Origin of the sequence: Streptomyces sp. NPDC003247 (genome assembly GCF_042888135.1) — a bacterium.
Classification (GTDB): Bacteria; Actinomycetota; Actinomycetes; order Streptomycetales; family Streptomycetaceae; genus Streptomyces.
In genome coordinates this window covers 464461-576663 of record NZ_JBIAPF010000003.1, presented here as the reverse complement: position 1 = coordinate 576663, position 112203 = coordinate 464461, and the positions used below count along the sequence as shown (strand labels likewise).

Sequence of the window (112203 nt, the reverse complement as noted above, 5' to 3'; positions counted from 1 at the left end):
GCAGAGCATGATGACGACCACGCTCACCGGCAGGTCCAGCCGGGCCGCGAGCTCCGCCACGGCGACCGGCCGGGCGCACAGCCGCAGGATCCGGGTGTGCTCCGGCTGCGGCCGCGTGGCCCGCTCGGGCGGCGGGTCGACCGCGGTCACCGTCGTGATGAGGGTGAAGTCGGCGCGGCTGGGCCGGGTCCGCCCCCCGGTGAGCGTGAAGGGCCGGACGAGCCGGCCCGTTGCGTCGTCTCCGCTCACCTCACCCGCCGTTGGTGCGCACGGCGGGACCGATCCCGGTCCGCGGCGCCGCGCTGAGGTGCTCACCGATCTTCTTCACCAGCATGTTCATCTGGTACGCCACCACGCCGACGTCCGCCTTCGAACCGGTGAGCACGACGAGATGGGCGCCCGGCCCGGCCGACGTGAGGATGAGGTAGGTGTGGGCCATCTCGATGAGCGCCTGGCGCACCGGACCACCACGGAAGTCAATGCTGACGCCCTTGCTGAGGCTCATCAGGCCCGACGCGGTCGCCGCCAGCCGTTCGGCGTCCTCGCGGGGGAACCCGGTGGACTTGCTGACCACCAGCCCGTCCTCGGAGAGCACGACGGCCTGGTGCACGTCGGCGACCCGGTCCACCAGACCGGTGAGCAACTGGTCGAGCTGGGTGTTCGTGGCGGGAGCGGGGTGTGTCATCGCGGTGTCCTTCATCGGCGGTCGGCGGTCGGCGGTCGGCGGTCGGCGGTCAGCGGTCGGCGGGCGGTGTCGGGGTCGGTGTCGGGGAGGGGTCTGCGGCGGTGACCGGCGGTCCCGGGTCAGGTGCGGCGGCCGTCTCGCCGGGGTGCGTCTCCCCGGGGCCGGACGGCGGTGTGCCGCGGTCGTCGCGCGCCCGCAGCGTGCCGCGCTGGAACCCGGCGAGGGAGGAGGCGGCGCGCTCCGCGGTGAAGTCGTCGTCGGGGCCGCCGTCCGCCTCGGGGGGCCCGGGCGCCTCGCGCAACTCGTCGGCGAGGCTGGTCTGCGGCACCCGGCGGGGCAGCGGGGCGAGGCCGCCGGGGTGGTCGGGGCGGGCGAGGCGGTCGGGCCCCGCCCCGGCCGGGGCCGCGGCCGTCACCCTGGCCGTCACCCTGTCCGCCTCCCTGTCTGCCTCCCTGTCCGGCACCTTGTCCGCCGCCGTGCCGCGCGCGCCGTTCCGCGCGGCCGGCGAGTCGTGGGCGGTGGCCGGGCCGTCCGGGTCCGGTCCGGGGAGACGCCGGGCCGTGGCGGTCGCCGGGGGCGTCGCCGCGCGGGAGACCCCGGTCGCCGGGGGCTCGGGGTCGGGGCACCCGGGGACCACGATGTCGTGCGGGACCAGCACGATCGCGGTGGTGCCGCCGTACGGGGAAGGGCGCAGGGTCACCGCGATGCCGTGCCGGGTGGCCAGCCGGGCGATGACGAACATGCCCAGCCGCAGGTCGTCGGCGAGCGCCACCACGTCGAACTGCGGGGACACCGCCAACTGCGCGTTGAACGAGGCGTAGTCCTCCTCGGACAGGCCCAGACCGCGGTCCTCCACCTCGATCGCCAGACCCCGGGCCACCAGCACGGCACGCACCACGACCGGGCTCGGCGCGGCCGAGTAGGTGGTCGCGTTGTCGATGAGCTCCGCCAGCAGGTGGATCAGGTCCGCCACGGCGGGCGGGGCGACGGACACCTCCTCCTCGGTCTGCACCTCCACCCGCCGGTACTCGGCGACCTCGCCGACGGCGCTGCGCAGGATGTCGATGAGCGCCACCGGCTCCGACCAGCTGCGTCCGGGCCGGCCGCCGCTGATGATGACGAGGTTCTCCTCGTAGCGGCGCAACTGGCTCGCCGTGGAGTCGAGTTCGTAGAGACCCTGGAGGACCTCCGGGTCCTGGTGCCGGCGTTCGAGCGCGTCGAGCTTGCTGAGCTGGAGGTTGACCAGGTTCTGGCTCTGCCGGGCGATGCCCAGGATGACCTTCTGGAAACCGCGCCGGGTGTCGGCGAGTTCGACCGTCGTGTGCACGGCGGTGCGCTGCGCCGTGTTGAACGCCGCCGCCACCTGCCCGAGTTCGTCGCCGCCGTAGTCCAGCGGAGGGGTCGCCGAGTCCACGTCGACAGTCTCTCCCCGGTCCAGCCGGGCCACCACGTCCGGGAGGCGTTCGTGCGCCAGGCTCAGGGTGGCCCTGTGCAGGCCGCGCAGCCGCCGCAGCAGCGAGCGGGTGATCCGCCAGGACATGCCGACGCACAGCAGCAGCGCGACGAGCCCGCCGGCGCTCAGGGACGCGGCCGTGACCAGCAGCGCGCTCGCCTCGTCGGCGCTGTCCCGCAGCAGCGCCGTGGTCTGCCGACGGATCAGCTCCGCGTACTGGTCGGACACCTCGATGAGCGCGGCCCGCCACTCCTTCCGCACGTCCGGCAGGGCGATGTCGCCGTTCCCGCGCCGTTCCGCGCGCGCCGCGAGCACCTTGTCCTCGACGGCCTCGAGGGTCTGCCACTCCTCGCTCCCCAGAATCCTTTCGGTCTGGGTCTTGGCGTCCCCGGTGAGCAGGGGGACGATCTGGTCCCGCACGATCCAGCGGCGCGCGTGCACCGTCTCGGCGAACGCGGCCCACTGCTCCTCGTCCATCCGCCGCTCCGGCCCGGCCAGGGTGAGGTACAGGTCCTCCTCGGAGACCAGTTCGGCCGCGTGCTCCAGGGCGACCAGCGGTCCGGCCTGCGAGGTGAGGTCGCCGTCGTCGACCTGCGAGAGCTCCTGGAAGGCGTGGATCTGGTCGTCGATGATCGACGTGTACTGGTCCAGTGCCTGCGCGGCGGTGATGTCGGTGGGATCGTCCACCTGGCCCCGGTAGTACTCCAGACTGCCCACGGAGGCGACGACCGAGTACATCCGGTCCCGCACCCGGGCGGGCGCCTGCTGGATGTCGTCGGCCCGGGTCACCAACTGGGCGACCGCCGCGTCCGTCCGCCTGCGCTGGGCCTCCAGCGGGGCCCGGGAACCGTCGGGATCGGCCAGCCACACGGCCGACAGGCTGCGCTCCTGCTGGAGCGCGAGCGTCGCCTCGGTGCCCATGGCGCCGGTCGACCGGCTCAGTTCGGTCTGCGCGCGCAGCCGGAGCCCTTCCGAGAACATCTGGATCGTCGTCACGCCCCACATGGCGGTGAGGGTGACGCCGGGCACCAGCGCCAGGAGGATCAGGGAGAGACGTATGGAGCCGAGACGGCGGCGGCGCCGGGCACCTGTCCGTGGAGGCATGGTCGTCCTTGGGCGGGGAGCGGGGAGCGGGGAGCGACGGGGGGAGAGGGCCGGATCCGGGCGGGCCGGATCCCGGTGGTACGGGCGGTGCGGGCGCCCGGTGTCAGCGGGTTCAGCGGGTTCAGCGGGTTCCGGCGGCGGCGAAGCGCGCGACCTCGGCGACGTTGGTCTTCGTGACGAAGGCCGGGCCGGTCAGCACGGGTGCCACCCCGCCGCCGCTGACGTTGCCGTTGGTCCGGTACAGCCAGAGCGCGTCCACGGCGAGGTACCCCTGGAGGTACGGCTGCTGGTCCACCGCGAACTGCACGCTGCCGTCGCGTACGGCGTCGACCAGGTCCTCGTCGAGGTCGAAGGTGGCGACCTCGGCCCCGCTGTCCGCCGTGCCGGCCGCCCGCACCGCGGCGAGCGCGAACTGGGCGCCGTTGGTGACGACCTCGTCGATGCCGGGCTCCTGGCGGAGGCGGGCCGTCACGGCGGTGGTCATCGCGGTCATGTCGGTTCCGTCGACGTAGAGCATCTCGGTCGTGCCGGCGAAGGACTTCTTCACGCCGGCGCAGCGCGCCTCCAGGGCGACGTTGCCCCGCTCGTGGATGACGCACAGGGCGTGCCGTGCGCCGAGGGCGTCGAGCTTGTCGCCGACGGCGCGGCCGGCGACGCTCTCGTCCTGGCCGAAGTACTCCAGCAGGCCCGTCGAACGCCAGGCGTCGATCCCGGAGTTCAGGCCGACCACGGGTATGCCCGCCGCCTCGGCCCCGGCCACGGCGCCCTTCATCGCCTGCGGCTTGGCGAGGGTCACCGCGATGCCGTCTACCTCGTCCCGGACGGCGTCCCGCACCAGCTCGGCCTGTCCGGCGGCGTCGGCGTCGCTCGCGTAGGTCAGCTCGACCCCGTCCTTGGCGGCCGCCGCCTCGGCGCCCTTGCGCACCAGTTCCCAGAAGGCGTCCCCGTTCCCGCCGTGGGTGACCAGGGCGATCCTGATCCGGTCGCCGGTCCGGTCCGCCGACCGCGCCCCGGACGACGTGTCGGAGCAGCCGGCCAGGAGCAGACAGCAGGCCGCGGCCAGGGCGGCGAGCCGCGCGGGTGTGCGGGAACCCGGCGAGCGGCGGGCGGGGAGGGGAGTGTTCATGGGGGGCTGCACCTCGGTGTGCACGGCGGAGCGGGGGACGGGCGCGAGCGCCGCCGGAGCCAGGACCCAGGGGGTGCACCGGTGAAAGGCTTCGCTGGCTCGGAGCCAACCGCGTGTGACCGCCGGTAGTCAAGTGAACAACCACTAGGGGTGAGGTGCCGCTGCCGCATTGTGATGCGAGAGGACGTCCGTGGGCGAGGAGGCCTGCGCCGCAGGTGAGGTGAGCGAGCGTCAGGGCCGGCCGGGCGCCGGACCACCGGACCGTCGGCTCCCCGGGCCCCGATGCGCGCGGGCGCCGGCGCCGGCTCCGGGCGGTGTGACCGCCGGGTGGCGGCGGCGGGCGGCCGGGCCGGATGGTGTGCCCCCCGGCGGCGGGGGACGGGGCTGGATGGTGTGCCCCCCCGGTGGCGGGGGACGGGGCCGGCTGGTGTGACCGCCGGGTGGCGGGTGGCGGGCAGGGGGTGCCGTATCCGGGCGGTGTGACCGCCGGGCGCCGCCGGGAGCCGGGTGCGGGCGGGACGATCGCCGGTCGGCGGATCGTACGGCCCCGGCACCCGGCCCCGGCGGCAGCGCGCTCAGGCGGGTTCGCCCGCGCTCGGCAGCGGAAGCGTCTCCGTGCCGGTCCTTGGCTGGGCGGCGGCCCGCGCCTCCTTGCGGCGCCGTCGACGGCTCCGGCGCGGCTCCTGGTCGGGGAGCCAGCCGAAGGCCAGACAACTGCCCACGGCCCCGAGGAGCAGGCCGATGAGGAAGCCCCCGAGGTTGGAGGTGAGCCAGGTGCCCAGCGAGAGCAGGACGCCGATGATCGAGTAGAAGAGGCGCTGCGACGGATTGAACAGGATCAGCAGCCCGACCAGCAGCATCAGGGTCGGCAGGAGGTATCCCGCCAGGCCCTGCATCCCGATGTGCAGGATGACCGGCAGCGGAGCCTTCATGGTCACCAGGATCTCCGCGCCGCCCAGGACCAGCAGCAGCCCGCCGGCGAAGGGCCGCCGCCCTCTCCACCGCCGGAAGCGGGTCACTGCGGGCAACCCTTGCTCCCGAACCTCATGTGCAGGTCGGGCAGTTTGAAGACGGCCGCGGTGGCGGCGTAGTTGTGCTGGTACAGGTCGGTGATGACGACCTTCTCGGCCTGCTGGCCGTAGACGCCCGGGTTGCCGCGGGTGTCGACCTTGTCGAAGGTGCTGGCGTCGCGGCCGATCTCGATGTTGTCGAACGAGGCGTTGCCGGTGATGTCGTCGGAGTCGATGGCCAGGTTCTCCACGCTGACCTTGGTGTCCTTGTCGCCGGCGGTGAGGACGAGCTGGATGCCGCCGAGGTCGACGCTCTGGCAGAGGTTGGTCAGCTTGCCGTTCTTCACCACCGAGGTGACGACGAGCACCTGACCGCCGGTGTCGCCCTGGTTGGGGCTGTTCTCGATCATGTGGTCCAGCGAGCCGAACTGTGCGAAGCCGTCGCCTTCGAGCTTGTCGGCGGTGACCACGAACGGCATGCCGGAGATCGCGAACTGCACGCCCAGCGCTCCCTGGGCGGTGAGGACGGCGAGCGTCGCGGCGACGACGGTCGCCGGCACCGCCATCACGGCGGCCCGGCGCAGCCGGACCCTGCCGTGTCTGTCTGCGGAACCGCTGTCCGGGTTCTCGGGGGTGTTGTCGGCGGACGTCGTGACGTCCGGGGACGAGGCCATAACTGCTCCCAGTGGCAAAAGTCTTGCGTGTCGGGCATCAGTGGCGCGTTGTCCTGGCGCGGACAGCGGCTGCCGCGCACGTCTCCTCGCAACTCCCGGAAGCCACGCGGGCTTTCACGTTACGCGGCAGTAGCCAGTTCGGAAGTTACCGATGGTTACACCAAGGGGTCAAGGGAGATGTGGAAAAACGGTGTCCCTTCTGTGTCACCTGCGCGGCGACTCGTCCCCGCCCCGGTCGCACCTATCCGTCGTTCCATCAACTTCCGTTCAACTGCTTGACTCTGACGAAACATCAGGTTTACAACTCTCGTGGCTCAAGCCCGGATCCGTGGCGCCGGATCCGCCGCGCGGCGACACCGTCCGCGCTCCCGGACCCAAGGCCCGGCCGCCGTTCGCCGGCGGCCGGGCCGCCCGCCAGTACGGGTACATCAGCCCGGGCATCCAGCACGGGCCGCACGCGCCCCGAGTCCGATCTCTCCAAGGCGCCGCCACGGCCGCTTCCCCCCTGCCGGCCGCGTCCGACGCCGTTTCCGCTGTCGGCCCGTCACGTACGGAGAAGGCGTCACGGGCCGGCACCGGCGGACGCGGGACGCGCCCCGGGACCACCACCCTCACCAGTGCGCCGAACCCCCCACCCGTGCGCCCCCAGCGCCATCGCATCTCTCGCACGCAACCCCACACAAGAAGAGAGGCACCCGCATGCGCATCCGCTCACTCCTCGCCGCCGCCGGTATCGTCACCGCCCTTTCCCTGACGGCGGTCACCCCCGCCTCCGCGGCCGGCGCGGTGCTCACCACCACGGGCGGCGACGTCGCCGTCGGCAGCGTCCTCAGCGCGTCCCTGGCCAGCGGCACCAACGCCACCTTCTACTCCAGCGCCACCGGCACCAGCGGTGTCTCGTGCACCTCGTCCAGCTTCTCCGCCACCGTCACCGCCAACCCCACCGCACCCGGCACCGCCACCGAGTCGCTCACCGCGCAGACCTTCACCGGCTGCACCTCGAACGTCGTCGGTGTGCTCGGCGTCACCAGCATCACGGTCAACAACCTGCCGTACACCGCGGCCGTGTCCTCCGGCGGAGCCCTCTCCGTGACCCCGCCCTCCGGCTCCAACATCCGCACGACCGTCGTCCTGAGCACCCTGCTGGGCAGCGTCAGCTGCGTCTACGAGGGACCCAGCCTGACGGGCACGGCGAGCGGCAACAGCATCGCCTTCAGCGCCCAGCCGTTCACCAAGCTGTCCGGTTCGACGCTCTGCTTCTCCAACGCCTACTTCACGGCCAACTACTCCCCGGTGACCACCGGCGGCCTGGCCGTCACCGTCAACTGAGCACCGTCCGGCCGGATCCGGCGCCCGGCGAACGGGCCGGGCGCCGTCCGGCCGGACTCAGCGCCGCCGCAGGCGCAGCACCAGGGCGGCACCGCCGGTGAGCAGCAGCACCGCACCGGCGCCGCCCGCCAGCAGCGGCGCGGACGGCCCCGCACCCGCCCCGGTGGCCTCCGCCGCCGGGGCACCGGCGGGTACGGCCGAGGAGGCGGCCTCCGCGTCCGCCGTCCGGCCGGCAGACGCGGAGGCCGCCTCCGGCGCGCCGGAGGCGGCCGGGGCCGACGGGCTGCCGGTCGGACGCCCCGGCGTCGCGGCCACCGCGGAGGCCGACGGTGCGGTGGCCGACGGTGTGGCGGCCGACGGCGCGGAGGTCTTCGCCGGCGCCTCCGGGAAGACCACGTCGGAGCACGAGTAGTACGTGTCCGGGGTGCTGCTGTTCTGCCAGACCGTGTACAGCACCTGACGTCCCGTCCGGTCGGCGGGCAGCGTCGCCGTGATGCGGTAGGCGCCGTCCGTCATCGCCGGGTCCCTGACCTCGGCGAACGGGCGCGCCGGTAGATCGTCCCAGGTCAGCGGCTGCGTGGGATCGTAGCCCTGGGTCGTCAGGTACAGCTTGAAGGTGCCGGTGTGCGGGATCGTCGAGACGTACGTCATCCGCAGCGTCCCGCCCGGCGTCAGCCGGGTCGACGGCCAGTCGGCGCGGGCGAGGTCGAGGCCCTGGTAGGCGGACAGGCCGCCGCTGCACAACTGCCCGTCGGGCACGACCCGCCGGTCACGGCCGTCGACGTCCGCGATCCGCAGGTTGTCCCAGGCCGTGAAGGGGGCGCCGTTGGCCGCGACGGCGGCCCGGCAGGCCGCGGACCGGGACGGCGCGCCGCCGTCGGGGGAGCAGGCGTACACCCGGCTGACCGGATCGGTGGGCGCGCCGTGCGCCTGCGCGGGGCCCGCGCCCCACAGCACCGCCGGCAGCGGGGTCAGGGCGGCGACCGCCAGGGCGGCGGTCCGGCGTGCGGTCGTGCGGGGCATCGGGGACGTCTCCTCGGCCGGCGCGGGAACGGTCTGCCGTGCAGTACGGCCCACCGGCCCGGCGCGTTCACCGCCTCGCGAGCCCCGTGAGGAGCCCTGTGAGCGCCACGAGCCCTCGAGGGAGCCGGGAGCACGTCCTCAGGAAGCCGCCCGCTCCAGCGAGGCCAGCACGCGTTCCCCCCGGTCGGCCCGGGCGTCGAGGCCGGGGAGCAGACCGGGCACCGCGATGCTCGGCAGGATGTGCGCCCACAGGACCGACAGCCGTCCGGCGAGGTCGGCGCGGTCGGTCAGGGCCCGGGACATCAACTGGATCCCGGTGAAGGCGCCCACCAGCAACTCCACCGTCTCCCGCGGCCGCACCGTCGGCAGCAGCTCGCCGCGTTCCCGGGCCAGCTCCAGCAGCTCGGTCAGCGCCTCGGCCCACTGCCGGAACGGCTCGCCGTGGTCGATGCCGGACGGGGTCTCCTGGTCCACCGCCAGCCGTACGCTGCCCCGCAACAGCGCGTTGCTCAGCAGCCGTTGGCCCACCACGAACGTCATGTCGACGATCTCCTGCAACTTGCAGGGCTGCGGCGGGACCGCACCGAAGGGGACCTGCTCGTCGAGCACCGCCTGGGCGAGGGACTCCTTCGACGCGAAGTGGAAGTACAGGGCGCCCTTGGTGACTTCGGCGCGCTCCAGGACCATCGCGATCGTGGTGGACGTGTAGCCGTGCTCGTCGAAGACCGCGCCGGCCGCTTCCAGGATCGCCCTGCGCGTCCTGATCGCGCGCTCCTGTTTCGCCATAAGAGCCCCTTCACGGCGCCGAGACGACACCTTCCCGCGATCACGCGCGGTTTCAGCCCGATCATAGGATGCCGTCGACTGATCTCATTGAAAACAAACCGGTCGCCTCGTACTCTAACGCTCACCGGAGCGGGCGGTTCGCCGTCTGCCGTGGCCTTCGGGGGACCGTAGGGAGAGACATGACTCGACCGCGGCAGCTTGCCGACGCCCCCGCCCTGACGGCAACCGTGCCACGCCAACTCGTCCACCGCGCCGCCGTCGCCGAGACGCTCCTCACCGGCTGGCGGCGCACCGGGGCCGACCGCTTCTCGGTCACCGCCCAGTGGCCCCGGGCGCACGGACTGCACGTGTCGTCCGACTGGTCCGCGTACGACCCGCTCCTCGTCGTCGAGACGATCCGGCAGAGCGGCACGCTGATCACCCATGCCGAGTACGGCGTGCCCCTGGACCACCAGTTCGTGCTCCAGGAGTTCCAAATCCGCACGGTTCCCGCGCAGTTGGCGGTGGGCGCGCTGCCCGCGGAGCCGCGGGTCGACGTCGTCTTCACCGACGTCCGGTACCGCGGCCGCCGCCCCGCCTCCGCCCGCTACACCGCGCACGTCCTGCGCGAGGGCGAGCGTGTCGCCACCGCCGACGTCGCCTTCATGTGCGTCGGCGGGCCGGTCTACCGCAGGCTCCGCGGCGGCCGCACCCCGGACGCCGTGACCGCCGTACCCGTGCCGGCGGGCCTGCCCGCCGGCGTCGTCGGGCGCGCCCTGCCCTCGGACGTGGTCCTGGCCGCCACCGGCCGGCCCGACCGCCGGCAGCTGAGGGTAGATACCGCACACCCCGTTTTCTTCGACCACCCCCTCGATCACGTCCCCGGAATGCTGCTGCTGGAGAGCGCCCGCCAGGCGGCCTGGCTGAGAATGGACCCCGCGCGGGCGCCGATCGCCTACCACGCGCGCTTCCACCGGTACGCGGAACTGGACGAACCGGTATGGATCGAAGCGAAGGGAGGACAGGGAACGGATGTGCAAGTCCTCGGAACGCAGGGCGAGTCGGCCGTCTTCGAATGCCTCGTCGCCACCGCATGAGGGTGAGCTATTGTGTCCCAGGGGCAAGAAACAAACGGCGTGACCCGTTCTTTACCGGCCCGGGAGAATCCAGTCGATGGCGAGGCAGCTACGTGCCGAACAGACCCGCGCGACGATCATCACGGCGGCGGCCGACCTGTTCGACCGGCACGGCTACGAGTCGACCAGCCTGAGTGACATCGTCGAGCACGCCCAAGTCACCAAGGGGGCCCTCTACTTCCACTTCGCGGCCAAGGAGGACCTCGCCCACGCCATCATGGAGTTGCAGTCCCAGGCCTCCCTGAGGGTGGCCGGCGAGATCGACGGCCGGGGCTACCCCTCCCTCGAAGCCCTGATGCGCCTCACCTTCGCCATCGCCCGGCTGTCGGTGGAGGGTCCCGTGGCCCGCGCCGGCCTGCGGCTCGCCACCGGAGGCCTGCTGGTCCGGCCGCCCGTGCCGCACCCCTTCGCCGAGTGGCTGGACCTGGTGTCCCGGCGGCTGGTGGGCGCGGTCAGGGAGGCGGACATCCACCCGGACGTCGACGTGGACGCGGTCGCGCACTCCCTGGTCTGTTTCTTCGTCGGCACCCGCGTGGTGGGCCGCTCCCGCGAACCCAACGCACGCCTCCCGCGCCGTATGGCCGAGATGTGGCACGTCCTGATCCGCGGGCTCGTCCCGGTACCGCGCCGCCCCCGCTACCTGACCCTCGCGGTCCGGCTGGAGCGGGAGGTCATGGCGGCGGTGTGAGCCGGGGGCCAGGGCGGTGGCGCCCGGGCGGCGGGGGAGCGGAAGCTGACGGCGGGTCAGCCGCCCCGGTGGCGTGGGAGCGGTACCGGGCGGGATCCGGTGGGGCGGGCGTGATCCCGGGGGACCCGGCAGGGTGAGCGTGGGCCCGGCAGGGCGAGCGCGGGCCAGCGGGGCGAGCGCGGGCCGGCAGGGTGAGCGCGGGCCGGCAGGGCGAGCGCGGGCCGGCAGGGCGAGCGCGGGCCGGCAGGGCGAGCGCGGGCCAGCGGGGCGAGCTTGGGCCCGGCAGGACGAGCGTGACCCGGAGGGGCGAGCGGGGGCTGGCGGCTGAGTCGGAGGTGGTGGGGCCCTCATGGCGCGCGGCCTCCCTGGCGGCGCCGACCGGGGGTCACGCGCCGCGGACGCCGTACGCCCCCGCTGGGGCGGCCCGCCGAGCCGCTACGGTGAGCCGCATGCCCGACACCCCCGCCCCGCCCGTGCTCACCGGCGACGAGCCCGGCTCCTTCCCCCACGGTGTCCTGGCCGAACGGCACCCCGCGATCATCCGGCAGGTACGCGACGCCCTCCCGTACGGACCCGACGTCCACCGCGCCCTGGACGCCCTGCTGGCGAACTGCACCGAGGGCGTGATCGAACCACTCCCCGCCGACGCCCACGACCGGGACCGGTGGCGGGCCTGGGGGCTCGACACGTACGCGGGACGCTCCTGGTTCGAGGTGCCGTGGCTGTGGTCGGAGAGCTACTTCTACCGGCGGCTCCTGCACGCCGTCGGATACTTCGGCCCCGGACCGTGGCAGGGCGTCGACCCGTTCCGCCCGGCCAAGCTCGCCGAGCTCGACGCCCCCGAGACGGACGAGGAACTCGCCGCCCTCGACGCACTCGCCGCCCGCCCCGTCGAGGAACGGGGCCGGGCGCTGCTGCACGGCTCGCTGTGGGGCAACCGCGCCGACCTCGGCTTCCGGCTGTCCGACGCCGGGGCGGAGGAACGCGCCGCCGCGCCCGCACTGGTCGCCGACGACAGCGAGGCCCTCCACCCGCTGCTGGCCCCGGCCCGGCCCGCCACCGGGACCCTGTGCCTGGTCGCCGACAACGCGGGCCGCGAACTGATCCCCGACCTGCTCCTCGCCGCCCACCTCCTCGCCCACGGCCGCGTCGCGCGCGTGGTCCTGCACGTCAAGCCCTGCCCGTACTACGTCTCCGACGCCACGACGGCCGACGTCGTCGACGCACTGCGCCGGCTGACGGCCGCGCCGGGCGAGGCCGCCTCCTACGGCCGGCGCCTGTGGGCGGCGATGACGGACGGCACCCTCACCGTCCGCGCCCACCCCTTCGCCGCCGCCCCGCTGCCGTACGACCGGATGCCGGACGACCTGCGCGCGGAGTTCGCCGCGGCCACCCCGACGATCACGAAGGGCGACCTCAACTACCGCCGGCTCGTGGGCGACCGCCCCTGGCCCGCGACGACGCCCTTCGCGGACGTCACCGCGTACTTCCCCGGCCCGGTCGCCGCCCTGCGCACCCTGAAGTCCGACGTGATCACCGGCCTGTCCGAGGACACCGAGGCCGCCCTGGACGCCGCGGAGGACGGACGGTGGCGCACGGGCGGCACCCACGCCCTGATCCAGGTCAGCACCTGACCACCTGACAGCGCCCCCCGCCCCGGCCGCCCCACCACCTGACAGCGCCCCCCGCCCCGGCCGCCCCCGCCTCGGGGCGTGCCCCGGATACCCACCGGGTGCGTGCCCGGGACGCCCACCAGGGGCGCGCGTCTCGCACGCATTCCCGGCACGTTCACGCGATGGTGTGATCATGTGTGGTGCCGGGGATGCCCGTGGGGGGCCGCGGGTAGGGCCCGGCCATGACTCAGCCGTTCGAACTCCCGCACTTCTACATGCCGTATCCCGCGCGGCTGAACCCGCACGTCGAGGAGGCCCGCGCCCATTCGACGGCGTGGGCGCGCGAGATGGGCATGCTGGAGGGATCGGGGATCTGGGACCAGGCCGACCTGGAGGCGCACGACTACGGCCTGCTGTGCGCCTACACCCACCCCGACTGCGACGGCCCCGCCCTGTCGCTGATCACCGACTGGTACGTGTGGGTGTTCTTCTTCGACGACCACTTCCTCGACATGTTCAAGCGCACCCCGGACCGCGCCGCCGGCAAGGCACACCTGGACCGGCTGCCGCTGTTCATGCCGCAGGACCTGTCGACCGCGATGCCCGAGCCGCGGAACCCGGTCGAGGCGGGCCTCGCCGACCTGTGGGCGCGCACGGTGCCGGCGATGTCCGCCGACTGGCGCCGCCGGTTCGCCGTCGCCACCGAACACCTGCTCAACGAGTCGATGTGGGAGCTCGCCAACATCAACGAGGGGCGCATCGCCAACCCCGTCGAGTACATCGAGATGCGCCGCAAGGTGGGCGGCGCCCCCTGGTCGGCCGGCCTCGTCGAGTACGCGACCGCCGAGGTCCCCGGCGCCGTCGCGGAGTCCAGGCCGCTGCGGGTGCTGATGGAGACCTTCTCCGACGCCGTCCACCTGCGCAACGACCTCTTCTCCTACCAGCGCGAGGTCGAGGACGAGGGCGAGAACAGCAACGGCGTGCTCGTCCTGGAGACGTTCTTCGGCTGCACCACCCAGGAGGCCGCCGACACCGTCAACGACATCCTCACCTCCCGCCTCCACCAGTTCGAGCACACGGCCCTCACCGAAGTGCCCGCCCTGGCCCTGGAGAACGGGCTGCGGCCCGACGAGACCGCCGCGATCGCCGCCTACACCAAGGGACTCCAGGACTGGCAGTCCGGCGGCCACGAGTGGCACCTGCGCTCCAGCCGCTACATGAACCAGAACGCGGCCCCGACACCCCTCTGGCAGGCGGCGAGCGGCCCCGGCACCTCCGCCTCCGACGTCGGCGCGCTGCTCGCCTCGGCCGCCGCCGACCGCCTGCGCGCCCACACCCACGTGCCGTACCAGAAGGTCGGCCCGTCCCGGCTGCCCGACTTCCACATGCCCTTCCCGGTGCAGTTGAGCCCCCATCTCGACGGGGCCCGGCAGCGCCTCGTCGAGTGGAGCCACCGCATGGGCATCCTGGCGGAGGGCGTCTGGGACGAGGACAGACTCGCCTCCTGCGACCTCGCCCTGTGCTCGGCCGGACTCGACCCCGACGCCTCCCCCGAGGCCCTCGACCTCAGCGCCGCGTGGCTGGCGTTCGGGACGTACGGCGACGACTACTACCCGCTCGTCCACGGCCACCGCCGCGACCTGGCCGCCGCCCGCCTGACCACGGCCCGGCTCTCCGCGTGCATGACCCTCGACGGCGAGGAGCCGCCCGGGGTCCCCGCCAACGCCATGGAGCGTTCCCTGATCGACCTCTGGGCCCGCACCACGGCCGACATGACGCCGGACCAGCGGCGCACCCTGAAGGAATCCGTCGACAAGATGACCGAGAGCTGGGTGTGGGAGCTGGCCAACCAGCTCCACCACCGTGTCCCCGACCCGGTCGACTACCTGGAGATGCGGCGCGCCACCTTCGGCTCCGACCTCACCCTCAGCCTGTGCCGCATGGGCCACGGCCCCGCCGTCCCGCCGGAGATCTACCGCACCGGCCCCGTCCGCTCCCTGGAGAACTCCGCCATCGACTACGGCTGCCTGATCAACGACGTCTTCTCGTACCAGAAGGAGATCGAGTACGAGGGCGAGGTCCACAACGCGATCCTCGTCGTGCAGAACTTCTTCGGCTGCGACTACCCGGCCGCGCTCGGCGTCGTCCACGACCTGATGACCCAGCGCATGCAGCAGTTCGAGCACGTCGCCGCGCAGGAACTGCCCGTCCTCTACGACGACTTCGACCTGTCGGCCGAGGGCCGTGCGGCGATGGACGGATACGTGGCCGACCTGCGCAACTGGCTGTCCGGCATCCTGAACTGGCATCGCGAGGTGGACCGCTACAAGTCCGCCTACCTGGCCCGCCGATCCCACGGCTTCCTGCCGGACCGCCCCCCGGCCCTCCCCGTGCCGCCCGCCCCCGCCTCCGCCCCCGCCCCCGGCGTCCGGGCGCTGTCCGGCGCCGGCTCGGTGTTCGTCGCCCCCGTGGCGCCGGCCGCGCCGTTCCTGCCGGTGGGCTGACGCCTCACCCGGGCGGAACCGCCGATCACACGGGCCGGCCCGCCGACCGGCGTGCGGCGTGCTCGGCCGCGGCTCGGGCCAGCCCCCGGACCATCGGGTGCGGGCGCGAGCCGTCGCCGTACAGCTCCGGCTGGAAGAGGGAGGTCAGGAAGAAGGGGTGGCCGGGGAGTTCCGCCATCCGTACGGCGCCCGTCGCGTCCCGCCCGGAGAACCGCAGACCGTGGGCGCTCAGCGTGTCGAGGTGGCGGGACGGCCCGTAGTGGCAGGAGTACCGCTCGACCGTGCGGTCCGCCCCGAACAGGGAGTGGGCGAGCGAGTCCGGCTCCAGCACGACGGTGTCCTCGTGCCCCGCGAGGGAGCAGGCCAGGGGCTCGATGAGGAAGTCCCCGGCGCCGGGGTCGTTCTCGGCGTGCGCCACGTGCGGCAGCCCGCAGGCGTTCCGGGCGAACTCCAGCAGGGCGTGCTGGAAGCCGCCGCAGGTGCCGAGGAAGGGCGCCTGGGCGACCTCGCCGACGCCCGCTGGATCGACGCCCCCGACACGGGTCTGCCCCTGCCCGCCCTGCGGGCCGCCCACGGCGGCCCCGGCTTCCGCCCCGCCCTGCGCTACGACGGCACCGACGTCCGCGCCCTGACCGCCCTGGCCGCGGCCGGTCACGGCCTGACCCTCCTGCCCCGCTCGGCGGCGGCCGGCGTGCCGGGAGCGGCCGCCGTTCCCCTCACCGCGCCCCACCTCGTCCACCGGGTGGAACTCGTGCACTCGGGGACGCCGACGGGCGCGGCGGCGGCCCTGGCGCGGGTGCTGTCGGCGCGGGGGTGAGTGTGCGAGGAGGTGAGTGTGCGGGGCCGGCGGCCCGGCCGTCAGTCTCACTCGTTCGTGGCTCGTGGTGCGCCGGTGCGCCGGGTAGGGCACCAGCCGGAGGCGATCGATGGAACAGATGGCGTTGCGTCCCAAGCCCATGCCCGGACAGGAGCCCGGCGACGACCGCTCCGGCGGCCCGGCCCACCGCCCGCACGCCGCGCCCCGGCGCGGCCGGCGACTGACGACCCTGCTGCTCGGGCTGTTCGCCGGCGCGGTCCTGGTCCTGTCCGGCGTCGGGCTCGGAACCGTCGGGGCGAGCGTGATCGCCATGAGCAGACTGGCCGAGCTGCAACGGCAGGCCGCGCAGCACGGACCGGGAGGCCCGGGCGCCGCGTCGGCCCCGGACCGCCCGGCCCCGTCCGCTTCGACCGGGTCCGCCCCGGCGCGGGACTCCACCGGCGCCACCTTGGGGGTGGAGGCCGTGGACGCGGAGAAGGCGGGCGCCGAGATCGTCGCCGTCCACGTCCCCGGCCCCGGCTACGCGGCCGGACTGGTGCGCGGCGACGTCCTGCTGGTGTTCGGCCGCACCCGTGTCGACTCGGCGACGGACCTGGCGCGGGCGGTCGACGAGGCCCGGCCGGGCCGTGAGGTGAAACTGACGGTCCGGCACGAGAGCGGCGGCTACCAGCAGCTGACCGTGATCCCGGGAGTCGTCACCTGACGGGAGCGCCCGCGGGCCGCCCGCCGCCCGCAGGCCGTCCGGCGCCACCGGGCGTCCGGCGTCAGACGGCCATCGACGTCACGCGGCCGTCCGGTGTCACCGGACCGTCCGGCGTCACCCACCCGTCCGGCGGGGCCGGCCCCGCACACCGCCGGACGCGCACGGTCACACGACCACCCGGAAGTGGCTCGTGAGCCGCCGCTCGTCGTCCAGGACGTGGAAGGCCAGCCCGACCGGCGCTTCCCGGTCGGCGACCTGATCGCCCTCCCACGGCAGCCGCAGCGTCCACGTCACCCCGGGCCCGACGACCAGCGGCCGGCCGGCGAAGACGGTGGAGGCCGGTGTGTGGGCGTGGCCGGCGATGATCCCGGCGATCTCCGGCCGCCGCTCCAGCAGCGCGGCCAGCCGGCCGGGATCGCCCAGCCGGTACGCGTCGGGCAGGGGGTGGTGCAGGGCCACCGGCGGGTGGTGCAGGGCGAGCAGGGCCGGCACGTCCTCGCCCACCTCGTCGAGGGTCTGCTCGATCCAGTCGTACGTGTCGTCCGTCAGGGCCCCGTCGTCCTCGCCGGGGATGCTGGAGTCGCACATCAGCACCGCACCGCCGTCGAACACCTGGACGCTGTTGACCGGCCCGTCGGAGGGCGGTTCGCCGAGCAGGGCCTTGCGGTAGGGCGCGCGGCGGTCGTGGTTGCCCGGGCAGGTGAGCACCGGGAAGGGGCCGTCCGGGTCGCGCAGGCCGAGGATCCGCGCGGCCTCCTCGTACTCCGCCTCCGCCCCGTGGTCCGCGATGTCCCCGGTGACCAGCAGCGCGTCCACCCTCCCCGGCAGGCTCCGGAGCCGGTCGCGCACCCGCTCGGCCCGCTCGGTCGCCCGGGGGCTCCCGTCCAGGTGCAGATCGCTGATATGGGCGAGTACGAGCACGGTGGTGGGCCTTCCTGACGTGATGGACCAACAGGGCACGGCGATCCAACCATCAGATCTAATGGGAAAGCAATCTCCGACCGTTAATCCCGTCGTCGTCCGTGTCGACCGGGTCGCGTCGCACCCGCTGTCCGGGCAGGATGCTGCCCGTAGCACCACGCCTCAAGGAAGCCCGCCAGGGAGGCCCGGATGACCGGCAGCACGCCCGCGCCCTTCACCGCCGACGACTACCGGGCCCGCATGGAGCGGGCCGCCCGCGCGGCCGACGACGCGGGACTGGCCGGCCTGCTGGTGGCGCCCGGCCCCGACCTCGTCTGGCTCACCGGCTACGCTCCCCCCGCCGCCACCGAACGGCTCACCCTGCTCGTCCTCGCCCCCGGCCGGGACCCCGTCCTCGTCGTCCCCACCCTGGAGGCCCCCGACGCCGCGAAGGCGACCGGCGCTCCCGCCCTGACCCTGCGGGACTGGACCGACGGCACGGACCCCTACACCACCACCGCGGCCCTTCTCGGCACCGGCGGACGGTACGGCGTCAGCGACAACGCCTGGGCGATGCACCTGCTCGGCCTCCAGAAGGTCCTCCCCGGCAGCTCCTACGCCTCCCTCACCGAGGCCCTGCCGATGCTGCGGGCCGTCAAGGACGCGGCCGAGCTGGAGCTGATGGCCGCGGCGGGAGCGGCCGCCGACCGGACCTTCGAGGAGATCCGCAACGTCCCCTTCGCCGGCCGCACGGAGTCCGACGTCGGCGCCGACCTCGCCGACCTGCTGCGGCGCTTCGGCCACTCCCAGGTCGACTTCACCATCGTCGCCTCCGGTCCCAACGGCGCCGACCCGCACCACGAGGTCGGCGACCGCGTCATCGAACACGGCGACATGGTCGTCCTCGACTTCGGCGGCCTGAAGGACGGCTACGGCTCCGACACCTCCCGCACCGTCCACGTCGGCGAACCCACCGACGAGGAGCGCCGCATCCACGACCTCGTGCGCGAGGCCCAGGAGGCCGGCTTCCGGGCGGTCCGGCCCGGCGTCGCCTGCCAGGAGGTCGACCGGGCCGCCCGCGCGGTCATCGCCGACGCCGGCCACGGCGCCCACTTCATCCACCGCACCGGCCACGGCATCGGTGTCACCACGCACGAGCCGCCGTACATGATCGAGGGCGAGGAACAGCCTCTCGTGCCCGGCATGTGCTTCTCCGTCGAACCCGGCGTCTACCTGCCCGGCCGTTTCGGGGTCCGTATCGAGGACATCGTCACGGTGACGGAGGACGGCGGCCGCCGCCTCAACGACACCACCCGCGAACTGGTCATAGTGGACTGAACCCCCGCAGGAGCCCTGGCACCCACCCGAACGGCGACGGCGCGACCATGACCCAGGCACCCACCCCCACCGCGGACACCGTCCGCCGGCTCGTCCACGCCCTCCTCGAGGAGGGCGTGGGGGGCACCAGGGGCAGGAACGGCGCGGGCGGCGCCGCCGGCCCCGACGTACGGCCCGTCCACGAGGAGGCCGGCGAGCGGTGCGCGTGGTGGGTCGGCACCCGCCATGTGCTGCGGCTGGCCCCGGACCGGGACGCGGCCGTCCGCCAGCGCCGCGAACTGCGGCTGCGCGACCTCGTCCGCCCGCACGTCCCCGTCACGGTGCCCACCAGCGTCGCCCACGGTGAGTGGTCGCCGGGCCTGACCTACACCCTGGACACCAGGGTGCCCGGCGGAACCGGCGAGGAGCACGAGGTGTCGGCCCTCGGCGAGGCCGACCTCGCCGGACTGCTCACCGGACTGCGCGAGGTGCCGTCCCGCCAGGCCGAGACCCTCGGCGTGCCGCGTGCCGCGCCCCGCTCGCTGGAGGCCCTGCGCCGCATGGCCGTGGCCGCCGCGGAACACCTCGCCCGCGCCGACGAGTTCGATCCCGCCCGCCTGCACCAGCTCACCCCGCCGGGAGCGGCCCAGCTGGCCGCCCAGCCCGCCACCGCCGTCCTCGTCCACCACGCCCTGCGCGGCGAACACCTCGTCGTCAGCGCCGACGGGCGGGTACGCGGCGTCCTCGACTGGACCGGCGCGGTCCTCGGCGACCCGGCCGAGGACATCGCCGGCCTCGCGCTCGCCGTGGGCTCCGGCGCCGCCGTCCGCGCCGCCACCCTCGCCGGCTACGGCGCCCGCCCCTGCCTGCGCGGCCTCTGGCTCGCCCGCTGCGACACCGTCGTCCACCTCGCCGAACGCCTCACCGGCCACGCCACCACCCCCCTGCCCCCACTCCGCACCCGACTGCGCCGTGCCTGGGAGACGATCCTGCTGGAGCGGGTGACGGAGTTCCGGGAGGACGACGAGGTCTAGCCAGGGACGCACGAGCGGTCGAACAGCGCCAGCGCTGATGAACACCGCCCGGAGATGGCCACGCGTCAGAGAAGCCTGAACGCCAGACCGACCAGCCCGGAGCCCGTGAGTCCCACGCCGATGGACACGAAGAAGGCTCCGAGCCGCCAGTTCGTGGACCTCTCCTCGGCCAGGCAGCTGTTGCGGGGCCTGGCCGGGTCGTAGACGATCTCCACAGCGTCGCCTGGGCGCAGGCCGACACCGCTGTGCGCATAGCCCCGTTCGATCCGTCTGCCGTCCGGGGTGGTGAACGAACAGTTGATGTACGTGGCGCCGTTTCGCGATCGGTCCATGTAGTACGCGGTCGCCGTCGCACCCCTGGTCCGGAGTCGGAGGGAGTCCCGCAAGGCGATGACACCCATGGCGATCACGGGTAGCCCGAAGAGGGTCAGGGCAACCAGTCCACCCATGCCGTCTCCATTGCTCGTGGACGTTCGTGCTTCGTCCGACTGATCGATGAGGATTCGCACACCGTATGTCACGGCCCCGGAGTGCGGGAATCGTCACGCATCCTCAAGCCTGTGCTGCACCGGAGCGGGCCTACGCGCCGGTCAGGCCCTCGGCTTCGTGACGTCGGTGCCGTGGGCCGACGACTGTGGCGCCGGGCGTTACCCGGCGCCACATGTCTGTCGGGTCATGACCGTGGGGTCAGAGCCCGTCGGTGGTCACGTCACCCGCCCAGACCCAGTAGTCGGTGAGTGCGCCCGCCGTGATCCATCGACATCGACGGCGACAAGGGCACCGACACCACCTCCGTCACCGCGACCGACGGCCACCCCTGCGCGACGGGGATCAGGTGACCAGCGACGGTCGGGCGATCGTCCGTGCGCGGTCGTACAGGTCGCGGGCCGCCGCGTTCTTCAGGTGAGGGCGCAGGAGACCGAACATCGCCTTCACACGCTCGTCGGCTCGGCCGGACTGCACCTTGGGGTAGTCGCCGAGGGCCTGGTGCCAGGTGGCGCAGGCCGCTTCCAGGTGGCCGAGTTCCAACTGCCGCTCTGCCAACAGGCCACGACGGTGTACGCGTGTGCGCTGGTACACGCTGGGGCGGAGCCGGTCCGCTTGCTGCATGGCTTCGACGGCTCCGGCCTTGTCTCCGAGTTCGTAACGGACCTGGCTGACGTGGTAGTTGAGTGATGAAGGGTCGTATGAGCCGAACGCCTTTCCGCGTGACTCGGCACGGTCCATGGCCGCCTCGGCCTCCCGGATGTAGCGAAGGGCGCCCGTGCGGTCGCCGGTCTGCGCGGCGGCGTGTGCCTGCTGGCCGACGAGGAAGGCCAGCATCCGGGGTCCGGCTTTCGGGGAGGCGGCGGCAGCGGCGTCGGCCAGCTCCATGGCCTTCGCCCCGTGGCGGAGGTCGACTGCCTGGACGCTCATGCCCCGCAGGGTGGTGCAGTACGTCAGGTGGTCCTCGGCCGCGCCCGCCAACTCCAGGGCCTTGACGTAGTAGCGCTGCGCGAGACCGTGCAGCCCTTCGTCCACGGCCATGTAGCCGGTCAGGTAGAGCAGGTCCGAGGCGGCGGACAGCATGGCCTTACGTACGTTCTCGGGTGCGTCGGCGCGCAGGTAGGAGGCCACGGTGTTGACCATGAACGAGGCAGCCATGGGGCGTGCGTGACGGCCGCCGAACTCGTCGTCCAGCTCCGAGACACGCTCGGTCATGGCGACGACCATGTCCACTTCGTTCATGCCGATGCGTGTCGTGCGGCCGGACTGGACGGCATCGGCCCGCCCGACCACATCAGGCCAGCCGGGAATGGTGACGGCCACGGAGAACAGGCCGGCCCCCAGGACACTGCGGCGGGACGGGTCCATATCCAGCCTCCCCAGGTCGATCACCCCTTCCACGGTATCCGCAGCCGCGAAGGAGTGATCGCGTGGAACGGGCAGCCCGGCCTCGGCATGGGTGACGGGGCGGCCGAGGCGGCGGGAGAGAGCTTCGAGGATGCATGCGCGCACCGCGCCGCGAGGGACGGTTCCACCGAGCCAGTGGCTCACGGCCGACTCGTCGTAACGCAGAGGGATTCCGGTCTCCGTACCGACGCGGTTCACCGCCCGTGCGAACTGGCGGTGAGTCCAGCGGCTCTCGGCGAGCAGGCGCCCGAGCGCCACGTTGGGTTCACGTTTGGTCATGCCCTCAACTCCCCGTGGCCTCGCGAACTTTCAAGGCTTTCAAGTCCTGGTGATGCGGCAACGCTACCGCTGAGCGTGGTCGTGCGGTTGCGTAGAGCCAACAGGCAACGGCGAGTCCTCGCCGCAGCCGTCGTCTGAAGGGCTGAGGGATGAGAAGCGAAGCACGGGCCCGTCTGGCCCGGATGACCGAGGAGCGGGGCCTGGACGGGGTGTTGAGGATCGACACCTACGAGAGCGCGGACCTGCCGCCGGGTTCGAACCGGTTCTCGCCATGTCTCTGTTTGCAGCGCGGCGGTGCCACGCCCGAGTGCGGCGCGGAGAAGCTGAGCGTCGCAGTACGCGAGGCCAACCAGCGCAGCCGCGGAGAGCGGTTGTGAACCGGTTGGCCGCAGCCGTCGGCCGCTATGCCGGACCACTCCTGATCATCACCATCTCGGGATCGGTCGGCTTCGTCCTATGTGTGGCCGCCGCATCCCCACCCACCTGACTCCTCCCCGTCACGCATCCAGGCTCCCCACCTGTGACGAGGGAGGGCCCGCCGCCGGCAGCGGTGGGCACCCCGTCCGGCTGCCTTCTTCGCAAGGGTCCGGCAGCCGGACGGGTCCAACTCCGCAGCATCCGCTGCGGAGTCCACTGAAAACCGTAAGGGAGAAAACGATGAACGTGGACGAGCTGTTCACCGGCGACCTGATCACCGGCGTCCCGGCCGTGGAGGCCGCGCTGCTCGACAAGATGCCGGGCGGTGGCGACAACAACGGCGACCACTGCAGCAAGTGATCAAGGGCTGACGCCATGTGGGGCGGGGCCGTTCGCGGCCCCGCCCCGCCGCACGACATAGGAAGGGGACTACATGTTGTCGATGCGTCTGCGCTTGGCCGACCTCCAGGAGCCCAAGTGGAGGTCACAGGGCGGACTTTGGATCAACGGCGAGAGCTGGATCGAGCCCGCGAACGTGTCCACTCTGGTCATGGAGGTCAACGACGACCAAGCGCCGCGCGTACGGGTCAGTGTGAAGGAGTGCAAACGGGACGAGGCCGACTTCGTTGCCCTCACCATGGAGCCCGGACAAGCCCGCCTGACGGCGAGCGTCTTCGGCACAGCCCCGCTCTACCTGGCAGAGAAGGCCGGCGAGCTCCACGCCTCTTGGGACCTGACACTACTGCGACCGTATGTACAGGCCGACCGCCTGGTGCCGCGCGTTGTCGCCCGCACGCTGTCGAGGCAGCACCGCTACACGTCCGAGACGCTCTTCGAAGGCGTCTACCGCCTCACCGAACGGGCAGCGGCCACGTTCACCCCTTCGGGACTCGGCATCCGCTACCCCGACCCCGCCGAACACGTACTTGAGCCACGTACGCTGCGGCCCGGCGTCGATCCACTCATGGCTCTGGACGAGTTGCTGACCGACGTGATCCGCCAGGCACCGACGGCAACCGGGTGCGTAGGTGTTGAGCTGTCCGGCGGTGCGGACTCCGGCAACGTCGCCCTGGCCGTGAAAGCAGCTCGCTTCCCCGAGGTGTACAGCTTCGGCCTGCTGGTGGGAGGAAGCACCGGCAGGCAACAGAGCGAGCGGCGTCGGGCCCTTGTGGAGCACTGCGGCTTCCGGGACACGGCCACCCCCGCCATGCAGCACCCACCCTTCTGCGCCGGAGGCGTGCGCGATCTGCGCAAGCCGCACGATCCGGCGGGAGCCTTCTACCAGGAGGCGTTCGATGTCGTGCGGGAGCAGGCAGCCGCCCGGCGGTGCGAGGTCATGTTCACGGGCAGCGGCGGGGACGAGATCAACGCCCACCACTCCAGGACGCGGGCCGAACTGCCGACGCCGCACCCCGTGCCGTGGCTCGGCAGCAAAGCAGTCCGAGCACTCGCCGAAGCCAACGAGCACCTGGCCCCTATCCCCGTGCTGCCCGTACCGACCCTGATGGCGTTCGGGATGCACAACCCCGGATTCCTCCGGGCCGGAATCTGGCCGGTGAGCCCGCTCGCCCACCCGCGGATCGTGCGGTTCATGGAGCAACTACCGCACCAGCACAAGCGCGGGAAGGCGCTGTTCCGCGAGAGGATCCGGCGGGCCGGGCTGCCCGAGTGGGTGGCCGCGCCGACCGAACCGGAGAACTTCCTGGCCGTCCTGGAGAAGGGACTGCGGTCCTGCGGACTGCCCGTTCTGGACGACATGCTGAAGGAGTCCATCCTGGTGGACCTCGGCTACGTTGACGGCAAGGCTCTCGCCCAGGCACGGAGGAACGCCGACTCCGCGCCGGTCGTCCCCGATCTGCTGTGCGATGTGCTCGCCCTGGAGATCGGGCTGCGAAGCCTCATGTGACCAGCCTCGAGACGGAAGCCGAGCACGTGGAAGCCACCAACCTCCTGTACCGCGATCCGGCACTCTACGACGTGGTCCAGTCCGACAGCACGAGCGCCGAGATGTGCCGGACCTTGATCGAGCTGCACAGCCCGGACGCCCGGACCCTGGTCGACTTCGGATGCGGTACCGGGCGGGACCTGGAGATCCTGGCCCAGCGCTTCGAGTGCATCGGCGTGGATCTCCAACCCGGCATGGTCGACTACGCTCACCAGGCCCGGCCGGGGCTGGACATCCGCACCGGCGACATGCGCACCGTGCGACTCGGCAAGCGCATGGACGTGGTGACCTGTATGGGCAACAGCCTCGCCTACGTGCACGACAACAACGACATCGGCCAGGTCTTCGCCACTTTCGCGGCCCACGCCCGGCCGGGCGCGCTGCTTGTGCTGTGTTCCCCTGTTGCCCCGATCACTCGGACCGAGCCGACCACCGCCACGGTCGACACCCGGACGGGACCTGCGACCGTCACCATCCGCCACACGTGGGACCTGCGGACCCAGATCAACACCATGCACCGGCACTGGGCCCTCCCCTCGGGCGACGAGGCCCGTGACGAGATCCGCAGACGCGTCCTGTTCCCCCGCGAACTGGAACGCTACGCGGAGGGCGCCGGCTTCGAGGTCTTGGACATGCTCGATGGCACAGGGGCAGGTTTCACCGGCCCAACGGCGTACACGGTGGCTCGACAAACGCCGCGGTGACCGGCGGGCCGAGGAATGGCACCAGTGCCAGCCGTCCGACTCCTGACGGCAACACCCACGGATTCCCCGAGGCTGCTATGTCGTGTCAAGCCGCTTGAGCGAGTTCTTCGACGTTGCCGAGTCGGTTCCGGTCGTCGCGCTCAAGAATCTTGAAGATCTGGCGGCAGATCACCCGCTTGAGGCATCGCTGGGCGTCACGGGAGGTCTTCCCTTCGGCGATCTTGCGTGCGACGTACGTCTTCGTTGAGGGGTCGAGTCGCATCCGGATCAGGGTGATCGTGTGCATGGCCCGGTTGAGCTGCCGGTCGCCGCTGCGGTTGAGACGGTGTCGGTTGGTCAGCCCGGACGAGGCAGGGATCGGCGAGACACCGGCGAAGGCGGCGAAGGCGGCTTCCGAGCGGAACCGTCCCTGGTGAGACCAGCTGACCAAGATCTGGGCGGCGGTGATCGGTCCGATTCCGAGCAGGCCGAGAAGCTCGGGGGCCTGCTGCCGCACCAGGGTGAGGATCGCGGTTTCGAGCTCCTTGGCCTCGGCCTGCAGGGCCTGGACGCGCTGGGCCGTGGACCGCATGGCCCTCACCGTCATCCGGTGCTCGAGATCCTGGGCCGGGCGGTCGCGGAACTGAGCACAGTAAGCGATCTGGGCAGGGCGCTTGAGCTTGCGCAGCTCCGCCCGGAGCTCGTCCGGAGCGGAGACGATCAGGGCCTTGAGCTGGTTGATCGCGGCGGTGGAAGCGAGGACCGAGCCGTGACGGGTGGCAAGCAGCACCCGCAGTGCCTCGCGTTCGCCGCGGAGGCGGGGCTGGATCAGATGCTCGGTGGCCAGGGCCTCCTTGGCGGCCCGGATGGCGTCGAGCATGTCGGTCTTGCGGCCTCCGCGGTTGGCTGCTCGTTTCGGGCGGCAGACCTCGACGACCTGCTCTCCGGCCTGGTCCAGGAAGACCGCGAGGCCGGCACCGTAGCTGCCGATGCCTTCCAGGGCCCAGCAGCGGCGGCCGGGGACCTGCCGGCGGGCGAAGTCCAGCAGCCGTCGGTAGCCGCGGGCGTTGGCCGGGGAATCGGTGCTGGCCAGGACGGCGCCTATAGGGCTGACGGCAGCTGCGGCGAGGGTGTCGCGGTGGGTGTCGACGCCGATGACTCCATCGACGTGTTCTGCGAGCATGGTCATGCGGCTGTTCTCCTCCGGGCGGACGACCGTGACGGCGTCGGCCTGGGTGGAGTCACCACGTGGCGGAACTGTGATGAGTCACGCCGGAAGGCGGACAAGCTGCTGATCAAGCCAACGGGTGGGCCAGGCCGACGCCCGTGTCCGGCAGACATCTCGGGGGAACGGCAGCCCCTCACGGGACGCCAGTTATGTTTCGAGTCATGCCAGATCACGAGCGCCGAGCCTGGCAGCAACCCATCCCGGGCCGCAGAAGAACTCTCACAGTTATGTTTTCCGCGGTTCCGCAACGGGGCCGCTGGCCTTCGGGCCCGGGAGGTGCTGTCGGAGACGCAGATGGGAGGTCCGGCCGCCGCCCGGTCCGGCGCAATGCCGGGCAGCTCGCGGGCGGCAGGTCTGCATGACGTGGATGCGCGCGTACGACACCGCTGCCGAGGCCGGCACCGTCAACACCCTGGGAAGGGCGCGATGTTCGACACCGAAGACGTGGGCGTGTACCTCGGCCTGGACGTCGGCAAGGGCAGCCATCACGGCCACGGGCTGACTCCGGCAGGGAAGAAGGTCTTCGACAAGCAGCTGCCGAACAGCGAGCCGAAGCTGCGGGCCGTCTTCGACGAGTTCACGCGAAGTTCGGCACCGTCCTGGTGATCGTGGACCAGCTCGCCTCGACCGGCACCCTCGACATCGTCGTGCCCTCCCTGGCCGCCTCGCTCGCCGCTGTCCACACCCAGCGCCGGGCTCTGGAAGCCCAGATCAACGCCCTGCTGGAGGCCCACCCTAATGGGCAGTGATGCGGGGCACCGCCAGGCCGACCCCGGTCCGTCGAGGCCCGGCGTCGGCGTCAGGACCGCCGCCGTCCTGCTGGTCACCGTCGGCGACGGCACCGGCTTCCCCACCGCCGCCCACCTCGCCTCCTACGCCGGTCTCGCCCCGGCCACAAGTCGTCGGGTACCTCGATCCACGGCGAACACGCCCCCACGGAGCGGAAACCGGCAACTCGAACGCGCCATGTTTCTCTCCGCGTTCGTCTGCATGAACGCCGACCCCGCCTCCCGCACCTACTACGACAAACAACGAGCCCCCGGCAAAACCCGCACCCAGGCCCTCCTCCGACTGGCCCATCAACGCATCAGCGTCCCGTTCGCCATGCTCCGCGACGGCACCTTCTACGAACCCCGCCTCCCCGAGGACATAGAGGCCCCCCGTACAGCCACGGACACCAGCGGAACGTAAATGACACGCTGACCTGCAAAGAACGGCCGGTGCGGAGGGTGCCGCAGCCACTCGGTGACCAGCCGCGGCGCGGTGCCGATCGGGGTGGGCCCGCAGCCGGCGTCCAGGTGTGCGGGCCGGCGCATCCCCTGTGTTCCGAGCCGCCGGCCCACCGGGCACCTGGCCTACGGGCTCCGCGGCCATCGTGAGGGAGGGCGCCGCATCCAGGGCCGTCCCGGCCGACGCGTTCGTCATCTCCCTGTCACGCCGGCGCAATTGAATAGACGCGACGACTAGTCTAATCTCCAGATTAGACGCAACGGTAAGTCTCGGTTCTGCCGCGCCCACCGTTCCTTCCGCACACCCAACCGCTCACGAGAGGCCACTTCAGTGGGGAACTCCACCGTCCGCGCCGTCGATGGGACCGGCGCTCCGGAGAGGGCACGCGGCGGCGGTTTAGCCGTGTTCAGCGTGGCCTTCGCCTTCTGGATCACCATGGCGGGCACCACGGCGCCCACCCCGCTCTACCCGCTCTACGGAGAGGAGTTCGGCTTCACGCCGTTCACCGTGACGGTGGTCTTCGCCGTCTACGCGCTCGGTGTCGTCCTCGGGCTGCTGGTCTTCGGCCGGCTCTCGGACCAGGTGGGACGCCGTCCCGTCCTGGTCGCGGCCACCCTGCTGTCCGTGGGCGCCGCGGTGGTCTTCCTGCTGGCCGAGAACGTCGCCGCGATGCTCGCCGCCCGGGTCGTCTCCGGTTTCTCGGCGGCCCTGGTGACCGGCGCCGCCACCGCCTCACTCACCGAGCGGCTCGGGCAGCACCGCCGTATCAAGCCCGCCACACTCGCGCTGTTCGCGAACATGGGCGGGCTCGCGTGCGGCACGCTGATCGCGGGCATCCTGGCGGACCTCGCGCCCTCCCCGCTGCGCACCCCGTGGGTCGTCATGCTCGCCCTCGCCGCCGTCGGTGCGCTCGGTGTCATCGTGAACGGGGAGAGCTCCGCCCACCGTTCCGGCTTCTCCCTTCAGTTCCAGCCGCTGCACATCCCGGCCGAGATCCGGTCGGACTTCCTGCGCTCCGCGATGGCGGCGGGCGCGGGCTTCGCCGTGCTCGGCGTCCTGACCGCGGTGACGGGTCTGTTCCTGGGGACGGTGCTGCACGAGTCCAGCCACTCGCTGACCGGGCTCGTGGTCTTCATCGCCTTCGCGTGCACCGCTCTCGGCCAGCTCCTCGTCCGCACTCTCAAGCCCGCCACCGCCCTGCCCGCGGCGTGCCTCGGCCTGATCGTCGCGGCCGGCCTGATCGCCGCCGCGATGGCCACCAGCTCCCTGGCCCCCCTGCTCGTCGGGGCCGCGGTCAACGGACTGGCGACGGGCGTCGCCGTCGGCCACGGCCTCGGCAGCATCACCACGCGCAGCGCTCCCCAGCACCGGGGCGCCTCGGTCTCCACCTTCTTCGCCATCCTGTACTCGATGCTGGCGGTGCCGGCGATCGGAGTGGGCGTCCTGATCCGCGAGACCAGCCTGCGCCCGGCCGGTGAGACGTTCAGCGCCGTGGTCGCCGCGCTCTCCCTGGGCGTCCTGCTCAGCCTGGTGCGGAGCGGCCGGAAGGCCGCCTGAGCGGGGTGCGCCGCGAACCGGTTCGCGGCGCACCCCGCTGTGCCAGAATCACAGCGACGGACACGATGCGAAGGGTCGGCGGAACCATCAGCGCCACGCGGAAACCACAACCTGCCTGTGAGAAGAGCACGGTCATCAGCCGAACCGGCCCACGCCGCAGTGAGAGCGTCCGGCTCGCGGTGCTGAACGCCGCGGACGACCTGCTGGTCGAGCGGGGCTTCGCGGCCCTGACCATCGAGGGCATCGCCCAGCGCGCCGGCGTGGCCAAGCAGACGATCTACCGCTGGTGGAAGTCGAAGGTCGACATCCTCCTCGACACCCTCACCGACGACGCCCGCGAGGCCCTGGAGTGGCGCGTGGACGAGGACGGCAGCGTCGAGGAGATCCTCACCTCCCACCTGCGGCGCGTGGCCGACTTCTTCGACGAGCCGGCCGGCCAGGTGCTGCTGGCCCTCCTCGGTCACGCCCAACTGGACAGCGAGACGGCCGCGTCGCTGCGGTCCGGGTTCCTGCGGGAGCAGCGGGAGCGTGATGTGGCCGGCCTGCGCCACCTGCTCACCCGCGACCAGGACCTCGTCGTCGACGACCGCACGCTCGACCACCTCGTGGATCTGCTGCTCGGTCCGTTGTACTACCGCGTGCTCGTGTTCGGTTCCCCGATCGACAGGGAACTGGTGGACACCACGGCCCGCCTCGTCCTCGGGCTCGCCCGCGAGTCGTCGAACCAGGATTCCTGACCTCGCCCCGACCTGAACGAGTGGCCCCTGGCGTTTTCCGTCGGGGGCCACTCGTGTAAGAGGGTCAGTGCAGGCTGATACATCCGCTCCTTATTCCCTCGATAACCGCTTCGGTACGTGATGCCGCGCCCAGCTTGATGAAAATCGAGTGCAGATGGACCTTGACCGTGCGCTCGGAAATGCCGAGCAATCGGGCGACCATCCTGTTGGAGTTCCCCTCCTTGATCCCGTTCAGGACCTGACGCTCCCGCGGAGTGAGCGCCGAGACCGTTCTGGTCGCCACGCCGCCTGACACCTGCTCGGAGCCGAGAGTGGTCACTAATCCTTCGGGCGTCGGACGGGATGCGTGAGACATGTATTTCCCCCTGTCATGCATGACCATCACTCATCAAGACGTGCACGCAAGCGCCATTGCCCACGCCGCCGCATATTCAACGATTGCTCGTCGCGCAAGCAGTATATGGGCGGGACCGAAAACCCTGGGGCAAACGTGCGTTACTTCACAGGTAAAGATTGCGTTCTGAACTTCTCTCGCCGTGCGGCCGGACGCCGCGATTCAACTCCAAGTGAATGCATGTTGTGTACATCGCACTGGATTGAATGTCGAACGATCAATAAAGTGGAACTCGAAGGTGGAATGCCGCCTCACCTCGCACCGATCTTTTCCCCTGCGCGGAGGTGAGCCGATGCTCGTCTCGCGGTGCTGCTGTGCGCATACGGGTCGGCGCTCATCATCATGAGCACCATGACCGGCAGGTGGCGCGCTGGTCCTTCTGGGCGACGAAAGGACTCGTCGAGGCCTCCCTGATGATCTCCGGATTCCTTATGGGCGGGCCCTCGGAATCGGCGTGGTGTGTTTTCTCGTAGGTTTCGACCTGCTCATCCAGCCACTCTTCGAAGTCAATGTGAAGGTTTTCCGAATTCCCCACCCAGGGATTTCCGTGCGGTCGGTCCCCCGGGTTCGAGCGGTACTCGACCATATCGCCGCCGAACAGTAGGGAGTGGACTCCGTAGAACAGTCGAAGCTGCTCGACATCATCAGGAAGCGCACCGTTCCCCGGACTTCGGAGGAATTGGTGGAGGCGTGTGCCGGCGGTCACTGCGCGGTACCCGTGGATTTCGGGAAAATTAAATCCGTGGGCGTGGACGAGTACGCTGAGGTCGTCGCGGGTGAGGCGGTGGACGTGATGTCCTCGTTCCTCGAGCGGATCGACTTCCCGGCGCCCCGTGCGAACCGGCTCATGAGCGCCTCTCCCTCCCTGGGTCCGGCGCGCTGTACCCGACGCCGACCGAGGCGCTGTGGATCGTCGACAGCTATCTCCTCGTCTTCGGCGGTCTGCTGATTCCGAGCGGAGCCGTGGGAGACCACTTCGGACGAAAAAGGAGATCTGCTCACCGGCCTGGCCCTGATGGCCGGAAAACGCGGTCACGCCGTCGCGCTGTGGACCGCGTTGAGCGGCGGCGGCGGGGTGACGGGCAATATCGTGGGCGGATCCGTTCTCCGGTTCTTCCGGCGGCTGGACGTCCCCCGGCGTACTGCTCAGTTCTGCCGCCGGCGCGGTTTTTCTCGCGCTTTTCCGCCGGTACGAAATCCCGCCAGGAGCAGCCTTTGCTGGACCCCCGGGTATTCCGCCGTCCCGGAATGCGTGCCGGGACCGGGCACGGCACCGCCGGCCGTCGTGCCCGCGGCACTGCTCTCCGCGCAGGCACGGGAGGTGTTCACCACGGGGATGGCCGAGTCGTTGCGGTGGATCGCCCTGCTGTTGCTCCTGGCGGCGCTCCTGGTCATAGCGTGGCCGCGTCCCCATGCCGCGGAGCGGACCACTTCCCAGGAGCAGCCTTGAGCGGAACCGGCGTCGACGACCCCGGCCAGGACGGTGACTGGGCCCACGAGCTGCCCGGCGGCCTGGCACCCCACGTGGACCTGCGGCTGCTGCCCGCCCTGGACGCGCTGCTCCAGGAGGGCAGCGTCACCGGGGCGGCGGAGCGGCTGGCGCTGTCCCCGCCCGCCATGAGCCGGGCCCTGTCCAGGATCCGCCGCGCTCTCGGCGACCCCGTGCTGGTGCGCGCCGGGCGGGGACTGGTTCCCACGCCGCGGGCGCTGGAGCTCCAGCCGAAGGTGCGGGCCCTGATGCGGGAGGCCGAGGCCCTCCTCGCCCCGAGCCGGCAGGAGGACCTCACCCAGGTCAGCAGGACCCTGACCATCGTCGCGGACGAGGCCTACGCGGCGGTGCTGGCTCCGGCGCTGCTGAACCGGGCGAGCGCGGAGGTACCGCTCGCCCGGTTCACGTTCACGGTGGAGAGCACCCACGGCAGCGCGCCCCTGCGGGAGGGCGCCGTGGACATCGAGGTGGGCGTCATCGACGAGTGCAGCCCGGAACTGCGCATCGAACCGCTCTTCGAGGACCGGTTCGTGGGAGTGGCGCGATCAGGACATCCTCTGCTGGCCACGCCCGTGAGCGCGGCGGCGTTCGCCTCCGCACGGCACGTCAGCGTCTCCCGCAAGGGCCTGATGACGGGCCCGATCGACGGGGCGCTGCACGCGCGCGGTCTGCGCCGGGACGTCATCGCCACCGTGCCGAACCACGGCGAGGCGTTGCTGATGATCGCGTCGAGCGACCTGGTGACCGCGATGCCCCACTCGCTCGCCGCCGGCGCGCGGGAGTGCGTGGGCATCGAGCTGTTCGACCTTCCGGTGGAGACCGAGCCCGTCCACGTATGGCTCCGCCACGCCGTCCGCCGCGCACTGACCCGGTCAGCGCCCCCGGCCCGCCTCGCCGAGCAGGACGTCCGCGACCGCCGGTGACGCGGGCGTGCCCGGCCGGGCTACCGGCGACCGCTCCGGCGAGCAGCCGGGCAGCCGGGCAGCGCTCAGCTCTCCCCGCCGGTCAGAAGCCGCACCGGCCCGTCGAGCAGGATGTCCACGGCCGACGGCGACACCGGTGTGCCCGGCCCGGCGACGGCGCCGACGAGCAGTCGCGCGGCCAGGTGGGGAGCGATGTCGCCGCGTATGTCGCCACGCTCGACGGCCCGCTCCAGCAGTTCCGTCAGCCGCCGGACCACCGCTGCACGGCACACGGCGTCGGGGGCGCGCGGGCCCGGCTCGCCGTCCGGTCCCCAGAAGAGGGCGTACCGGCCCGGGTGGACCGCCGCGGCGCCGGCCAACCCGTGCAGCAGCGCGACGAGCCCGTCGACGGGCCGGCCCGCCACGGCGGCGCTCGCGGCCAGCAACGCCCGCACGTCCGCGCGGACCGGCCGCGTGATCGCCCGCCGCAGTTCGGCCTTGCCCTTCACGTGCCGGTACAGCGCCGCCTTGGTGAAGCCGAGGCGCGCGGCGATGTCGCTCATGCTCGTCGCGTCGTAGCCCCGCTCGTGGAACAAGGCCGTCGCGGCCGCGAGGACGTCCTCACGGCCGCGACGGAGGCGGGGCGACGACGACGTCGTCGGTGGCGGGTTCACCGCGGTGACCGCCCCCGGCACAGCTCCAGCAGCGCCTCGGCGACGCCCGCTCCGCCTTCCCCCAGCTCTTCGGCGTACCTGCCCCTTACGGAGAGCTCGCGCCCGGAGTCGACCTGGGAGCCGCCGCTTCCGGTACGGATCCGCTGGATCTCCCGGGACGTCTCCAGCCGTTCCTTGAGCGTGCCGATGAGGAAGCGGTCCAGGGCGTCGATCTGTTCGCGCAGCCGGGCGATGTCCCCGGACGCGGTGTCCGCGGAGCCGCCGGCTTCGCCGGTGATCTCGGTGTGCATCGTCTCGCTCCGTTCGTACGACGGGACATGGGTCGCCGAGGGATACGACCCCAGGGATCTCAGCCCGGGCACCCGCAGGCGCAGCAGGCCGGCGGCGCGCGCGGTCGCGGCCTGTTCGGCGCCGCCCGGGCAGTCGGCGAACAGGACCGAGCCGCCGCGCCCGTCGGACACGGTCCGCAGGGACACGGACCGCAGGAAGGGGTGGCGCCGCAGGCCGTCGAGCAGCCCGCCGAGCTCCTCGGGCCTGCCCGGGAGACGCCCGACCAGCGAGGTGCGGTCGGCGGCGGGCCGCGGGCCGCTCCGCCCGCCGGGCCGCGCGCACAGCAGGAACCGGGTGGCCGCGCCGGCGGTGTCCTGTATCCCGGTGACCAGGACCTGAAGGCCGTAGTGCGCGGCGGTGAAGTCCCCGGCCACCGCGGCGTCGCACTCCCGGTCCCGGACCCGGCGCGCGGCCTCGGCGTTGGACGGTGCCGGCGTCCAACGCGCCCGCGGCACCCGCCGGTCGAGCCATCCGCCGACCTGCGCCCCGGCGTGCGGGTGGCCGCTCACCGTGCGGATCTGCGCGAGCCGCGTGCCGGGGCGGACCAGGAGGGCGAACTCGACGGGGAGCACGACCTCTCTGAGCACGGTCGGCGTGGGTGACTCGGCGAGGGCGCGCACCGTGTCCGCCACCAACCCGGCCACCGTGTTGTCCACGGGCAGCATGGCCGCGTCCACGGCACCCCGGCACACCAGCGTCAAAGCCTCGGCGGCTGTGGCGGCCGGTGACAGCCGGGAGCCCGCGGCCTGAGGGAGGGACCGCAGGGCCAGCTCGGTGAAGGTGCCTTCCGGGCCCAGATAGGCGAACCGCCGCTCCGGGTACGGGAGTCGTCCCGGTGCGGGAAACGCCTGGATGTCCGGTGTCGGCGTCCTCATGTCACGCGCTGGCCAGCGCGGCGTCCATCGTGCTCGCCACCGCGCTCTTGGCCCGCCGCAGCTCCTTCTCCTCCAGCAGCCCGGGGGCGAACGCGGCCGCGTCGATGGTGACGGCGGCGGCGGTCCGCCCGGCCTGCTCCACCTCCACCGTCGTACGGAACATCAGCCGGCTGGGCTCCGACACCTCCGACTCGTCCACCGTCAGCCGCACGGTGGCGCCCACGGGGAAGAGGAAGTTGGAGAACGTGGTGTTCATGGAGTTGAGGACGATGTAGTAGCGCTGCTGCGGCCAGCGTGCCGTGTAGTAGCGCTCCACCACCGCGACGAACATCTGGCGGGCCGCCTCGACGGCCACCATGCCCTGCACGTGCACCCGGTCCTGGACGTCGACGAGCAGTTCGTTGTGGTCGTGCAGCCTCAAGGAGGCCTCGTAGGTGAGGTCGTCGACCTGTGTGAGCCCGGCGACCAGCACGTTGTCCTCGCGGGCCTTGTGCAGCTCCTGGCGGCGGGCGGGCTGCCCCGCGGAGTGCACCAGCACGATCCGGTCGTCCAGCCGCCGCCGGCTGATGGCGTCCTGGAGGTAGGAGATCTCGAACTCCCCGACACCCTGGCCGGTGACCACGCGCACCGGCCCCTCGACGGTGTCCAGGTCGCCCGCGTCGAGCGAGCGGGCGAGCCGCGAGAACGTCTCGGCGCCGACGGCCTCGGCGAAGTCGCGGAACCGGTCGCCGACGACGAGCCGGGAGGTGGCTGAGCTGCTCATGAACATGCCTCCTGGTGGGGAAGGCCGCGGTCACGCGGAGCCGCGGGAGTGCCTTCAGCGTGAAGTCCGTGAAAAGGGCCCGGTAGTCGCCTGTTGGGAGTAGGGACGAGGTACTAGCCGTATCGGCCGACTGCCGTCGCCACCGCCCGGCGCGAATGCTGGTGCGGGGTCGCCGGCTCCCGGCCACGGGTGTGCGCCCGGGAGTCCCGGCCCCTTCCACGCGGCCGGAAGGAGTCTCATCCCCATGACAGTTCTCGATCCGCCGGGCGTCGCCGAGGACGGCGTGACGGCCCTGCTGCCCGCCTCGGAACCCCTGAGCCTCATCGACGGCCCGTCCGGCACCCGGGCGCTGGACGACTCGGTCCTGCTGGAGCTGTACCGGCAGCTGGTACGGGGGCGTCGCTACAACACGCAGGCGACGGCGCTGACCAAGCAGGGCAGACTGGCGGTCTACCCGTCGACCACGGGGCAGGAGGCCTGCGAGGTGGGTGCCGTCCTGGCCCTCGACCGCCAGGACTGGATCTTCCCCACCTACCGGGACACCCTGGCCCTGCTGGTGCGGGGCGTCGACCCCGTGGAGGTGCTGACCCTGCTGCGCGGGGACTGGCACAACGGGTACGACCCCACGGCCCGGCGCGTCGCGCCCCTGTGCACCCCGCTGGCCACCCAGACCCTGCACGCGGTGGGCCTGGGCCGCGCCGCCGCACTCCGCGGGGACGACCTGGTCGTCCTGGCGATGACCGGTGACGGAGGCACCAGCGAGGGCGACTTCCACGAGGCGCTGAACTTCGCGGCCGTCAGCCGCGCCCCCGTGGTGTTCCTGGTGCAGAACAACGGCTACGCGATCTCCGTCCCGATCGCCAGGCAGTCCGCCGCCCCCAGCCTCGCCCACAAGGCGATCGGCTACGGCATGCCGGGCGTGCTGGTCGACGGGAACGATGCCGCGGCCGTCTACCGGACCGTGCGGCAGGCCGCGGGGCGCGCCCGCGAGGGCGGCGGGCCGACGCTCGTCGAGGCGGTGACGTACCGCCTCGACGCGCACACCAACGCCGACGACGCGACCCGTTACCGCGCAGCGGCCGAGGTGGAGTTCTGGCGTCGCAGGGACCCCGTCGACCGCATGGAACGGCATCTGCGGGACCGTGGGCTGCTGGACGACGCCGGGGTCGACCGCGTCCGGCGGGACGCGGAGGAGATGGCCGCGGACCTGCGTGCCCGCCTCTCCGCGGACCCGTCCCCCGACGCCCTCGACCTGTTCGAGCACGTCTACGCCCGGCGCACCCCGCAACTCGACGAGCAACGCGCGCTGCTCGCCGCCGAGTTGGCCGCGGCGGCGGCGGGCGGCGCCGGGGAGGCCGGACGATGACCGCCACCGCGGACACCGTCACCGCCGCGGGCACCGGGCCGGCCGTGGAACAGGTGACCCTGTCAGGGGCGCTCAACCGGGCCCTGCGCGACGCTCTGGCCGACGACGACCGGGTCCACCTGATGGGCGAGGACATCGGCACGCTGGGCGGCGTCTTCCGCGTCACCGACGGTCTGGCCGCCGAGTTCGGGGACGACCGGGTCGCCGACACCCCGCTCGCCGAGGCGGGCATCCTGGGCACCGCCGTCGGCATGGCCATGTACGGGCTGCGTCCCGTCGTGGAGATGCAGTTCGACGCCTTCGCGTACCCCGCGTTCGAGCAACTCGTCAGCCACGTCGCCAAGATGCGCAACCGGACGCGCGGCGCGCTGACCATGCCGATCACCATCCGCATCCCCTACGGCGGCGGGATCGGCGGCGTCGAGCACCACAGCGACGCCTCGGAGGCGTACTACACGCACACTCCCGGTCTCCACGTGGTCGCGCCGGCCACCGTCGCCGACGCGTACGGCCTGCTGCGCGCGGCCATCGTCTCGGACGATCCGGTCGTCTTCCTGGAGCCCAAGCGGCTGTACTGGTCCAAGGGCGACCTCGACCGCTCGGCCGTCCTGCCCGACCTGGGCCGGGCCGCGGTGCGCCGGAGCGGCTCCTCGGCCACGCTGATCACGTACGGCCCCTCCCTGCCCGTCTGTCTGGACGCGGCCGAGGCGGCGGCGGCCGAGGGCCGGCAGCTGGAGGTCGTGGACCTGCGCAGCCTGGTGCCCTTCGACGACGAGGCGGTGTGCGCCAGTGTCCGGCGCACCGGCCGGGCCGTCGTGGTCCACGAGGCCCAGGGCTTCGCCGGTTTCGGCGCCGAGATCGCCGCGCGGGTCACCGAGCGCTGCTTCCACCATCTGGAGGCCCCCGTGCTGCGGGTCACCGGGTTCGACATCCCGTACCCGCCGCCCATGCTGGAGCACCATCATCTTCCGGACGTCGACCGGATCCTCGACGCCGTCGAGCGACTCCAATGGCAGGACGGCGTCCCCGGGGAGGGCGTATGACGACGACCACGGCCACGCGGGAGTTCATCCTGCCCGACCTGGGCGAGGGCCTCACCGAGGCGGAGATCGTACGGTGGCTCGTCGCCGAGGGTGACTCCGTCTCCGTCGACCAGCCGGTCGTGGAGGTGGAGACGGCCAAGGCGGTGGTGGAGGTGCCGTGCCCGTACGAGGGTGTGGTCACCCGCCTGTGGGGGCGGGAGGGCGAGAGCCTGGACGTGGGACAGCCGCTGCTGTCCATCGGCGCCGGGCGGGCACCGGTGGCCGAGGCGGCGCCGACGCCGGCGGACCACTCCGGGAACGTGCTGGTCGGCTACGGGACGTCCGCGCCCACGGCCCGCCGGCGACGGATCGCGGTCCCGTCGCCCGCGCCCGGTGCCGGCGCGGGGCCCGTCCCGGTGATCTCCCCGCTGGTGCGCAGGCTGGCCAGGGAACGCGGCCTCGATCTGCGTACGGTCCGGGGCAGCGGGCCCGGCGGTCTCGTCCTGCGCCGGGACGTCGAGGCGCCCCGGGAACCGTCGCCCGTGCACGCGGTCCGGGCGGAGGCCGCGCCCGCGCCGACGCCGGAGCCGGAAGCGCGCCCGGTGCCGGAAGCGCTCCCGGTGCCGCAAGCCGTGCGCATCCCCTTGCGCGGCGCGCGCCGCACGATCGCGGACAAACTGGCGCGCAGCCGCCGGGAGATCCCCGACGCCACCACCTGGGTGGACGTCGACGCCACCCGGCTCCTGGACGTCCGGCGGCACCTCGCGGCCCCGGACGAGGAGAAGATCTCCCTCCTCGCCCTCCTGGCCCGGGTCTGCGTCGCGGCGCTCGCCCGGTATCCGGAGCTCAACGCGACCGTGGACACCGAACGTCAGGAGATCGTCCGGCTCCCGTCGGTCCATCTCGGATTCGCCGCGCAGACCGGACGCGGCCTGGTCGTACCGGTGGTCAGGGACGCGGACCGGAGGAGACTCCCCGAGCTGTCGGCCGAGATCGCTCGCCTCACCGCCCGCGCCCGAGAGGGCAAGCTGACCCCCGCGGAGCTGTCCGGAGGGACCTTCACCCTGAACAACTACGGGGTCTTCGGCGTCGACGGCTCCACGCCGATCATCAACCATCCGGAGGCGGCGATGCTCGGGGTGGGCCGCATCCTGCCCCGCCCCTGGGTCGTCGACGGCGAGCCGGCCGTACGCAGCCTGTGCCAGCTGTCCCTCACCTTCGACCACCGTGTCTGCGACGGCGGGGCGGCGGGCGGCTTCCTGCGTCACGTCGCCGACCTGGTCGAAGAGCCCGTGGGGCTCCTGCGAGTGCTGTGAGGAGGGGGAGCGGCCCCTGCGTCAGGCGGTCATCGCCCTGCCGCGCGGGGCCGCTCCCGAGACGGCCCCAGGGCGTCCAGGGCGGCTCGGGTGACCTCGTCGGGAGTGCGGCCGTCCGTCGCCACGACGGCCGTGGCGACCTCTTCGTACAGGTGCCGCCGCGCCTCCATCAGCTCGCGCCACTGCCGGCGCGGGTTGACCGCGAGCAGCGGCCGGGCCGCGTTGAGGCCGGTGCGCCGCACGGCTTCCTCGACGTCCATCGACAGGTAGACCACCCGCAGCCCGGACAGCAGGGCGCGGGTGTCCGCGTCCAGGACCGAGCCGCCGCCGAGCGCCAGAACACCGTCGTGCTCGGCGAGCGCGCGGTGCACGGCGGCCTTCTCGACGGCGCGGAAGGCGGGCTCGCCCTCCTCGACGAAGATGTCGGCGATGGTGCGGCCCTGCTCGGCGACGATGTCGTCGTCGGTGTCCCGGTAGGTGACCTTCAGCTGTTCGGCGAGCTGCTGCCCGACGGTGGACTTGCCGACGCCCATCGGCCCGACCAGGACGACCAGCGGCCCGCTCATCGGACGGGGAGGTGGTCGAGGTAGGAGCGCACGTTGCGGCGGGTCTCGGCGACACTGTCGCCACCGAACTTCTCCGCGACCGCGTCCGCGAGGACCAGCGCCACCATCGCCTCCGCCACGATCCCCGCCGCCGGCACCGCACACACGTCCGAACGCTGGTGATGGGCCTGCGTCGCCTCACCGGTCGCCACGTCCACGGTCCGCAGAGCACGCGGCACGGTCGCGATCGGCTTCATCGCCGCACGCACCCGCAGCAGCTCACCCGTGGACAGACCGCCCTCGGTGCCACCCGACCGGCCGGTCGCCCGGCGGATCCCCCCAGGCGTGCTCACGATCTCGTCGTGCGCCTTCGAGCCCGGCACCCGGGCCAGCTCGAAACCGTCACCGACCTCCACGCCCTTGATCGCCTGGATGCCCATCAGGGCGCCCGCCAGCCGCGCGTCCAGCTTGCGGTCCCAGTGCACGTGCGAGCCCAGACCCACCGGCACCCCGTACGCCAGCACCTCCACCACACCCCCGAGGGTGTCACCGTCCCTGTGCGCCTGGTCGATCTCCGCGACCATCGCCTTCGACGCGTCCGCGTCCAGACACCGCACCGGATCCGCGTCCAGCCGCTCCACGTCCGCGGGCGTCGGGTAGACACCGTACGGCGCCTTCGCCGCCGCCAGCTCCACCACGTGGGAGACGATCTCGATACCCGCCGTCTCCTTCAGGTACGACCGGGCCACCGCGCCCAGCGCCACCCGGGCCGCCGTCTCGCGCGCGGAGGCGCGCTCCAGGATCGGGCGGGCCTCGTCGAAGCCGTACTTCTGCATGCCCGCCAGGTCGGCGTGGCCCGGACGCGGGCGGGTCAGCGGCGCGTTGCGCGCGGACCCCGCCAGCACCTCCGGGTCGACCGGGTCGGCCGCCATCACCTGCTCCCACTTCGGCCACTCGGTGTTGCCCACCATCACCGCGACCGGGGAACCGAGGGTCAGGCCGTGACGGACACCGCCGAGGAAGGTGACCTCGTCCCGCTCGAACTTCATCCGGGCACCGCGCCCATAGCCGAGCCGGCGCCTCGCCAGATGGTCCGCGACCATCTCCGTGGTGATCGGCACGCCGGCCGGGAGGCCCTCCAGCGTCGCCACGAGTGCCAGGCCGTGGGACTCCCCCGCGGTCAGCCAGCGCAACCTGCTCAACGGTGCTCCTTCAGCGGGACCGGTACGCGTGCAGGGTGACGTGCTCGGGCTCGCCGGGCTCGGCGGGGGCCACCGGGGTGGCGCGCTCGGTGGCGGCCTCCGCCGGGCGCAGACCGGTGAGGCAGCGCCGGGCCAGCTTCTGGTACTGGACCGTTCCGTTGCCCTTCCAGGCGATCTCGTCGGTGGTGAGCTCGCGCATCACCTTGGCCGGGCTGCCCGCCACCAGGTGCCGCTCCGGCACCTGGAAGCGGGACTTGACGAAGCTGCCGGCGCCGACGAACGCCTGTGCTCCCACCACGACACCGTCCATCAGCACGGACTTCATGCCGATGAGGCTGTCCCGGCCCACCCGGCAGCCGTGCAGCACGCTGCCGTGCCCGACGTGCCCGTCCTCCTCGACGACCGTGTCGGCGCCCGGGAAGCAGTGCAGGACGCAGCCGTCCTGGACGTTGCAGCCCGCCCGGAGTTCGATGTGCCCGAAGTCGCCCCGCAGGCTCGCGAGGGGGCCGACATAGCACCCCGGTCCGACGTCGACCGACCCGATCAGCACGGCGTCGGGGTGCACGAACGCCGTGGGATGCACGACGGGGACGTTGCCTTCGAAGGAGTAGGTCCTTGCCATGGTGTTCCTCACCGTTCGTCGATGGTCGTCGCGGCCGGGGCCCTCCGCCCGTGGTTCAGGCCGGTGCCGTGGCCGGGCGGAGGGAGCCGAGGGTGTCGTGCCCGTGGATCCAGGCGAGGTCGTCGGGCAGGCCGGCCAGCCGGGCGTTGCGGGCTTCGGCCTCCGGCCCGTCGGGCAGCTGGAAGCAGCCGGCGTTCTTGCGGGAGCCCGCCTGGATCAGCCGGGTGCGCGGCCGGCGCAGGCGCTCGTAGGCGCGCAGGGCCGAGGGCACACCGCCGGTGTCCGTCCGCGCCAGGAGGTGGGCGAGGACCACCGCGTCCTCCAGGGCCTGGTTGGCTCCCTGTCCGTGGTGCGGCAGCATCGCGTGGGCGGCGTCACCGAGCAGTGTCACCGGGCCGGAGCTCCAGGTGCGCTGCGGCTCGCGGTCGTACAGCGCCCAGCGGCCCGGGCGGTCGCAGGCGCCGAGGACCTCCGTGACGAACGGGTGCCAGCCGTCGAAGGCGGCCAGCAGCTCGGCGGCGTCGCCCTCCGTCGACCAGGACTCGACGGTCCACGTGCGGTCGGGCACGACGGCCAGGAAGTTCAGAGCGCTGCCGTCGGCCACCGGGTAGGCGATGAAGTGCCGGCCCGGTCCGAGCCACAGCCACAGGACCGGTTCGGCGAGTTCGGGAACGTGCCGCAGCCGGTCCATGGGGACCAGCGCGCGGTATCCGCTGGTGCCCGAGAACACGGCCTCGTCGGGGCCGAAGAGACTGTGGCGCACCGCGGAGTGGATGCCGTCCGCCCCGACGACCGCGTCGGCTTCCGCCTCGCCGCCGTCCTCGAAGCGGAGCACGGCACCGTCGGCCGTCCTCTCCACCCCGGTGCAGCGCGCGCCGAGGCGCACGTGCCGCGGGCCCAGTTCGGCGAGCAGGGCCTGTTGGACGGCCGCGCGTTCCACGGTCCAGAAGGGGGCGCCGAAGCGTTCCTCGTACATGCCGGTCAGGCGGTGCGACACCATGGACCGGCCCGTGCGCCAGTGCCGGAAGTCGGCGCGCACCGGCTGGGCGGCCGAGGCGGTCAGCCGCTCCGCGACGCCCAGTTCCCGCAGAGCCCGGTGTCCGTTCGCGCCGATCGCGATCCCCGCTCCCTGGTGGGACAGGGCGCGCGCCTGCTCGTGGACGACCGCCTCGACGCCCTGCCGGCGCAGTCCGAGCGCGACGGCCAGGCCGCCGATGCCACCGCCCACTACCGCCACGTACGGGCGTTTCCCCGCCATGGGGTCTCCTCTCCTGTTCGCTGCCGGAGGCCGGCGGCGTACGGTCACGGCGCCGGTGCGACCTCGGTGAAGGTGCCGCGGTGGAAGACCAGGGGCTCGTGGTCGCGGCCGACGGCGCCCAGAACCCGTCCGACGACGAGGACGTGGTCGCCGAGTGTCTGGGTGAGGTGCAGGGCGCATTCGAGCGTTCCGGGGCCGTCCGGCAGGACCAGACAGCCGGTGTGCGGGCCTACGGCCCAGTCTGCGGCCTGCTCCACCGGCGGGCGTCGGGCCGCGGGCGCGGTGAGGACGCCTACCAGGGAGCGCGCCCGGTTGCCGAGGAACGACACGGCCCACTGGCCGGACGTGCGCACGCGCCGCAGGAAGGTGGAGTCGTCGCGCAGGTACATCGACACGAGCGGCGGGTCGAGGGAGACCGAGGTGAACGAGTTCACCGCGATGGCGTCGTGGCGCACGCCGGACCGGGTCTCGAAGCGGGTCGACACCGCGCACACACCGGTCACGAACTGCCCGAGGACGTGCCGGAGATGGGCCTGGTCCGGCAGGACGGGGACCGCGGGCGGGGCGGCGGGACCGCCCGGAGCAGGGGGCCGGCTGCTCACCGCGTGGCCTCGACGGGGACGGTCGCCCGGGTCTCCGGTGCGCCGGCGCCGATGACGGTGGTGTCCTTGGGATCGACGAGGTCCGGGACCTTCCAGCCGTTCTCGTCGTACTCCGACAGGCACTGGTCGACGAGCTGCTTGTAGTCGTCGAACTTCCCGGAGGCCTGCTGGGCGTGGAGCGCCTCGAAGCGGATCTGCTCGTGGTTGCCCGCGTAGTTCATCTCGTACAGCTCCCAGCGGGCCCCGAACTCGGTGCCGACCGCGTCCCACGCCAGCTTCATCAGCTTCACCCGGTCGATCGCCTCCACACCGAGGCCGCGGACGTACTTGTCCAGGTAGGGCCGGACCTCGGGGTGGGACCAGTCCGCGGCGTGGGAGTTGTTGTAGATCAGCGCGCTGCCGAGGTCCCGCAGGAAGATCTCGCGCACCTTCGGGAAGACGGACGAGGACAGGACGCGGAAGGCGAGCGCGGTCTCGCCGTTGGGGGTGACGGTGCCGTCGGGCCACTTGGTGGGGTTCTCGGCCATGGAGTCGACCAGGGCCCAGAACATGTTGCGGTAGGCGAGGACCTCGCCGAGCCGGCTCTGCACCCCGCGGAACTCCGAGGTGCCCGTGGTCTCAAGGCACTTGGCGAGCAGGCCGGTCAGGAAGTCCATCTTCACGGCGAAGCGGACGCAGGCGTGGAACATGGCCCGGTAGAAGAAGCCGGACCCGTAGAAGAAGTTGTTCGCCTTGTCCACGTCGTAGCAGAAGACGTTCTCCCAGGGGATCAGCACCTGGTCGAAGACGAGGATGCCGTCGTTCTCGTCCAGGCGGCTGCTGAGCGGCTGGTCGAAGGGGCTGCTGACGGTCGCCGAGGCGAACTCGTACGACGGCCGGGAGATGATCTTCAGGCCGGGGCTGTTGGTCGGCACGATGAAGTACGCGGAGAACTCCTTGGCGCCCTTCGGTATGGCCCCGTAGCTGCCGATGAAGATGTGCTGGGTGAGCGCCGCGCCGGTGCCGACGACCTTGGCGCCGGAGACGACGAGGCCGGCGTCCGTCTCCCGGTCCACCGTCAGCATCACGTCCTTCAGCTCGGTCAGCCCCCGGTTGCGGTCGATCGGCGGGTTGACGATGCCGTGGCCGATGAACAGCACGTTCTCCTGCGCCTTGCGGTACCACGCGGACGCGTTGTCCTCGAACGGCGCGTAGTGCTCCTTGTTCGATCCCAGGGTGGACAGGAACGCGGCCTTGAAGTCGGGGGTGCGGCCCAGCCAGCCGTACGTCATGCGCGCCCACTCCTCCATGGCCCGTGCGGCGGCGCGCAGGTCGCCGGAGGTGTACGGGGCCTTGAAGTAGGGGTGGGTGAAACCGCCGTTGCCGGTGTCGGTGGGAACGACCAGTTTGCTGTTGCGCTCGGGGTCGTGGAGCGCGTCGAAGAGCCGGGCCACCATGCGGGAGTTGTTGCGGAAGGCCGCGTGGCTCGTGACGTCCCGCACCTTCTCGCCGTAGATCCTCACTTCCCGGCCGTCCCGGAGGCTCTCGAGGTACTCGTCCCCGGTCTGCGGGCGGGACGCGGACCCGGACGGGCTGTCGGTGCTGCTCATGCGGAATCACCTTTCGGGCCGGTGGTGTGGCGGGATGCGGCGGACCGAGCCTGCCGTCGGGTGCCGACGACGGTCGCGCCTGCCGAAATGCTCCAGGAGCGGGACCGGCCCCGACAGTCGGCCGCTGGGGCTAGTACGCGGGTAGTAGATCCGCCCTTCTAGCCACAACGACCCACTGCCCGGGCCCCGCCGGCGCGTGACAGGCTGCGCCCACCGCAACCCCCGTGCCCTGCCCTCGGAACAGAAGGCGTTGAGGTTTTCAGCGTGGAATCCCTGGAAATGGACGAGAAGTCACTTCCCGATCCCTCTGTCGAAGCGTGGCGGGCGCTGCCCGCGGCGCAGCAGCCCGACTGGCCCAATGCCACGGCGCTGCGGACCACCTTGTCGGCCCTGTCCGCCGCACCGCCGCTGGTGTTCGCCAGGGAGTGCGACACCTTGCTCGACCGTCTCGGCGAAGCCGCCCTCGGCCAGGCCTTCCTGCTCCAGGGCGGCGACTGCGCGGAGACCCTGGACGCGGTGAGCGCGGAGTCGGTCCGCAACAAGCTGGAGGTCCTTCTCCAGATGGCCGCCGTGCTGACGTACGCGGCCGGCGTCCCGGTGGTCAAGGTCGGCCGTATCGCCGGCCAGTACGCCAAACCCCGGTCGCAGCCCACCGAGACCCGCGACGGCGTGACGCTGCCCTCCTACCGGGGCGATGCCGTCAACGGGCTGGACTTCACCGCCGAGGCCCGCACCCCCGACCCGGCCCGGCTGGAACGCGTCTACCACGCGTCCGCCGCCACGCTCAACCTGCTGCGCGCCTTCACCGCCGGCGGGCACGCGGACCTCCAGCGGGTGCGTGAGTGGAACCGTGACTTCGTGGCGCTGTCCGCGGCGGAACGCCGCTACGAGCGGCTGGCGGACGAGATCGACGCGGCGCTCGCGTTCATCCGGGCCTGCGGCATGAGCACCTCGACCCTGCGCACCACGGAGGTGTTCGCCAGCCACGAGGCGCTGCTCCTCGACTACGAGTCCGCCCTGGTGCGCACGGACCCCGACACGGGACGGCGGTACGCCCTCTCCGGGCACCTGCTCTGGATCGGCGAGCGCACCCGCCGGCTCGACGGCGCGCACGTCGCGTTCGCCGCCGGGGTCAGCAACCCGCTCGGCGTCAAGCTGGGCCCCGACGCCACCGTCGACGACGTACTGACCCTGGTGGACCGGCTGGATCCCCGCCGCACCCCGGGCCGGCTCACGTTCATCGCGCGGATGGGGCGGGGCCTGGTGCGCGACCGGCTGCCCGCCCTGGTGGAGGCGGTGCGCGCGGAGGGCGCCCGGGTGGTGTGGGTGTGCGACCCGATGCACGGCAACACCTTCACCGCGCCGAGCGGCCACAAGAGCCGGCGCTTCGAGGACGTCCTGGACGAGATCACGGGCTTCTTCGAGGTGCACCGGGCGCTGGGTACGCATCCCGGCGGGGTGCACGTGGAGCTCACCGGCGAGGACGTCACCGAGTGCGTGGGCGGGAGCAACGAGGTCCTCTCCGACGACCTGCACCTGCGGTACGAGACCGCGTGCGACCCCCGTCTGAACCGCGGGCAGTCGATGGACCTGGCCTTCCGGGTCGCCGAGTGGTTCAGCGCCGAGAAGCGCCGCCTCGGCCGCCCCCGCCCGGAGCCCGCCCCGATCCGCCCGGCGGGCGTGCCGGTGTACGCGGCCTACGCGGCGTCCCCCGGCTGAGCGCCGGATCCCGACCGTTGCGAGACTCCCGAGAGGAAGGACCACTTACCGTGCGGCACTTCGAGTACTTCCGCGTCGGCAGCACCTACGAGCTGGGGGCCACCCGGCTCACGAGCGAGGACATCATCGGCTATGCGCGGGTGTGGGATCCGATGCCCTTCCACCTGGATCCCGAGGCGGCGGCCCGCTCCCCGTTCGGCGGCCTGGTGGCCAGCGGCTGGCACACCGGGGCCGTGGTCATGGGGCAGTTCGTCCGCGCCCTGCTCGCCGGCTCCGCCTGCCAGGGCTCCTACGGCATGGACGAGGTCCGGTTCCTGCGCCCGGTGCGCCCGGGCGACGAGCTGCGCGGACGGGCCACCGTGGAGGAGGCCGCGCCGCATCCCCGGCGCCCGGACACGGGCACGGTCCGTTTCGTCGTCGAGGCGGACAACCAGCAGGGCGAAGCGGTGTACCGGATGCGTACGCGGCTGCTGTTCGGTCGCGCGGAGACCAGCGGCGCCCCGCGCGAGGAAGCGGTCGTGCACCGCTGAGGGCGCCCGTGCGGCCCGTCGACTCCCGTTTCCCTCCGGATTTCCCCCGTCCGGGGGGAAACGGGGCACCTCCCGAGGGACCTGGCGGATGCCCGGGCTTTGACCGTACGCACCGTTGCGTCTAGTCTATGAGGGTCGATCTTCGGACCGGTCGTCGCCGACCGCCCGGGACAGGCGCCGCGACGCGAGGAGGGCACGCCATCGACGCCCCACACGACACCCGGCAACCGCCGGACGCGCCCGCGGTGCGCACCAGGAGCGGCCCGCGGCGCAGCGAGGCCGCACGCGTCGCGGTCCTGCGAGCGGCCGACGACCTGCTGATGGACGTCGGCTTCCACGCGATGACGGTGAGCGCGATCGCCGAGCGGGCGGGAGTCGCCAAGCAGACCATCTACCGGTGGTGGCGGTCGAAGGTGGCCATCCTCCTCGACGTCCTGGAGGAGGACCTGCACGACAGGGCGTCCTGGCCGGAGCTCCCGGAATCCGCGCAAGCCGCCCTGGAGCAGCATGTGACACATCTGAGCCGGGTCTTCACCCAGTCGCCCACCGGCCACGTGCTGTTCGTGCTCATCGGTCACGCCCTGCACGACACGACGACCGCCACGGTCCTGCGCGACCAGGTGCTGACCCGTCAGCGGCAGTACGACCGCTCCCGCGCCCGGCAGGCCCTCGCCCCCCTTTCCGGCCGCGAGGTGAGCCGGGACGAGGCCGACCAGCTCCTCGACCTGCTCATCGGCCCCGCCTTCCACCGGGCCTTCACCACGGGACAGCCGCTGGACCCGCGGTTCGTCGAGCGCCTGACCGCCACCGTCCTGGCCTGCCGGCACGGCGTCCCGCAGGCACCCTCCGCCACCTGAAGGGCTGTTCCCCATGTTCCGCACCCGTCGCACCCGCTACACCGCCACGGTGGAGGCGGTCTCCCTGATCGCCCCGCGCATGGCCCGCATCACCCTGTCCGGACCCGGCATGTCCGCCTTCCACCGCGACGAACCCACGCAGTGGGTGAAGCTGTTCGTGACCGACCCCCTCGACGGCCGGCCGGTGGGCCGCGCCTACACCGTGCGCCACCACTGTCCCGCCGAACCGAGGCTCGACGTCGACGTGGTGCTGCACGGCAACGGTCCGGCCGCACGCTGGGCCGAAGCCGCCCGCCCGGGCCAGGAGGTCTCCTTCGGCGGCCCCAAGGGGTCCTTCCGTCCCGTCCCCGACACCGACTACTACCTCCTGGCCGGCGACGAGAGCGCCCAGCCCGCGATCCTCACCATCGCCGAGAGCCTGCCGCCCGGTCAGCGCGGCGCGGTCTACCTGGAGGTGGAAGGCCCCGAGGCCGAGATCGAGGTGAGCCGCCCGGCCGGCCTGGACGTCGTGTGGGTCCACCGGGGCGCCGGCCGTCCGAAGGGCGAGGCGCTGCGCGACGCCGTCCTCGGAGCCACCGTCCCGCACGCGCGCGTCACCGCGTGGGCGGCCGGCGAGTCCGGTGCCGTCAGGGCCATCCGCCGCCACTTCACGGAGGCCCTCGGCCTGGACCGCCACCACGCCTACGCGAAGGGCTACTGGAAACAGGACGAGGCGGACCACCGCGATCCACTGGCCTCGGATTAGCAGTGGTTCGTCACCTCGCGCAGGCCGCCGCCGCCCAGGCCTTCCCCGCCCTCGGGCGGCCCGGCCCACCGGCACCCGCCCGGGCCTGACCCTCTACTCCTGCTCCAGCACCGAACACGCCCTACTCCTGCTCCAGCACCACACAAGACTCCCCCGGCACATGCAGCACCCCGTCCGCCCCCGGCGCCTCCACCGGCGCCCACGCCGCCAGGACGCGTGCCGGGCGTGGCCCCAGGGGGATCGCCGCCGTCTCCTTGCCGAGGTTGACGGCCACCCGTACGTCCCCGCGCCGGAAGGCGAGCCAGCGGGCCCGGGGGTCGTGGGCGACCTTCAGGTCGGTGAGGTCGGGGTCGGTGAGGTCGGCCTGGGCGTGGCGCAGGGCGATCAGCCGGCGGTACCAGTCCAGCACGCGCGCGTGGGGCTCGCGGCGTGGCTCGGACCAGTCCAGGCAGGAGCGGTCGCGGGTCGCCGGGTCCTGGGGGTCGGGCACGTCCTCCTCGGCCCAGCCGTGCGCGGCGAACTCCCGCCGTCTGCCCCGGCGTACGGCCTCCGCGAGGTCGGGGTCGGTGTGGTCGGTGAAGAACTGCCAGGGGGTGCCGGCCGCCCATTCCTCGCCCATGAAGAGCATCGGGGTGAAGGGGGCGGTGAGGACCAGGGTGGCGGCGCAGGCCAGCAGGCCGGGGGAGAGGGTGGCCGACAGGCGGTCGCCCTGGGCGCGGTTGCCGATCTGGTCGTGGGTCTGGCTGTAGCCGAGGAGGCGGTGCGCGGGCAGCCGGGTGCGGTCCAGGGGGCGGCCGTGGTGGCGGTCCCGGAAGCTGGAGTACGTCCCGTCGTGGAACCAGCCGCCGGTGAGGGTCTTGACGAGCGCGGCGAACGGGTCGCGGGCGAAGTCGGCGTAGTAGCCCTGGGACTCGCCGGTGAGGACGGTGTGCAGGGCGTGGTGGAAGTCGTCGTTCCACTGCGCGTGCAGCCCCAGTCCGCCCTCCCGGCGGGGCGTGATCAGCCGCGGGTCGTTCAGGTCGGACTCGGCGATCAGGAACAGGGGCCGGCCCGTCTCGGCGGCCAGGGCGTCCACGGCCGCCGACAGCTCCTCCAGGAAGGGGTACGCGCGCGTGTCGGCCAGCGCGTGCACCGCGTCCAGGCGCAGCCCGTCCAGCCGGTGGTCGCGCAGCCACGCCAGCGCGCTCTCCAGCAGGTACGCGCGGACCTCGTCCGAGCCGGGCGCGTCGAGGTTGACGGCCGACCCCCACGGCGTGTGGTGCGTGTCGGTGAAGTACGGGCCGAAGGCCGGGAGGTGGTTGCCGGACGGACCGAGGTGGTTGTGCACGACGTCCAGGACGACGCCGAGCCCGAGGCCGTGCGCCCGGTCCACGAACCGCTTCAGCGCCTCCGGCCCGCCGTACGGCTCGTGCACGGCCCACAGCGAGACACCGTCGTAGCCCCAGCCGTGCCGGCCCGGGATGGGGCACAGGGGGAGCAACTCGACGTGCGTGACGCCCAGTTCCGCGAGGTGGTCGAGCCGCTCGGCGGTCGCGTCCAGGGTGCCCTCGGGGGTGTAGGTGCCCACGTGCAGCTCGTACAGGACCGCGCCCCGCAACGGGCGGCCCGGCCACGGCGTGCGCCAGGTGAAGCGCGACTGGTCCACTACGGCGCTCAGACCGTCGGGGCCGTCCGGCTGGCGGCGGGAGCGCGGGTCGGGCAGGACCGGGCCGTCGTCCACCGCGAAGCCGTACCGCGAGCCGTCCGCGGCCTCCGCCTCGCCGGTCCACCAGCCCGCCCGCCCGGGATCACGCTCCAGCGCGCGCGTGGCGCCGTCGCACAGGAGCGTCACTCGTTCGGCCTGCGGTGCCCACACCTCGAACTGCACGGACGGTTCCCCTTCGTCTGCTCACCGTGATGCCCCAGCCCTCCCATCGTGCTCCACCCGCGGTGGATCCGCCGGGCGAACACCCGGGCACGCGCGCGAGGAGCACGGATTTCCCGTTTCCTGGACACCCGGGGTTCACTGACCGACAATCACCAGCGTGACGTCGTCCTTCGAGTTCAACACGTACCCCGCGCGGCTGTCCGACGCGGAGCGCGACAGGGCGCTGAAGGTGCTGCGTGACGGCGTCGCCATGGGCCGTCTGTCGCACGACACGTTCATCCGCCGGATGGAGCTGGCGCTCACCGCCCGGCGCTCCGACGAACTCGCCGCCCTCACCGCCGACCTCCCCAGGGAGAGCCGCTTCTCGCGGGCCGTCTTCGGCACCGTCGAGGCCGTCTCCGGGTTCACCGTCCGGCTGCGGCGGGCCTGGCAGGCCGAGCGGCTGCCCAAGCTGCTCCTGCCGCACCCCGGCACCGCGCACGCCCTGCGCATCGGCCGGGACCCCGCGAGCGGCCTGCGGCTGACGCACGAGAGCGTCTCCCGCGTGCACGCCGAGCTCTGCCGCCAGGGCGGCATGTGGGTGCTGCGCGACCTCGGCTCCACCAACGGCACGACCGTCAACGGGCGCCGCGTCATCGGCGCCGCCGTCGTCCGCGAGGGGGACCAGGTCGCCTTCGGACAGATGGCGTTCCGCCTCTCGGCGAACTGAACGCCGCTCCAACGCCTTCCGCCCGCGGCGGTGTTGACGTACCCCCCGCGTCATGACTCACTGTGCGTACACCGCGCACTCCCGGTGAACCGAAGGCGCCCCGACGCGGAGGTGTGCCCTGCCGCCACTCCTGCGCTACCCGACCGTGGACGAGACCGCGGCCCGCGCGGCCGCGCTCGCCGCCGGCCGGCCCGGGGACGTCCGGCTGCGCCGCGTCGGGCTCTCCCGCGCGGGCACGCCCCTGTGGCTGCTGTCCGTCGGACACGGCACCCGCCAGGCGCTCGTCGTGGCCGGACCGCACGCCAACGAGCCCGTCGGCGGCGCCACCGTCCTGCGGCTGGCCGAACGCGTCCTCGCCGACCCCCGCCTCACCGAGGGCGCCGACGCCACCTGGAACCTGCTGCTGTGCCTGGACCCCGACGGCCTGCGCCACAACGAGGGCTGGCTGACCGGCCCGTACACCCTCGGCCGCTACTTCCGGCGGTTCTTCCGCCCGGGCTTCCTCGAACAGCCCGAGTGGCTGCCCGAGGGAGCGGACGCCGCCGCCCTGCCCGAGACCCGCGCGCTGCTCCGCCTCCAGGACGAGCTGAAACCTTTCTTCCAGTGTTCGCTGCACGGCGTCGACGTCGGCGGCGGCTTCGTGGAACTCACCCGTGACCTGCCCGGACTCGCCCAGCGGACGGCCCACGCCGCCGCCCGCCTCGGCATCCCCCGCGAACTGGGCCCCTACGACACCCTGTACTGGCCCCGCCTCGGACCGGCCGTCTACCGGATCCCGCCGCCGAGCCCGCGCGACCTGGCCGCCGCCATCACCGAGGCCGCCGTCGAGTCGACCTGGTACCACCCGCACCGGTACGGCACGGTCACCGCCGTCGTCGAGTCGCCCATGTGGGGGGTCGCCGCCGTCGAGGACGCCTCCCCGCCCGCCGACCGGGACGCGGCGCTGCGCACGGTCAGCCGGACCCTGCGGCACGACACCCGCCTCCTGGAACGCCTCCTCACCCGGGTACGGCCCCACCTCCCCGGCACCCCCGACGCCGCGCGCCTGCTCGCGCCGGTCGACGACTACCTCCTGGTCTGCCCGGGCCTCGCCACCGCCTGGGACCCGGACACCGCCGACCCCGCCCACCCGCTCCCACCGCTCAGCACCGCCCATCTGACCGCCCTGCGCATCGCCGGCCGCCGCATCGCCGTCCGGACGGCCGGCCTGCTGCACCAGCTCGTCACCGGCGCCGGACACGACCCGGCCGGGGCGCTGCCGGAGCTGGACGGGCTCATCGACCGGTGGTGCGCCGACTACCACGACGGCTGCCAGGCGCGCTGGATCCCCGTCGCCCGCCAGGTGGAGTACCAGGTGCGGGTCGTGCTCGCGGCGTTCGAACTCGCCGGGCGCCGCGCCGCCGGTCCCGCACGATCGGGTGAGCCGGACTGGGGAACCCGGCCCGCCGTGCCGATGCACCGGGAATGAGGCACTTCCCCCCACACCCCCTGCTCCACGCCCTCCCCGCCGCCACCGCGCTCCTCCTCGCCGCCGTCGCCCCGGCGCCGGCCGCCGCGCCCCGCGACGGGCTGCCCGGCGACTGGGTCCGGCTGACGGTCAGCGGGGGCGGCCCCCGTTCCGCCGGCACCCGCGGCACCCTGCTGCTGTGCGACCCGCCCCGGGGCCACTCCCGCGCCGCCGAGGCGTGCGCCGACCTCGACGCGGCGCGCGGTGACATCCGCTCCATCCCCGCGCGGGACGGTATCTGCTCCCTGGTGTACGCCCCGGTGACCGCCGCGGCCCACGGGCGGTGGAAGGGCCGCCCCGTCACGTACAGCGAGGACTTCGCCAACGCCTGCGTGATGCAAGCGGAGACGGGCGCCGTGTTCGCCCTGGACGAGGAGCGGCCGCCCGGCCTTGCCGGTCTTCCGCCCGCCCTCCCCAATCCCGCCGAGCGGTCGGGGGACTGACCTTCGCGGTCCGCCTCGGGGCTGCCCGTAGGGGGGCGGGGAGCTCCGGGGTGCGTACGGCCGTGTGCGCGTCCGTCCACCTGTGCAGCCGTTGCACCTGTGCACCTGGGTGTTTTCGCGTGCCGTCTGCCGTCTGCCGTCTGCCGTCTGCGGTCTGCGGTCTGCCGCGTGCCCGCGCCTACGCCGCCCCCTCGCGCGCGTGCAGCGCCGCCGCCACGACCGTGCGGGACTGGTGCTCCACCTGGTGCTCCACGGGCACCCAGCGGGCCCGGAAGCGTTCGGCGAAGGACTCGCTCCAGGCCGCGACGAGGTGCTCCAGCCGGGGGGCCGCCCGGTCCTCCCGCTCCCGCAGGACCCGCCACAGCATCGCCGCCGCCCGCAGCGGCAGCCGCCGGGCGAAGGCGTCCACGCTGCCGACGTACGCCATCGTCGTGCCGGCCGGTGGGGTGTGGGTCAGGTCCGCGGCCAGGCCCGGCACCAGCTCCAGTCCCCACCGGGCCGCCCTGAGCAACGGCCCGTCCACCCCTTCCAGCCGGGGCAGCGCCTCCACCAGCACCCGCTCCACCTCCCACGCGTCCCGCAGCAGCCGGTGCGCCAGGCGCCGGATCGCCGCGGCCGGGGCGGGGTGGGGGGCGGGGTCGTCCACCATGTCGCTCGCCCACATCGGCACCTCGACGACCGCGGTCAGACCGCCGTAGCGGTGGGCGTGGTACCAGGTGCTGTGCCGGGCGTCGTCCGGCATGCTCGGGTACGCCGCGCCCGCCCCCGGCTCCGGCATCACGTGCACCCCGGGCCCGGACGCCGGCCAGCCCGCCGCGTCGGAGGAGCCCGTCTCCACCGGGATGTGCAACTGCGCCGCCGACTTGGCGAACGGCTCGGCCAGACCCGGGATGTCCTTCGTCAGCTGCACCCAGCTGCCGCCCAGATCGGTGCCGTGCAGCGTCACCTGGAGGTAGGGCCGCAGCTCGTCGATGAGCCGGGTCAGCGCGCGCGTCTCGGGCGGCAGCCGGTCCGGCGGGAGGACGGCGGGCGACCACTCCGGCTGCTCCGGGCCCGCGGGCCGGAAGAAGCCGGAGTGGTAGTCGAGCAGACTGCGCGGCGACGGGACGCGGTGCAGGCTCGCCCCGTCGGGGTCGGCGCACAGCAGGAAGTGCCAGGACAGACCGTCCCGCAACCCCCTCTCGTGCAGCACCCGTTCGGCGAGGGCGAGCAGGGTCGGCCCGCCGGTCGGCTCGTTCGCGTGCGCCCCGGCGACCACCAGCACCGCGCGTCGGGCACGGCCCACGGACAGCAGGTGCAGCGGCCGTCCCGCACGGGAGCGCCCCACCCGGCGCAGCGCGCACAGACCGGGTTGGAGCGCGGTCAACGCCCCCGCGAGCGAGGTCAGTTCGCTCACCGTGGGGTAGCGCTGCTCCGGCACCAGACTCACCCCCGTCACGTCAGCCCGGCCTTCGCCATCCGCAGTACCCCATGGACGCCCCGCGCTGTCAAGAACGCCCAGGGGGAGCCTCCCCGGGGCGCCCGGATGCGCGTACCGGACCGCGTCGGGGCGGCCGGCACCCGACGCCGCGGGGCCGCCCTTCGGGCGACGACGGGACGGTGACGACAGGACCTGGGGCGTGTCTTTGGGATCACCCCGGGGCCGCGGGGCCGCGGGCCGCGGGGCCGAACGGCACGCCCTAGTCGGCCACCCGCTCCAGCAGTGCCACCGGCAGCCGGTCGAACAGTTCCGCCACGCGCGCGTGCCCGGTGAACTTCCGTCCGCCGTCCAGGGCGTCGGCCCACCGCCCCGGCGGCAGGGCGAGCCGGGTGTCCCGCCAGCCGCCCGTCTCCGCCAGCCGCAGCGACAGCCGCGTCACGGCCGTGACGACCTCACCGGAGCGCGCGAACGCCAGACAGTGGCCGGCGGCCGGCCCCTCGGCGGTCAGCGGCGTGTACGTCGCCGACTCCCCGAAGACGTCCGGCCGCCGCCGGCGCAGCCGCAGCGCCGCGGCCGTCACCTCGCCCTTGGCGCCTGGGGCCTCCGGCGGCAGGGACACGGGCCGGCGGTTGTCCGGGTCCACCAGGGCCCGGTACTCGCCCTCCGTGCCCTGGTAGACGTCCGGCACCCCCGGCATCGTCAGGTGCACCAGCGCCGTCCCCAGCACGTTCGCCCGGATGTGCGGCTCCAGCGCCTCCCGCAGCGCGGCCACCCGCTCGCCGGGCGCCCCGCACGGCCCCGCCGCGACGAACGCGGCCACCGCCTCCTCGTACGGCGGCTCCTGCTCCGTCCAGCTCGTGTACAGCCCCGCCTCGCGCACGTGCTTGAGCAGCGCCTGTCCGACCCGCTCCGGGTCCGCCGGGCCGAGCCCGAACACCGTCTGCCAGACCGCCCACGCCGTCTGCCCGTCCGGCACGGCCTCCTCGGCCCGCGTCACCTGCGCGAGGACCTCCTCCCAGCGCCGCGGGCACTGCGACAGCACGGCCAGCGCGGCCCGCACGTCGGCGCTGCGCTTGGTGTCGTGCGTCGACAGGACCGTCCCGGTCACCGGCCAGTCGCGCTGCACGCGCGCGCAGTAGGCGTGGAACCGGTCCGGGGACACGCCCGGCCGGCCCGGATCGCCGCCCACCTCGTTCACCGACAGCAGCGGCACGTACCGGTAGAACGCCGTGTCCTCGAGAGCCTTGGCCCGCAGCGCGGACGCCGTCTGCGCGAACCGCGTCCGGAACTCCACCGCCGCCGGGCCCGAGCCGCCGCCCAGCACCAGGGCCCGCACCACGTCGACGGCGCCCGCCTCCTCGGGGACCACGAAGGCGTGCCGCGCCTCCCCGGCGGCCTCCTCGGTGACCACGTCGGACGCGTCACCCGAGGCGTACGGCCGGTACACCTCCAGCCGCACCAGCAGCTCCTCCAGGGCCGTGCGCAGCGCCCAGGGCGCCCGGTCGCGCAGCGCCGGGTCCGGGGAGGCGGCGCACACCCGCACCGCCGTCCGGGTCAGCCGGTCCAGCTCGGTGGCCAGCTCGTGCGCGAGCACCCCGTACGCCGCCCGCCGGGCCGTCGCCGCCCACTCCCCGCCCCGGTCGGTCTGCGGGGCCGCGAAACGCCGGTACAGCGCGAGCAGCTCGCCGGCGCCGTCCGGGTCGGTGAAGAGGCCGTCGACGTGGCGCAGGGCGTCGTAGCCCGTGGTGCCGGCGACCGGCCAGGAGTCCGGCAGGCGCTCCCCGTCCGCCAGGATCTTCTCCACGACCGTCCAGCGGCCCCCGCTCGCCCCGTGCAGCCGCTCCAGATAGGTGTCGGGGTCGGCGAGGCCGTCGGGGTGGTCGACGCGCAGCCCGTCCACCACGCCCTCGTGCAGCAGCTGGAGGATCTTCGCGTGCGTGGCCTCGAACACCTCGGGGTCCTCCACCCGCACCCCGATCAGCTCGGAGATGCTGAAGAACCGCCGGTAGTTGAGCTCGGTGCGGGCCAGCCGCCACCACACCGGCCGGTACCACTGCGCGTCCAGCAGCTGGGGCAGCGGCAGGTCCTCGGTGCCCTCGCGCAGCGGCAGCTCGTGGTCGTGGTAGCGCAGGACGCCGCCGTCGACGCGGAGCCGGCCGAGTTCGTCGCCGACCGGCCCGTCCAGCACCGGCAGCAGCAGCTGGCCGTCCTGCGCCTCCCAGTCGATGTCGAACCAGCGCGCGTACGGCGACCTGGGGCCCTCCCGCAGCACCTCCCACAGGGCCCGGTTGTGGCGCGGGGCCATCGCCATGTGGTTCGGCACGATGTCCACGACCAGTCCCAGCCCGTGCTCCCGCGCGGTGCGGGACAGCGCCCGCAGGCCCTCCTCCCCGCCGAGCTCCTCGCGTACGCGCGTGGGGTCCACGACGTCGTACCCGTGCGGGGAGCCGGGCACGGCCTCCAGCACGGGCGACAGGTGCAGGTGCGACACCCCCAGCGACGCCAGGTACGGCACGGCCGCCGCCGCGGCCGCGAACGGGAACGCCGGCTGCACCTGGAGCCGGTAGGTGGCCGTGGGCACGACAGGGGCGGTGCGCTCAGAGGTCATGCAGACCTACGTACCCGCCCTGCCCCTGATCGTGTCACCGCACCCGCCAGGTGGAGGGACGGGGGCCCACCCCGGTCAGCGCCCCTAGGCCGGTCGCTGGAGCACCGTCATGCCGCGGTCCACCAGGGTCAGCCGGTCCCCGGCCGCGACCTTGGCGCCCGCGCCCCGCGCCGGTGCCTCCGGGTCCGCCGTGTCCACGACCACCTGCCACTGCCGCCCGTGGTCGACCGGCACCACGAACTCCAGCGGCCGCGGCGAGGCGTTGAACATCAGCAGGAAGGAGTCGTCGGTGATCCGCTCCCCGCGCGCCCCCGGCTCGGAGATCGCGTTGCCGTTGAGGAACACGGTCAGCGCCGACGCCTGCGCGGAGTTCCAGTCCCGCTGGGTCATCTCCTTGCCCTCGGGGGTGAACCAGGCGATGTCCGACAGCTCGTCGTGGGTGCCCTCCACGGGCCGCCCGTGGAAGAAGCGGCGCCGGCGGAAGACGGGGTGCTCCGCGCGCAGCCGGACGAGCGCCCGGGTGAACTCCAGCAGGCCGCCGCCGTCCTGGCCGGGGTCGGGCCACCGCACCCAGGACAGTTCGCTGTCCTGGCAGTAGGCGTTGTTGTTGCCGCGCTGGGTGCGGGCCGTCTCGTCGCCGTGGCTGATCATGGGCACGCCCTGGGACAGCATCAGCGTGGCGAGGAAGTTGCGCATCTGGCGGGCGCGCAGCTCCAGGACCGCCGGGTCGTCGGTGTCGCCCTCCGCACCGCAGTTCCAGGACCGGTTGTGGCTCTCGCCGTCCCGGTTGTCCTCGCCGTTGGCCTCGTTGTGCTTGTGGTCGTAGGAGACCAGGTCGTGCAGGGTGAAGCCGTCGTGGCAGGTCACGAAGTTGATCGAGGCCAGCGGGCGGCGGCCGTCGTCCTGGTAGAGGTCGGAGGAGCCGGTCAGCCGGGAGGCGAACTCCGCGAGCGCGCGCGGCTCGCCGCGCCACAGGTCCCGCACGGTGTCGCGGTACTTGCCGTTCCACTCGGTCCACAGGGGCGGGAAGTTGCCCACCTGGTAGCCGCCCTCGCCGACGTCCCACGGCTCGGCGATCAGCTTCACCTGCGAGACGACGGGGTCCTGCTGCACCAGGTCGAAGAACGACGACAGCCGGTCCACCTCGTGGAACTGGCGGGCCAGGGTCGCCGCCAGGTCGAAGCGGAACCCGTCGACGTGCATCTCGGTGACCCAGTACCGCAGCGAGTCCATGATGAGCTGGAGGACGTGCGGGGACCGCATGAGCAGCGAGTTCCCGGTGCCCGTGGTGTCCATGTAGTAGCGCGGATCGTCGGTCAGCCGGTAGTACTGCGGATTGTCGAGGCCCCGGAAGGACAGCGTCGGGCCCAGGTGGTTGCCCTCGGCGGTGTGGTTGTAGACCACGTCGAGGATGACCTCTATCCCGGCCTCGTGCAGCGCCCGCACCGCCGACTTGAACTCCAGGACCTGCTGTCCGCGGTCGCCCCAGGAGGCGTAGGCGTTGTGGGGGGCGAAGAAACCGATGGTGTTGTAGCCCCAGTAGTTGTTCAGGCCCATGTCGACCAGACGGTGGTCGTTGACGAACTGGTGTACGGGCATCAGCTCCAGTGCCGTGACGCCCAGCTCGGTGAGGTGTTCGATGATCGCCGGGTGCGCGAGGGCCGCGTAGGTGCCGCGCAGTTCGTCCGGCAGCCCGGGGTGGCGCATCGTCAGGCCCTTGACGTGGGCCTCGTAGATCACCGTGTGGTGGTACTCGGTGCGCGGGCTCCGGTCGTCGCCCCAGTCGAAGTACGGGTTGACCACGACCGACGTCATCGTGTGGGGGGCCGAGTCGAGGTCGTTGCGCCGGTCGGGCGAGCCGAAGTGGTAGCCGTACACCTCCTCGCCCCACCGGATCGAGCCGCTGATCGCCTTCGCGTAGGGGTCGAGCAGCAGCTTCGCAGAGTTGCAGCGCAGCCCGCGCTCCGGCGCGTACGGGCCGTGCACCCGGAAGCCGTAGCGCTGTCCGGGCATGATGCCCGGCACGTACGCGTGCCGCACGAACGCGTCGCTCTCGCGCAGCTCCACGGCCGTCTCGGAGCCGTCGTCGTGCAACAGACACAGCTCCACTCGGTCCGCGGCCTCGGTGAAGACCGCGAAGTTCGTACCGGCGCCGTCGTACGTGGCGCCGAGGGGATATGCCTCTCCAGGCCAGACCTGCATGGATACGACTCTTTCAGGTGTGCCGCCCCGCTGGGGGTGCCTTGGCATCGAGTCCCCCGGAAAGTGAGGGAACCACCTGTGACGTATGTCCCTCTTACCCGTCGACCGACGCATACGCCGGAAATCGGTGTGTGCCGAACCAGTGGGCAGAGATCACGTACTCCCGGGGCCATGGGGGAGTAGGGGGAAGATGTGCGCACGACAGTGCGCCGCCACCTGGGCAAGGTGGTGGCAGGCGCGGGCCTCGCGCTGACCGCGACGGCCGCGATGATCGCGATCACCCTGCCGGGAACGGCGGGGGCGGACGGGACCGCGGGGAGCACCGGGCAGGCCGCCGGACAGGCGGCCGCGGAACAGGAGGCCGGACAGGGCGCCGGACAGGGCGCCGGACAAGGTACGGGACAGGGCGCCGGACAGGGTGCCGGGCAGCACGGCGGCTCGGCCGCGGTGGCACCCGGCGTCGTCGAGGAGGCGCCGGCCGAGGGCGCCCGGGGCGAGGGCCGCGATCCGCTGACCGACGACGAGACCGCGCGCGCGGAACGGATCGCGCTCAACCGGCAGCTCTTCGAGGCCGGTGAGGACGTCGACGGCGACCGCGGCCCGCAGCGGCTGGGCGTCGACCTCGCCGAGCCGGCCGCGGCCGAGGCCGACGACCCGGACGCGCCCCGGCGCGCCGAGGTGACGTTCTACGACTACAAGGACGACACCCTCGTCACCCGGACCGTCAACCTAGACACCGGAACGGTCGAGAGCACCGGCACCCGGCAGGGCGTCCAGCCGCCGCTCAACGCGGCCGAGGAGGCCGAGGCGGTCCGGCTGCTCCTCGCGGACCCGCTGGGCGCGGGCCTGAAGGCCGACTACAAGGACGCCACCGGAAGGGAACTCACCTCCCCGGACCAGCTGGTGCCGTTCGGCATGGTGTACCGCGCCTCGCCGGGCGCCCAGCCCGCCGCCTTCGACAGCTGCGGTGTCCACCGCTGCGTACGGCTGCTGCCGAAGGTCAGGAACGGACCGTGGATCGACGCCCGGTCCCTGCTGATCGACCTGAGCGACCGCAAGGTCGGCAGGCTCACCGGCTGAGGCCGTCCGGCCGATCCGTCCGGCCGATCCGCCCGGCCGATCCGCCCGGCCGATCCGCCCGGCCGATCCGCCCGGCCGATCCGCCCGGCCGATCCGCTCGGCCTTGCCGTACGTCCGAGTCCTCCGCCCGTCCGTCCGAGCCGTCCGTCCGAGCCGTCCGCCCGGCTGAGGCCGCCCGTCCGTTCGCCCGGCCGAGGCCGCCCGTCCGCGTGTCCGTCCGTCGGGTTCCGACACCTTCACCGTCCGCCGCAGGAACGCACAGGAAGTGGTCATCTCCTCATGCGCGTCAAGTCCGTGAACAGCGGCCTCCGGCCGCGGGGCGCCGGCCGTGCCCGCCAGGCCGCGGCCCTCGGCCTGTCCGTGGCCGCGCTGGCCGCCGCCGCGTCGGCCGCCGGCACCGGCCCGGCCACCGCCCGGCCCGAGGCCGCCCCGGCGGCCACCGCCGCCGAGTGCAGCGCCGCCTACCGCATCCAGCAGAAGCTCACCTCCGGCACCACCTGGCGCATGTGCTGGCGCCACGAGGCGAAGTCCGGCATCGTCCTGGAGAAGATCTCCTACCAGCCGCCCGGCGAGTCCCGCCCGATCCGCGTCCTCAACAGCGCCCGGATCGCCCAGATCCACGTGCCGTACGACGACGGCAAGAACGAGTACAACGACATCACCGACTTCAACTTCGGCAACGGCATGGTGAACCTCACCCCCGCCGAGTGCCCCGGCGGCACCCTCAAGACGGTGAAGGTGCCGGACGCGTACAACTCCGAGACCCCGAACGTCAAAGGCCTGTGCACCACGACCCGCGCGCACGGACACGCCTACCGCATGCAGACCGACTCGGGCGGGGTCCACCAGGCCCAGGGCAAGGACCTGCTGGTCTACAGCGTCAACAAGGTCGGCTGGTACGAGTACATCACCGAGTGGCGCTTCTCCGACGACGGCACCATCGGCATGAACGCCGGCGCCACCGGCAGCCTCTCCCCCTTCGACTACGACGCCGGGGACGGCCGGGGCTGGCCGCTGGGCAAGGGCGCCGAGGCGTACGCCACCAGCCACCACCACAACGTGTTCTGGCGGCTCGACTTCGGCCTCGACGGCTCCTCGAAGACGAAGGTCGAGCAGTACGACTCGAAGGTCAGCCCGCCCGCCTCCGGACGGCCGGGCCCGGCCAGCAGGACCACCCGCACCGCCGTCACCAAGGAACGCGCGGGCGACGCGGCGAACATGCGCTGGTGGCGCGTGGTGAGCACGGCCGGCAAGAACAAGGACGGCCACCGGCGCTCCTACGAGATCGTCACCGGAGCCGGCACCACCTTCCCGGGGCGCGCCTTCACCCGGCACGACGTCTACTTCACCCAGTACGACCCGTGCGAGCAGTACGCCAGCAACAACGTGCGCGACTGCGGCAGCCCCCGGCACGGCGACTCGGTGGACCAATGGGTCAACGGCCAGCCCCTCACCCACCCCGTGGCCTGGGTCAACGTAGGTTTCCACCACATCGCCCGGGACGAGGACCAGCAGCCCATGCCGGTCCACTGGCAGGGCTTCTCCCTCGCCCCGCGGGACGTCACGGCTATGAATCCGCTCACTCCGCGCGCCCTCGCGGGCCAGAACGGACGGCCCGACGGCGGTGGTTGAGAAACGACCTGTCCATCCGGCTGCACCGCCGACCGCTCCCGGAGTACCCTTCCTTGATCGTTGGGACGGGGAGTGCTCGGGGGAGCGGAAGGCGGTGCTTGGGTGGGCTCGGGAGGGCTGGAGCTGCCCCCTGGTGACGAGGGTCACGAGGGAGGCTCCTCCACAGACGTCCCGCCCGGCACGGTGTCGCTGGCCCGGCCGATGGAGGGCGCCATCGGGCCGGAGCTGGACTGGGACGCCGACGCCTGGCGCGAGGTACGCACCCGCGCCCAGCGGGCCGGCCGGGCCTACATCTGGCTGAACCTCGTCGAACAGCGGCTGCGCGCCGTCGTGGCCGCCGTGCTGCGGCCCATCTACGAACCCGTCCACGGCGACGACTGGGTGGTCGCCGCGGCCGGCCCCGCCGGACAGGAGTGGGTGCAGCGCGCGGTCGCCGTACGCGAGGTCAGCCGGCGCAAGGGCTACCTGCTCGACCCGGCCGACGACAACGTGATCTCCTTCCTGACGCTGCCGCAGCTGCGCGAGCTGATGGTGCAGCACTGGCCGTGCTTCGAGCCGTACTTCGACGACCGCCGGGACGTCGAACTCGCCCTGGACGAGCTGGAGGTCACCCGCAACGTCGTCTCCCGCAACCGGGCACTGTCCGAGGCCGTCCTGAACCAGGCCGAACGCGCCTCCGCGCGCCTGCTGGAGATGCTCGGCACGGGCGGTGACGTGCCCTCCGCGCGCCGGCTGCCCGTCGACGCCGTCGAGGACCTGGTGGGCGACCGGTACGCGGACGTGGTCGCCGTCCACTCCGACCGGGTGCGGCTGCTGCGCCGGTTCCCCGCCGAGGACATCTTCGACGGCGCCCGCCGCCTCGACGCCATCGGCATCGGGCTCAACCTGCTCGTGCAGAACTTCTCCGGCCGCCGGCTGGTCCGCCTCGCCGAGGCCGGCGCCCGGGTGCGGCTGCTCTTCCTCAACCCGGCCTCCAGCGCGGTCAAGCGCCGCGAACGCGAGCTCGGCATGAAACGCGGCGAGCTGAGCCGCGCCGTGGAGATGAACATCCTGCACATGCGCCGGGTGCGCTCCCGGCTGCGCGACCCGGGCGCCTTCCAGATCCAGGTCTACGACGAGACGCCCCGCTTCACCGCCTACCTCGTCGACGGCGACGGATCCGACGGCGTCGCGGTCGTCCAGTCCTACCTGCGGCGCATGCGCGGCATGGAGGCGCCGGTGCTGGTGCTGCGCAACGGCAGCCGGGTGGTCAAGTCGGACGAGGTCGACGAAGGCGGACTCTTCGCCGCCTACCGCGAGGAGTTCGAACTGGCCTGGGCGGATTCGCGGCCGGTGTCCTGAAACGTCCCGCTGCCCGTCCCAGGGGTGTGCCCGGCCCGAAAAGCGGAATGAGATCCTCTGATTGTCAGTGGCGCATGGGAAGGTGGAGGCCACTGGGGGAAGCACCACCAAGAAGGGGGGCCACCATGGCCTGGCACCGGGAGCTGCTGATCGGCTTCGACCTGGAGACGACCGGAACGGATCCGCGCGAGGCGCGCATCGTCACGGGGGCCGTGATCGAGGTGAGGGGCGGACAGGTCCTGGGACGCCGGGAGTGGCTGGCGGACCCGGGCGTGGAGATCCCGGCGGAGGCCGTCGCGGTCCACGGGATCAGCACCGCGCGGGCGGCCGCCGAGGGCGACCCCGCCGACCGGGTCGCGGACGCCATCGCGGACGTCCTGGTGACGTACTGGCGGACGGGCGTCCCCGTCGTCGCCTACAACGCCGCCTTCGACCTGACCCTGCTCTCGGCCGAACTGCGGCGGCACGGGCTGCCGTCCCTGCGCGACCGCCTCGGCGGCCTCGACCCGGCCCCGGTGGTCGACCCGTACACCATCGACCGCCGGGCCGACCGCTACCGCCGCGGCAAGCGCAACCTCGAAGCGGTCTGCGCCGAGTACGGCGTCCCCCTCGACGCGGCGCACGACGCCTCGGCCGACGCCCTCGCCGCCGCCCGGCTCGCCGGCGCGATAGCCGAGCGCCACCCCAAGATCGCGGCCCTCGGCCCGGCGGAGCTGCACCGCCGCCAGATCGAGTGGTACGCCGAGTGGGCGGCGGACTTCCAGGACTTCCTGCGCCGCAAGGGCGACGCCCAGGCCGTGGTCGACGGGACCTGGCCGGTGCGGGAGCTCGCGGGCGAAAGGGTCTGAGCGCCCGACAGATCCTAGGGGGAGGTGGCCGGCCGCCCGGCTCAGAAGGGGTACCAGCGCACCGCCTCGTCCCCGTCCCGCAGCGACGCCACCCGGCGTCCGAACTCTGCCAGCGCCCCCGGGTCGGTGGGCGCGTGCTGGGCGACCCAGGCGCAACTCGCCGTCTCCCGGGCCCCGCGCAGGACCGCGCAGCCCTCCCACTCCCGGACGTCCCAGCCGTACGCGTCGGTGAAGGAGTCGTAGGCCTCGGCGGGCAGCCCGTAGCGGTCGCGGGAGAGGGCCATCACGACCAGGTCGTGCTCGCGCAGGTCGGCGGAGAAGGTCTCCAGGTCGACCAGGACCGGACCGTCCGGGCCGACGTGGACGTTGCGGGGCAGCGCGTCACCGTGGATCGGGCCGGGCGGCAGATGCGGGGTGAGCGCGGCGGCGGACGCGGCGAAACCGTCGCGGCGCCGGCGCAGGAAGGCGGCGTCCGCCGGGTCGATGGAGTCGCCCGCCAGCCGCAGCCAGCGCTCCACGCCGGACAGCAGATCGCGCGGGGGCAGGGCGAGGGAGGGCGAGGGGGCGGGCAGGGCGTGCACCATCCGCAGCAGTCCGGCCAGATCGCGGGGCCCGGCGGGCCGTACCGGGTCGGGCAGCCGGTGCCACACCGTCACCGGATGGCCCTCGACCAGCAGCGCCTCCGGTCCGGCCGCCCGCACCGCGGGGACGCCCGCCTCGGCGAGCCACACCGCGATGCCCAGTTCGCGCCGGGCCCGGTCCAGGAGTTCGGCGTCCCGGCCGACCTTCACCACCAGGTCCCCGGCGGCGAACACCGCGTTCTCGCCCAGGGCGAGGAGCCGCGCGTCCCGCGCCGGGCCCGGCAGTACCCCCGCCGCGGCCAGTACCTCCCGCGCGCGTGCCTCGTCCATCGTCCGCCTCCGTGTCGTGTACCGCTGTGTCATGTAACGCGGTGCCGTGTACCGCTGTGCCGTGTACCGCTGTGTCGTCTGCCGCGGGGGCCGTGTCCGGCCCCGGGACGGCGCCGGAATCCGGCCGTCCGACGGCCAGTCTCGCATTCGTACAGGTGGGGCCGTGTGCGCGGTGCCTTGACGGCGTACCGGCCCTTCACGACCATGGCGGAGCCCGCCGGAGCCGCCGGGAAGGGGGATCGCTTCGTGCCGACGACGACCGAGGAGAGCCGTACGGTGCGCCGTGCGCCCGGCACCGGCCCGCCGGTCCGGCGCACCGGGAGACCCGGCGCCTGGTTCCTCGTCCTGCCCGCGCTGATCCCGATCCTGGTGCTGAGCGCCGGCCCGCTGCTGTACGGGATCCTGCTGGCGTTCACCGACGCCCAGTCGGGCCGGACCACGCCCACCCAGTGGATCGGCGCGCTCAACTTCCGGGACCTGTGGCACGACACGCTGTTCTGGGAGTCGTTCCGCATCGGGCTGGTGTGGGCGGTCGGGGTGACCGTCCCGCAGTTCCTGCTCGCCCTCGGCCTGGCTCTGCTGCTCGACCAGGAGCTGCGGCTGCGCTGGCTCGCCCGCGCCCTCGCGATCGTCCCCTGGGCGATGCCCGAGGTCGTCGTCGGCATCATGTGGCGGCTCGTCTACAGCCCCGACGCCGGTGTCCTCAACGAGACCCTGCGCGACCTCGGCCTCGGCGACGGACGGGACTGGCTGAGCGGCCTGTCCACCGCCCTGCCCGCGGTGATCGCCGTCGGCGTCTGGGCGGGCATGCCGCAGACCACCGTCGCCCTGCTCGCCGGGCTCCAGAACACCCCGCGCGAACTGCACGAGGCCGCCGCGGTCGACGGCGCGGGCGCCTGGCGCCGCTTCCGCACGGTCACCTGGCCCGCGCTGCGCCCCGTCGCCCTCGCGATCACGGCCCTCAACTTCATCTGGAACGTCAACTCCTTCGCCCTGGTCTACGTCCTGACCAGCGGCGGCCCCGGCGGCCGCACCCGGCTTCCGATGCTCTTCGCCTACGAGGAGGCCTTCCGCTACGGGCAGTTCGGCTACGCGGCGGCGATGGGATGCGTGATGGTCGTGGTGATCTCGGTGCTGCTCGCCCTGTTCCTCGTGGGCCGGCTCAAGGGGGGTGACGAGACATGAGGACGAGCGCCGCGGGCCGGGCCGGCCAGTACCTCGCCCTGCTGGCCTATCTCGTCTTCCTGGCCTTCCCCTTCCTGTGGCTGGTCTCCACCGCCTTCAAGTCGCCCAGGGAACTGGGCGGTCTGCACCCGTCGTGGATCCCGGCGGACCCCACCCTGGCCAACTTCCGGCAGGCCTTCGAGGAGCAGCCGCTGCTGCGCGCCGCGGGCAACTCCCTGCTGGCCGCCGCCGGGGCCGCGCTGATCGCCGTACTGCTCGCCACACCCCTGGCCTACACCGTCGCCCGCCGGCGCACCCCGCTCGCGCGCGCCGCGACGGGCTGGGTGGTGGTCAGCCAGGCGTTCCCGCTCGTGCTGGTGATCGTCCCGCTGTTCCTGGTGCTGAAGAACCTGCGGCTGATCGACTCCCTGGCGGGGCTGGTCATGGTGTACGTGGTGTGGGCGCTGCCGTTCGCGCTGTGGATGCTCGTCGGATACGTGCGCGCGGTGCCCGTCGAGCTGGAGGAGGCGGCCGCCGTCGACGGGGCCGGACGGCTGCGCACGCTGGTGTCGGTGACGGCGCCGCTGCTCGCCCCGGGGATCGCGGCGACCGGACTGTTCGCCTTCGTCACCGCGTGGAACGAGTTCTTCTTCGCGCTGGTGCTGCTGAAGTCGCCGGAGAAGCAGACCCTGCCGGTCGTCCTCACCCACTTCATCGGCGCCGAGGGCGTCGCCGACCTCGGGCCGCTGGCCGCCGCCGCCTTCCTCGCGACCCTTCCCTCGCTCGTCGTCTTCGCGGTGATCCAGCGGCGGATCACCGGCGGGATGCTGGCCGGGGCGGTGAAGAGCTGATGCGCGCGACGGCCGCGGGCGTCCTCGCCCTGGTCCTGCTGCTGGCGGGCTGCGCGGGCGGCGGCGACGGCGACGACGGCCCGGTCACCCTCCGGTTCCAGTCCCTGGCCTGGCAGGAGGAGTCCGTCGAGGCCAACAAGGAGCTGGTGGCGGAGTGGAACGCGGCCCACCCGGACGTCCGGGTGGAGTACGTCCAGGGAAGCTGGGACAGCGTCCACGACCAGCTCCTGACCTCCTTCGAGGGCGGCGAGGCACCGGACGTCGTCCACGACGCCTCCGACGACCTCGCGGACTTCGCCTACGGCGGCTACCTCGCCGACCTCACCGGCCTGCTGTCCGAGCGGCTCCGGGCCGACATCCCGTCGCGCAGCTGGGAGACGACGACCTTCGGGGACGGCGTCTACGGCGTGCCCTTCCTCCAGGAGCCACGGGTCCTCATCGCCAACGCGACCTGGCTGAGGGAGTCGGGGGTGCGCATCCCGACGCCCGAACGGCCGTGGAGCTGGACGGAGTTCCGGGAGATCACCGAGCGGCTCGGCGGCGACGGCCGGTACGGCGTGGCCTGGCCGCTGAAGGACCCCGTCTCCGCCACCCTCAACCTCTCCCTGTCGGCGGGCGGCCGGCTCTTCCACCGGGGCGCCGACGGCAAGGTCACGGTCCGCTTCGAGGAGGGCGACGAGGTCGTGCCGCGCACCGTCCACGACCAGGTCGGCGTGGACGGCAGCGCCCCGGACTCGCTGCTCGGCAGCGGCGGCTCCGACACGCTGCCCGGCTTCTTCGCCGGCAAGTACGCGATGATCCCGCTGGGCTTCTCCTACCGCCAGCAGATCGTCCAGCAGGCCCCCGAGGGCTTCGACTGGCAGGTGCTGCCCGCCCCGGCCGGCGCCGACGGGCTCACCCAGGGCGTCAGCCCGCAGACCCTGTCCATCGCCGAGGACAGCCCGCACAAGGAGGAGGCCGCCGCGTTCATCGACTTCCTCCTCCAGCCGCCGAACATGGTGCGGCTGGCCCTGGGCGACTGGATGCTGCCCACCGGCACCCGGGCCCTCGCCGACCCGGCCCTGCGCACGACCGAGGACGACTGGGCGACCGGCACCGCGCTCGCCGGCCATCTGAGCCCGGCGCCCGCCCAGTCCGTCCGCGGCTACCCGGAGTGGAAGGACAAGGTCGCCACCCCCGCCTTCCAGGAGTACTACAGCGGCGCGATCGGCCTGGGCGAGCTGCGACGACGGCTGGAGGAGGACGGGAACCTGGTGCTGGCGCGCTACCAGCGCTGACGGCGTGGCCGACGCCGACTCGGGCCACCGGCGCGGGCCACGCCGACTCGGGCCACCGGCGCGGGCCACCTGCCCGGGCCGCCGACTCGGGCTAATTCGGTTGCACGAGACGTATCGTCTCGCCTACGGTCGGCGACATGACCGCTCCCGCCCACATCGCCATGTTCACCATCGCCGCCCACGGCCATGTGAACCCCAGCCTGGAGGTGATCCGGGAACTCGTCGCGCGCGGGCACCGCGTCACCTACGCCGTCCCGCCCGCCCTCGCCGACAAGGCCGCCGGGACCGGCGCCGAGGTGAGACCGTGGCACTCCACCCTGCCCTCGCCCGACGCCGACCCGTCGGCCTGGGGGACCACCCTCCTCGACAACGTGGAACCCTTCCTGGACGACGCGATCCAGGCGCTGCCCCAGCTGACCGAGGCCTACGCCGGGGACGAGCCCGACCTCGTCCTGCACGACATCGCCTCCTACCCGGCCCGCGTCCTCGCCCACCGCTGGGGCGTGCCCGCGATCTCCCTCTCGCCCAGCATGGTCGCCTGGGAGGGCTACGAGGAGGAGGTCGCCGAGCCGATGTGGGCCGAGCCGAGGAAGACCGAACGCGGCCGGGCCTACTACGCCCGCTTCGGCGCCTGGCTGGCGGAGAACGGGATCACCGAGCACCCCGACTCCTTCGCCGGCCGGCCCGCCCGCTCCCTGGTGCTCATCCCCAGGGTGCTCCAGCCGAACGCTGACCGGGTCGACGAACGGGTGTACCGCTTCGTCGGTGCCTGCCAGGGCGACCGCGGTGCCGAGGGCACCTGGACGCGGCCCGCCGGGGCCGCCAGGGTCGTCCTCGTCTCGCTGGGCTCGGCGTTCACCAAGCAGCCCGACTTCTACCGCGCCTGTGTGGAGGCCTTCGCGGACCTGCCCGGCTGGCACCTGGTGCTCCAGATCGGCAGACACGTCGACCCGGCCGAACTGGGCGACGTGCCCGCGCACGTGGAGGTGCGCTCCTGGGTCCCGCAGTGGGCGGTCCTCCAGCAGGCCGACCTGTTCGTCACCCACGCCGGCGCCGGCGGCAGCCAGGAGGGGCTGGCCACGGCGACCCCGATGATCGCCGTACCGCAGGCCGTGGACCAGTTCGGGAACGCGGACATGCTCCAGGCGCTCGGTGTGGCCCGGCAACTGCCGACGCGGGAGGCGAGCGCCGAGACCCTGCGGGCCCTCGCCCTCGCCCTGGTCGACGACCCCGAGGTCGCCCGGCGGCTGAAGGAGATCCGGGCCGGCATGGCGCGGGAGGGCGGCACGCGCAGGGCGGCCGACCTCATCGAGGCCGAACTGCCGTAGCGGCACGCGCGCGTGGAGCGGCGCGTACCGCTACGGCGGCGAGCGCACGCGAGGGGGCCCGTCGACTCCCCTGTGGTCGACGGGCCCCCGGCCGGAGGAAGGCTGGGTGCGTCAGACCCGTACGGGCTCGCCCTCGTCGTCGTGCGTCACCGGCGCGGCGACGGCGTCCGGGGCCTCGTCGTGGGTGAGGTCGGGCAGCCGGTGCAGCCACGTCGGCAGGTACCAGTTGCGCTCGCCCAGCAGCGCCATCACCGCGGGGAGCAGCACGCCCCGGATCACCGTCGCGTCGATCAGGACGGCCGCCGCGAGACCCACGCCCATCTGTTTCATGGACTGCATGGACAGCGTGCCGAAGATCGCGAAGACGGCGACCATGATGACGGCGGCGCTGGTCACGACACCCGCCGTGGTGACGACGCCGTGGGTGATCGCGTCCCTCGTCGTCCGGCCCCGCAGCCGTGCCTCACGGATCCGGGAGACCACGAACACGTGGTAGTCCATCGACAGCCCGAACAGGATCACGAAGAGGAACAGCGGCAGCCAGGTGACGATGGCACCCACGCCCTCCGCGCCCACCAGGGAAGCGCCCCAGCCGTGCTGGAAGACCGCCACGAGGATGCCGTAGGCCGCCCCCACCGACAGCAGGTTCAGCACGATCGAGGTGAGCGCGATCGTCAGCGAGCGGAACGACAGCAGCATCAGCCCGAAGGCGAAGACCACGACGAAGGCGAAGACCGGGACGACGGCTCCGGCGAGCTGGTCGTTGAAGTCCTTCGAACCGGCCACCTGCCCGGTGATCGGCGCCTCGACGCCGTCGACCGCGCCGAGGGTCGCCGGCCGCACCTCGTCCCGCAGCGTGTCCAGGCTCGCGCCCGCCTCGTCCAGGTCGGAGCCGCCGACCAGCGGCACGTACACGAAGGCGACGTTCTGCGCGTCGTGCAGCTTGATCTCGACGGGGCCGCGCGAGGCGCCCGAAGCGACCGCCCGCTCACGGAAGTCGGCGAGCGCCGCCTGCACCTCGGGCGCGTTGATGTCCTTCGCCTTCACGACGACCTCGGCCGGCTCGGAGCCGCCGGGGAACGCCTCGTTGAGCCGGTTGTACGTCTGGACGATGGGCAGCGAGTCGCCGAACTCCTGGTCCAGGGTGAGCTGCTGGGTCTTCATGCCGAGCGCGGGCGCCGCGACGGCGAGCAGGGCGCCGGTCGCGACGACCACGGAGACGACGGGCTTGGCGAGCACACCCTTCAGGACGGCCGTCCAGAACCGGCTCCCGCCGTTGCCGCCGTTGCCGGTGGTGCCGTTACCGGTGGTGTCTGCGGTGCCGGTGGTGCCGCGGCGCCGCAGGAAGGGGATCCGGCCCTTCTCGACCCGCTCGCCCAGCAGCGACAGCAGCGCGGGCAGCACCGTCACGGAGCCGACCATCGCCACGGCCACGACCATCAGCGAGGCCAGGCCCATCGCCTCGAACTCGGCGAGCCCGGTGAACAGCATGCCCGCCATCGCCACGCACACCGTCACACCGGAGACGACGATCGCGCGGCCACTGGTCGCGGCGGCGATCCGCAGCGCGGTCCGCGCGTCCCGGCCGGCGGCCCGCTCCTCACGTTCCCGGCGCAGGTAGAACAGGCAGTAGTCGACGCCGACGGCCAGACCCACCAGCAGCATCACGGAGTTCGCGGTGTCGCTCATCGGCATGACGTGGCTGATGACGCCCATCAGGCCCATCGTCGCCACGATCGCGGTGATCGCCAGCAGCACCGGAAGCAGCGCCGCGACCAGCGCGCCGAAGGCGATGAGCAGAATGCCGAGGGCCACCGGCACCGCGGAGTACTCGGCCTTCTGGAAGTCGTCCCCGAAGGCGTCGTCGAACGTCTTCATCATGCTGGCGCCGCCGATCTCCTCGATCCGCAGCGACGCGTGGTCCTCCCGCACGCCCTCCACGGCCTTCAGCACCGGCTCCACCCGCTCGCCCGCGGTGGCGGAGTCGCCCCTGATGTCGAACTGCACCAGCGCGCTGCGGCCGTCCTCGGAGATCGTCCGCGTGTCGTACGGCGAGGTGACGTCGGTGGCCTCGCCGGTGCCCTCGACGGCCGTGACGACCGCCTCGACGGCCGCGCGGAACTCGGCGTCGGTGGCCTTCAGACCGCCGTCCTTCGCCTGGACGAGGACCGTCTCACCGGCCGGCTCCTCGATCCCGGCGTCCTCGACGATCCGGGCGGCGGTGTGCGTCTCTCCCTTGAGCTGGTCGCTGTCGTCGACGTCGACCCGGCCCGCCGCCGACCCGAGCCCCATGGCCAGGACGACGAACAGCACCCAGATGCCGACGGCCGCCCAGCGGTGCCGGGCGCTCCAGCCGCCGGCCCGCGCGGCGATGCCCCGCACCCGTGAATCTCCGTTCCCCATGACGGGCTGCCCCCTCGAGGTGCGGTGGCGGCCCCCTGCCGCCACCTTCCGCTTCGACGGTAGGGGCGGCATAAAGCCATCTCGTCGTGCTGCCCGGTGACGTACCGGCCGCCCGGCTCCTCCCCTCGGACCCCGGCGCCTCACCGCACGGGAGGAGGCGGGCCCTTACATCTATGCCGGCGGTCTCGGGGACCGTGATCAGGGGAGCGACGCGGCCGCCCGGTCCGTCCGGCAGCATTCCCCTTCCACCAGAGTTTCGCCAACCCGTCCCGCCGGACCGGGCCCCGCGGCCACCGCGCCCACCCCCACGGGGCACGGCGGCCGACCTGGGACAGAAGCGCCCTAGGGTGGGCGGATGACGACGACATACGCGACGCTGCTGCGCGGCATCAACGTGGGCGGGGCCCGGAAGGTCCCGATGGCCGACCTCCGCGCCCTCCTGGAAGGCCTCGGACTCGGCGGTGTGCGCACCTATCTCCAGAGCGGCCAGGCGGTCTTCTCCTCCGTTCACGGGGACGAGGACACCCTCGCCGCGGAGATCGCGGGCGCGATCGAGACGCGGTTCGGGTTCGGCGTCGACGTGATCGTCCGCGACCACGCTTATCTGAAGGCCGTCGCCGAGGCCTGCCCGTTCCCGGCCGCCGACCTGGAGGCCAGACAGCTCCACGTCACCTATCTCTCCGCCCCCGTCGGGCCCGACCGCTTCACCGGCATCGACCGGGCCGCCTTCCTGCCCGAGGAGTTCCAGCTCGGCGACCGCGCCCTGTACCTGTACGCCCCCGACGGCCTGGGCCGCTCCAAACTCGCCGAACAGCTCTCCAAGCCCCGAGGGAACAAGCGGCTGATCGCCACCACCCGCAACTGGAACACCGTGGTCAAGCTGGTGGAGATGACCGGGGGGTGACCCCCGCGGCGGGGCGGAGCCCCTCACCCCAACTGTTGTGACGGGTCATCGGCTCGACTGTGCGAGGCTCGCCCCATGCGCTACGTCATCATCGGGGCAGGGGCGGTCGGCGGGGCCGTCGGCGGGCGGCTCGCCCAGTCCGGTCAGGAGGTCGTGCTGGTCGCGCGCGGCGCGCACCACGCGGCACTGCGCGAGGAAGGGCTGCGGCTCAGGGTGCCCGAGGGCGAACTGGTCCACCGGCTGCCCGTCGTCGACGGGCCCGCCCCGCTCGGCACCCTGCGCGTCGACGACGTCCTCGTCCTCGCCGTCAAGACGCAGGACAGCGAGGCCGCCCTCCGGGCGTGGGGGCCGACGCCGGTCGCGGGCGGCGGCACGGCCGCGGAACGGCTGCCGCTGGTATGCGCGCAGAACGGCGTCGAGAGCCAGCGCCTGGCCCTGCGCCGCTTCCGGCACGTCTACGGCGTCTGCGTGTGGCTGCCCGCCACCCACGTCCGGCCCGGCGTCGTCACCGCCGCCGGCAGCCCCCTCACCGGCATCCTCCACCTCGGCCGCCACCCGCACGGCACCGACGACACCGCCCGCCGTATCGCCGCCGACCTGGAGAGGGCGCACTTCGAGGCGCCGGTCGTCCCGGACGTGACACGCTGGCAGTACGCCAAGCTGCTGTCCAACCTGGGCAACGCCCAGGAGGCCGTCAGCGGCCCGGTCGACGGCGAGGAGGCCGTCGCGCTGTACCGGAGGGTGCGCGCCGAGGGCGAGAACGTGCTGCGGACCGCCGGGATCGCCTACGTGGGCGAGGCGGAGCAGGCGGCGGTACGCGGGGACAAGGTCACCCAGGTGCCGCTGGACGGCGTGATGCGCGGCGGCGGCTCCTCGTGGCAGTCCCTCAGCCGGGGCGCCGGCAGCATCGAGGCCGACTACCTCAACGGCGAGATCGCGCTTCTCGGCCGCCTCCACGGCGTACCGACACCGTTGAACGAACTGCTGCAACACCTCGCGAACACCTTCGCGCACGAGCGCCGGCCGCCCGGCTCGCTGCCCCTGAGGGAACTGGCCCGGCTGGCCGACGAGGCCGTCGAGGCCGCTGAGGCAGGGGGCCCCGGGTCCGCCGGGTCGGGCGGGTCCGCCGAGTCCGCCGGGTCCGCGGAGTCCCCGGAGTCCGCCCGGTCCGGCCGGGAGATCTGAGCGCACGCCGTCCCGGCGCGCGGAACCGGTTCACGGCGGGACCGGTTCACCACGGGACCGGCTCACCACGGGACCGGCTCACGGCGGGACCGGCTCACCACGGGACCGGCTTACGGCGGGACCGGCTCACCACGGGACCGGCTCACCGCGGAACCGGCTCACGGCGGGACCGGTTCACCGCGGGACCGGCTTACGGCGGGGCCTGTTCACCAAGGGACCGGCTCACCGAGGGACCGGCTCACGGTGTGACGCGGCGGTCAGGCGCCCCTACGCGCCGATGGCGGTCAGCCGGGGCACCCGGGCCGCGTCGTAGCGCTCCAGCAGGACCCGTGCCACCTCGGGTGCCGGGCCCAGCACCTCGGCGAGGACGTCGGCGCCGGCCGCCCCCCGCGCGATACGGTCCGGCAGGAAGCCGGGGGCCAGGACGTAGGGGGCGACCGCCACCGTCGAGCAGCCCAGTTCCCGCAGCTCGCGCACCGCGTCCTCGGTGCGCGGCAGGGAGGCGGAGGCGAACGCGGGCCGCACGGCGCACCAACCGGTGTGCCACCACTCCCGCGCGATATCGGCGATCACCGCGATCGCCTCCGGGTCGGTGGACCCCGCCGAGGCCAGCACGACCCCGGTGGAGGACCTGTCGGCGGGCGACAGCCCCGCCTCGTACAGCCGCCGTTCCAGCGCGGACAGCAGCAGCGGCGACGGTCCGAGGACCTCCGCCTGGCGGATCCGCAGCCGCTGCGGCGCGTCCCGCAGGACCGCCGGGATGTCCGCCTTCGCGTGGAAGGCGCGCGTCAGCAGCAGCGGCAGCGCCACGACGTCGCGGACGCCCTCCGCCGCCAGGGACTCCAGCACGCCCGGCACGGACGGGACGTTGAAGTCCAGGAAGCCGGTCTCCACGCGCAGCCCGGGCCGCAGCGACCGCACCCGGCGCACCAGGGCGTGGACGGTCGCCGCGTGCCGCGGATCGCGGCTGCCGTGGGCGATGACGAGGAGGACCGGCTCTCTGTGCATGCGATGTCAGCCCTTCACCAGCAGACCCCGGCCGCGCAGCACCCGCCGCTCCAGCGGACTGAAGATCAGCAGGTCGATCGCGATACCGACGAACAGGATGAGGATGATCGCCTCGAAGACCATCGACATGGAGCTGGCGTTGCGGCCGTTCTCCAGCAGCGCGCCCAGGCCGATGCCCAGGTCGGGGGAGGAGGCGATGATCTCCGCCGCCATCAGCGAGCGCCAGGAGAAGGCCCAGCCCTGTTTCAGACCGCCCAGGTAGCCGGGGAGCGCGGCCGGCAGGACGATGTGCCAGGCCCCCTTCAGACCGGTCGCGCCCATCGTGCGGCCCGCCCGCAGGAACAGCGGCGGCACCTGGTCGATGCCGGAGACCAGGCCGTTGGCGATGGACGGGACCGCGCCGAGCAGGATCACCGCGTACATCATCGAGTTGTTCAGGCCCAGCCAGATGACGGCCGGCGGCACCCAGGCCACCGAAGGCAGCGACTGGAGTCCGGACAGGATCGGCCCGATGGCCGCGCGCACGAACTTCACGCGGGCCACCAGCAGACCCAGCGGGGTGCCGATGGCGAGCGCCAGCAGGAAGCCCAGCAGACCGCGCGAGACGCTGGTCCAGATGTACCCGAAGAACCTGCCCTCCAGCCAGGCGTCGCGGAACTCGCCGCCGACGTCGGCGGGCGAGGGCAGCTTGGTCGGATCATCGACGATCTTGAAGGAGACCAGGGCCTGCCAGACGACCAGGACCACCGCGACGGCGACGATCGGCGGCAGGATCTTGCCGACGAAGGTCTGACGGAAGGACGTACGGCCGGTGACACCGGACTCCAGGGCGTCCAGGCCCGCCTCGACCGAGGCGGTCTGCCGGTCGTCGTCGGCGCTCCCGGTCCGCTCGTCCGTCGTCTTCGTCTCAGTGCTGGCCATGACGGCGGATCTCCCCACGCAGGACTTCTGTGATCTCCAGGGACAGTTCGGCCACGGGGGCGTCCTCGATGCGACGGGGCTGCGGAAGGCCGACCGTCCACTCGCGGGCCACCCGGCCGGGCCGGGAGGAGAGCAGGATGACGCGCTGTGCGAGCCGTACCGCCTCCCGCACGTTGTGCGTGACGAACAGGACCGACAGTCCGGTCTCCGACCAGATGCGGGTCAGTTCGTCGTGCAGCACGTCCCGGGTGATGGCGTCGAGGGCCGCGAACGGCTCGTCCATCAGCAGCAGCCGGGCGTCCTGCGCGAGGGCGCGCGCCATCGCGACACGCTGGCGCATACCGCCGGACAGCTCGTGCACCCGCTTGCCGTACGAGCCCTTCAGACGGACCAGTTCGAGCAGTTCCTCGGCCCGGTCGCGCCGTTCGTTCTTCGCGACCCCGCCCAGCTTCAGGGCGAGCTCGATGTTCTTGCCCGCGGTCAGCCACGGGAACAGGGCGTGCTCCTGGAACATCAGGGCGGGACGCCCGTCGGTGCTGATGCTGCCGGCGGTGGGCCGGTCGAGCCCCGCCACCAGGTTGAGCAGCGTGGACTTGCCGCAGCCGGAGGCACCCAGCAGGGTGACGAACTCGCCCGGCGCGACATCGAGGCTGATGTCGTCCAGGACGAGTTGCTGCCCCGCGGGCCCGGCGAAGGACTTCGAGACGTGCTCGATGCGGGCGGCGTACTCCACCGACTCGGCGCTGTCCGCCTTGACGAGGGTCGTGGCCATGGTCGTCACCTCCTGGGAACTCATGCGACTGGGGGGGGCTACTCGGCGCCGAGGCCGGCGTCGTCGGCGGTGCTCTCGCCCTCGGCCACGAGGACCTTGTTCAGGAGGGTGAGGTCGTAGATGCCGTCCAGCTCCGGGTCCTCCAGCAGACCGGCCTGCACCGCGTGCTCCGCCTCGGTCTTGAGGGTGGAGGCGAGCGGGTCGTCGGTGAACCGGATGGACTCCCAGGCCGGGTCGAGGACGTCCGCGGGCAGTGCCGCGCCGGAGTCCGACTCCAGCTGCGCGTTGGCGGCGGTCTTCGCCTCGTCGGGGTGGGCGCCGATGTAGGCGTTGGCCTCGACCGACGCCTTCAGCACGGCCTCGACGGCCTTCGGGTGCTCCTTGAGGAACGTCTGCGACACGATGATGTTCGTGATCACGAACTTCTTGTCGGGCCACAGGTCCGCTTCGTCGATGAGCACCTTGGCGCCCTCGGCGACCAGCTTGGAGGCGGTGGGCTCGGGCACCCAGGCGCCGTCGATGGAGCCGGACCTGTAGGCGTCGGGGGTGGTCTTGTTGTCGGTGCGGACGACGGAGACGTCGCCCTTGCCGCTCTCGGCGTCGACCTTCCAGCCCTGGTCGGCGATCCAGTTGAGGAAGGCGACGTCCTGGGTGTTGCCGAGCTGGGGGGTGGCGATCTTCTTGCCCTTGACGTCCTTCACGGACTTGATCTTGTCCGGGTCGACGACGAGCTTGACGCCGCCGGAGGCCGATCCGCCGATGATGCGGAGGTTCTTGCCCGAGGACTTGGTGTAGCCGTTGATGGCGGGGGAGGGGCCGATCCAGCCGATGTCGAGGGAGCCGGAGTTGAGGGCCTCGATCTCGGACGGCCCCGCGTTGAACACCTGGTAGGTGGCCTTGGTGGCGCCCAGGGCCTTCTGGAAGTAGCCCTTGTTCACCCCGACGAGCGCGGTCCCGTGGGTCAGGTTGCCGAAGTAGCCGATCTTCACGGAGTCGAGTCCGTCGATCTTCTCCGCCCCGGCGGCGATCTGCTGGGCGGACGACGCGTCCTGGGCCTTCGACCCGTAGCCGCAGGCGGCGAGGGCCAGCAGGGGGAGGACGGCCATCACCGCGAAGGCACGGCGGAGGCTGGGTGTGGCAGGCACGGGAGGTGTTCCTCTCGTTGGCCCGGCGGTCACGGTGTCGCTGGTCGTGGCCGGGAGTTCGGCAAGTCTGTTCGTCTCGTCCGGGACGGTGCTCGGCGGGTGAGGGCGCGCGGACACGGCGCGGACCTCACCACGCACCTCGCGCCACTGAGCCCGGCCCGCTGTCGAGCGGGCCGCTGCCGACGCGGCCGCCCCCCTTCGGGCACGTCACGCAGTGGCCGGTGGTCATGTCAGAAGTCCCACCCGTCGTCCTCGGCCTCGTCCTTGACGGGCTCGGGCGCCGCGAACGACTCGCCGACCATGCCCGCCGTGAGCGTGGTGCCGTCGCTGGGGTCGATCAGGATGAACGAGCCCGTGCGGCGCGAGTCGGCGTAGGAGTCCACCGGCAGCGGCTCCGCGGTGCGGATCTTCACCCGGCCGATGTCGTTGGCGACGAGCTGCCCCGGGTGCGGGTGCAGCGAGAGGTCGTCGAGGGTGAGGCGGGACGGGATGTCCTTGACGATCGCCTTGACCGTGCGGGTGCCGTGCTTGAGCAGCACCCGGTGCCCGACGGTCAGCGGCTGGTCGGCGACGTGGCACACGGTGGCCTCGACGTCCTGCGTGGTGGCCGGCGCGTCCTTGCTCGGCACGATCAGGTCGCCGCGCGAGACGTCGATGTCGTCCGCGAGCAGCAGCGTCACCGACTGCGTCGTCCACGCCACGTCGACGGCCCGGCCGAGCAGGTCGATCCCGGCGACCGTCGTCGTCCGCCCGGACGGCAGGACGGTGACCTGCTCGCCCACCCGGAACGTGCCGGCGGCGATCTGGCCCGCGTAGCCCCGGTAGTCCGGGTGCTCGGCGGTCTGCGGCCGGATCACGTACTGCACGGGCAGCCGTGCGTGGCAGTGCGCCAGGTCGTGGCTGACCGGGACGGTCTCCAGGTGCTCCAGGACGGTCGGGCCGCCGTACCAGTCCATGTGGGCGGAGGGCTCCACCACGTTGTCCCCGGCGAGCGCCGAGATCGGGATCGCGGTGACCTCCGGGACGCCCAGCTCGGTCGCGTACGCCGTGAACTCCTCGGCGATCGCGGCGAACACGGACTCCCGGTAGTCGACCAGGTCCATCTTGTTCACGGCGAGCACGACGTGCGGGACGCGCAGCAGGGCCGCGATCGCCGCGTGCCGGCGGGTCTGCTCGACGACGCCGTTGCGCGCGTCGACCAGGATCACCGTCAGCTCGGCCGTGGAGGCACCGGTGACCATGTTGCGCGTGTACTGCACGTGGCCCGGCGTGTCGGCGAGGATGAACCGGCGGCGCGGGGTGGCGAAGTAGCGGTACGCGACGTCGATGGTGATGCCCTGCTCGCGCTCGGCGCGCAGGCCGTCCGTGAGTAGCGCGAGGTCCGGGCCCTCCGCGCCACGGCTCGCCGAGGCGCGCTCCACGGCCTCCAGCTGGTCCGTGAGGATCGACTTGGAGTCGTGCAGCAGCCGGCCGACGAGAGTGGACTTGCCGTCGTCGACGGAGCCGGCGGTGGCGAACCGCAGCAGGGTCGTGGCCGAGAGTTCCTCGGTCGTGGTCGTGCTCATGCTTAGAAGTACCCCTCGCGCTTACGGTCTTCCATCGCGGCCTCGGAGAGCTTGTCGTCGGCGCGGGTGGCGCCGCGCTCCGTCAGCCGGGACGCGGCGATCTCGGCGATGACCTGCTCCAGCGTCACCGCGTCGGAGTCGACGGCGCCCGTGCAGGACATGTCGCCGACGGTCCGGTAGCGGACGAGCCGCTTCTCGACGGTCTCGCCGTCCTTGGGGCCGCCCCACTCGCCGCCGGTCAGCCACATGCCGCCGCGCGCGAACACCTCGCGCTCGTGCGCGAAGTAGATCTCCGGCAGCTCGATGCCCTCGCGGGCGATGTACTGCCAGACGTCCAGCTCGGTCCAGTTGGACAGCGGGAACACGCGGACGTGCTCGCCGGGGGCGTGGCGCCCGTTGTACAGGTTCCACAGCTCGGGGCGCTGCCGGCGGGGGTCCCACTGGGAGAACTCGTCCCGCAGGGAGAACACCCGCTCCTTGGCGCGGGCCTTCTCCTCGTCGCGGCGGCCGCCACCGAAGACCGCGTCGAACTTCTCCGACTGGATCTTCTCGGTCAGCGGCAGGGTCTGCAACGGGTTGCGGGTGCCGTCCGCACGCTCCTTGAGCACACCCCGGTCGATGTAGTCCTGCACGGAGGCGACGTGCAGCCGCAGGTTGTGCCGGTCGACCGTGCGGTCGCGGTACTCGATGACCTCCGGGAAGTTGTGCCCGGTGTCCACGTGCAGCAGCGAGAACGGCACCGGCGCCGGCGTGAACGCCTTGAGCGCCAGGTGCAGCATGACGATCGAGTCCTTGCCGCCGGAGAACAGGATCACCGGGTTCTCGAACTCGCCCGCGACCTCGCGGAAGATGTGCACCGCCTCCGACTCCAGCGAGTCGAGGTGGCTGAGGGCGTACGGGCTGTCGGTGCCCTCTTCGCCCCCCTTGGCCTTGGTGACGGTCGTCACGCCAGTCCCCTCTCGCTGAGCAGCGCGTAGACCGACGCCGCGGACTCCTGCACGGTCTGGTTCTGCGACTCGATCCGCAGATCGGGTGACGCGGGCGCCTCGTACGGGTCGTCGACGCCGGTGAGGCCGGACAGCTCGCCCGCCGCCTGCTTGGCGTACAGGCCCTTGACGTCGCGCTCGCTGCACACCTCGACCGGGGTCGCCACGTGCACCTCCACGTAGGCCGTGCCGCTCGCCTCGTGTCGCTTGCGGACCGCGTCACGGCTGTCGGCGTACGGCGCGATCACCGGCACCAGCGCCTTGACGCCGTTGCGGGCGAGCAGATCGGCGAGGAAGCCGATGCGCTGCACGTTGGTGTGCCGGTCCTCGCGGCTGAAGCCGAGGCCCGCCGAGATGAACTCGCGGATCTCGTCGCCGTCGAGCACCTCGACGAGGTGGCCTTCCTCGCGCAGCCGGCCGGCCAGCTCGTACGCGATGGTGGTCTTGCCGGCACTCGGCAGACCCGTGAGCCAGACGGTGGCTCCGGTCGTCACGTGATTCTCCTGGGTCGCAGTGATCGCTTCTGTAACAGCAGTAGCAACAGGAGCTGTGGGAGTCGTATGAATGACCTTGGTGCTCGTCATCCGTGCAGCCCGCACTCGGTCTTGGCGCGGCCCGCCCAGCGGCCGGCGCGCGCGTCCTCGCCCTCCAGGACCCGGCGGGTGCAGGGTGCGCAGCCGACGGAGGTGTAGCCGTCCATCAGCAGCGGGTTGGTCAGGACACCGTGTTCGGCGACGTAGGCGTCGACGTCGTCCTGGGTCCAGCGGGCGATGGGGGAGACCTTGACCTTGCGGCGCTTCTCGTCCCAGCCGACGACCGGGGTGTTCGCCCGGGTCGGGGACTCGTCGCGGCGCAGCCCGGTCGCCCAGGCCCGGTACCCTCGCAGGCCCTCCTCCAGCGGCTGGACCTTGCGGAGCTTGCAGCACAGGTCCGGGTCGCGGTCGTGGAGCTTCGGGCCGTACTCGGCGTCCTGCTCGGCGACCGTCCGGCGCGGGGTGAGGGTGATGACGTTCACGTCCATCACGGCCTCGACCGCGTCCCGGGTGCCGATGGTCTCGGGGAAGTGGTAGCCGGTGTCGAGGAACACCACGTCGACGCCCTTGCGGACGCGGGACGCCAGATGGGCCACCACGGCGTCCTCCATGGAGGACGTCACACAGAACCGCTCGCCGAAGGTGTCCACGGCCCACTGGAGGACCTCCAGCGCGGAGGCGTCCTCCAGGTCGCGTCCGGCCTGCTCGGCGAGTGCCTTCAACTCGTCCTCGACGCGAGCTTCACGAGCTTCCTGAGCCGTCGTCATATCCGGTCATCCCCTCCGTTGTCGGCTCGCTGAACGCCACGGGCGAGGAGCCCGAGGTACTTCAGCTGGAATGCGCGGTTGCACGCCGCGCATTCCCAGGCGCCGTGGCCCTGCTCACTGGGACGCAGGTCCTCGTCGCCGCAGTAGGGGCAGTAGAAGGGGGCCGCCCGCTCACTCATGACAGGGCCTCCTCACCGGCCCGGGCCGCCCAGGTGGCGAACCGCTCGCCGTCCTCGCGCTCCGCCTGGAACCGCTTCAGGACGCGCTCGATGTAGTCCGGCAGTTCCTCGGAGGTCACCTTCAGACCGCGGACCTTCCGGCCGAAGCCGGCCTCCAGGCCGAGCGCGCCGCCGAGGTGCACCTGGTAGCCCTCCACCTGCTCGCCGCGGTCGTCGAGCATCAGCTGGCCCTTGAGACCGATGTCCGCGACCTGGATGCGGGCGCAGGCGTTCGGGCAGCCGTTGATGTTGATGGTGATCGGCTCGTCGAAGTCCGGGATGCGGCGCTCCAGTTCGTCGATCAGGGCGGAACCGCGCGCCTTGGTCTCGACGATGGCCAGCTTGCAGTACTCGATGCCGGTGCAGGCCATGGTGCCGCGCCGGAACGGGGAGGGCTTGGCGGTCAGGTCCAGCGCCTCCAGGGCCTCGACCAGCGACTCGACCTGCGCCTCCTCGACGTCCAGCACGATCATCTTCTGCTCGACGGTGGTGCGGACCCGGCCCGAGCCGTGGGCCTCGGCCAGGTCGGCGATCTTCGTCAGGGTGGTGCCGTCGACGCGGCCCACGCGCGGGGCGAAGCCGACGTAGTAGCGGCCGTCCTTCTGCCGGTGCACACCGACGTGGTCGCGCCAGCGCTCCACGGGCTGGGCCGGGGCGGGGCCGTCGACGAGCGTGCGCTCGAGGTACTCGTCCTGGAGCACCTGGCGGAACTTCTCCGGGCCCCAGTCCGCGACCAGGAACTTCAGCCGGGCGCGGTTGCGCAGCCGCCGGTAGCCGTAGTCGCGGAAGATGGAGACGACGCCCTCGTGGACGTCCGGGACCTCGTCCAGCGGGACCCAGGCGCCGAGCCGGACACCGATCTTGGGGTTGGTGGACAGGCCGCCGCCGACCCAGACGTCGAAGCCGGGACCGTGCTCGGGGTGGACGACGCCGACGAACGCGACGTCGTTGATCTCGTGCGCCACGTCCAGCAGCGGCGAGCCGGAGATCGCGGTCTTGAACTTGCGGGGCAGGTTCGAGAAGGCCGGGTTGCCGATGACCCGGCGGTGGATCTCCTCGATGGCCGGGGTGCCGTCGATGATCTCGTCCTCGGCGATGCCGGCCACGGGCGAGCCGAGGATCACACGCGGGGTGTCACCGCAGGCCTCGGTGGTGGACAGGCCGACCGCCTCCAGGCGGTTCCAGATCTCCGGCACGTCCTCGATGCGGATCCAGTGGTACTGGACGTTCTGCCGGTCGGTGATGTCCGCGGTGCCGCGCGCGAACTCCTGCGAGATCTCGCCGATCACGCGCAGCTGCTGGGTGGTGAGCCGGCCGCCGTCGATACGGACCCGCAGCATGAAGTACTTGTCGTCCAGCTCCTCCGGCTCCAGGATCGCGGTCTTGCCGCCGTCGATCCCGGGCTTGCGCTGGGTGTAGAGCCCCCACCAGCGCATCCGGCCGCGCAGGTCGTTGGGGTCGATCGAGTCGAAGCCCCGCTTGGAGTAGACCGTCTCAATGCGCGTCCGCACGTTGAGACCGTCGTCGTCCTTCTTGAACTGTTCGTTGCCGTTGAGCGGGGTGAAGTGACCCACGGCCCACTGACCCTCACCGCGGTGACGGCTCACCTTGCGGCGGGGCGCGGAGGCGGCAGGATTCTGCGGGGTGGCGGCCATGGTGAATACGTCCTTCGGGACAGGCGGAATGCGACGCTGACCTGCGCGTACGGGCGCATGGGCATACCTGCGCGCCATTGCGCGGGCGGGAAGTGCTGGAAGGGAGCGTGTCGGCGGTGCTGCGGCTCGTCAGCTCGCCGGACAGATGGCGCTGGACATGCGGCCGAGGTCGACGTGCCGCCGACTCACCAAGGCAATTCCAGTTCCAGACATGACGAAAGCGTGTCACGGCGATCTGGACACAGTCCAGCTTCGTCCGTCATGCGGACACCCTTGTCCCGAAGGGTGAGACAAGGGTGTCATCGGTCACATGTGCTGCGCGGTGTCTTGTCCGCGCAGGTCAGGCTGGGTATGCGCCCGGCCAGGGGCCCGGGGTGGCGACCTCGGCCTCCTCCTCGACCTTGGTGTCGAAGAGCCGGAAGCCGCGCCGCTGGTAGTTGTCCATGGCGTACTCGCCGTCCTTGCTGCACGTGTGCAGCCACACCCGCTTGGTCGGCGGCAGCGTGGGCCAGCGGTCCCCCAGGTCCCAGGCGCGGGCCGCGCCGTACGACAGCAGGTGTCCGCCGATCCGCCGGCCGCGGAAGGCGGGGATCAGACCGAAGTAACCGATCTCCACCACCGCGTCGTCCCCGGGATCGAGCTCCACGTACCCGGCCGGTGTGCCCCGGTCGTAGGCCACCCAGGTCTCCAGGCCCGGCCGCTCGAGGTGCTCCTGCCAGCGCGCGTGGCTCCAGCCCAGCCGGTCGGTCCAGCGGATGTCACCGCCGACGGAGGCGTACAGGAAGCGGCTGAACTCGGGCGAGGGGACCTCGGAGCGGACGATCCGGACATCGCCCTCGGGCGCGGCGGCCGGCAGCAGGTCACTCGGCGCGGTCTGCTCCAGGGACCAGGTGGTCACGGGAATGTTGGTCATGCCGGTCAGGGAACCATCCGTTCCGCCGGTCTGTCGATCGCGCCCGTCACTTCGCCGACCGGTCGACGGAGGCCAGGGGCAGCGCGAACAGCACCCGGCCGGACTGCGTCCAGACCTCACCGGTCTGCGCCGAGTAGGAGAGGGACTCGGTCCGGGTGCTCCAGCAGGTGTGGCTGCCGTCGGCGCCGCAGGTGGCGCCCCGTGCCCCGTCGGTGTCCTGCCGCCACAGCGTCCCGTGCCGGTGGTCCGTGGCGGCCGCCCGGGTCAGGTACCAGGCCGAGCCGTGCGCCAGCACGCCCCGCACCCCGGTCGCCTTCGTGCGGTACGCCTCGGTCGCCCGGACCCGTCCGGCCGCGTCGGAGGCGAGGAGCCCGGTCCGGCCGGGCGCCGGGTCGAGGGCGTACCGCCACAGCCGGGCGCCCCGGTCGTTGTCGTCGAGGGTCCACTCCCCGGCGACCAGGGTGTCGGGGGAGGTGCTGCGGTCGAGGGAGACGGTGGCCGGGCGCGGGGCGTCCGCACCGCCGTCCAGCCGGTAGGAGGCGACGGCGGGCAGGACGTAGCGGCTGCCGTACGCCGACCAGCCGCCGGGCACCCGCCCGATCGCCGCACCGCTGACGGTGGCGCGCTGGACGCGGTTCAGGTCGTAGACGTACAGCGCGGTGCCGTCCTCCTCGTCGGCGGTGACCAGAAGTTTGTCCTCGGACCAGGCCATGCCCGAGACATGGGAGACCAGTCCCCGGTAGTCGCGGCCGCCGTCGACCGGTACGGCGAGCAGCGCCCAGGTGTAGGCGAGGCGGTCCGGGGCGCCCGCGTCGACGAAGGCGATCCGGGCCAGGCCCCGGTCGGTGCTCGGGCCGGTGCTGCGCGACCAGCCGGAGAGGATCACCCGGTGCGCGCCCCACAGCCCGTCGTCGTCGGCCTCGCCCGAGGTGGTCACCGCGCCCGGCTGCCAGCCCCGGGTGTCCGCGGCGTCCCAGCAGTAGGCGTGCGTGGCGGAGGGGGAGACGGGCAGCGCCCGCCGCTCCGCGTCCGTACAGCCGGCCGCGTCGCGCAGGGTGCGGTCGGCGTCGCCGAGCACCGCGCCCACGCCGACCGGCGGACCCATCTCCGCGGCGAGCCGGTCCAGGGAGGCCCGCGGCACCAGGTTCTCCGTCAGCCGCAGGGCTTCGGTGTCGGTGGAGGCGGTGAGCGGTTCCAGGGCTCCGGGGCCGTCCGGGACCGTCGCCTGGGAGGCGCTGATCATGGTGGCGGCGGCGGTGAGCGCCAGCGCCGTTCCGGTCAGGAACGCGCGCAGTGCCTTGCCCCGCCTGTGCCGGCGATGTCGGCCACGATGTTTCATTCGTCCTCCCGAGGCGGGGCCAACTGCGCCTGATGATCCTTACGTTGAGCGAGGAGCAGGTGGGGTGACCCGTAGGGGGATGCTACGGCAGTGGGCGTCCGCCCGGGCCCGGACCTCGCACATACGCGGAAGTCGCCGCGGCACACGCGGGCGCACGGCGTGAAAAAGGCGGCGAGAGCGCCGTACGGTACGACATCCGTATTCGCCCCGACCGCGGCACGAAAGCCGTGGCCAGGGCGGGTGAGGCGCACCCGGGGCGCCGGGGCCGGGGCGCGGCCGGCGTGGCCGGGACGCGCCCATCGTGGCCACCCTGGAACTGGCGGCCGACGTGAGGAAGTTCGAGCGGCCGGCGATCCCGGGCGACGGGATGTCAGGGAACGGGATGCCGGGCAACGGGATGCCCGGGAACGGGGCGGTCCGGGGATGCCGGGCAGCGGGAAGTCGGGCAATGGTGCCTGGAAACGGGGCGGTCCGGGGATGCCGGGCAGCGGGAAGTCGGGCAATGGTGCCTAGAAACGGGGCGGTCCGGGGATGCCGGGCAGCGGGAAGTCGGGCAGCGGGTTGCCGGGGAGCGGGGAGGTCCGGGGATGCCGGGCAGGGGATGCAGGGGAGCGGGGCGTTCCGCGGGACGCCGGGGAAGTCGTGGGCGTGACAGGGCGGTCGTCGTCAGGACACGGGGTCCGTCGCCCGCGCCTCGGTCACCGCGGGCGCCATGGAGTGCGGCAGGAGGTCCTTCGGGTCGTCCGGCAGGAGCACCGCCACCTCCGCGTCCTCGGAGAACCGGTAGGGCCGGTGCTCCAGGAGCCCCCCGAGGTACCGCCGCACCCGGGACAACTCGGCCCGGACGGTCACCGTCCGCCCCGGATCGCCGAACACGTCCGCCGCCAGCCCCGCCGCACTGCGCCCGCCCCGGTGCACCGCCAGCAGGTACAGCAACTCGGCGTGCCGGGGACTGAGTTCGTGCGACCACGCCCCCGCCCCGCCGGTCACCGCCACCGACCACCGGCGCGGCCGCGTCACATCCAGCTCGATCCGGGTGGTGCCGCGCGGCAGCGGCTCCGCGGCGCCCTCCAGCGCGCGCACCAGCCAGCCCCCCGCCAGCGGCTCCACCGAGCACAGCCCCAGCACCGGCAGCCACCGGCGGCCCGGCGAGGTCGACCGGGGCAGGGTGATCCGGGCCGCGTACGGCATCCCGCTCACGGCCGCGGTCCAGCCGTCCCGGTCCACCGCCGCCGCCCGGCCGCCGAGCCGGGCCAGCACCGGCGCCGCCACCGCCCGCAGCCGCTCCAGCGCCCCCAGGTGCAGCTCGCGCAGCTTCGCCTCGGCGAGCTTGGCCACCGCGTCGACCCAGGCGAGCGTGGCCGGATGCATCGTCTCCAGCGGCCCGCTCACGTCCACCACGCCCAGCAGCCGGCCGTCCCGCGGATCGGTGATCGGGGCGCCGGCGCAGGTCCACGCCGCGTGCGAGCGCACGAAGTGCTCGGCCGCGAAGACCTGGACGGGCCGGCGCACCACCGCGGGCGTCCCGATCCCGTTCGTCCCGACGACCTCCTCCCGCCAGTCCGCGCCCACCTCGAAACCCAGCCCGTCGGCCCTGCGCAACACCGGGGAACAGCCCTCCCGCCACAGCACCCGGCCCTCGTCGTCGGCGACGACCATGATGTGGTGGGCCGCGTCCGCCACCGACAGCAGCCCCTCCCGCAGCACCGGCAGCACCTCCCGCAGCGGTGACTGCTCACGGCGCCGGCGCACCTCGTCCACACTGAGCAGCCCGGCTCTGAAGTCGTGCTCGGGGTCCACGCCGCTGCGCAGCATCCGCTCCCAGGACTGCTCGATCACCGGCCGGGGCGCGATCCTCGTCCGCCGGCCGGAGAGCTTGGCGTCGCGCACCTCGTTGAGCATCCGCGCCGCCCGTGCGGCATCGACGGCCGCGAGCTGGGGCACGGTCATCGGCGACTTCGCCACTGGAGCCTCCCGGTGAACACACAGGCACAGGACCGGGTGTCAAGCTCCTGCGCCGACTGTTTCCGGTCTCACTCGGAGTCCCATCTTGCCGTCCGCACGTCACGGAGGGGCACACTCCGGACAGCGAGTCCGACACGTTGCAACCCTCTGCAACCCTGGCCAACATCCACTCGCTGTCCAAAACTTGTGGCGCGCCGTCCCGAGCGGCGCCACTGGCCTCGCAGGGCCATGCGGCGGGGGTGGTGCCGTGTCGGCGCAGCACCACCCCCGCATCTGCCCCGTCCCAGGTCAGACGAGCGGCCGGGCCCGTTCCACCAGCGCCGCCAGGTCCAGGCTGTGGGGCAGGGTGCCGAAGGCCGACCCGCCGTCCCCGCCGAGCCGCGACGCGCAGAACGCGTCGGCGACCTCCGGCGGCGCGAACCGTACGAGCAGCGCACCCTGGAGCACCCGTGCGAACCGCTCCGCCAGCCGCCGCGCCCGCGCCTCGGCTCCCTCCAGGTCGGCCAGCTCGGTCAGCAGGTCCTTGATCGCCGCGTCCAGCCGGTGGTCGGCACCCCGCGCCCGTCCCACCTCCCGCAGATACGCGTCCAGCGCCTGCGGCTCCCTGCGCAACGCCCGCAGCAGGTCCAGCGCCTGGACGTTGCCCGCGCCCTCCCAGACGGAGTTCAGCGGCGACTCGCGCACCAGCCGCGGCATCCCCGACTCCTCCACGTACCCGTTGCCGCCCAGGCACTCCGCCGCCTCCACCGTCACCGGCGTACAGCGCTTGGTCACCCAGTACTTCGCGGCCGGCACCGCGATCCGCAGCAGTGCCCGCTCCTGCTCACCGTCGTCGTCGTAGGCCGCCGCCAGACGCAGCCCGAGCGCGGTGGCCGCCTCCGACTCCACCGCGAGATCGGCCAGAACATTGCGCATCAGCGGCTTGTCGACAAGTTTTCCGCCGAACGCCTCGCGGTACGTGCAGTGGTGCACCGCCTGCGCCACGGCCGCCCGCATCAGGCCGGCCGAGCCGAGCACGCAGTCCAGCCGGGTCGCCGCGACCATCCCGATGATGGTCCGCACCCCTCGCCCCTCCTCGCCGACCCGGCGCGCCCACGTCCCGTCGAACTCGACCTCGGCGGACGCGTTCGACCGGTTGCCCAGCTTGTCCTTCAGCCGCTGGAGCAGGAACGGGTTGCGGGTGCCGTCCTCCAGCACCCGGGGGACGAGGAAGCAGGTCAGCCCCTCCGGCGCACGGGCCAGCACCAGGAAGCCGTCGGACATCGGCGCCGAGCAGAACCACTTGTGCCCGGTCAGCTCGTACGTCCCGTCCTCGGCGAGCGGCCGCGCCGACGTCGTGTTCGCCCGGACGTCGCTGCCGCCCTGCTTCTCCGTCATCCCCATGCCGAACAGCGCGCCCGCCTTCAGACGGGCGGGCCGCAGCTCGCGCTCGTACAGCGTCGACGTCAGCCGCGGCTCCCACTCGGCGGCCAGCTCCGGGTCGGTCCGCAGGGCGGGCACGGCCGCGTGCGTCATCGACAGCGGGCACCCGTTGCCCGCCTCGACCTGCGTCCACACCACGAACCCCGCCGCCCGCCGCACATGCCCGCCCGGCCGGACCCACGCCGACGTGAGCCCGGCGCTCACGCCCTTGCCGAGCAGCCGGTGCCAGGCCGGATGGAACTCGACCTCGTCGATCCGGTGACCGTGACGGTCGTGGGTGCGCAGGGTGGGCGGGTTCTCGTTCGCCTGGATCGCCCACTCGTGGAGCTGCGCCGACCCGGCGGCCCGGCCCAGGGCCGACAGATCTCCCCGGGCCTCGTCGAGCAGCTCCGGATCGAGATGCCGCTCCACGGCGTCCACCAGGGCCCGGTCGGCGCCGTAGACGTCGTACCCGAGCAGTGGCGGGGGCTGGTTGGTCACGGTGTGCGTGCTGCCTGCCATACGGCGAACCTACCGTTCCTAAAGACTGAGCGGGAGTGAGTCCTGTTGCCAGGTCTCATGCTCAGCCGAACACCCCGAACGGTGGTGGGTGTTCTGGTCGCCCGCGTTCGCTCCGTGCTCGGGCGGCACGCATCTCGTGCGTGGTCCGGGGACGCGGGGGCGGGATCCCTCACGCCTCGGGGTGCCTGGTCCGGCCTGGACGGTCCGATGCCCGTACCCATCGCTCTGGTAGGTACGGGGCGGTGTCGTCCGTCGCCGGATCGGGTGCCCCAGGGCGCGCCTGCCGATCGCCACGGCCGCAGCATCGTGACGAGTGGTCTTCCTGTTCTTGCTGGTGAGGGGCTTCTGCCAGTGCTGGGCGCCCCATTTCGAGGTGTAGGCGGGGTCGACAGCCACCAGCGGGATGCCGAGGTCGGCGGCCATGGACGCCAGCCTCGCCCGCAGCCGGGCGACGGGCATGCCGGAGATCAGCCGGCGGAAGCGTTTGCGGCGGCCGTGCTTCTCCCGGGTCGTCTCCTGCGTGAAGTCCAGGTCCTCGATCGCGATCGCGAGGCCGTGGCGTTCGGCCCAGTGCAGGAGGCGGATCAAGGCGTGGCGGACCTGCGCGTCGCGGTGGTCCGCGGTGCCGGACAGGTCGTAGTCGAAGCGGCGCGGGGCACCGACCGGGTTGCCGTGCGCATCCAGTCGCCAGGCCGCCAGATGGTCGGCGTTCATGTCCACGCCGATCAGACCACTGGTGCGGGCGGCACACAGCGGCACGGCCTGGACCGGCGGGAGGGTCCAGGCGGCGGTCAGATACCAGCGGTCCCGCTCGGTGTCCTCGTGGATACGGTAGGCCACCGCCCGGTGCGCGGTGACACGGTCGCGCCAGGTCTCGCCCCGGTGCGCGAAGGAGACCTTCGCGGCCAGGACGTACCGGCCGTGCGGGGCGTTGGCGAGATGGGCGAGCGGTGCCGGGAGCTTGAGGGATACTTCGCCGTCGGGGCTGACCCGGATGGTCTCGTTGCCGTAGCGCTTGCCGGACTCGCCGTCCGCCTGCAGGAACCGGCGCGCAGCCTCCCACCGGCGCCGCCACTCATCCTCGTTCGTCTCGGCGGCATCGAGGTGGTGGCGGGCGGTGAGCAGCCGCTTCCCGCCCCGCACCACCCGCACCCGGCCGGCCTCCAGGTCGGCGCGCACTCGCTCCAGCCGGTCCTCCAGCACCCGCAGCCGCCGCGACTTGGCATGCCACTCCCGCTCACCGCGGTACCCGCCCGGTGCCTGTTTCGTTCCCTTCGCCCCGACCGGCAGAGACAGCCGACGAGTGATGGTGTCCACTCCGGCCTGAAGGGACTGGATGTGGGCGAGCTGGCCCCGGCGGGCGAGCGCCCACTGATCGTGCGTGGCCTTCGTGATACTCCCGGCCCAGCGGGACGAGGACTCACCCGTCAGCGACTGCTTGCGCGCCGCCCACCGGTCACTGTCGTGCTCCAGCCCGTCACGGCAACGGGTTTTCAGATCACGGGACGCGAGCGACCCGAGGTGGCCGCCGACCAGCCGCAGCACCTCCTCGTCCTGAGCGGTCAGGCCCTTGAGCCGGTCCCGGACCGCCACCCCCGCAGGGCTGGGCACCACGAACGGCGCCGCCACCTTCCGCAGCTCGCCCAACCCCGTCACCCCCACCCAGCTCCGCGGCATCCCGTCACACCGGCCAACGAACCCCACCCGCAAAGGTCACGCATTCGACCAACAAACCTACGTTCACAACGGCCGGAAACCCGCCCACCTACCCTGACCGCAGAGGCCCGCACTCACTCACACTCACCAGAACGCACTCGCACACAGCCAAGTGGCAGCAGTTCAGAAGCCCCGGCCGGACCGCTCATGACCACGGGACACCGATGCCTCACGCGCGTGTGCCCGGCTGCTGCTCGTACGGGGACGGCTCCCAGGAGGGCCGATGGCCTCGCGCGCGTGTCCGGCCGGACGGAGCTGCGCAAGACCCGGCTGCCGGCCCGACGGCCTCACGCGCGCGTGCCCGGCACGACGACGGCCGGACACCCCACGCGGGGCCACGTCCATGGCGGGGCTGACGCCTCCTGTGTGTGCCACGCCCACGACGGGGCCGAGGCGCACACGAGTGTCACGCCCACGGCGGGTCCGGACATCGGACCCGCGGGTCCCGCACCGACGGCGACCGCGGGTCCGCATCTGAGGCGGGCGACCGAGGCCGGGTCCCACCGGAGGTGAGCGCAGCCCCGTACGGCGGATACCTTTAAGGCGTGCAGCCAGCAAGTCAGCCTTCCGAGCGGCCCGAGCGGCCCGAGGTCCCCTTCGGGCGTCTCCACCGCGCGCGTGCCCTCTACCGCAACGTCTCCAAGCGCAGGACCGCCTGGCTGCTGCTCAAGGACACCGTCAACTCCTGCATCGAGTACCGCATCCTCGGCCTCGCCGCGGAGGCCGCCTTCTTCACCCTGCTGTCCGTGCCGCCGCTGCTGCTGAGCCTCATCGGCCTGCTCGGTTACGTCGACGACTGGACCGGCACCGACACCATCAGCAGCCTGGAGAGCAACCTCCTCGACGCGTCCCGCACCGTCCTGTCCGACAAGGGCGTCACGCAGATCGCCCAGCCGATCCTCGACGACGTGATGGCGGGCGGCCGGCCCGACGTCATCTCCATCGGCTTCCTGTTCGCCCTGTGGTCGGGTTCCCGCGCGGTGAACGTCTTCATCGACACCATCACCGTCATGTACGGCCTGGACGGCGTCCGCGGCATCGTCAAGACCCGCCTGGTGGCGTTCCTGCTGTTCATCGCCGCCCTGCTGATCGGGTCGGTCGCGCTGCCGCTGATGGTCGCCGGGCCCGACGCCGTCGTCCGGATCGTGCCGTGGTCGACGACGGTCGTGCAGGTCCTGTACTGGCCGGTCGTGATCGTCCTGTCGATCGCCTTCCTGACCACGCTCTACCACGTCTCCGTGCCGGTGCGCTCCCCGTGGATCGAGGACGTGCCCGGCGCCCTGGTGGCCCTGGCGATGTGGGTGCTGGGCAGCTTCCTCCTGCGCATCTACCTCCAGAGCACCATCGAGGGCGCCACCATCTACGGCTCTCTCGCCGCCGCCGTCGCCGTCCTGCTGTGGATCGGCGTGTCCGCCTTCGCCGTGCTCGTCGGCGCCGCCGTGAACGCCGCCATCGACCGGGTCTGGCCGGCCGCCGCGACCGCCGCGGCGCGCGCCGCCAACGAGCGGCTGCGCGAGGAGGAGGCCGCGGAGTACGTCGCCCGCATGGCCGCCGCCCGCGCGTACGACGACCCCGACGACCCCGACATGCCGTCCGAGTTCCCCGAGCGGTGGTCGCGGTTCCTGCCGCCGGAGGACGTGACCGGCCGGCTGCGCACGCACGCGAAGACCTTCCCCAAGGGGAACGGGAACGGGGAGGAGCCCCCGCCCCCCGAGAAGTGAACGCCCGGCGTCACGCCCAGGTGCCCGCCGCCGCTGCCTCCTTCGCGAACTCCGCGAAATCGCGCGGCTCCCGGCCCAGCACCCGCCGCACCCCGTCCGTGAGGTGCGCGTTGTGGCCGTCGAGCATCTCCTCGAACAGCTCGACGAGGAAGTCGGCCTCCTGCTCCGGCACCCCGAACCCGGTCAGGTGCTCGTGGTACTCGCGCGACGGCACGGCCCGGTAGGTCAGCTCGCGCCCGGCCGCCGCGGCGATCTCCGCGACGGCCTCGCCCCACGCCACCGGCCGCGGCCCCGTCAGGTCGAGCTCCCGCCCCGCGTACCGGTCGCCGGAGGTCAGCGCCGCCACCACCACGTCCGCGATGTCCCGCACGTCGACGAAGGGCTCCCGCACGTCCGGGGCGGCCGGGAAGACCAGCCCGCCGCTCAGCCGCAGCTCCTCCGCCAGCGGGCCCTCGCCGAAGTTCTGCGAGAACCACGCGGCCCGCACGATCGTCCAGTCCGCGCCCGACGTCCGCAGCGCCTCCTCGGTCGGCCGCGCCCGCTCCTCGCCCCGGGCCGACAGCAGCACCAGATGCCGTACGCCCAGCCCGGCCGCCTCCCGGGCGATCTCCCCGACCGCGCGGGCCGCTTCCGGGGTGCCGACGTCGGTGGGGTGGACCAGGTAGGCGGCGTCCGCGCCGCGCAGTGCCTCCGTCCACGTCGACCGCTGCTCCCAGTCGAAGCCCGTCGCCCGCGAGGCCGCCCGCACCGTCAGCCCGGCATCGCGCGCGGCCCGCGCCACGCGTGCCCCCGTACGACCGGTCGCGCCGGTCACCGTCACCGTCAGGCCCCGTGCCATGCCCTGCGCCGTGTCCTGTGCCGTGCCCCGTGCCGTGTTCCGCGCCGTGTTCCGCGCCGTGTCCTGTGCCGTGTTCCGCGTCATGCGTCCAGTCAACTCGCGTACACCGCACGGGCCCATCGCTGAACGGCTCATTCCCATAAGCGCGCGTCTACGCTGTCGGCATGGACGCTTCCCCGCGCTCGAACACCGTCTCGCGGGGGGACCCCCTCGCGGGCCTGCTGGACGGGCCGCGCGCGCGGGGCGCCCTCATGATCCGCGCGTGTTTCGACCCGCCGTGGGCGGTGCGCGTGGAGGACCGGGCGCCCCTGACGGTGATGCTCATGGTGCGCGGCGAGGGCTGGGTCGTGCCGGACGAGGGCGAGCGGGTCCGGCTCACGGCGGGCGACCTCGCCATCGCGCGCGGCCCCGGCGCCTACACCTGCGCCGACGACCCCGCCACCGCCCCGCAGGCGCTGGTCCTGCCGGGGGGACGCTGCGCCCACCCCGACGGACGGTCCCTGAACGGCTCCATGGATCTGGGGATCCGCGCCTGGGGCGACCGGCTGGACGGCTCCACGGTGGTGCTGATCGGGACGTACCTGATGGACGGGGAGATCAGCGGCCGGCTGCTGGACGCGCTGCCGCCGCTGCTGTCCCTCACCCCCGCGGTGTGGCAGTGCCCGCTCACCCCGCTGCTGACGGAGGAGATCGGCCGGGACGAACCCGGCCAGGAGGCCGTCCTGGACCGTCTGCTCGACCTGCTCGTCATCGCCGCCCTGCGGGCCTGGTTCTCCCGGCCCGAGGCGGCGGCGCCGGCCTGGTACCGGGCGAGGGCCGACCCCGTCGTGGGCCGTGTGCTGCGGCTCGTCCAGGACGACCCGGCCCACCCGTGGACGGTGGCCTCCCTCGCCGCCAAGGCGGGCGTCTCCCGGGCCGCCCTGGCCCGCCGCTTCACCGAGCTCGTCGGGGAACCGCCGATGACGTACCTCACCGGCCGGCGCCTCGCCCTCGCCGCCGACCTGCTGCGCGACACCGACGACACGGTCGGCGCGATCGCCCGCCAGGTCGGCTACGGCAGTGCCTTCGCCCTGTCCAGCGCCTTCAAACGGGTCCACGGGGTCAGCCCGCAGGAGCATCGGACACGGGCCGGGTAGGGGAGGGGACCGTCGTTGGAAAGCGCTTGTGAGGCTTTGCTTCCTGTGTCAGGCTACGGGGCGGCCGATCTTGCGGAGGCGCGCCGCCCCACCGGGCACCGGGTCCGCCGGACCGGGGTCCACCGTTCCCGTGAGGAGCCCGCCGGGCCGGCCAGGCGGTACAGGCCGCGCGACCGGGCAGGGAGACGACGATGACCGACAGGCCCGTCCGGAGCGGACCCCTTCAGTACGGCATCGCCCAGCAGGAGTGGCTCTACCACAGGAAACACGGGCGGCCGCGCCACCCGCGCCAGTGCCTCTGGCTGGACCTTTCCGCCGGCCTGTCCCACGAGGATGTCGCCGTCGCCGTCGCCGTCATGGTGGAGCGGCACGAGGTGCTGCGGACCACCTTCCCCGCGGACCACAGGGGAGACCCCCGGCAGACCGTCTGGCCCCCGGCCCCCGTCCCCTTGCACCGGTTAGACCTCTCCGCCCCCGACGCCGCGGCCGGCACCGCCTCTTCCGCCGGCACCGCCACATCCGCCGGCACCGCCTCTTCCACAGGCACCGAGGAAGTCGCCGGCACCAAGGAAGTCGCCGGCACCAAGGAATCCGCCGGCACCCAGGGACCGGCCGGCACCCAGGAACCCGCCGGCACCGAGGAACTCGACGCCTTCTGCGACGCCCCGCTCGACGTGTTCACCACGACACCGCTGCGGGCCGCCGTCGTACGGTACGCCACCGGACACCGCCGGCTCCTGCTGGTGATCGCCCACATAGCGATCGACTACCTGGGACAGCAGGTCCTGCGCGAAGAACTCACCGAGGCCCTCCGGGCGGCGGCAGCGGGCCGCCCGCCGGTGCTCCCGCCCGTCGCCTGCCAGCCGCTCGACCACGCCCTCGCGGAGGCGGACGCCGACGACGGCACCCCCCTCACGCACTGGCGGAGTGTCCTCTCCGCCGCACCGGCCGGCATCTTCCCCACCGCCGTCGTTCCCGAGCGCGTCCGCTACACGCGCGTCCGCCTGGACTCACCCGCCCTGGGACCGGCCCTCCGCCTCATCCACCGGAAGCACCGCCTGCCTCTGGGACCGGTCTTCCTCACCGCGCTGGCCACCGCCCTCTCGGTCGTCTGCCGGCAACCCGTCGTCCCGCTCTCCTACACCTGGCCCGCGCGTGAGCCCGAGCGGACGAAGAGGCTCGTCGCCTCGGTCATGCGGGACATCATCCTGAACGTCGACCTCTCGGACGCGCCCGACTTCGTCACGGCCGTGCACCGCGTCCAGGAGTCCGTGCTCCGCTGCGCCCGCCACAGCCAGTACGACGTCTACGGCCTCCTCCAGGCCGACTCCCTCATCAACCGCCGACGCGGCGCCTGGCGCCGGTCCGCCGTCTTCGTGAACCTCGGCCCCGACCCGGACACGGAGTGGGGCACGGAGCGCGAGGCCGGGGCCGACGCGACGGCGCCGGGCCCCCTGCCCGACGGCGGCTCGCTGACCGCCGAGACGGGACCGGAGGAGCACTATGACGACTTCAACCTGTACACGTCCCTCGCTCGCGGCGAGCACGGCCGTGCGGAGCTCTTCCTCGCGGCGAACCAGGCGGTCCTGACCCCGGCCGAGGCCACCGGGATCGCCCGTGGTGTCGAGGCGGTCCTCGTCGGGCTCGCCTCGGCCGGCGGCCTGTCCGCCGCCGAGGCACGGCACCTGAGCGCCCTGACGCCACGGCAGGTCGGGGAGGGCTGGATCTCGGTGCGGGGGGCGTGGTTCCACCTCGGGCTCGCCGAGGAGATCCTGCGCCGGCACGACGGGGTCGTCTCGGCGAGCGCGCGCCGGGAACCGGACGGGACGACGACCGCCCACGTCGTCGTCCGCCCCGACGGCCCCTCACCTCGGGAACTCCGCGAATTCCTCCTGGCCCACCTGGACTTCCGGCATGCGCTGTTCGTACCCGACCACCTCCACGTCACGGCGAGCCCCGCTGCGGAACCACCCGTCGCCGGGACCGGCACGGAGCCCCGCGCCGCCGCGTCCCCCGCCCCCGCTGCCGAGTCCCCCGCGCCCGCGGAACGGACGCCGCCGGACGCGGGTGAGCGGAACGCACGGCAACGAGTCCTGCGAGCGGCCGTGGAGGCGGCGAACGAACTCGACGACGTGGACATGTCCCTCACCTACGTGGAGGCCGGCGGCCTGCTCAGGCGCGTCCCGGTCGTCCTCGCCCACCTGCGCGAACAGGGGGTGGACGGCTTCGTCGCCGGGGACTTCCTGCGCCCGTGCAGCCTGCGCGCGCTCGCGCTGCACCGCCCGTCCCGCCCGGTGGCCGCCCCCCACTGAGCGAGGGCTCCCGCCGCCCGCGATCACCGCCTTCGTCCCACTCCGACGAGCCATGGGAGAACGACATGTGGATCCTTGGTGTGAACGCCCCACCCGCCGGCTGGCACGACGCCTCCGCCTGCCTGGTCGACGGCAGCGGAAACGTCATCGCCTATTCCGAGCAGGAGCGCCACAACAGAGTTCGCCATGCGATCGGAGACGGCTTCAACAAACCCACGGCCGCGGCACGGTTCTGCCTGGAGCAGGCCGGCATCACCGTCGACGACCTCGACACGATCGCCATCGGCTGGGACATCGACCAGATGTTCCCCGGGTTCTTCGCCGACGAGCGCGAACTGGCCTCGCACGCCACCGGTTTCGACTTCCCCGGACGCCTCCCCGAGATCGTCCTCGTGCCCCACCACCGGGCGCACGCCGCGTCGGCCTTCTACGCCTCCCCGTTCTCCGAGGCGGGCGTCCTCGTCGTCGACGGGAACGGCGAGAACGAGTCGACCACGATCTGGTCCTTCTCCTACGACCGCGAGCCCGAACGCAAGTACGGCCTGCCGCGCACCGCCTCCCTCGGCTACGCGTACGACGGGGCCTCCGAGTGGCTCGGCTTCCACCACCTCGACGCGGGCAGGACCATGGGGCTGGCCGCTCACGGACGGGCCCGCGGGCTCGTCGTGGAGACACTGGTCGACACCGACGGCGACGGCCTCCGGCTGGCGATCCCCCCGCTGCCGGAGAACGACGGGCGCGCGACGATCGACGAGATCGGATCCCACTACGGAGCCACGGTGACCGCCTGGCGCGAGCTCTACGCCAAACTCGCCGGCGCCGACCGGCCCACCGTCCCGGCGGACCGGCTGACCGAGGACCCCGCGGCCGTGCTCGTCGCGTACACGGCACAGCGCCTGATCGAGGACGCGGTGACCTCCCTCGCCGCCACGGCCCGGCGCCTCACGGGCGTGGCGGAACTCTGTCTGGCCGGTGGCGTGGCACTCAATTGCAGCGCCAACGGACTGCTGCCGGGGCCCCTGTTCGTCCCGCCGGTCCCGCACGACGCCGGAGTGGCCCTGGGGGCCGCGTGGAGCGTGCGCCCGCCGCGACGGCCGGGCGGCGCGATCAGCCCCTATCTGGGCGAGGACGTCCGGGCGGACGGCGTCGGACCCACGGCGGCACAGGGGCTGGTGCGCACCGGCTTCGACCCCGACCGGGTCACCGACCTCCTGCTGGACGGGCAGGTGGGAGCGGTCGCCCAGGGCAGGGCCGAGGTCGGCCCACGCGCCCTGTGCCACCGTTCCATCCTCGCGGTGCCGGACACGACGGCGGTGCACGAGCGGGTCAACCGGATCAAGCACCGGGAGCAGTGGCGCCCCTTCGCCGGCGTCACCTCGCCGCAGTACGCCGGCACCCTGTGGGAGCGGCAGGAACACCTCAGCCGCTACATGCTCGGCGCGGCCCGTGTCACCGACGAGGCCCGCCGGGTCGCGCCGGGCGTCGTGCACGTCGACGGCACCACCCGCCCGCAGGTCCTGGCTCCCGGTACGGCGCCGGCGGTCGAGGCGGTCCTGGCGGCACTCGCCGGCCGCGGCGCGCCGCCCGTCCTCCTCAACACGTCCTTCAACGACCGGGGCGAGCCCCTGGTGAACAGCGCCGCGGACGCGCTCGCGGCGTTCCGCTCCATGGACCTCGACTTCCTCGTCCTGGACGACGCGCTGTACCGCAGGACGCCCGGGGGACGATGACGGCCGGGACGCCGTGCGGCGCCGGGCACCCCGTCGGAGGGCGCGCACCGGACGCCGCCGCTACTCCCACGGAGATCCGTCGGCAGCGCCCCGGCCGCGCAGACGGGACGCCAGCGTGGACAGATCGCACGGCAGCCGGAAGTCGTCGAACCGCAGTCCGGTGAGCCCGTCCCGCGCCAGCAGGCGTAACACCTCCGCCACGCGCGCCAGGCGCCCGCCCGCCTCCACATAGCCGTCGTGCAGGGGCACCGACTCCAGCCCGTTGGCCCGGACCACGGCGTCGTGCAGAGCCTGTTCCCGGCCCGAGACCGGACGGCCGGCACCGGCCACGGCTCCGGCACCGGCCACGGCTCCGGCCACGGCTCCGGCACCGGCCACGGCACCGGCTCCGGCTCCGGCTCCGGCTCCGGCTCCGGCTCCGGCCCCGGCTCCGGCTCCGGCTCCGGCTCCGGCTCCGGCTCCGGCTCCGGCCCCGGCACCGGACCGGGTGCCGGACCCGGCACCGGCCTCGACCGCCGAGCCGGCCTCGGCCCCGGCCGCCGCATCGGCCTCGGCCTCGGCCCCGGCGCAGCCGTCGCCGGGCTCCTGGGCGATCAGGAAGCGGTCCGGGACGATCAGGGCGGACCGCGGCCCCACCCTGTTGAGCAGGAACCTGCGCAGCGCGACGGCACCGACGTCCGGCCCCGTGACCGTGACCTCCGCACGGAGCTCACCGTCCTCGACGAAGGCCCGCGCGCCGGTGACCCCCGGATGCTCCCGCAAGGCCCGCTGGACCAGACGGAGATCGGTCCACGACCCGTCGACCGTCACCCACCCGTCGCCGCGCGGCCGCGGCCGCGGGAGGAACTCCTTGCAGACGAGCCCCGGATCCTCGGCGAACCGCGCCAGGGCACCCTCGACGCGCAACAGCAGGGCGACGGCGCCCTCCCGGTCCACCACGGCCTCGTTGGCGGACAGGAAGAGCCGCGCACGCCCGTCCGGACCGGGGGACACCGCCAGGTACAGCAGATGCGGGCCGTCCTCGAACGGCAGCTCGGGAGCGCGCGTGTACGTGGTGGTGCCGCGGGCGAGCAGCGACGACGGACCGGGGGCGGGGGAGCCGTCGAGGTCCGCGGCCCCCTCGTCCGTCCCGTCCGTCGCGTAGTGGAAGTTGACGAAGATCCCCGGATGGGTGCGCGCCCCTCGGCGGCGGCCGGCCCGCGCCTCGGCCTCCAGCAGGTCCAGGACGTCGACGTCGCTGCGTCTCCCGGCCCGCAGCCCGGCGCGCACGGCGGCCTCGGCCAGTTCGTCGAACCGGCTCTCCCGCCGGACGTCGACGGCCAGCACGACGTCCCTCATGACCGATCCCACCATCCGCCGCGAGGGCGGGCTCTCCCGGGACGACCACGTGGTGGCGAGCGCCACGCGGTCCTGGCCGGACGCCGCGGACACGGCCAGCGCCACCGCCGCGAGGAACACGGAGGCCGCCGGCCGCCGCCGCCCGACGCGGGAGAGCGCCGGCCCGAGCGCCGCGGAGTCCCGTACGACGTGATGGCACCCGACGGGTGAGGGGATCTCCGCAACGGCGAACGGACCGCCCGGCAGATGCCGGAACTCCTCCTCCCAGAATCGCAGGTTGCGGTCCCTGACGGCCCGGCCGCGCTCCGAGTGTTCGAGGCGGGCCCGGTCGACGGGATGGTGGTCCGCGGCGGGCAGCTCCGGCGGCGTACCGCGCGCGGCCGCGTCCAGGATCACCTCCGTCTCCCGGGTCAGGATGCCCATCGACCAGGCGTCGACGGCGATATGGGCGAACACCAGCGTCAACTGCCGCCGCCCGTCGTCCCGTCGGGTGAGGGCGGCCCGGACGGGCCACTCCTCGCCGATGCGGAACGGCGCCTCCAGCGACGCGTCCGGCCGGCGCAGCGGCACCCGCTCCGGACGCCACACGTGCTGCACCGCCCGGCCCCGCTCGTCCTCGGCGAAGGTGGTGCGCAGCACCTCGTGACGGGCGACGAGGAGAGCGACGGCGTCCTCGACCTGCCGCTCACCGAGGGAGCCGGGCACGTCCACGTCGACCCGGGGGCAGCCGAACGGCTCCCGCCCCTCGCACACGATGTGGACCCACTCCGCCTGGCAGAGCCCCGACTGCAAAGGGCCCGTACGTTCCAGCACACGCATGACGCCTCCCCTGGTTCCCCGGTTCCTCGCGGCGGTCAACGGGTCAGCAGCCGGCTCAGCCGGTGCCGGGCCACCGCGAAGCCTGCCGCGGACATGGCCAGCAGATAACAGACATGGGCCGCCGTCCCCGCGGTGAGACGGCCGGCGGACAGGTCCCGCAGCAGTTCCACTCCCTGGTAGAGCGGGGTGAGCCGGACGATCGCCCGCCCCCAGTCCGGATACGCCTCCACGGGGAAGACCGTCCCGGAGCACATGGTCATCAGGAACATCCAGATGCTCACCTGCTCGAAGTCCTCCCACCGGCGCATGAACGTGGTCGCGGCCATGCTGACCGCCGCGAACGCCAGGCTGATCAGCGTGGCGCCGGGCAGCGCCAGGAGCATCCACCACGACGGGGCCAGGCCGAGAGCGGCCATGGACACCAGGAACGCGGACGAATAGATCCCCCCGCACAGCAGCGCCCACGCGGTCTCGCCCACGGCCAGTTCGCCGACCGTCAGGGGAGTCGACAGATAGCCCTCGTACAGGCGCTGGGTGAGCTTGGCGTAGAAGGAGTACGTGGTCTCGTTCACCACCCCGGACACCGCGGCGGTGGCGAGCATCGCCGGTGCGACGAACTCCTCGTAGCTCATGGTCCGGCCCTCGACGGTGATCTCGCCGATCAGGGCGCCCATGCCCAGGCCGAGGGCGACGAGCAGGATCACCGGTTCCAGGAGCGTGGAGACGAAGTTCGGCCAGGCGCGGCGGTTCAGCAGCAGCCCCCGGGACACGAACGTGCCGGCTCGGTGCAGCTTCGCGGCTGTCGCGGAGCGGGACATGGAAGGCGGCCTCGCGTTCTGGACGGAGTCGGTCAGTCGGACAGACGGCCGACGGTGTCGGTCAGTCGGACAGGCGGCGCTCGAACACCCGCAGGGTCAGGACGAAACCGGCCGCGACCCACAGCAGGAGAACCCCCAGGTGCCCGGCGAGGGACAGCGGCTCCGGACCGGCACCGGCCGCGAACCGGCCGGAGACCGCCCGGCACACCTCGACCCCGTGCCACAGAGGGGAGACCCGCACCAGCGGCTGCACGACCGCCGGCAGGTCCCCCACGGGGAAGAACACCCCGGAGAACATCGACAGCGGCAGCACCACCAGCCGGGACACGGTCATCAGGTTGGCCGAGCTTGTGAGCCGTCCGGTGAAGGCGAACAGCGGCGCCGCCGCGGACAGCGCCAGCAGCATGGCGACCGGCACCAGCAGCAGGCACCACGGGCTGTCGAACACGCCGAGCAGCGCGGCCACCGCGCAGAAGGCGACCGCCGACACGGCCGTGCGGACGGCGATGAAGAGCAGATGACCCGCCAGCACTTGCCCCACGCCGAGGGGCGCCGTGAGCAGCCGCTGGTACCGGCCGGTCAGCCGGAGGGCGGAGTAGAGGGGGAAGCCCGCCTCCTCCGCCGCCGTCTGGAAGGCGACGACGGCCAGCAGGCCCGGCGCCAGGAACGCCACGAAGGGGAGGCCCTCGACGTCGTGCTCCACGTATCCGCCCGCGCCGACGCCGACCACACCCAGGTACAGCAGCGGCATGAGGAACCCGGTGAAGACGCCGGTCCGCCAGGTCCGGCGGTAGAGCGTCAGATGGAAGCGGGTGACGCGCAGTGTCCCGTTCCCCATCGCCGCTACTCCGCGAGCGCGCGCCCGGTCAGGCGCAGGAAGACGTCCTCCAGGGTGCACCGGCGCTCCAGCGTCCCGCTCGGCCGCAGCCCGGCCCGGTGGACCGCGGCCGACGCCTCCGCGGCACTCTTCACGTAGAGCAGGACCCGGGCCCCCAGTACCTCCACCCGCTCCGCCAGCGACCGGAGCACGGGCAGCCCGGGGAGGTCACCGCCCTCGTCGAAACGCAGCTCGACGATCTCCGGCGAACCATGGGCGCGCAGCAACTCCCGGGGCGTGCCCGAGGCCACGATCCGCCCTCCGTCCACGATCACGATGCGGTCGCTCAACTGCTCGGCCTCGTCCATGTAATGGGTGGTGAGGACCACGGTCGCGCCGTCCCGGCGCAGCTCCCGCAGCCGGTCCCACAGCAGATGGCGGGCCTGTGGGTCCAGTCCGGTGGTCGGCTCGTCCAGCAGGACGATGTCCGGTTCGTTCACCAGCGCCCGCGCGATGGCCAGTCGGCGCATCATGCCGCCCGACAGGGCGTCGATGAGGTCCCCGGCACGGTCCGAGAGCCGTACGAACTCCAGGAGTTCCGCGGAACGCAGCCGGGCGGCTTTCCGGCCCAGTCCGAAGAGCCGGGCGTATGTCGTCAGATTCTCCAGAACCGTCAGCTCGCGGTCCAGATTGTCCTTCTGCGGCACCACCCCCAACCGGGCCCGGACAGCGGGACCGTCCGACACGGGGTTCATGCCGAGGATGCGCAGGCTTCCGCCGCTCGGCGCGGACGTGCCACTGAGCATACGCATCGTGGAACTCTTTCCGGCACCGTTGGGACCCAACAGCGAGAAGACCTCACCGGCCCGCACCTCGAAGTCGACGCCGGCCACCGCCACCGTGTCTCCATAACGTTTCACCAGGCCCCGAGCGGATATCAGCGCACCCTGGTCGTCCCTCACGCATCGCCCCCGAATGCCGATGTCATTCGGCGATGCTAACAGCAGTCCGCCCGGCCCGACGCTGTCGAATTTATTCGACGATCTGCGGTGGCTTTGCGGTCTTGTCACCGCCACGAACCACTCTTTAGCATGTCGCCATGTTTTTATCGCGGTGGGGAAGGGCACCTCGCATTGCCATGTTCAATGCGGCGGCACCTGGCCATATTTATACGAGCCTGGAAGTCATCAGGGAGCTCGCCACCCGCGGACACCGGGTCACCTATGCCATACCTGAGAAATACGCGGATGTCGCCGCCTCGGCGGGCGCGGAACCCAGAACCTACCGATGTGTATTGGGGATGGACTCCGGCGACTGGCTGAAGAAGGGACCCGTCGGCTGTATGGAGGCCGGCCTGGCCGACAGCATGCAGGCCCTCCCGCAACTCGCCGCCGCCTACGCCGACGATCCGCCCGACCTCGTCCTCTACGACTGGCTCACCCCCTACGCGCGCATCCTGGCCCGCCGGTGGGGCGTACCGGCCGTGATGCTCGCCCAGATGTCCGACTGGGACCCCACGGAGGAGGAGCGGGCCGAAGCCGCCCGCGACGCCCGGCCCGACCCGCGGCACGAAGCCCACGAACGGCGCTACCGGGACTGGCTCGACCGGCACGGCTTCGCCGACATGGACGTCCACACCTTCGCCAACCGGCCGGACCGTTCCCTCGGGCTCATCCCCAGGTTCCTCCAGCCGCACGCCGACCGCATCGATCCCGCCGTCCACACGTTCGTCGGGGCCTGCCTGGGGGACCGCTCCCACCAGGGCCGGTACGAGCCGCCCGCCGGCACGGACCCGGCCGACCGGCTCCTGCTCGTCACCCTCGGCACCTCCTACGCGGACGAACCCGGCTTCTTCGAGAGCTGCGTCGAGGCGTTCGGCGGCCTGCCCGGATGGCACGTGGTGCTGCACGTCTGGCGGGAAGCCGACCGGGCCGCCCTGGGGCCCCTGCCGCCCAACATCGAGGTCCACGGCACGATCCCCCAACTGGCCGTCCTGCGCCGGGCCGACGCCTTCATCAGCCGTGGCGGCATGGGCGCCGTCCTGGAGGCGCTGAGCTGCGAGGTGCCCATGGTCACCATTCCCCGGGGCGCCGACCAGTTCCTCAACACGCAGACACTGCGGGCACTCGGCGTGGCCCGCGAGGTCCCCGCCGGCGAGATCACCCCCGAGGCGCTGCGCACCGCCGTGACCGCGCTGGTCGAGGACCCCGACGTCGCCGGCCGGCTGCGGGACCTCAGGAAACGGATGGACCAGGACGGCGGACCGTCCGCGGCCGCCGACCTGATCGAGGCCGCACTGCGCTGACACGGCAAGCGGAGCCGGGAGGCCACCAGTGAGCACGCCGAAACCCGACGTCACCGTCGTCCTGCCCTGCGCGGGCCTCGGCGTGCGCTTCGGCGCCCCGTACTCCAAGGAACTCCACTGCCTGGCGCCGGGCGTCTCCGTGATCGACCGAAGTCTGGAGACGGTCGTGGAACTCGCCGGATCCGGGCTCGAAGTCCGCGTGGTGGTCGTCTTCCGGGCCCACAAGCTGGATGTCGTCGCCCACCTCGCGCACTACACCCGGGACGTCCGGATGGTCTTCGTGTACCAGGACGAATCCTTCGGGGACGACCTCGGCGGGGCCATCCGCACCGCCCTGCCGCTCGCCGAGGGGCACGTCGTGCTGGTCCTGCCGGACATCACGCTCCACGGCCCGGGCAGCGAAGGCAGCCTCGTGGAGGCGGTGCGCAGGACACCGGCGTCCGGCTGGTGCGTCGTGGCCGCCAGAACCGGCCCGGACGCCCTGACCGAACTGGGCGCACTGCGACTGGATGGGCACGGGGACGGCACCAGGGTCGTCGCGGCGGAGGAGAAACCCGCACGCCCCGACGGCTACAACGCCGCGTGGGCCATGGTCGTCGCGAGCCCCGAGGAAGCCCACCGGCTCCCGGACATCGCCAGCAGGGGCGCGGACAGCCCCCTGGTCGGCGCCCAGGCCGTCGAGGTGGCCGGCTTCACCAACTTCAACTCGGCCCTCACCGCCGACCCGACCTCCCGCCCGGGACCACCGGCCCGCACCTCCCGCCCGGCTCCCCCGGCGGCACCACCCGAGCAGCCGGACTCCCCCGCCCTCACCGCCTGATCGGCCGGATTTCCCCGGCCCTCCCGCCTGAGCGGCCGGATCCTCCCTCGCCCCTCACCGCCTGATCGGCCGGAGTCCGAGGCGCGCCGTCGCACGGGCATCCCGGCACCGGCCGCCGTAGCCTGGGACCCGTGTACGAGGAACGGCCCTCCCGGCTGCTAGGCCCTGTCGTCGAATTCCCGTCTGCCCCGCGACGCCATGCACGCACTCTCGCCGCACCGGGCCCAGACCCGAGTACATCCAGTACGAGGGTCAGGGCCCGGCACGCCGAGAGCACGCACCTGACGCCGCAGGGCCGCCCTTCGGGCAACGACGGGAATTCGACGACAGGGCCTAGGCGCGGTCCTGTGGACGAACACCCCGGCGAGCGACGGTGCGCACCCCGTCCTGCCCGACGGCTGCATGGACCTGCTCTGGGACGGCGGCGCACTCCTGGTCGCCGGCCCCGACACCCGCGCCCACGTCCCCGACGGCCCGTCCGCGAGCCGGGCCGGCCTGCGGTTCTTCCCCGGTACGGCGCCCGGCCTCCTCGGCGTGCCCGCCCAGGAACTGCGCGACCGGCGCGTGGACCTGGCCGACCTGTGGCCGGCCGCCCGGGTCCGGCGGCTGAGCGCCCGCGTCGAGGCCGCCGCGCACCCGGCGACGGCACTCGAAGCCCTGGCGCTGGAACTGACGGGACCGGACGGGGCGGCCGGGCCCGACCCCGCACTGCGCCGCCTGGTCACCGGCCTTGCGGCGGGCCGCCCCGTCGCCGCGCTCGCCGACGAACTCGGCCTCGGCGCACGCCGGTTGCACCGCCGTTCACTGACCGCCTTCGGCTACGGGCCCAAGACCCTGGCCCGCATCCTGCGCCTCCAGCGGGCCCTCGCGCTGGCCCGCGGCGGCCTCCCGTACGCCGCCACCGCCGCCCGCGCCGGCTACGCCGACCAGGCGCATCTGGCCCGCGAGGTACGGCGGTTGACCGGTACGACGCTGACCGGGCTACTGCGGCAGCGGCGCGAACAGGTCGACCCCGTTGCCGTCGGGATCGAGCACGACGGCGTACCGCTGGCCCCAGAAGGCGTCCCACGGCTTGAGCTCCCCGTGGTACCCGGCGCCCACCAGGTCCTCGTACACGGCGTCCACCTCGGCCGGTCCGTCGCACCGCAGGGCGAGTGAGGCCCGGCCGCCGCCGGCCGGCGCCCGCCAGGCGGGGTGGAAGGACCGCACGCTCTCCTCGGTGTCCAGCAGCAACCGCACCCCGCCCGGCGGCCCGGCCTCGGCATGCGGCTCCCGCTCGGCGCCGTCGGGGAACGCGAACCCGAGCCGGCGGTAGAAGGCGACGGAGGCGGCCATGTCGGAGACGACCAGGCCGATGGCATCGAATCGTGGAGTCATGCGGCCACCGTAGGCAGCGGGCGGACGGCAGGTCTTGAAGGAAACGGACACCTGCCGGCCGCTCGCGCGGGGACGTGTCACCTCCGTCAGGTGAAGGTCACCGGCCCGCGTGGTGTGTCCAGCGTGAAGGAGAGACCCACCGGCCCCTCGGCGATCTCGAGGCCGGTGCCGAGCGCGGCCAGCAGGGGGTGGATCCCGTCGGGGTCGGGGGCGGTGGCCGACACCTCCAGCAGCGGGGTCACGGGCAGGCCCGAGGCGGTGGGGTGGACCGTGGAGCCCCAGTCGATCAGGAAGGGGACCAGGCCGGAGGGGTGGGGCGCGCCGCCCTCGGTCAGCCGCCACTCCAGCAGCGTGCCGTCGGGCCGGCGCCGGCTCATCGCCCGTACGTCGCCGGGGTCGTAGCCCCGCGCGCGGGCGGCCGCGACCGTGCCGTCCAGGTCGGGCACGGCGATCGCCCAGGTGACGGTCCGCGGGGTGCCGAGCCCGTCGACGCCGAAGGGGCGGGGGCCGGACGGATCGGGCTGCTTCGGGTCCGGCCCGATGATCTCCAGGTAGGCGAGACCGCCCAGGCCCACCAGGTGGTTGCGGGTGCCGAGCCCGACGTGCGCGCCACCGGGGGCGGGCGCCACCCCGGTGCGCCGGGTGAACTCGGCGACCGTCGCCGCCAGATCGGGGGTGGCGAGGACGAGGTGATCGAGCCGCGGAGGAATGGTGTTCATCCCGCCCGAGACTACGCGTCCCACCGCGGCGACGGGCACGTCCGCGGAACGCCGGTGCGGCAGGACGGCCGCCTGACGCGTACGGTACGGGCCGGCCGACGACCGGCGGCGCGGGCGGTCTCCGGGCTGCCGGCGGTCTCCGTGCTCCTGGCGGCGTCAGGGCTCCTGGTGGTCTCCGTGCTCCTGGCGGCGTCAGGGCTCCTGGTGGTCTCCGGGCTCCCGGAGGCCATCGCGCCGCTGACCGGCCGCGGGGCCGGTGGCGCGGGGCCGGCGGCGCGGGGCCGGTGGTGCGGGGGCGGTGGTGCGGGGCCGGTGGTGCGGGGGCGGTGGTGCGGGGCCGGTGGTGCGGGGGCGGTGGTGCGGGGGCGGCCTGCCGCCCGAGGGGGAGGGGCCCGGCGTCGGCACCCGCCCCGGCGGCGGGCGGGCCGGTGCCTCACCCGGACGGGGCCGCCGTGCTCGCCCGCTCCACCAGTCGCGTCGACAGCTCCGTGCGGGTCCCTTCCGGGCGCTCCCCGTCCATCATCCGCACCAGCAGCCGCAGGGCGGTCGCCGCCATCTCCGCCAGCGGCTGGCGCACGGTGGTCAGCGCCGGTGTGGTCCAGCGGGACTCGGGGAGGTCGTCGAAGCCGACCACGCTGACGTCACGCGGCACCCTCGACCCCCGTTCCGCCAGGGCCTCGTAGACACCGAGGGCCATGTGGTCGGAGCAGACGAAGACGGCCGTCGGCGGCTCGGGCAGATCGAGGAGTTCGTGCGTCCGGAGGCGGGCCACGGACTGGTCGAAGCCGCCGTGGCGGAGGTACTCGGGGCGGTGGGCGACGCCCGCCGAGGCCAGCGCGGAGCGGTAGCCGGCCACCCGCGCGTTGCTGCACATCCTGCGCCGCGGACCGGCGATCACGGCGATCCGCTCGTGCCCGAGGGCCAGCAGGTGCTCGGTCGCGGTCACGCCGCCGTGCCAGTTCGCCGCGCCGACCGACACCACGCCCGGCGGAGGCTCGACCAGCGGATCGATCATCACGTACGGGATGCGGTGCTGCTCCAGCCACAGGTACTGGGAGTCCGTCAGCTCGGCGAGGTTGAACAGCACCCCCGCCGAGCCGCGCGCGGCGAGCTTGTCCAGCCAGCCGCGCTGCGGACGGCCCGCCCGGGTGCGGGAGAGCGCGGCGGAGACGACGACGTCCAGACCGGCGTCGTGCGCCGCCTCCTCCACGCCGTGCAGCACCGCGCCGGACAGGGAACTCTCCAGAGAGTCCACGACCAGGTCCACCAGCCGGGGCGGCTTCGTGGCGTCGAAGCGCGGACGGCGCACGTAACCGAGCCGGTCCAGGGCCTCGGTGACGCGGCGTCGGGTCTCGGGTGCCACGTCCTCGCGGCCGTTGACCACCTTGGAGGCCGTCGGCACGGACACGCCCGCCTCCCGGGCCACGACCGCCAGCGTCGGCCCGGCCGTCATGCTCGCACTGCCCGTGCGGACCATCGGGAACCACCTCTCCGGCCCGCCCGAGGGCCAGCGAAAGTTCGACCACCGCCCTTTCGGAGCCGATCCTGACCGACGGCTCGCAGAAAGCGCTTGCTATCCTAGGTGGGCCTCAGCGTGTCGGGAAGACACCGGGAACGGGTGGGTTCAGGGTCGCCGACCGGGCGGTGGCCGGGCGGTGACCGGGACGGTGCCGCCGTCCGGGCCCGCGGTGGCGCGCCGTCGGCTCCCCGCGTGGCGGACCGTCGGCTCCCCACGTGGCAGGCGTGTCGCCCGGACGGCCCATGGCTCCCGCTCCCGCCCGTCACGGGGAGACGGCGCCGTCGGCAGCGGCCCGACCAGGCCGGTTCCGGCGCCCCCGGGCACGCCGAACGGCCCCGCGGGAGGCTCGCGCACCGGAATACCGGGCGTCGCTGTGGTGCTCTGGTGAAACCGGCGAAGGAGCGCGGCGAAGGGCTGGTGGGCTCATGACGGCAGGCCGGACGAACCCCGTGGCGGCGAACCCGGCGAATCCGGCGGACCCGGTGGTCCGCACCCCGTACGGAGCCGTGCGCGGCCGCCACGAGAACGGCGTCGCCGTCTTCCGCGGCATCCCCTACGCCGCGCCCCCCTTCGGGCCCCGCCGGTTCCGGCCGCCCGAGCCGCCCGAGCCCTGGGACGGCGTGCGCGACGCGGGCGCCTTCGGGCCGACGGCGCCGAAACCGCCGTACTCCGAGGTCTTCGCGCGGTACCTGTCCGACCCGGTGGTGGACGGGGACGGCTGCCTCAACCTCAACGTGTGGACACCCGAGCCCGGTCCGGGCGCCCGGCTGCCGGTCGTGGTGTGGCTGCACGGCGGCGCACTGACCAGGGGTTCCTCGGCGGTGCCCGTGTACGACGGACGGCACTTCGCGCGGGACGGCGTCGTGTTCGTCTCCGTCAACTACCGGCTCGGCGTGGAGGGGTACGGCCTGTTCCCGGACGCCCCCGCCAACCCCGGCCTGCGCGACCAGCTCGCCGCGCTGCGCTGGGTGCACGAGTCGATCGACGCCTTCGGCGGCGACCCCGCGCGGGTCACCCTGGCCGGGCAGTCCGCGGGCGCCATCAGCACCGGCGCCCTGATCGCCGCGCCCCCGGCGCAGGGCCTGTTCCGGCGGGCCGTCCTCCAGAGCGGCGCGCCGGAGGCCTTCGAGCGGGACAAGGTGCGGCGCATGGTCCGCCGCATGGCCCACCGGCTGCGGGTCCCGGCCACCGCGGAGGCGTTCGCCGCCGTCGACCGCGACCAGCTGCTGCGCGCCCAGGCCGACATCGGCCGGCTCAGCAGCCCGGTGCTCGGCGGGCCCGCCTTCGGCATCGTCATCGACGGCGACCTCGTGCCCCGCGACCCCCTGACGGCCCTCGTCGACGGCGACGCGGCGCGCGGCACCGACCTGCTGCTGGGCTGGACCCGCGACGAGTACCGGCTGTGGCTGGTCCCGGGCGGCCTGCTGGAACGCGTCGACCGCCTCGGTGCCGTCGCGCTGGCCGGCGCCATGGCCCGCTGCCACTGCGGTCACGACGTGCCGCGCGGCTACCGCGCCCTGCACCCGGAGGTCGGCACCGCCGAGACCGTCGGCCAGATGGTCACCGACCACCTGCTGCGCCTGCCCCTGCACCGCCTGGCCGACTCCCGCCCCGGCTCGTCGTACGTGTACGAGTTCGCCTGGCCGTCCCTGCGGCCCGGCCTCGGCTCCTGCCACGCCCTGGAGCTGGGCTTCGTCTTCGACACCGGGGACGTGCCCGAGTCCGCGCAGCTCGCGGGCGAGGGCGCCCCGCAGGCCCTGGCCGACGCGACGCACCGGGCCTGGGTGCGGTTCGCGGAGACCGGCGATCCGGGCTGGCAGGCCTGGGACGCGACGCACCCCGTGTGCGTCTTCGGCGACGGCGACCGGGTCGCGCACACCGTCCACGGTCCGCGCGACCGGGAACTGGCCCTGTGGGCGAGCGATCCCACGGCCACGCCGCCCGCGGCTCCCGTCTCGCCGGACGCGTTGACCGCCCGTCCCCTGCGCGCGACCGAACTCCGGTCGGCGGTCCGCCGTCTGCGCCGCGTCGGCGGCGCCCGCCGCCACTGACCGCCCGGGGGCCGTGACCGCCGTCACTGATCGCCCGGGGGCCGTGACCGCCGTCACTGATCGCCCGGGGGCCGTGACCGCCGTCACTGATCGCCCGGGGGCCGTGACCGCCGTCACTGATCGCCCG

98 protein-coding genes and 3 pseudogenes (1 of these 101 only partly in view) are annotated in these 112203 nt (G+C 73.1%); 47 read left to right on the top strand and 54 right to left on the bottom strand.

Annotation, left to right across the window (positions count from 1 at the left end; all coding sequences use genetic code 11):
- From ACFYWQ_RS11960 to ACFYWQ_RS11935, 6 genes are all read right to left on the bottom strand, one after another.
- Positions 1–249: the 5' portion of a DUF742 domain-containing protein gene (locus ACFYWQ_RS11960; RefSeq protein ID WP_389515310.1), read on the bottom strand. The gene continues 108 nt to the left of window position 1, outside the view; only the first 249 of its 357 coding nucleotides appear in the window; the start codon lies at positions 247–249; its stop codon lies off the left edge, out of view.
- A 1-nt stretch (position 250) separates the two neighbouring features.
- Positions 251–685 carry a roadblock/LC7 domain-containing protein gene (locus ACFYWQ_RS11955; protein ID WP_389515308.1) on the bottom strand — a complete coding sequence of 145 codons (435 nt, stop codon included), beginning with the start codon at positions 683–685 and terminating at the stop codon, positions 251–253.
- Between the two features lie 49 nt (positions 686–734).
- A complete protein-coding gene (locus tag ACFYWQ_RS11950; protein ID WP_389515306.1) occupies positions 735–3242 on the bottom strand; it encodes a nitrate- and nitrite sensing domain-containing protein in 2508 nt (835 codons plus the stop codon).
- Positions 3243–3363: 121 nt separating this feature from the next.
- Entirely contained in the window at positions 3364–4368 is a 1005-nt protein-coding gene (locus ACFYWQ_RS11945; RefSeq protein ID WP_389515303.1) for a substrate-binding domain-containing protein, read from the bottom strand.
- Positions 4369–4943: 575 nt separating this feature from the next.
- Entirely contained in the window at positions 4944–5387 is a 444-nt protein-coding gene (locus tag ACFYWQ_RS11940; RefSeq protein ID WP_389515939.1) for a DUF6114 domain-containing protein, read from the bottom strand.
- Positions 5384–6052, bottom strand: coding sequence for a DUF6230 family protein (locus tag ACFYWQ_RS11935; protein WP_389515302.1), 669 nt, complete (start codon positions 6050–6052; stop codon positions 5384–5386). Before ACFYWQ_RS11935 ends, ACFYWQ_RS11940 begins: the two co-directional genes overlap by 4 nt.
- Positions 6053–6751: 699 nt before the next feature.
- Here ACFYWQ_RS11935 and ACFYWQ_RS11930 point away from each other — a divergent pair.
- The gene (locus ACFYWQ_RS11930) at positions 6752–7381 is read left to right on the top strand and encodes a Tat pathway signal sequence domain protein (RefSeq protein ID WP_389515300.1); all 630 of its coding nucleotides are present in this window, start codon (positions 6752–6754) and stop codon (positions 7379–7381) included.
- A 57-nt stretch (positions 7382–7438) separates the two neighbouring features.
- Here the strand turns inward: ACFYWQ_RS11930 and ACFYWQ_RS11925 are convergent, their stop codons facing one another.
- Entirely contained in the window at positions 7439–8404 is a 966-nt protein-coding gene (locus ACFYWQ_RS11925; protein WP_389515298.1) for a lytic polysaccharide monooxygenase, read from the bottom strand.
- A 138-nt stretch (positions 8405–8542) separates the two neighbouring features.
- Entirely contained in the window at positions 8543–9190 is a 648-nt protein-coding gene (locus ACFYWQ_RS11920; protein WP_389515297.1) for a ScbR family autoregulator-binding transcription factor, read from the bottom strand.
- Between the two features lie 179 nt (positions 9191–9369).
- On the opposite strand from ACFYWQ_RS11920, the gene ACFYWQ_RS11915 reads away from it, so the two are divergent.
- The 4 genes from ACFYWQ_RS11915 to cyc2 all read left to right on the top strand — a co-directional run bounded on the left by ACFYWQ_RS11915 (position 9370) and on the right by cyc2 (position 15110).
- On the top strand, positions 9370–10266 hold the full coding sequence (locus ACFYWQ_RS11915; RefSeq protein ID WP_389515295.1) for a ScbA/BarX family gamma-butyrolactone biosynthesis protein: 897 nt from the start codon (positions 9370–9372) through the stop codon (positions 10264–10266).
- A 76-nt stretch (positions 10267–10342) separates the two neighbouring features.
- A complete protein-coding gene (locus ACFYWQ_RS11910; protein WP_389515293.1) occupies positions 10343–10993 on the top strand; it encodes a ScbR family autoregulator-binding transcription factor in 651 nt (216 codons plus the stop codon).
- 449 nt (positions 10994–11442) lie between these two features.
- Positions 11443–12627 (top strand): damage-control phosphatase ARMT1 family protein, encoded by a 1185-nt coding sequence (locus ACFYWQ_RS11905; RefSeq protein ID WP_389515291.1) that lies wholly within the window; start codon positions 11443–11445, stop codon positions 12625–12627.
- A 221-nt stretch (positions 12628–12848) separates the two neighbouring features.
- Entirely contained in the window at positions 12849–15110 is a 2262-nt protein-coding gene (cyc2, locus tag ACFYWQ_RS11900; RefSeq protein ID WP_389515290.1) for a germacradienol/geosmin synthase Cyc2, read from the top strand.
- Positions 15111–15135: 25 nt separating this feature from the next.
- On the opposite strand, the pseudogene ACFYWQ_RS11895 reads toward cyc2, so the two are convergent.
- Positions 15136–15606 (bottom strand): annotated as a pseudogene (locus ACFYWQ_RS11895) (hypothetical protein); the annotation flags it as partial.
- On the opposite strand from ACFYWQ_RS11895, the gene ACFYWQ_RS11890 reads away from it, so the two are divergent.
- Positions 15520–15927 (top strand): LysR substrate-binding domain-containing protein, encoded by a 408-nt coding sequence (locus ACFYWQ_RS11890; protein ID WP_389515288.1) that lies wholly within the window; start codon positions 15520–15522, stop codon positions 15925–15927. The pseudogene ACFYWQ_RS11895 and the gene ACFYWQ_RS11890 sit on opposite strands and share 87 nt — an antisense overlap.
- Before the next feature lie 109 nt (positions 15928–16036).
- Positions 16037–16630: a PDZ domain-containing protein gene (locus tag ACFYWQ_RS11885; RefSeq protein WP_389515287.1), complete on the top strand. Its 594-nt coding sequence runs from the start codon at positions 16037–16039 to the stop codon at positions 16628–16630.
- A gap of 165 nt (positions 16631–16795) precedes the next feature.
- Here ACFYWQ_RS11885 and ACFYWQ_RS11880 read toward each other — a convergent pair whose 3' ends face one another.
- Positions 16796–17551, bottom strand: coding sequence for a metallophosphoesterase (locus ACFYWQ_RS11880; RefSeq protein WP_389515285.1), 756 nt, complete (start codon positions 17549–17551; stop codon positions 16796–16798).
- 189 nt (positions 17552–17740) lie between these two features.
- Between ACFYWQ_RS11880 and ACFYWQ_RS11875 the strand changes: the two genes are divergently transcribed.
- On the top strand, positions 17741–18868 hold the full coding sequence (locus ACFYWQ_RS11875; RefSeq protein WP_389515284.1) for an aminopeptidase P family protein: 1128 nt from the start codon (positions 17741–17743) through the stop codon (positions 18866–18868).
- A 47-nt stretch (positions 18869–18915) separates the two neighbouring features.
- Positions 18916–19881: an aminoglycoside phosphotransferase family protein gene (locus ACFYWQ_RS11870; RefSeq protein ID WP_389515282.1), complete on the top strand. Its 966-nt coding sequence runs from the start codon at positions 18916–18918 to the stop codon at positions 19879–19881.
- Positions 19882–19946: 65 nt separating this feature from the next.
- On the opposite strand, the gene ACFYWQ_RS11865 is transcribed toward ACFYWQ_RS11870, so the two are convergent.
- On the bottom strand, positions 19947–20330 hold the full coding sequence (locus tag ACFYWQ_RS11865; RefSeq protein ID WP_389515281.1) for a DUF3592 domain-containing protein: 384 nt from the start codon (positions 20328–20330) through the stop codon (positions 19947–19949).
- A 382-nt stretch (positions 20331–20712) separates the two neighbouring features.
- Complete coding sequence (locus ACFYWQ_RS11860) at positions 20713–22053, bottom strand: tetratricopeptide repeat protein (RefSeq protein WP_389515279.1); 1341 nt, start codon at positions 22051–22053, stop codon at positions 20713–20715.
- Between the two features lie 149 nt (positions 22054–22202).
- On the opposite strand from ACFYWQ_RS11860, the gene ACFYWQ_RS11855 reads away from it, so the two are divergent.
- The 3 genes from ACFYWQ_RS11855 to ACFYWQ_RS11845 all read left to right on the top strand — a co-directional run bounded on the left by ACFYWQ_RS11855 (position 22203) and on the right by ACFYWQ_RS11845 (position 25119).
- On the top strand, positions 22203–22430 hold the full coding sequence (locus ACFYWQ_RS11855) for a hypothetical protein (RefSeq protein ID WP_389515277.1): 228 nt from the start codon (positions 22203–22205) through the stop codon (positions 22428–22430).
- A 473-nt stretch (positions 22431–22903) separates the two neighbouring features.
- Positions 22904–24376, top strand: a complete 1473-nt coding sequence (locus ACFYWQ_RS11850; protein ID WP_389515274.1) for an asparagine synthase-related protein — start codon at positions 22904–22906, stop codon at positions 24374–24376.
- Positions 24373–25119: a class I SAM-dependent methyltransferase gene (locus ACFYWQ_RS11845; protein ID WP_389515272.1), complete on the top strand. Its 747-nt coding sequence runs from the start codon at positions 24373–24375 to the stop codon at positions 25117–25119. The genes ACFYWQ_RS11850 and ACFYWQ_RS11845 overlap by 4 nt, the downstream gene beginning before the upstream one ends.
- A gap of 85 nt (positions 25120–25204) precedes the next feature.
- Here the strand turns inward: ACFYWQ_RS11845 and ACFYWQ_RS11840 are convergent, their stop codons facing one another.
- A complete protein-coding gene (locus tag ACFYWQ_RS11840; RefSeq protein ID WP_389515270.1) occupies positions 25205–26287 on the bottom strand; it encodes an IS110 family transposase in 1083 nt (360 codons plus the stop codon).
- A gap of 465 nt (positions 26288–26752) precedes the next feature.
- Between ACFYWQ_RS11840 and ACFYWQ_RS11835 the strand changes: the two genes are divergently transcribed.
- The 5 genes from ACFYWQ_RS11835 to ACFYWQ_RS11815 all read left to right on the top strand — a co-directional run bounded on the left by ACFYWQ_RS11835 (position 26753) and on the right by ACFYWQ_RS11815 (position 29850).
- Positions 26753–26932 carry a transposase gene (locus tag ACFYWQ_RS11835; protein WP_389515268.1) on the top strand — a complete coding sequence of 60 codons (180 nt, stop codon included), beginning with the start codon at positions 26753–26755 and terminating at the stop codon, positions 26930–26932.
- A gap of 2 nt (positions 26933–26934) precedes the next feature.
- Entirely contained in the window at positions 26935–27075 is a 141-nt protein-coding gene (locus ACFYWQ_RS11830; protein WP_389515266.1) for a hypothetical protein, read from the top strand.
- The gene (locus ACFYWQ_RS11825) at positions 27065–27517 is read left to right on the top strand and encodes a transposase (protein ID WP_389515264.1); all 453 of its coding nucleotides are present in this window, start codon (positions 27065–27067) and stop codon (positions 27515–27517) included. Before ACFYWQ_RS11830 ends, ACFYWQ_RS11825 begins: the two co-directional genes overlap by 11 nt.
- Positions 27518–27958: 441 nt before the next feature.
- A complete protein-coding gene (locus ACFYWQ_RS11820) occupies positions 27959–29113 on the top strand; it encodes an MFS transporter (protein WP_389515262.1) in 1155 nt (384 codons plus the stop codon).
- Between the two features lie 179 nt (positions 29114–29292).
- Positions 29293–29850: a TetR/AcrR family transcriptional regulator gene (locus ACFYWQ_RS11815; RefSeq protein WP_389515260.1), complete on the top strand. Its 558-nt coding sequence runs from the start codon at positions 29293–29295 to the stop codon at positions 29848–29850.
- A 64-nt stretch (positions 29851–29914) separates the two neighbouring features.
- On the opposite strand, the gene ACFYWQ_RS11810 is transcribed toward ACFYWQ_RS11815, so the two are convergent.
- Both ACFYWQ_RS11810 and ACFYWQ_RS11805 read right to left on the bottom strand, forming a co-directional pair.
- A complete protein-coding gene (locus tag ACFYWQ_RS11810; RefSeq protein ID WP_389515259.1) occupies positions 29915–30169 on the bottom strand; it encodes a response regulator transcription factor in 255 nt (84 codons plus the stop codon).
- A gap of 415 nt (positions 30170–30584) precedes the next feature.
- Positions 30585–30950 carry a hypothetical protein gene (locus tag ACFYWQ_RS11805; RefSeq protein WP_389515258.1) on the bottom strand — a complete coding sequence of 122 codons (366 nt, stop codon included), beginning with the start codon at positions 30948–30950 and terminating at the stop codon, positions 30585–30587.
- A 579-nt stretch (positions 30951–31529) separates the two neighbouring features.
- On the opposite strand from ACFYWQ_RS11805, the gene ACFYWQ_RS11800 reads away from it, so the two are divergent.
- Together ACFYWQ_RS11800 and ACFYWQ_RS11795 are read left to right on the top strand one after the other, a co-directional pair.
- On the top strand, positions 31530–31694 hold the full coding sequence (locus ACFYWQ_RS11800; RefSeq protein WP_389515256.1) for a hypothetical protein: 165 nt from the start codon (positions 31530–31532) through the stop codon (positions 31692–31694).
- Entirely contained in the window at positions 31691–32656 is a 966-nt protein-coding gene (locus tag ACFYWQ_RS11795; RefSeq protein ID WP_389515254.1) for a LysR family transcriptional regulator, read from the top strand. Before ACFYWQ_RS11800 ends, ACFYWQ_RS11795 begins: the two co-directional genes overlap by 4 nt.
- 65 nt (positions 32657–32721) lie before the next feature.
- Here ACFYWQ_RS11795 and ACFYWQ_RS11790 read toward each other — a convergent pair whose 3' ends face one another.
- From ACFYWQ_RS11790 to ACFYWQ_RS11780, 3 genes are read right to left on the bottom strand one after another with little or no spacing between them, the layout of a single operon-like run.
- Entirely contained in the window at positions 32722–33309 is a 588-nt protein-coding gene (locus ACFYWQ_RS11790; RefSeq protein ID WP_389515252.1) for a TetR/AcrR family transcriptional regulator, read from the bottom strand.
- Entirely contained in the window at positions 33306–34514 is a 1209-nt protein-coding gene (locus ACFYWQ_RS11785; protein WP_389515249.1) for a chorismate mutase, read from the bottom strand. Before ACFYWQ_RS11785 ends, ACFYWQ_RS11790 begins: the two co-directional genes overlap by 4 nt.
- Before the next feature lies 1 nt (position 34515).
- Positions 34516–35277 carry an AfsA-related hotdog domain-containing protein gene (locus ACFYWQ_RS11780; protein ID WP_389515248.1) on the bottom strand — a complete coding sequence of 254 codons (762 nt, stop codon included), beginning with the start codon at positions 35275–35277 and terminating at the stop codon, positions 34516–34518.
- Between the two features lie 244 nt (positions 35278–35521).
- Here ACFYWQ_RS11780 and pdhA point away from each other — a divergent pair, with 244 nt between their 5' ends.
- The 3 genes from pdhA to ACFYWQ_RS11765 are packed head-to-tail and all read left to right on the top strand — an operon-like array spanning position 35522 to position 38981.
- A complete protein-coding gene (pdhA, locus tag ACFYWQ_RS11775; RefSeq protein WP_389515246.1) occupies positions 35522–36643 on the top strand; it encodes a pyruvate dehydrogenase (acetyl-transferring) E1 component subunit alpha in 1122 nt (373 codons plus the stop codon).
- Entirely contained in the window at positions 36640–37686 is a 1047-nt protein-coding gene (locus tag ACFYWQ_RS11770) for an alpha-ketoacid dehydrogenase subunit beta (protein WP_389515244.1), read from the top strand. The genes pdhA and ACFYWQ_RS11770 overlap by 4 nt, the downstream gene beginning before the upstream one ends.
- Entirely contained in the window at positions 37683–38981 is a 1299-nt protein-coding gene (locus ACFYWQ_RS11765) for a dihydrolipoamide acetyltransferase family protein (RefSeq protein WP_389515242.1), read from the top strand. The genes ACFYWQ_RS11770 and ACFYWQ_RS11765 overlap by 4 nt, the downstream gene beginning before the upstream one ends.
- Positions 38982–39010: 29 nt before the next feature.
- Here ACFYWQ_RS11765 and ACFYWQ_RS11760 read toward each other — a convergent pair whose 3' ends face one another.
- Genes ACFYWQ_RS11760 through ACFYWQ_RS11735 form a run of 6 tightly spaced genes read right to left on the bottom strand, consistent with a single transcriptional unit; the run spans position 39011 to position 44799 of the window.
- Positions 39011–39547: a shikimate kinase gene (locus tag ACFYWQ_RS11760; protein WP_389515240.1), complete on the bottom strand. Its 537-nt coding sequence runs from the start codon at positions 39545–39547 to the stop codon at positions 39011–39013.
- Complete coding sequence (gene aroC / locus ACFYWQ_RS11755) at positions 39544–40728, bottom strand: chorismate synthase (protein ID WP_389515238.1); 1185 nt, start codon at positions 40726–40728, stop codon at positions 39544–39546. The genes ACFYWQ_RS11760 and aroC overlap by 4 nt, the downstream gene beginning before the upstream one ends.
- Before the next feature lie 10 nt (positions 40729–40738).
- Positions 40739–41350, bottom strand: a complete 612-nt coding sequence (locus ACFYWQ_RS11750) for a transferase hexapeptide repeat family protein (protein WP_389515236.1) — start codon at positions 41348–41350, stop codon at positions 40739–40741.
- A 55-nt stretch (positions 41351–41405) separates the two neighbouring features.
- Positions 41406–42608, bottom strand: coding sequence for an FAD-dependent monooxygenase (locus tag ACFYWQ_RS11745; RefSeq protein ID WP_389515234.1), 1203 nt, complete (start codon positions 42606–42608; stop codon positions 41406–41408).
- 44 nt (positions 42609–42652) lie between these two features.
- A complete protein-coding gene (locus tag ACFYWQ_RS11740) occupies positions 42653–43210 on the bottom strand; it encodes a flavin reductase family protein (RefSeq protein WP_389515232.1) in 558 nt (185 codons plus the stop codon).
- On the bottom strand, positions 43207–44799 hold the full coding sequence (locus tag ACFYWQ_RS11735) for a 4-hydroxyphenylacetate 3-hydroxylase family protein (protein ID WP_389515231.1): 1593 nt from the start codon (positions 44797–44799) through the stop codon (positions 43207–43209). Before ACFYWQ_RS11735 ends, ACFYWQ_RS11740 begins: the two co-directional genes overlap by 4 nt.
- Before the next feature lie 279 nt (positions 44800–45078).
- Here ACFYWQ_RS11735 and ACFYWQ_RS11730 point away from each other — a divergent pair, with 279 nt between their 5' ends.
- From ACFYWQ_RS11730 to ACFYWQ_RS11715, 4 genes are all read left to right on the top strand, one after another.
- A complete protein-coding gene (locus ACFYWQ_RS11730) occupies positions 45079–46518 on the top strand; it encodes a class II 3-deoxy-7-phosphoheptulonate synthase (protein WP_389515937.1) in 1440 nt (479 codons plus the stop codon).
- A gap of 50 nt (positions 46519–46568) precedes the next feature.
- The gene (locus ACFYWQ_RS11725) at positions 46569–47048 is read left to right on the top strand and encodes a MaoC family dehydratase (protein WP_389515229.1); all 480 of its coding nucleotides are present in this window, start codon (positions 46569–46571) and stop codon (positions 47046–47048) included.
- Positions 47049–47293: 245 nt separating this feature from the next.
- Positions 47294–47905, top strand: coding sequence for a TetR/AcrR family transcriptional regulator (locus ACFYWQ_RS11720; protein ID WP_389515227.1), 612 nt, complete (start codon positions 47294–47296; stop codon positions 47903–47905).
- Between the two features lie 13 nt (positions 47906–47918).
- The gene (locus ACFYWQ_RS11715) at positions 47919–48650 is read left to right on the top strand and encodes a siderophore-interacting protein (RefSeq protein ID WP_389515225.1); all 732 of its coding nucleotides are present in this window, start codon (positions 47919–47921) and stop codon (positions 48648–48650) included.
- 121 nt (positions 48651–48771) lie between these two features.
- Here the strand turns inward: ACFYWQ_RS11715 and treZ are convergent, their stop codons facing one another.
- Positions 48772–50517, bottom strand: coding sequence for a malto-oligosyltrehalose trehalohydrolase (treZ, locus tag ACFYWQ_RS11710; RefSeq protein WP_389515223.1), 1746 nt, complete (start codon positions 50515–50517; stop codon positions 48772–48774).
- A gap of 157 nt (positions 50518–50674) precedes the next feature.
- On the opposite strand from treZ, the gene ACFYWQ_RS11705 reads away from it, so the two are divergent.
- The 3 genes from ACFYWQ_RS11705 to ACFYWQ_RS11695 all read left to right on the top strand — a co-directional run bounded on the left by ACFYWQ_RS11705 (position 50675) and on the right by ACFYWQ_RS11695 (position 53176).
- Positions 50675–51226, top strand: coding sequence for an FHA domain-containing protein (locus tag ACFYWQ_RS11705; RefSeq protein ID WP_389515221.1), 552 nt, complete (start codon positions 50675–50677; stop codon positions 51224–51226).
- Positions 51227–51371: 145 nt separating this feature from the next.
- The gene (locus tag ACFYWQ_RS11700; protein WP_389515219.1) at positions 51372–52694 is read left to right on the top strand and encodes a M14 family zinc carboxypeptidase; all 1323 of its coding nucleotides are present in this window, start codon (positions 51372–51374) and stop codon (positions 52692–52694) included.
- Positions 52691–53176 (top strand): SSI family serine proteinase inhibitor, encoded by a 486-nt coding sequence (locus tag ACFYWQ_RS11695; RefSeq protein WP_389515217.1) that lies wholly within the window; start codon positions 52691–52693, stop codon positions 53174–53176. The genes ACFYWQ_RS11700 and ACFYWQ_RS11695 overlap by 4 nt, the downstream gene beginning before the upstream one ends.
- A 178-nt stretch (positions 53177–53354) precedes the next feature.
- On the opposite strand, the gene ACFYWQ_RS11690 is transcribed toward ACFYWQ_RS11695, so the two are convergent.
- From ACFYWQ_RS11690 to glgX, 3 genes are all read right to left on the bottom strand, one after another.
- Positions 53355–54605 carry a M14 family zinc carboxypeptidase gene (locus tag ACFYWQ_RS11690; protein WP_389515214.1) on the bottom strand — a complete coding sequence of 417 codons (1251 nt, stop codon included), beginning with the start codon at positions 54603–54605 and terminating at the stop codon, positions 53355–53357.
- A 250-nt stretch (positions 54606–54855) separates the two neighbouring features.
- A complete protein-coding gene (gene treY / locus ACFYWQ_RS11685) occupies positions 54856–57204 on the bottom strand; it encodes a malto-oligosyltrehalose synthase (RefSeq protein WP_389515212.1) in 2349 nt (782 codons plus the stop codon).
- 84 nt (positions 57205–57288) lie between these two features.
- A complete protein-coding gene (glgX, locus tag ACFYWQ_RS11680; protein ID WP_389515210.1) occupies positions 57289–59406 on the bottom strand; it encodes a glycogen debranching protein GlgX in 2118 nt (705 codons plus the stop codon).
- Positions 59407–59598: 192 nt separating this feature from the next.
- On the opposite strand from glgX, the gene ACFYWQ_RS11675 reads away from it, so the two are divergent.
- The 4 genes from ACFYWQ_RS11675 to ACFYWQ_RS11660 all read left to right on the top strand — a co-directional run bounded on the left by ACFYWQ_RS11675 (position 59599) and on the right by ACFYWQ_RS11660 (position 64307).
- Positions 59599–60486 (top strand): Tat pathway signal sequence domain protein, encoded by an 888-nt coding sequence (locus ACFYWQ_RS11675; RefSeq protein WP_389515208.1) that lies wholly within the window; start codon positions 59599–59601, stop codon positions 60484–60486.
- A gap of 279 nt (positions 60487–60765) precedes the next feature.
- Complete coding sequence (locus tag ACFYWQ_RS11670) at positions 60766–62118, top strand: copper amine oxidase (protein WP_389515206.1); 1353 nt, start codon at positions 60766–60768, stop codon at positions 62116–62118.
- 102 nt (positions 62119–62220) lie between these two features.
- Positions 62221–63459 (top strand): SAV2148 family HEPN domain-containing protein, encoded by a 1239-nt coding sequence (locus ACFYWQ_RS11665; protein WP_389515204.1) that lies wholly within the window; start codon positions 62221–62223, stop codon positions 63457–63459.
- A gap of 125 nt (positions 63460–63584) precedes the next feature.
- Entirely contained in the window at positions 63585–64307 is a 723-nt protein-coding gene (locus ACFYWQ_RS11660) for a 3'-5' exonuclease (protein ID WP_389515202.1), read from the top strand.
- Between the two features lie 41 nt (positions 64308–64348).
- On the opposite strand, the gene ACFYWQ_RS11655 is transcribed toward ACFYWQ_RS11660, so the two are convergent.
- The gene (locus ACFYWQ_RS11655; RefSeq protein ID WP_389515200.1) at positions 64349–65218 is read right to left on the bottom strand and encodes a phosphotransferase enzyme family protein; all 870 of its coding nucleotides are present in this window, start codon (positions 65216–65218) and stop codon (positions 64349–64351) included.
- A gap of 246 nt (positions 65219–65464) precedes the next feature.
- On the opposite strand from ACFYWQ_RS11655, the gene ACFYWQ_RS11650 reads away from it, so the two are divergent.
- From ACFYWQ_RS11650 to mgt, 4 genes and pseudogenes are all read left to right on the top strand, one after another.
- Positions 65465–66403, top strand: coding sequence for a carbohydrate ABC transporter permease (locus tag ACFYWQ_RS11650; protein ID WP_389515198.1), 939 nt, complete (start codon positions 65465–65467; stop codon positions 66401–66403).
- Complete coding sequence (locus ACFYWQ_RS11645; RefSeq protein ID WP_389515196.1) at positions 66400–67233, top strand: carbohydrate ABC transporter permease; 834 nt, start codon at positions 66400–66402, stop codon at positions 67231–67233. Before ACFYWQ_RS11650 ends, ACFYWQ_RS11645 begins: the two co-directional genes overlap by 4 nt.
- Positions 67233–68510, top strand: coding sequence for an ABC transporter substrate-binding protein (locus tag ACFYWQ_RS11640; RefSeq protein ID WP_389515194.1), 1278 nt, complete (start codon positions 67233–67235; stop codon positions 68508–68510). The genes ACFYWQ_RS11645 and ACFYWQ_RS11640 overlap by 1 nt, the downstream gene beginning before the upstream one ends.
- Before the next feature lie 94 nt (positions 68511–68604).
- Positions 68605–69838 (top strand): annotated as a pseudogene (mgt, locus tag ACFYWQ_RS11635) (macrolide-inactivating glycosyltransferase).
- A 111-nt stretch (positions 69839–69949) separates the two neighbouring features.
- Here the strand turns inward: mgt and ACFYWQ_RS11630 are convergent.
- On the bottom strand, positions 69950–72241 hold the full coding sequence (locus ACFYWQ_RS11630; RefSeq protein ID WP_389515192.1) for an MMPL family transporter: 2292 nt from the start codon (positions 72239–72241) through the stop codon (positions 69950–69952).
- 355 nt (positions 72242–72596) lie between these two features.
- Here ACFYWQ_RS11630 and ACFYWQ_RS11625 point away from each other — a divergent pair, with 355 nt between their 5' ends.
- Both ACFYWQ_RS11625 and ACFYWQ_RS11620 read left to right on the top strand, forming a co-directional pair.
- The gene (locus ACFYWQ_RS11625) at positions 72597–73145 is read left to right on the top strand and encodes a DUF1697 domain-containing protein (RefSeq protein WP_389515190.1); all 549 of its coding nucleotides are present in this window, start codon (positions 72597–72599) and stop codon (positions 73143–73145) included.
- Between the two features lie 75 nt (positions 73146–73220).
- Positions 73221–74330 carry a ketopantoate reductase family protein gene (locus ACFYWQ_RS11620; RefSeq protein WP_389515188.1) on the top strand — a complete coding sequence of 370 codons (1110 nt, stop codon included), beginning with the start codon at positions 73221–73223 and terminating at the stop codon, positions 74328–74330.
- Between the two features lie 267 nt (positions 74331–74597).
- Here the strand turns inward: ACFYWQ_RS11620 and ACFYWQ_RS11615 are convergent, their stop codons facing one another.
- From ACFYWQ_RS11615 to ACFYWQ_RS11540, 16 genes are all read right to left on the bottom strand, one after another.
- Positions 74598–75338: a sirohydrochlorin chelatase gene (locus tag ACFYWQ_RS11615; RefSeq protein WP_389515186.1), complete on the bottom strand. Its 741-nt coding sequence runs from the start codon at positions 75336–75338 to the stop codon at positions 74598–74600.
- Between the two features lie 6 nt (positions 75339–75344).
- The gene (locus ACFYWQ_RS11610; RefSeq protein ID WP_389515184.1) at positions 75345–76259 is read right to left on the bottom strand and encodes an ABC transporter permease; all 915 of its coding nucleotides are present in this window, start codon (positions 76257–76259) and stop codon (positions 75345–75347) included.
- Entirely contained in the window at positions 76246–77055 is an 810-nt protein-coding gene (locus ACFYWQ_RS11605; RefSeq protein WP_389515182.1) for an ABC transporter ATP-binding protein, read from the bottom strand. The genes ACFYWQ_RS11610 and ACFYWQ_RS11605 overlap by 14 nt, the downstream gene beginning before the upstream one ends.
- A gap of 14 nt (positions 77056–77069) precedes the next feature.
- Positions 77070–78176: an aliphatic sulfonate ABC transporter substrate-binding protein gene (locus ACFYWQ_RS11600; protein ID WP_389515180.1), complete on the bottom strand. Its 1107-nt coding sequence runs from the start codon at positions 78174–78176 to the stop codon at positions 77070–77072.
- A gap of 230 nt (positions 78177–78406) precedes the next feature.
- Positions 78407–79741: a sulfate adenylyltransferase subunit 1 gene (locus ACFYWQ_RS11595; protein WP_389515177.1), complete on the bottom strand. Its 1335-nt coding sequence runs from the start codon at positions 79739–79741 to the stop codon at positions 78407–78409.
- A 2-nt stretch (positions 79742–79743) separates the two neighbouring features.
- Positions 79744–80688, bottom strand: coding sequence for a sulfate adenylyltransferase subunit CysD (gene cysD, locus ACFYWQ_RS11590; RefSeq protein ID WP_389515175.1), 945 nt, complete (start codon positions 80686–80688; stop codon positions 79744–79746).
- The gene (gene cysC, locus ACFYWQ_RS11585; protein ID WP_389515935.1) at positions 80685–81245 is read right to left on the bottom strand and encodes an adenylyl-sulfate kinase; all 561 of its coding nucleotides are present in this window, start codon (positions 81243–81245) and stop codon (positions 80685–80687) included. Before cysC ends, cysD begins: the two co-directional genes overlap by 4 nt.
- A 62-nt stretch (positions 81246–81307) precedes the next feature.
- Positions 81308–82027: a phosphoadenylyl-sulfate reductase gene (locus ACFYWQ_RS11580; RefSeq protein ID WP_389515173.1), complete on the bottom strand. Its 720-nt coding sequence runs from the start codon at positions 82025–82027 to the stop codon at positions 81308–81310.
- A complete protein-coding gene (locus tag ACFYWQ_RS11575; protein WP_385066436.1) occupies positions 82024–82206 on the bottom strand; it encodes a hypothetical protein in 183 nt (60 codons plus the stop codon). The genes ACFYWQ_RS11580 and ACFYWQ_RS11575 overlap by 4 nt, the downstream gene beginning before the upstream one ends.
- On the bottom strand, positions 82203–83900 hold the full coding sequence (locus tag ACFYWQ_RS11570) for a nitrite/sulfite reductase (RefSeq protein WP_389515171.1): 1698 nt from the start codon (positions 83898–83900) through the stop codon (positions 82203–82205). Before ACFYWQ_RS11570 ends, ACFYWQ_RS11575 begins: the two co-directional genes overlap by 4 nt.
- A gap of 129 nt (positions 83901–84029) precedes the next feature.
- Positions 84030–84113 (bottom strand): putative leader peptide, encoded by an 84-nt coding sequence (locus ACFYWQ_RS11565; protein WP_309486338.1) that lies wholly within the window; start codon positions 84111–84113, stop codon positions 84030–84032.
- Positions 84114–84240: 127 nt separating this feature from the next.
- Positions 84241–84813, bottom strand: coding sequence for a GNAT family N-acetyltransferase (locus ACFYWQ_RS11560; protein ID WP_389515169.1), 573 nt, complete (start codon positions 84811–84813; stop codon positions 84241–84243).
- Between the two features lie 46 nt (positions 84814–84859).
- Positions 84860–86152: a hypothetical protein gene (locus tag ACFYWQ_RS11555; protein ID WP_389515167.1), complete on the bottom strand. Its 1293-nt coding sequence runs from the start codon at positions 86150–86152 to the stop codon at positions 84860–84862.
- 666 nt (positions 86153–86818) lie between these two features.
- On the bottom strand, positions 86819–88102 hold the full coding sequence (locus ACFYWQ_RS11550; RefSeq protein ID WP_389515165.1) for a GAF domain-containing protein: 1284 nt from the start codon (positions 88100–88102) through the stop codon (positions 86819–86821).
- Between the two features lie 303 nt (positions 88103–88405).
- Positions 88406–90040 (bottom strand): acyl-CoA dehydrogenase family protein, encoded by a 1635-nt coding sequence (locus tag ACFYWQ_RS11545; RefSeq protein WP_389515162.1) that lies wholly within the window; start codon positions 90038–90040, stop codon positions 88406–88408.
- Positions 90041–90058: 18 nt separating this feature from the next.
- The gene (locus ACFYWQ_RS11540) at positions 90059–91687 is read right to left on the bottom strand and encodes an IS200/IS605 family accessory protein TnpB-related protein (RefSeq protein WP_389515160.1); all 1629 of its coding nucleotides are present in this window, start codon (positions 91685–91687) and stop codon (positions 90059–90061) included.
- Positions 91688–92301: 614 nt separating this feature from the next.
- On the opposite strand from ACFYWQ_RS11540, the gene ACFYWQ_RS11535 reads away from it, so the two are divergent.
- The gene (locus ACFYWQ_RS11535; protein ID WP_389515159.1) at positions 92302–93477 is read left to right on the top strand and encodes a YihY/virulence factor BrkB family protein; all 1176 of its coding nucleotides are present in this window, start codon (positions 92302–92304) and stop codon (positions 93475–93477) included.
- A gap of 10 nt (positions 93478–93487) precedes the next feature.
- Here the strand turns inward: ACFYWQ_RS11535 and ACFYWQ_RS11530 are convergent, their stop codons facing one another.
- Positions 93488–94315 (bottom strand): NAD(P)H-binding protein, encoded by an 828-nt coding sequence (locus ACFYWQ_RS11530; protein ID WP_389515933.1) that lies wholly within the window; start codon positions 94313–94315, stop codon positions 93488–93490.
- A 164-nt stretch (positions 94316–94479) separates the two neighbouring features.
- Between ACFYWQ_RS11530 and ACFYWQ_RS11525 the strand changes: the two genes are divergently transcribed.
- The 3 genes from ACFYWQ_RS11525 (at position 94480) to ACFYWQ_RS11515 (ending at position 99493) form a co-directional block, all read left to right on the top strand.
- Positions 94480–95451 carry an AraC family transcriptional regulator gene (locus tag ACFYWQ_RS11525; protein WP_389515158.1) on the top strand — a complete coding sequence of 324 codons (972 nt, stop codon included), beginning with the start codon at positions 94480–94482 and terminating at the stop codon, positions 95449–95451.
- A 191-nt stretch (positions 95452–95642) separates the two neighbouring features.
- Positions 95643–97763 (top strand): condensation domain-containing protein, encoded by a 2121-nt coding sequence (locus tag ACFYWQ_RS11520; protein WP_389515156.1) that lies wholly within the window; start codon positions 95643–95645, stop codon positions 97761–97763.
- Positions 97764–97843: 80 nt separating this feature from the next.
- Positions 97844–99493, top strand: coding sequence for a carbamoyltransferase C-terminal domain-containing protein (locus tag ACFYWQ_RS11515; protein ID WP_389515155.1), 1650 nt, complete (start codon positions 97844–97846; stop codon positions 99491–99493).
- Between the two features lie 60 nt (positions 99494–99553).
- On the opposite strand, the gene ACFYWQ_RS11510 is transcribed toward ACFYWQ_RS11515, so the two are convergent.
- The 4 genes from ACFYWQ_RS11510 to ACFYWQ_RS11495 form a co-directional block, all read right to left on the bottom strand.
- Positions 99554–101650 (bottom strand): condensation domain-containing protein, encoded by a 2097-nt coding sequence (locus tag ACFYWQ_RS11510; RefSeq protein WP_389515153.1) that lies wholly within the window; start codon positions 101648–101650, stop codon positions 99554–99556.
- Between the two features lie 35 nt (positions 101651–101685).
- The gene (locus tag ACFYWQ_RS11505; RefSeq protein ID WP_389515151.1) at positions 101686–102468 is read right to left on the bottom strand and encodes an ABC transporter permease; all 783 of its coding nucleotides are present in this window, start codon (positions 102466–102468) and stop codon (positions 101686–101688) included.
- Positions 102469–102529: 61 nt separating this feature from the next.
- Entirely contained in the window at positions 102530–103306 is a 777-nt protein-coding gene (locus ACFYWQ_RS11500) for an ABC transporter permease (RefSeq protein ID WP_389515149.1), read from the bottom strand.
- Positions 103307–103311: 5 nt separating this feature from the next.
- Positions 103312–104184, bottom strand: a complete 873-nt coding sequence (locus ACFYWQ_RS11495) for an ABC transporter ATP-binding protein (RefSeq protein WP_389515147.1) — start codon at positions 104182–104184, stop codon at positions 103312–103314.
- 200 nt (positions 104185–104384) lie between these two features.
- Here ACFYWQ_RS11495 and ACFYWQ_RS11490 point away from each other — a divergent pair, with 200 nt between their 5' ends.
- The 3 genes and pseudogenes from ACFYWQ_RS11490 to ACFYWQ_RS11480 form a co-directional block, all read left to right on the top strand.
- Complete coding sequence (locus ACFYWQ_RS11490) at positions 104385–105590, top strand: macrolide family glycosyltransferase (RefSeq protein ID WP_389515145.1); 1206 nt, start codon at positions 104385–104387, stop codon at positions 105588–105590.
- 28 nt (positions 105591–105618) lie between these two features.
- Positions 105619–106410 carry a hypothetical protein gene (locus ACFYWQ_RS11485; protein ID WP_389515143.1) on the top strand — a complete coding sequence of 264 codons (792 nt, stop codon included), beginning with the start codon at positions 105619–105621 and terminating at the stop codon, positions 106408–106410.
- Between the two features lie 318 nt (positions 106411–106728).
- A pseudogene (locus ACFYWQ_RS11480) lies at positions 106729–107400 on the top strand (helix-turn-helix domain-containing protein); the annotation flags it as partial.
- Here the strand turns inward: ACFYWQ_RS11480 and ACFYWQ_RS11475 are convergent.
- From ACFYWQ_RS11475 to ACFYWQ_RS11465, 3 genes are all read right to left on the bottom strand, one after another.
- Positions 107392–107787, bottom strand: coding sequence for a VOC family protein (locus tag ACFYWQ_RS11475; RefSeq protein WP_389515141.1), 396 nt, complete (start codon positions 107785–107787; stop codon positions 107392–107394). The pseudogene ACFYWQ_RS11480 and the gene ACFYWQ_RS11475 overlap by 9 nt on opposite strands.
- A gap of 86 nt (positions 107788–107873) precedes the next feature.
- A complete protein-coding gene (locus tag ACFYWQ_RS11470; RefSeq protein WP_389515139.1) occupies positions 107874–108506 on the bottom strand; it encodes a VOC family protein in 633 nt (210 codons plus the stop codon).
- Positions 108507–108939: 433 nt separating this feature from the next.
- Entirely contained in the window at positions 108940–109983 is a 1044-nt protein-coding gene (locus tag ACFYWQ_RS11465) for a LacI family DNA-binding transcriptional regulator (protein ID WP_389515137.1), read from the bottom strand.
- A gap of 467 nt (positions 109984–110450) precedes the next feature.
- On the opposite strand from ACFYWQ_RS11465, the gene ACFYWQ_RS11460 reads away from it, so the two are divergent.
- The gene (locus tag ACFYWQ_RS11460; RefSeq protein WP_389515135.1) at positions 110451–112076 is read left to right on the top strand and encodes a carboxylesterase/lipase family protein; all 1626 of its coding nucleotides are present in this window, start codon (positions 110451–110453) and stop codon (positions 112074–112076) included.
- The last annotated feature ends 127 nt before the right edge of the window (positions 112077–112203 follow it).

Excerpts from the sequence above, each read along its gene's own strand:
- ACFYWQ_RS11955 (WP_389515308.1), bottom strand. The coding sequence starts at position 685 with ATGACACACCCCGCTCCCGCCACGAACACCCAGCTCGACCAGTTGCTC.
- ACFYWQ_RS11950 (WP_389515306.1), bottom strand. The coding sequence starts at position 3,242 with ATGCCTCCACGGACAGGTGCCCGGCGCCGCCGCCGTCTCGGCTCCATA.
- ACFYWQ_RS11945 (WP_389515303.1), bottom strand. The coding sequence starts at position 4,368 with ATGAACACTCCCCTCCCCGCCCGCCGCTCGCCGGGTTCCCGCACACCC.
- ACFYWQ_RS11935 (WP_389515302.1), bottom strand. The coding sequence starts at position 6,052 with ATGGCCTCGTCCCCGGACGTCACGACGTCCGCCGACAACACCCCCGAG.
- ACFYWQ_RS11930 (WP_389515300.1), top strand. The coding sequence starts at position 6,752 with ATGCGCATCCGCTCACTCCTCGCCGCCGCCGGTATCGTCACCGCCCTT.
- ACFYWQ_RS11925 (WP_389515298.1), bottom strand. The coding sequence starts at position 8,404 with ATGCCCCGCACGACCGCACGCCGGACCGCCGCCCTGGCGGTCGCCGCC.
- ACFYWQ_RS11920 (WP_389515297.1), bottom strand. The coding sequence starts at position 9,190 with ATGGCGAAACAGGAGCGCGCGATCAGGACGCGCAGGGCGATCCTGGAA.
- ACFYWQ_RS11915 (WP_389515295.1), top strand. The coding sequence starts at position 9,370 with ATGACTCGACCGCGGCAGCTTGCCGACGCCCCCGCCCTGACGGCAACC.
- ACFYWQ_RS11910 (WP_389515293.1), top strand. The coding sequence starts at position 10,343 with ATGGCGAGGCAGCTACGTGCCGAACAGACCCGCGCGACGATCATCACG.
- ACFYWQ_RS11905 (WP_389515291.1), top strand. The coding sequence starts at position 11,443 with ATGCCCGACACCCCCGCCCCGCCCGTGCTCACCGGCGACGAGCCCGGC.
- cyc2 (WP_389515290.1), top strand. The coding sequence starts at position 12,849 with ATGACTCAGCCGTTCGAACTCCCGCACTTCTACATGCCGTATCCCGCG.
- ACFYWQ_RS11885 (WP_389515287.1), top strand. The coding sequence starts at position 16,037 with ATGGAACAGATGGCGTTGCGTCCCAAGCCCATGCCCGGACAGGAGCCC.
- ACFYWQ_RS11875 (WP_389515284.1), top strand. The coding sequence starts at position 17,741 with ATGACCGGCAGCACGCCCGCGCCCTTCACCGCCGACGACTACCGGGCC.
- ACFYWQ_RS11870 (WP_389515282.1), top strand. The coding sequence starts at position 18,916 with ATGACCCAGGCACCCACCCCCACCGCGGACACCGTCCGCCGGCTCGTC.
- ACFYWQ_RS11865 (WP_389515281.1), bottom strand. The coding sequence starts at position 20,330 with ATGGGTGGACTGGTTGCCCTGACCCTCTTCGGGCTACCCGTGATCGCC.
- ACFYWQ_RS11860 (WP_389515279.1), bottom strand. The coding sequence starts at position 22,053 with ATGACCAAACGTGAACCCAACGTGGCGCTCGGGCGCCTGCTCGCCGAG.
- ACFYWQ_RS11855 (WP_389515277.1), top strand. The coding sequence starts at position 22,203 with ATGAGAAGCGAAGCACGGGCCCGTCTGGCCCGGATGACCGAGGAGCGG.
- ACFYWQ_RS11850 (WP_389515274.1), top strand. The coding sequence starts at position 22,904 with ATGTTGTCGATGCGTCTGCGCTTGGCCGACCTCCAGGAGCCCAAGTGG.
- ACFYWQ_RS11840 (WP_389515270.1), bottom strand. The coding sequence starts at position 26,287 with ATGACCATGCTCGCAGAACACGTCGATGGAGTCATCGGCGTCGACACC.
- ACFYWQ_RS11835 (WP_389515268.1), top strand. The coding sequence starts at position 26,753 with ATGTTCGACACCGAAGACGTGGGCGTGTACCTCGGCCTGGACGTCGGC.
- ACFYWQ_RS11825 (WP_389515264.1), top strand. The coding sequence starts at position 27,065 with ATGGGCAGTGATGCGGGGCACCGCCAGGCCGACCCCGGTCCGTCGAGG.
- ACFYWQ_RS11785 (WP_389515249.1), bottom strand. The coding sequence starts at position 34,514 with ATGAGGACGCCGACACCGGACATCCAGGCGTTTCCCGCACCGGGACGA.
- ACFYWQ_RS11780 (WP_389515248.1), bottom strand. The coding sequence starts at position 35,277 with ATGAGCAGCTCAGCCACCTCCCGGCTCGTCGTCGGCGACCGGTTCCGC.
- pdhA (WP_389515246.1), top strand. The coding sequence starts at position 35,522 with ATGACAGTTCTCGATCCGCCGGGCGTCGCCGAGGACGGCGTGACGGCC.
- ACFYWQ_RS11770 (WP_389515244.1), top strand. The coding sequence starts at position 36,640 with ATGACCGCCACCGCGGACACCGTCACCGCCGCGGGCACCGGGCCGGCC.
- ACFYWQ_RS11765 (WP_389515242.1), top strand. The coding sequence starts at position 37,683 with ATGACGACGACCACGGCCACGCGGGAGTTCATCCTGCCCGACCTGGGC.
- ACFYWQ_RS11760 (WP_389515240.1), bottom strand. The coding sequence starts at position 39,547 with ATGAGCGGGCCGCTGGTCGTCCTGGTCGGGCCGATGGGCGTCGGCAAG.
- ACFYWQ_RS11750 (WP_389515236.1), bottom strand. The coding sequence starts at position 41,350 with ATGGCAAGGACCTACTCCTTCGAAGGCAACGTCCCCGTCGTGCATCCC.
- ACFYWQ_RS11745 (WP_389515234.1), bottom strand. The coding sequence starts at position 42,608 with ATGGCGGGGAAACGCCCGTACGTGGCGGTAGTGGGCGGTGGCATCGGC.
- ACFYWQ_RS11735 (WP_389515231.1), bottom strand. The coding sequence starts at position 44,799 with ATGAGCAGCACCGACAGCCCGTCCGGGTCCGCGTCCCGCCCGCAGACC.
- ACFYWQ_RS11730 (WP_389515937.1), top strand. The coding sequence starts at position 45,079 with ATGGACGAGAAGTCACTTCCCGATCCCTCTGTCGAAGCGTGGCGGGCG.
- ACFYWQ_RS11715 (WP_389515225.1), top strand. The coding sequence starts at position 47,919 with ATGTTCCGCACCCGTCGCACCCGCTACACCGCCACGGTGGAGGCGGTC.
- ACFYWQ_RS11695 (WP_389515217.1), top strand. The coding sequence starts at position 52,691 with ATGAGGCACTTCCCCCCACACCCCCTGCTCCACGCCCTCCCCGCCGCC.
- treY (WP_389515212.1), bottom strand. The coding sequence starts at position 57,204 with ATGACCTCTGAGCGCACCGCCCCTGTCGTGCCCACGGCCACCTACCGG.
- glgX (WP_389515210.1), bottom strand. The coding sequence starts at position 59,406 with ATGCAGGTCTGGCCTGGAGAGGCATATCCCCTCGGCGCCACGTACGAC.
- ACFYWQ_RS11670 (WP_389515206.1), top strand. The coding sequence starts at position 60,766 with ATGCGCGTCAAGTCCGTGAACAGCGGCCTCCGGCCGCGGGGCGCCGGC.
- ACFYWQ_RS11660 (WP_389515202.1), top strand. The coding sequence starts at position 63,585 with ATGGCCTGGCACCGGGAGCTGCTGATCGGCTTCGACCTGGAGACGACC.
- ACFYWQ_RS11655 (WP_389515200.1), bottom strand. The coding sequence starts at position 65,218 with ATGGACGAGGCACGCGCGCGGGAGGTACTGGCCGCGGCGGGGGTACTG.
- ACFYWQ_RS11645 (WP_389515196.1), top strand. The coding sequence starts at position 66,400 with ATGAGGACGAGCGCCGCGGGCCGGGCCGGCCAGTACCTCGCCCTGCTG.
- ACFYWQ_RS11640 (WP_389515194.1), top strand. The coding sequence starts at position 67,233 with ATGCGCGCGACGGCCGCGGGCGTCCTCGCCCTGGTCCTGCTGCTGGCG.
- ACFYWQ_RS11630 (WP_389515192.1), bottom strand. The coding sequence starts at position 72,241 with ATGGGGAACGGAGATTCACGGGTGCGGGGCATCGCCGCGCGGGCCGGC.
- ACFYWQ_RS11625 (WP_389515190.1), top strand. The coding sequence starts at position 72,597 with ATGACGACGACATACGCGACGCTGCTGCGCGGCATCAACGTGGGCGGG.
- ACFYWQ_RS11620 (WP_389515188.1), top strand. The coding sequence starts at position 73,221 with ATGCGCTACGTCATCATCGGGGCAGGGGCGGTCGGCGGGGCCGTCGGC.
- ACFYWQ_RS11615 (WP_389515186.1), bottom strand. The coding sequence starts at position 75,338 with ATGCACAGAGAGCCGGTCCTCCTCGTCATCGCCCACGGCAGCCGCGAT.
- ACFYWQ_RS11610 (WP_389515184.1), bottom strand. The coding sequence starts at position 76,259 with ATGGCCAGCACTGAGACGAAGACGACGGACGAGCGGACCGGGAGCGCC.
- ACFYWQ_RS11605 (WP_389515182.1), bottom strand. The coding sequence starts at position 77,055 with ATGAGTTCCCAGGAGGTGACGACCATGGCCACGACCCTCGTCAAGGCG.
- ACFYWQ_RS11595 (WP_389515177.1), bottom strand. The coding sequence starts at position 79,741 with ATGAGCACGACCACGACCGAGGAACTCTCGGCCACGACCCTGCTGCGG.
- ACFYWQ_RS11580 (WP_389515173.1), bottom strand. The coding sequence starts at position 82,027 with ATGACGACGGCTCAGGAAGCTCGTGAAGCTCGCGTCGAGGACGAGTTG.
- ACFYWQ_RS11575 (WP_385066436.1), bottom strand. The coding sequence starts at position 82,206 with ATGAGTGAGCGGGCGGCCCCCTTCTACTGCCCCTACTGCGGCGACGAG.
- ACFYWQ_RS11570 (WP_389515171.1), bottom strand. The coding sequence starts at position 83,900 with ATGGCCGCCACCCCGCAGAATCCTGCCGCCTCCGCGCCCCGCCGCAAG.
- ACFYWQ_RS11565 (WP_309486338.1), bottom strand. The coding sequence starts at position 84,113 with ATGTCTGGAACTGGAATTGCCTTGGTGAGTCGGCGGCACGTCGACCTC.
- ACFYWQ_RS11560 (WP_389515169.1), bottom strand. The coding sequence starts at position 84,813 with ATGACCAACATTCCCGTGACCACCTGGTCCCTGGAGCAGACCGCGCCG.
- ACFYWQ_RS11555 (WP_389515167.1), bottom strand. The coding sequence starts at position 86,152 with ATGAAACATCGTGGCCGACATCGCCGGCACAGGCGGGGCAAGGCACTG.
- ACFYWQ_RS11550 (WP_389515165.1), bottom strand. The coding sequence starts at position 88,102 with ATGACCGTGCCCCAGCTCGCGGCCGTCGATGCCGCACGGGCGGCGCGG.
- ACFYWQ_RS11545 (WP_389515162.1), bottom strand. The coding sequence starts at position 90,040 with ATGGCAGGCAGCACGCACACCGTGACCAACCAGCCCCCGCCACTGCTC.
- ACFYWQ_RS11530 (WP_389515933.1), bottom strand. The coding sequence starts at position 94,315 with ATGGCACGGGGCCTGACGGTGACGGTGACCGGCGCGACCGGTCGTACG.
- ACFYWQ_RS11525 (WP_389515158.1), top strand. The coding sequence starts at position 94,480 with ATGGACGCTTCCCCGCGCTCGAACACCGTCTCGCGGGGGGACCCCCTC.
- ACFYWQ_RS11520 (WP_389515156.1), top strand. The coding sequence starts at position 95,643 with ATGACCGACAGGCCCGTCCGGAGCGGACCCCTTCAGTACGGCATCGCC.
- ACFYWQ_RS11510 (WP_389515153.1), bottom strand. The coding sequence starts at position 101,650 with ATGCGTGTGCTGGAACGTACGGGCCCTTTGCAGTCGGGGCTCTGCCAG.
- ACFYWQ_RS11505 (WP_389515151.1), bottom strand. The coding sequence starts at position 102,468 with ATGTCCCGCTCCGCGACAGCCGCGAAGCTGCACCGAGCCGGCACGTTC.
- ACFYWQ_RS11500 (WP_389515149.1), bottom strand. The coding sequence starts at position 103,306 with ATGGGGAACGGGACACTGCGCGTCACCCGCTTCCATCTGACGCTCTAC.
- ACFYWQ_RS11490 (WP_389515145.1), top strand. The coding sequence starts at position 104,385 with ATGTTTTTATCGCGGTGGGGAAGGGCACCTCGCATTGCCATGTTCAAT.
- ACFYWQ_RS11475 (WP_389515141.1), bottom strand. The coding sequence starts at position 107,787 with ATGACTCCACGATTCGATGCCATCGGCCTGGTCGTCTCCGACATGGCC.
- ACFYWQ_RS11470 (WP_389515139.1), bottom strand. The coding sequence starts at position 108,506 with ATGAACACCATTCCTCCGCGGCTCGATCACCTCGTCCTCGCCACCCCC.
- ACFYWQ_RS11465 (WP_389515137.1), bottom strand. The coding sequence starts at position 109,983 with ATGGTCCGCACGGGCAGTGCGAGCATGACGGCCGGGCCGACGCTGGCG.
- ACFYWQ_RS11460 (WP_389515135.1), top strand. The coding sequence starts at position 110,451 with ATGACGGCAGGCCGGACGAACCCCGTGGCGGCGAACCCGGCGAATCCG.